The organism is Rhodoferax sp. GW822-FHT04A08, assembly GCF_058801025.1.
The window spans coordinates 1-110,403 of record NZ_JBXAMW010000010.1 but is presented as its reverse complement, the minus strand read 5'-3'; the positions used below and the strand labels follow the sequence as shown (position 1 = coordinate 110,403).

Here is a 110,403-nt window from a genome sequence, read left to right as displayed (position 1 = left end):
GGCGCCGGCGAAGTCAGGACCTACGCCTGATGGCACGCGGCTCCAAATCATCCGGCGGCATCGGCATGCTGCACTGGCTCGGTCTGGCCTTCTGCATCGTGCTGGCCGACCAGTTCACCAAGGTGCTGATCCTGGGCTACTACCGCCTGGGTGATAGCACCTATGTGACCAGCTTCTTCAACGTGGTGCGCGTGCACAACCAGGGTGCGGCCTTTTCCTTTCTGGCCGATGCATCCGGCTGGCAGCGCTGGTTCTTCACCGCCCTGGGCTGCATTGCCGCAGGCGTGATCATGTGGATGCTCAAGTCGCATGCGGCGCAGCGCCTGTTCAGCTTTGCGCTGGCCTGCGTGCTGGGAGGCGCCATCGGCAACGTCATTGACCGCCTGTTGCACGGCTACGTGGTGGACTTTCTGGACTTCCACGCCCGTGGCATCCACTTTCCTGCGTTCAATCTCGCTGACAGCGCCATCACGCTGGGCGCGGCCTGTCTGATTCTGGATGAATTGCTGCGCGTGCGGCGTGGACGTTGACTACAGTCAACGGGGCCGCCCGACGGTCCCCGATAAAATAAGGGCTTTCCCTGATCGCCCTCCCCATCTCAACTCCTGCCCCGAGAAGCATTCCATGAAAATTCCCGCCGCCACCAAGCACCTGCTGTGCACCGCCGCCATGTCGCTCCTGCCCTGTTCTGTGGTGCTGGCGCAGGGCGCCCCGGAGGTGCCGGCCACACCTGCGGTCAACACCCAGGCTGCCGGCAGCAAGTCCAGCATGGAGCGCGCGCTCAGCGAGGAAAACAACTGGTATTTCTCGTGGGGTTACAGCCGCCAGCAGTACCAGGACTCGGACATCCACGTCTCGCAGCCAGGCTTGGGCAATGACTTCACGGTACATGGCGTGAAGGGCTCGGACTTCCCCACCAGCACAAGCGATACGCTCAAGTCCCTCACCGAACTGGACCTGACCAATCCACAGGAAAACATCCGCATCGGCAAGTTCATGAACCCCGAGAAGACGTTTGCCATCGAGTTCTCGCTGGACCACAGCAAATACAACATCGACCACAACCAGAATGTGCCGGTGACCGGCACGATTGCCAATGCACCGGCTCCGGCTACCCTGGCCACGCCGGGCCAGTTCGACTACGCGCTGCACAACGGCCTGAACCACCTGATGGTCAATGCGGTGTGGTTCAAGCACCTGGCCGGACCTGAGCAGAAACCGGGTGACCTGCAGCTGGTGAGCCGCGTGGGCGCCGGCATCCTTCTGCCGCACGCCGAGAACACCATCCTTGGCAACTCCGTCCAGGTGGGCCCCAAGAACGACAACATCTGCTGCTTCAACAAGGGCGACTGGTGGCAAGTCAACGGATGGACGGCCGGCGCTGAGGTGGGCCTGCGCTACACCATCTACAAGACGATCTACCTGGAACTGACTTCCAAGTGGGCCTATGGTCAACTGCGCGGCGTGCCGGTGTACCAAGGCTCGGCCGACCAGACGCTCATCATGACAGAGCAGGTTCTGTCGACCGGCTTCCTGTTCTAAGGCCTAAGGCGGCAGCGGCAGGCACCCCGCCACAGGGCCTGCCATCCTCCGCTTACAGCGTCAGGATCGTGCAACCCGTCGTCTGGCGTGCCTCCAGCGCGCGGTGGGCGGACTGCACATCTTCCAGCGCAAAGCGCTGGTCAATGCGAATCTTCACATCCCCCGACAACACCACGGCAAACAGATCATCGGCCATGGCCTGAGTGCTTTCGCGCGTGGCAATGTGGGTGAACAGGGTCTGGCGCGTCACGTAGATAGACCCCTTGCCACCCAGGATGCCGGGGGCAAACGGCGCCACCGGGCCCGACGCGTTGCCAAAGCTGGCCATCAGGCCAAACGGTGCCAGGCAGTCCAGCGATTTGTCCCAGGTGTCCTTGCCCACCGAGTCGTACACCACCTTGACGCCCTTGCCGCCGGTGATTTCCTTGACACGTGCCAGAAAGTCTTCCTTGGCGTAATTGATGACGTGGGCCGCGCCGTTGGCCTTGGCCAATGCGCATTTGGCGTCAGAGCCGGCGGTGCCAATCAGTTGCAGGCCCAGCGCCTTGGCCCACTGGCAGGCTATCAGGCCCACGCCGCCCGCAGCCGCGTGGAACAGCACAAAGTCGCCCTTGTTCAAGCCGCCCTGCGGCAGGGTACGCTTGAGCAGGTACTGCGCAGTGAGCCCCTTGAGCATCATGGCCGCACCGGTATCGAAATCGATGCCGTCCGGCAGCTTGCACACGCATTTAGCGGGCATCACCCGCAGATCGCAGTAGCTGCCCGGAGGCTGGCTGGCGTAGGCGGCACGGTCGCCGACCTGCAGGTGCGTCACGCCCTCGCCCACGGCTTCGATCACACCGGAGGCCTCCATGCCCAACTGCAAGGGCATCGGCATGGGGTACAGGCCGCTGCGCTGGTACACGTCAATGAAATTCAGCCCCACGGCCTTGTGGCGGATGCGGATTTCACCCGGGCCGGGGTCACCCACCTGGACTTGGACCAGCTGAAGTTTTTCGGGGCCGCCGTGTTCGGCGATGTGGATGGCTCTGGAGCTGTGTTGCGTCATGGTCTATTCGAACGGGTTATGCAGTACAGAAGGAAAAGGACTGCACGATGGTGCCACGAAACCAATTTCGGCGTAGTGCAGGGCCCGAAGACCGATGCACGCCAGCCGGTTAAAACGTGCCCGGAAAGGCGCCGCCATCGGCCAGGATGTTCTGGCCGTTGATATACGCCGCATGCTGGCTGCACAAGAAGGCACAGACTGCACCGAACTCGGCCGCCTGCCCCAGACGCTTGGCTGGAATGGCGGCAATCCGGCGCTGGGTGACGGACTCCAGGCTATCGCCCGTCTTGGCCGCCGCAGCCTGGTAGTTGGACTTCAACCGATCGGTGTCAAACGCGCCGGGCAACAGGTTGTTGATGGTCACCCCGTGCGCTGCTACACCACTGCGTGCCAGACCCGCGACAAAGCCCGTGAGGCCACTGCGCGCGCCATTGGACAGGCCCAGGCTGTCGATAGGCGCCTTCACGGCGCTGGAGGTGATGTTGACGATGCGCCCAAAACCGCGACTGGCCATGCCGTCGACCGTAGCCTTGATGAGCTCGATCGGTGTGAGCATGTTCGCGTCGACGGCGCGCAGCCAGGCATCGCGGTCCCAATCGCGGAAATCGCCCGTGGGCGGTCCACCCGCATTGGTGACCACGATGTCGAAGTCCGCGCGCAGGGCCAGCACATCAGCGCGACCGGCAGCGCTGGTGATGTCGCGGGCGCACTGCACTACCTTTGCGCCACTCGCCGCCGCATCAGCCGTCAGCGTGTCGGCTGCCGCCTGCAGTGCCTCGCTGCCACGCGCCACGATCAACACGTTGACGCCTTCACGCACCAGTGCCTGCGCGCAGCCAAAGCCCAGCCCCTTGCTGGCTCCGCACACCAGAGCCCATTTGCCTGCAATTCCCAAATCCATGTTCCGCTCCTGAAAATTCCTTAGGCGGTAAACCGGGGCCGGCTGCACACATAAATGCCCGCCAACACCAGCACCGTTCCCACCACCACCCAACCGGTAAAAGGTTCGCCCAACAGCAGCACACCCATGGTGATGGTGGACATCGGCCCCACCATGCCTACCTGGGAAGCCAGCCCGGAGCCTATGCGTTCAATGGCCATCATCACCAGCAGCACCGGTATCACGGTACAGCCCACGGCGTTGAGCAACGAAAGCCAGATCACCTCGGGCGCCACTGACAATGCCGCATCCAAGGGGCGCATGATCACGAACTGCGCAATGCAGCAGACACAGGCCACGCTGGTGGCCAGCCCGACCAGGCGCAGCGAGCCCAGCCGTTTGACCAGTTCGCCGCTGTAGGACAGGTAAATGGCGTAGCTCACCGCGCTCAAAAAAACCAGCACGGTTCCCAGTGCCACATCGGTGCCGGCCAGATTCACCTCGTGGCCAAACACCACCATCACACCGGCATAGCTGATGGCCATGCCCAGTGCCTGGTTGCGTTGTATGGGCTTGCCATAGAGCACTCGGCCCAGCACCAGTACCAGCGTGGGGTTGAGGTACAGGATCAGGCGCTCCAGAGAGGCGCTGATGTACGCCAGCCCGGCAAAGTCCAGAAAGCTGGCCAGGTAGTAGCCCGTCACGCCCAGGCCCAGCACACCAAGCTTGTCGGCTGTGCTGAGCGCCGGGGGCGAGACGCCATTGCGCGGCAGTCCGGTCCACCAGGCAATCAGCAGGAAGAATGGCAGCGCAAACAGCATGCGCAGCATGATGAGCGTGATGGCGTCCACCCCATGGCGATAGGCCAGCTTGACGATGATGGCCTTGGCGCTGAAAGCGATGGCACCGACCACGGCCAGTATCAGCCCGGTGGCCATGGATGGCGACCTCGGTTGTGGCGCGTTCACTTCAACGCCCTTTGATCAATTGCCACAGCTTTTGCGCAGCCAGCACAAGCGCCAACACCAGGGCGCCCGCCAGCACACCGACCAACATGTCAAAGCCCAGAGAGACAGCCGGCTTCAGCATGGCATCCACCGCGGCGACTCCGCTTGTCACCTGCTCCTGCACGGACTGCGCCGCATGGTGCAGCAAGGGCAATCCATGGGACAGGATGCCGCCGCCCACCAGGAACATGGCGGCAGTACCCACCACCGACAAGGTCTTCATCAGCCAGGGCGCCGCATCGAGCAGCCACAATCCCACGGCGTGCTTCCAGCCCGTGCCCGCCACGGCCGCGGGCCGGCGGCTGAGGTACAAGCCCAAGTCGTCTATCTTCACGATGCCGGCCACCAGCCCGTAGACACCCACCGTCATCACAATCGACACGCCCGCCAGCACTGCCAGCTGGGTGGTCCAAGGGCTACCCTGTACCGTGCCCAGGGTGATGGCAATGATTTCGGCAGACAGCACAAAGTCGGTCCGGATCGCCCCAGTGATCTTGTCCTTCTCCAGTGCCACCAGATCCACCGACGGGTCGGCCAGCGCCTGCATCAGTTCTTCATCCAGATCGTCCGGGTGGTCCGCCCTGTGCATCCAGCTGTGGGCGATTTTCTCGAACCCTTCAAAGCACAAATACGCACCGCCCAGCATCAGTAGCGGCGTGATCAGCCAGGGCAGCGTCACGCTCAGGATCAGGGCCAGGGGCACTAGGATCGCCTTGTTGACCAGCGAACCTTTGCCCACGGCCCACACCACGGGCAGTTCCCGATCGGCGGCCACGCCGCTGACCTGCTGGGCATTGAGCGCCAGATCGTCACCCAGCACACCAGCCGTCTTGCGCGCCGCCACTTTGGTCAACAGCGCCACATCATCCAGTACGGTGGCAATGTCATCGATCAGGGCAAAGAGGCTGCTGGCCATAGGGGGAAGCACACCAGGTGCCGTTCAAGTAGTGGAACGGGGCAGCATAGCAAATCCCGGCAGTGAGCCCATGGCCCCACGCGCCCTGGGGCGGTTGTGAAAATGGCACAGGCTTCGCCCAGACCCCGTGGGTCCTGTAGCACAATGGGCCAAAAAAAGACCGCCTATGCCACAAACCGCTTCCACGCCTGCATTTGAATTGCTAGAGGCACCGACCGTGCTGGACATCGAGGCCTCAGGCTTCGGGCGCAACAGCTACCCCATTGAAGTCGGTTTTGTGCTGCCCAACGGCCATACCTTTTGTTCCCTGATACGCCCGCAACCCCACTGGACCCATTGGGATGAGCAGGCCGCGCACACGCACCATATTCCGCGCCACCTGCTCACTGAACGGGGGCTACCCGTAGAAGAAGTGGCCGCGCGCCTGAACGCTGATTTGCGCGGCCTGACGGTGTATTCCGACGGTTGGGCCAACGACTACAGCTGGCTGGGTGCCCTGTATGACGAGGCCGAGATGAGCCCGAGTTTTCGACTGGAGAACCTGCGCAAGCTGCTGACCGAGACCGAAGCCGACCAGTGGCACATGGTCAAGGCCGAGGTCAGTTCCGAGCGTGGTGCGCAACGCCATCGCGCCAGCTCGGACGCGCGTCTGCTGCAGCTGACCTTTCAGCGCTTGCGCAGCGCAGCCCACTGAAACGCCGTCTTGGAGCAAGCTGCCGACACGCTGTTGCTGGCGCCCATGGAAGGGTTGCTGGACTTCGTGCTGCGCGACATCCTGACCCGCAGCGGCGGCATAGACCGCTGTGTGTCCGAGTTCATCCGCGTCACCAACACCTTGCTGCCCACCCGCACTTTCGAGCGCATCATCCCCGAGTTGCACAACGGCGGACGCACTTTTGCGGGCGTTCCGGTACGTGCCCAGTTGCTCGGCTCAGACCCGGCGTGCCTGGCCGAAAACGCGGCGCAATTGGCGGCACTGGGCCCGCACGGCATTGACCTGAACTTCGGCTGCCCGGCCAAGGTGGTGAACCGCCATGGCGGCGGTGCAGCCCTGTTGGATGAGCCGGAGCTGCTCTACCGCATCGTCGCGGCGGTGCGCCGCGCCGTTCCGGCGCACATGCCGGTATCCGCCAAGATGCGCCTGGGCGTGCGCGACGACAGCCGCGCCGAAGAATGCGCCCTGGCGCTGCAAACCGGCGGTGCCGAAGAACTGGTGGTGCACGCCCGCACCAAGGCCGACGCCTACCGGCCACCGGCCTACTGGGCGCGCATAGCGGATATCTGCGCGGTGGTCCGCATCCCGGTGATTGCCAATGGAGAAATCTGGAACGTGCAGGACGCGCTGCGCTGCCGCGCACTATCCGGCTGCCACCGCCTCATGCTGGGGCGAGGCATGGTGACCGACCCCGGCCTGGCGCTGGCCATTCGTGCCCACGACAGCGGCATGGCGCCCTACGCCGATCTGGCGCAGGAACACCCGGCCCTGATTGCCTGGCCGTCCCTGCTGCCTTTGATGGCGGACTTCTGGATGCTGGTGCGTACCCGGCTGGACCGCAAGAAACAGTGCGGTCGTCTCAAGCAGTGGCTGAACTTTCTGCGCCACCGCTACGCGCAAGCCGAGGGGGTCTACCAGGCCCTGCGGACCGTTACCGATCCACTGCTGATAGACCAGTGGATGGCCGATCAGTTGGCTAAGCCAGGGGGCGCTTGAGGCGGATTTCCTCGACCTTGACGCCGCCGATGGCGACGGTCTTGGCACTGGGCAACTCTCGCTTGAGGCCGGCCAATTCAAAAAAGCGCATGGCGCGGTCATTGGCAATAGGCAGCCAGATGCTGACGTGGGTACAGCCCTCGTCCTGCAAGCCTTCACGGGCGGCGTCCCACAATGCCAGGCCTACACCTTTGGACCAGTGGCTGGCAGCCACGTAGATAGCCCAGATCTCGCCCATGGTGGGCGGCGTGCCCTTGTCGCGCGAGCGGTCAAAACCGACAAAGCCGACGATTTTGTCTTCGTCGATGGCCACCAGCACCTGGGGTTCAGCGTATTCAATGGCTTCGCGCCAGTAGGCCTGACGTTTGTCCAGGGGCACCACGGGAATGGGTGCATCAATGGTGATGGTCTTGAAAGCGTCGCGAACGGTGGCGTTGTGGAGTTCGGCGATTTGTTTGGCATCGCGCAAGGTGGCGGGACGCACTTTATAGGTTGTCGTACTGGACATGTAGTTACGTAAACGAAAGCGAAATGACAAAAGTGCAATTGTCGCCGGAAATGCCCCCGGGCTCCTTACGGCCCTCCAATGCCCCGATACAGACCCCCGCTTCCCGTGTATCCTCCTGACCCGCCCATGACCACTTCCTTGACCGTCACCCCGCAAGATCTCCCTCTGGCTTGTCTGTACCGCTGGGAGCGCGAACGTGCAGACCAGGTCTACCTGAGCCAACCCATGGGCGAGGGCGAAATACTGGATATCACCTGGGGCCAAGCCGCAGACCAAGTGCGGCGCATGGCCACCTGGCTGCAGGCGCAGGGCTGGCCCGCGGGCAGCCGTGTGGCCATCATCGGCAAGAACAGTGCCCACTGGCTACTGGCCGATCTGGCCATCTTCATGGCGGGTCATGTGTCGGTGCCGGTCTACCCAACCTTCCATGCCGAAGCCCTGGACTTCATCCTGGCGCACAGCGAGGCCAAGGCCGCCTTCATCGGCAAGCTCGACGGCATTGGCAGTCTGAAAGGTTGCCTGGCCAGTGGCCTGCCCCTGATCACACTGCCCTTGGCGCCCACACTGCCAGCACTGCAATGGACCGACCTGGTGGGCGCCACCGCGCCGCTGCAAGGTGACATCTGCCCCGCTGCGGAGACACTGGCTACGGTGATGTACACCTCTGGCACCACCGGCCAACCCAAGGGCGTGATGCACAGCTTTGGCGCCCTGGCGTTTTCGGTCAGCAGCGCCCTGCTGCGCGTTCCCATGTTCGGCACCGACCGCATGCTGTCCTACCTGCCGCTGGCCCATATTGCCGAACGCATCCTGATCGAACAGGCGGCGCTGCGCATTGGTGCCCACCTGTTCTTTGCCGAATCGCAGGACACCTTCATTCTGGATGTCCAGCGTGCACGGCCCACGGTGTTCTTCTCGGTGCCGCGGCTGTGGCTCAAGTTCCAGCAGGGCGTGCATGCCAAGCTGCCTCCGCCGCTGCTCAAAGTCTTGGTACACCTGCCGCTGCTGGGCTCGCTGGTGCGGCGCAAGGTGCTGCAGGGTCTGGGACTGGACCAATGCAGGCTGGCGGCTGGTGGCGCCGCGCCCATGCCGACCGAGTTGCTGGGCTGGTACCACCGACTGGGCCTGGACTTGATCGAGGTGTATGGCATGACCGAGATGTGCGGCGCCTCCCACTCCACCATGCCGGGCGCCTTTGAAGTCGGCTCCGTGGGCCTGGTCGCAGACGGTTTTGCATGCCGCATTGCGCCGGACAACGGCGAGATCCAGGTGCGTGCGCCCTGCCTCACCAGCGGCTACTTCAAGCAGCCCGAGCTCACCGCCGCCATGATGACCGAGGACGGCTGGATGCGCACCGGCGACAAGGGGCAGATCGATGCCACAGGCCGCCTGCGCATCACCGGGCGAGTCAAGGACCTGTTCAAGACTAGCAAGGGCAAGTACGTTGCACCCGCACCGATTGAAGACCTGCTGACGCAGCACCCGGATGTGGAAGCCTGCGTGGTCACCGGCGCCAACTTCTCGCAACCGTTTGCACTGCTGCTGCTCAGCGCTGCCGCCATGGGGCGTAGCCGGTCCGACGCCGGACACAAAGTGCTGGAGGCCTCCCTGCTGACCCTGTTGCAGACCGTGAATGCCCAACTGGACGCCCATGAGCGCCTGGACATGCTGGTCGTGGTGGCCGATACCTGGACCGCCGAAAACGGCATGGTCACGCCTACGCTCAAGGTCAAGCGCGCGCGCATCGAGGAAACCTACGCGGTGCGCTACACGCGCTGGCTGGACCACAGGCGCCCCGTGGTATGGGCCCATCCCATTGATGCGCATCAGACCCACTAGGCTGATGCACATGCCGCGTTTGCTCCGTCTGTTTCTATGGTGCTGCATAGTCCTGGGCCTGAACTCCTGGGCGTGGGCGGGGCGCGTCTTTGAAGACAGCATGGCACAGCGCACCCTGGCATGTACCGCCTGCCACGGGGACCAAGGACGTGCCGGCCCCGACGGCTACTACCCGCGCTTGGCGGGCAAACCCGCAGGCTATCTGTTGCACCAGTTGCAGAACTTCCGTGACGGCCGGCGCCACTATGCGCTGATGCAGGGCCTCTTGGACACCCTGGACGAACCCTATCTGCGCGCGATAGCCAATCACTTTGCCGCACAGAACGTCGCCTACCCTCCACCGGTAAAAGGCAATGCCACTGCAGCCGAACTGGAACGCGGGCACAAGCTGGTGCAGGAAGGCGATGCCGCACAAGGGCTGCCCGCCTGCACCCAATGCCATGGCACCTTGCTGACCGGTGTGAACCCAGATATCCCCGGCCTGCTGGGTCTGCCCAGTGACTACCTGAATGCGCAACTGGGTGGCTGGCAGACCGGCCAGCGCCGCGCCCATGCACCGGACTGCATGGCCCAGATTGCCAAGCGGCTGAGCGCCACCGATACCAACGCCATCGCACGCTGGCTGTCGGCACAGCCGGTGCCAGCCAATGGCCACCCGGCCGACCAAAAGCCCGCGCCTACCGCGTTGAGCGCGGAGTTGCGTTGTGGAAGCGCGCCCTGAGATGCGCACACCAGCACGCACGCCTGCTCGCTCTGCCTTGCGTTGGCTGGGCATGCTGGCGTTTGTGGCATTGGCGGTGCTGGCATCGCTCTGGTTTCTGGGCGGCGCTGGCATGGCCGACTTATCGGAGGGCACGGCTGCGCCTTCCGTGGCATCGACAGACCAGGCTGCACGCGTTGCCCGCGGCAGCTATCTGGCGCGCATAGGCAACTGCGCGCTGTGCCATACCACGCGGGGCGGCATCCCGTATGCCGGGGGCCGCGCCATAGATACACCCTTTGGCGCAGTGGTGTCCAGCAACCTGACACCCGACCCGGTGCACGGGCTGGGCAACTGGAGCGCGCAGGACTTCTGGCGCGCCATGCACCTGGGCCTCTCCAAAGACGGGCACGCGCTGTACCCCGCTTTTCCCTATACCAGCTACACCCGCATCAGCCGCGATGACTCGGATGCGCTGTTTGCCTACCTGCAAACGCTCACACCAGCAGCCGTACCCAAGACCGCACACACGCTGCGCTGGCCTTACAACACCCAATTGGCGCTGCGGGTCTGGCGCGCCTTGTACTTCCAGCCCGCCCGCGAAGCGGAAGTTGCGAGCACCCCGGTTGCGCGCGGCGAATACCTGGTAAACGGTCTGGGCCACTGCATGGAGTGCCATGGCACGCGCAATGCGCTGGGCGCCCTGTCATCCCGTGGCAAGGGTGGCTATCTGCTGCCAGGCAGCCAGTGGTATGCGCCATCGCTGACGGACGCGGCACAGGCGTCGGTAGCAGCCTGGTCGCCGGAAGCCATCCAACACTTTCTGCAGACCGGCAGCCATGCCACAGCGCAGGCCAGCGGCCCCATGGCCGAAGTGGTATTGCATGGCACGCAGTACCTCACGGACGCGGACGCCCAGGCCATGGCCACCTATCTGCGGGCGCTACCCCACACCGACGCAGCCGCGTCGCGGGACAAGGTAAATGGGCCAAGCCCTGCAGTAGCGTCCAAAGGCGCCAAGCTGTATGAGACCCATTGTGCGGACTGCCACGGCCTGCAAGGTGAAGGCCGCGCGGGTGCCTATCCGGCCCTGGCGGGCAACCGGGCGGTCACCATGGCGCAAACACAGAACCTGATCCATGCGGTGCTGGGTGGCGGCTTTGCGCCTGCCACGGCGGGCAATCCGCAGCCCTATGGCATGCCGCCTTTCATGCTGCTGCTCAGTGACTCTGAAGTGGCGGCAGTGCTAAGCCACATCCGCAGCGCCTGGGGCAACCAGGCCGCGCCCGTAAGCGAGTTTGATATAAACCAGCTACGCCGCTCCCAAGTGCCTTAATGCCCAGCGCCCCCACCCGTTCACTGCCCAGTTCCCCAAGCGCCAACGCCGCGCCGCAGGTGGTGGTGCGTGGCTAGTCTGCATAGACGCCCCCGGCTGCGCGTGCCCAGCCGCGCTGCGTTGCGTGCACCGTCAACGCATGACGCCGCGCAAGATCTCATCATCGAGGGGTATCGTCCGGCGCAGATGATTGCGGACCTGCGCAAGTACCAGGCCGAACTGGAGATACAGAACAAGGCCCTGCGCTACAGCCAGCAGGAGGCCGAGGGCGCATCCGAGCGGTTTGCCACCCTGTTTTCCAGCGTGCCGCTGGCGCTGATGGTGGTGGATGAAGAAGGCCTGGTCATGGCCAGCAATGCCATGGCGCTGCGCCTGTTCCAACCGCAGGAGAGCGACCCGCCGCTGAACTTCCTGCTGCCCTTTGTGGGGCCAGACCATACCGACGAAGTGGCGGTGTCCTTCCTCAGTGCCAAGGCCAGTGGCGCCAGCGAGGTGAGCGAAGTGGTGTTTCGCAGCGGTACCGATGGCAGCTTCACCGGCGACCTGCACATTGCGCGCATCGAGAATCCGCAGGACGAGCTTGCGCACTTCATCTGCGCCATCATCGACCAAGGGCCGCTCCTAGCCCAGCGGCTGGCGCTGCAGGAAAGTGCTGCCGTGCTGTTGCAACGCAATGAGGACCTGCTGCTCAGCGAAACCCGCATGGCGGCCATCATCAACTCGTCGCTGGATGCCATCCTGTGCCTGGACGAAAACCAGCGCATCGTGGTCTTCAACCCGGCCGCCACGCAGCTGTTTGAATGCCCGGCACCTTCCGCCTTTGGCAGCCCGCTGGGGCGCTTCCTGCCCGATGTGGAAAAGCTGCTCAAGGAAACCGCACTGCCCGACCAGGCCGTGCTGGGCGAGTTCCGTGCCGTCACGCTCAAGGGTGCCGAAATCTTTGTGGAAATCAGCATCTCGCTGGAGCGCGGCCAGAGCCCGCAGCACAGTGCCGGCACCGCCATCACCACCCTGTTTGCGCGCGACCTGACCGCCCGCAAGAAGGCCGAAGCGCAGCGGCTGGCACTCGAGACCCAGCTGCGTGAATCGCAAAAAATGCAGGCCGTGGGCACCATGGCCGGCGGCATTGCGCACGACTTCAACAACATTCTGAGCGCCATCCTGGGCAATGTGGAACTGGCCAAGCAGGACACCGCATCCGGCTCGGCATCACTGACCAGCCTGGACGAGATCGACAAGGCCGGACGCCGCGCGCGCGACCTGGTGCGCCAGATCCTGACCTTCAGCCGCAACGAGCAGCCCAAACGCAGCCCCATGCGTCTGCGCGAGGTGGTGGAAGAAACCGTGCGCCTGGTGCGGGTGACCCTGCCGCCCGGCGTGGAGCTCAAGGTGGTGGAAGCCGCCGACTGCAGCAGCGTGCTGGCCGACGCCACGCAGGTGGAGCAGGCCCTGCTCAACCTGTGCACCAACGCCATCCTGGCCGTAGGTCCCAACAAGGGTTGTGTGACCATCGAGTCGCGCAACACCACACTGGACTTGCCCCAGGCCAGTCGCATCGGCATACCGCCGGGACGCTACGTGGACCTATCGGTCAGCGACACCGGCAACGGCATCGATGCGGCGACCCTGCTGCGTATTTTTGAGCCCTTCTTCACCACCCGCCAGGTGGGCCAGGGCACCGGTCTGGGCCTGTCGGTGGTGCATGGCATCATGCAGACCCACCAGGGCGGCATCGATGTGCAAAGCACACCGGGCCAAGGCAGCGTGTTTCACCTGTACTTTCCGGCCTGCAACGATACCGCCTCTGCAACCGCGGAGCCGGCAACGGCGCAGGTCGCGGTGCACGGCCAGGGCCGCCACGTGATGTATGTGGACGACGACCAGTCGCTGGTGTTCCTGGTGGAGCGCGTGCTGCGACGCAAGGGCTTTACCGTCACCTCCTTCAACGACCCGCAGGAAGCCCAGGCCGCGTTGGCCGAACGGGCGCAGGACTTTGACCTGCTGGTCACCGACTACAACATGCCCGGCTACAGCGGCCTGGACCTGCTGCGCGCGGTCAAGGCCATACGCCCCGACCTGCCGGTGGCGCTGGCTTCCGGCTACGTGACGGCCGAGCTCGAAAAAGACGCCTTTGCCGCAGGCGCCAGCGCCCTGGTCTACAAACCCAACGACGTAAACGAGCTGTGCGAAACCGTGCAGCGCCTGATCCTGGGTGGCGCTGCCTCTTGAAACCGCTGGAAGTCGTCTACGCGGATGACGCACTGGTGGTGCTCAACAAACCCTCCGGCCTGCTGGCCGTGCCGGGCAAGACCTCCAATGAATGCCTGAGCCTGCAAGTACAGCAGCAGTATGCCGATGCGCTCATCGTGCACCGGCTGGACATGGCCACCTCCGGCCTGATGGTGATGGCGCGTGGCATCGCCATGCAACGCGCGCTCAACCAGAGCTTTTCGGAGCGCCGCGTGCACAAACGCTACGTGGCCATCGTGCAGGGCGCGTGTGGCACACCGTCGAGTGCGGATACCGACGATGGCTGGCAGCTGATTGACCTGCCCATCATCGTGGACTGGCCCAACCGCCCTTTGCGCAAGATAGACCTGCAAAGCGGCAAACCCAGCCAGACCCGCTGGCGCAGCGTCCACTACGACGCGCAGCGCAACACCAGCCGTCTGGAACTGGAGCCCGTCACCGGGCGCAGCCACCAGTTGCGGGTGCATTTGCAGGCCATCGGGCATCCGATACTGGGTGACACACTGTATGCGCCCGCCGAAGTGGCCGCCGCCAGTGAACGCCTGCTGTTGCACGCCACGGCACTGGCCTTTGCGCATCCCCAGACGCATGCATGGGTAAGCTTCCACGCCCCGGATGCATTTGGAGCCTGGCCCTAGAATGGGGGCGTGACTACCATCCTCAACGCCGACCTGCACTGCCACTCCGTGGTATCCGACGGCACACTCACCCCCGAAGAACTGGCAGAGCGTGCCAAGGCCCATGGCGTGGAGCTGTGGGCGCTGACCGACCACGATGAAATCGGTGGACAGCAACGTGCCCTGGCTGCTGCGCATGCACAGGGCATGCGCTACCTCACCGGGGTGGAAATTTCGGTCACCTTCATCGGGCAGACGGTGCACATCGTCGGCTTGGGATTTGATGCAGACAACGCTGCGCTGGCCCAGGGCCTGCGCGATACCCGGGGCGGGCGCAGACAGCGTGCCCTGGAAATGTCCGAGGGCCTGGCAAAGGTTGGCATCCACGGCGCCTACGAAGGCGCCCTGCCCTACGCTGGCAACCCGGAACTGATCTCGCGCACCCACTTCGCCCGCTTTCTGGTGGAGACGGGGGTGTGCAAGGACACCAACGAGGTGTTCCGCAAATACCTGACCGAGGGTAAGCCCGGCTTCGTGCCGCACCGCTGGGCCACGCTCAAGGATGCAGTCACCTGGATCACCGAGGCCGGTGGCATGGCAGTCATCGCCCACCCGGCACGCTACAAGTTCACCCCCAACGAAGAGTACGCCTTGTTCACCGAATTCAAGGCGCTGGGTGGCCGCGGCGTGGAAGTGGTCACCGGCAGCCACAGTACGGCTGAGTTCGCCAGCTACGCCGAGACCGCCAAGGAGTTCAGTCTGGCCGCCTCCCGCGGCAGCGATTTTCACAGCCCCGGCGAGAGCCACACCGAATTGGGAACGCTGCCTTTTCTGAATAGGGAGCTCACACCGGTGTGGGAACTTCTGGGCAACCGCATCCAGTAACCTTTTCATGGCCCAGTACTTCGAAGTCCACCCCGAAAACCCGCAAACCAGACTGCTCAAGCAAGCTGTGGCCTTGCTGGAAAAAGGCGGCATCCTCGCCGTCCCCACCGACTCCAGCTATGCCTTTGTCTGCCATCTGGACGACAAGAGCGCGGTGGACCAGTTGCGCCGCGTACGTGGCGTGGACGACAAGCACCAGCTCACCCTGCTCTGCCGCGACCTGAGCGAACTGGCCAACTACGCCCGAGTGGACAACCGCCAGTACCGCCTGCTCAAGGCGGCAACGCCGGGCCCTTTCACCTTCATCCTGGAAGCCAGCAAGGAAGTGCCGCGTCGCGTCAGCCACCCGGCCCGCAAGACCATTGGTCTGCGCGTACCGGAACACAAGGTGCTGCAGGAGCTGCTGGCCCTGCATGGCTCCGCATTGCTGGCCACCACACTGATACCGCCCGGTGACACGCACCCGCTCAACGACGCCCAGGAAATCCGTGCCCGCTTTGAAAAGCTGATTGCCGGTGTGCTGGACGCCGGCGCCTGCCCGCAGGAGCCCACCACCGTGGTAGACCTGACCGGGGAGGTGCCCGAGATCATGCGCCAGGGGCGCGGGGACGCTTCGGTGCTGGGGCTCTAGAAAAAGGGATACGCCTCTGTCTGAGACAATCCCCGCATGGATATAGCTCAACTCATTCAAACCGTCGCCATCTACGCCCTGCCCGTGCTGTTTGCCATCACAGTGCACGAGGCGGCGCACGGTTACGCGGCGCGGTACTTTGGCGACAACACGGCCTGGAAGATGGGACGTGTCACGCTCAACCCGGCCAAGCACATCGACCCCCTGGGCACCATCGTGATGCCCTTGCTGCTGTATTTCGCCACCTCCGGCGCCTTTTTGTTTGGCTATGCCAAGCCGGTGCCGGTGCGCTTTGGCAATCTGCGCAACCCCAAGCGCGACATGATCTGGGTGGCCCTGGCCGGACCAGCCGCCAATCTGGTGCAGGCGCTGCTGTGGGGCATTCTGTTCTATCTGTTGCAAGGCCTGGGCACCGAAGAAGTGTTCTTCTACGCCATGTGCAAGGCAGGTATCTCCATGAACGTAGGGCTGTTTGTGTTCAACCTGTTCCCGCTCCCTCCCATGGACGGGGGCCGCATCATGGTGGGTCTGCTGCCCCTGAAGCAGGCACTGGCATTCTCCAAGCTGGAGCCCTACGGCTTCTTCATCGTGATTGCTCTGATCTACCTGCGGATACTCGACACCCTCTGGATGGGCCCGCTCTCGGCACTGACACGCATGCTGCTCAATGTGCTGCTCACGCCCTTTGCCATGCTGGCCTCCTGATTTGATTCCTTGTTTGCGCGCGCTATGACCATTACCCGTTTTCTCACCGGCATCACCACCAGCGGTACACCGCACCTGGGCAACTACGTGGGCTCCATCCGCCCGGCTGTGCGGGCCAGCTTCACGCCTGGCGTGGAGAGCTTCTACTTTCTGGCCGACTACCACGCGCTGATCAAGATCGATGAACCGGCGCGCATCCAGCGCTCCACCCTGGAAATCGCCGCCAGCTGGCTGGCTGCGGGCCTGGACCCGGAGCGCGTGACCTTCTACCGCCAGTCCGATATTCCCGAGATTCCCGAGCTGACCTGGTTCCTGACCTGCGTCACCGGCAAAGGCGTGCTCAACCGCGCCCACGCCTACAAGGCCTCCGTGGATAAGAACACAGCCACCGGCGTGGACCCGGACAGTGACGTGACTGCCGGCCTGTTCATGTATCCGGTGCTGATGGGTGCGGACATCCTGATGTTCAACGCCCATAAGGTGCCGGTAGGCCGCGACCAGATCCAGCACATCGAGATGGCGCGCGACATGGCCCATAGCTTCAACCACCGCTACGGCGAGCACTTCGTGCCACCGCAGGCCGAGATCGAAGAGTCCGTGGCCACCCTGCCGGGACTGGACGGCCGCAAGATGAGCAAGAGCTACGACAACACCATCCCGCTGTTTGCCAGCCGCGAGCAGCTCAAGAAACTCATTGCCGGCATCGTCACCGACTCGCGCGCACCGGGCGAGCCCAAGGAAACCGAGGGCTCGGCCCTGTTCCAGATCTACCAGGCATTTGCCAGCGCCGAAGAAACCGAGAGCCTGCGTAAGGCCTATGCCGAGGGCATTTCCTGGGGCGATGCGAAGCAGACGCTGTTCGAGCGCATTGACCGCGAAATCGCCCCCATGCGCGAGCGCTACCAGTACCTGATGGAGAACCCGGGCGAAGTCGAAGCCATGCTGCTGGCCGGTGCCGCCAAGGCCCGCGCCATCGCCACGCCCTTCATGACCCGTCTGCGCCATGCCGTCGGCTTGCGCACCCTGAGCGCGGGCGTGGAGAAGACCAAGACCAAGGCAGCAAAAAACGCTGCCGCCAGCTTCAAGCAATACCGCGAGAAGGACGGCAAGTTCTACTTCAAGCTGACCGACGCAAAAGGCAACGTGCTGCTGCAAAGCCTGGGACTGGAGTCACCGCAGACGGCGGGCAAGAGCATTGCGCTGCTGCAGCAGCAAGGCGCAGCGGCGCTGGAAGTTTTGAGGGATCAGTTTGAAGAGATTGCGGACTTGGATGCGACAAGAAGTGCGCTCGAAGCAATGAAAGCAAGTAGCTAATCAATAGCAAAAATAGAGATGCTGCGAGGCGCTGACGGACGTACGAAATTTTGATTGGTACGGCTGGCAGGGGGTAGGTCACACTTCTCAATTCATTCGCCCCCGTCGATCAATGGCGAAGTCAATCTGCGAATTCCACTGTTCGTAGTAACTTGATGAGATACGGAACCAAACTCCTTTTAGGTTCATTTAACGATCCGGCATTGGTTGACAATGCGCAGAGCACCACTGGCGGATGCATCAGGCATGCTGAAAATCTGTACTCACGCCGCGCCTCGTCACCATAAGTTGGCTTCTCGACGCGGTAATAGCCAGTTGAATTGACTGGGTCGAGTTGTCCACCAAAGCGCGACTTTGCAAGCAACTTGGCCTGTACGGAGTTTTGGATGAACTCTTTGTCTGCAGGGCCAACCTCAATGGGATGAATCTCCCATTTGCCTGACACAGGATCACGCATGGCGCCGTTGTTCACATCTTTGTCGATGTCTATGTAGGCATACGATGCTGCGGGTTGGCCTTTGTCTGATTCTTCAAAGGGGCGGCAATCAAAGTTCAGCATCATGGTGCCACTGGAATAGAAAGGATGCTTGCCGTAGTAACTTGAATGATGGTCCTCAAGAAACCCCATGTACAAATCCTCGTACGTGAAATGGCACTCCCCCACTTTTGCTTGCACGATTGGTACGGAGGTCTGCGAAACACCTACTCCCGCCCAGCCGAAATTTGTGCAAAGCAGGCCGAAGGCAATGGCAATGGCAATGGCAATAAAAACTGCTAAACGCATATTCAAACCCTCTGTGGCGTCATGGTTTCGGGCAGAAACGAGGTGCCACTTGCGGTGGGGAATTGCATCTCGCTGAGCACCATCAGCGCCTGCGTATAAGCACAACACCTGTCCACAAAGCCATTCAAGCTTAAACTCCACAGCGAATTGACGGCTCCCGGTAGATTGACCTTGGCACACGCCTCCCAGAATGACACGCTGCGGTAATAGCTCAACGTAGCGTGAGGTGTCGCGTACTGAGTTACGGTTTGACGTTCCAACACATGCGTACCGTCAGCATTGCGATTGGCGTCATTCATTGCCCAGTAGAAGCCCGCGCTGTTGGCTGCATCGTTGAATGTTCTATCCGCAACATGGTCACGCCACCTTCTCATTTCCTGAGTGAGCGCCGGGAAGTGCTGGTCTTGCAAACCAGCATTGCTGTTGACACTGTGGGCCTGAGTGGCGGCGTTCTGCAGAGCGGTTTTGAGTGTTTCAGGCACAGTACGACCGATCCAGCGCCAGTATTCAATGTAGTTGCTCGCGTGCGTTAGCTGCAAGAAGCCACGCCCAAACCATGGCGCATACCAGTAGCCAGTTGGGCTACCTTCTTCCAAGGCCCTCAGCCATGCGGTTTCTTGTATCGCATTGCCCAAGAACGATGCCTGACGCTTAGGCGTCGTGATGCCAAACTTGCGCATCATGCGGTTGAGCGGCAGGCACTGTACATCGATCAAAGCGCTTGCTGCAGTGAAGTTCACTCCCTCCCAGTGATAGCGGAGCTCCAACGGGCTGGATTGATTGATTCTGTATTTCTGATGCCGAATGACTTTGACTGGCACCATCTGCTTTAGCTCATTTTTACTCAACCACCCACACTTCCTCATCTGCTCAATAAACGCCAATGGATGCAAATGCCACTGTGCATTCTTGTATTCGTCAGGCAGGTCCGTGACAGTCAGTGCCTTGATGTGCTCGCTCAGCGCCTTCCAGTTCTTTCCTGACGCATCACTCTTGAAGTACCCCTCCTCCTTGATGTGCCCGTAGCGAGCGTCCATCGTTTCCTGGTCAAACTCGCTGGGGAATCTGCAAATGGCTTTGTGTAGCTTGGCGGCAATGCTTTCTAGGCGTGTTTGGCGGAAGAGGAACAAGGGGTCTTGGAGTGCCTTGGCCCGCTCGTCCATGCCTTGGATGTCACTGATCAGCAGCCTTTTGAGCTTGGCGCTGTCGCAGCGTTGGTCTTGGGGCTTTTCATCATCACCAAAGCAGTTCCAACCCATGATGGCGGGGAAGTCTGCATCGCTGAACTTGTAAGTGCCGTCTGCGTTCAGGTCTGCCCACAGTTCCCCCGTGGGCGTCACTATTCTGCGCCAGTGGACGGCGTTTGTGGGCAAGGGGTCTTTGTCCGTGGCGCTGCGTCCCAGGTTGCGGCCAAAGCGCAGCAGTTCGTACCAGCCGCTGGGGCTGCTGGTGGCCTTGTCGGTGGCGCCTAGGCTGTTGTGGCGGGTGTTGGCTTCCTTGTAGAGGTCGTACTCAGCATCCGGGTCTGTGCGCGGTGTGGGCCATGTGCGTGGCATCGTGCCGGGCTGCACCTTTCATCTCACAGAACACCCCAAAGAATCGGCCAACACTGAATACATCGTGCTCGATACCCGGTTGGTCATCGAGAACGTGGGGGAGGACTCGCAGCGTACCCCGGGCAGCGGCACCGCCCAGGGGGCTGGCCTCATGCGTGGTACCGCAAAATCGGCTAGCCCCCTGGGCGGTGCCGCTGCCCTTGCGGGGGATGCTATATCTGCACTCTCCGACGCACAGCGTCTCTCGGGGCAGTGGCGCGTGCAAGTGCAATTCGAGGTACAACCCACAACAGAAGCCCTGCGCCCGGCGGTGACTCAGCGCAAACCCAAGACCGGCGGCCCCGAAACCGCCCTGGTCGTAGGCCCCGGCTCGGATACCGCAGAGTCCAACCTCTACACCGACGCCCTGGGCCGTATCAAGGTGCAGTTCCCCTGGGACCGCTATGGCGCCAGAAACCAGAACAGCTCCTGCTGGTTACGGGTTTCTCACCCTTGGGCTGGCAACCAACTGGGAGCGATGAACACCCCGCGCATAGGGCAGGAAGTCATCGTGGACTTCCTGGGCGGTGACCCGGACCTGCCCATCGTCACCGGCAGCCTGCACAACGCAGCCAACATGCCGCCCTGGAGCATGCCAGACCAACAAGCCCTGTCCGGCTTCAGAAGCCGTGAACTCACCCCAGGCGGAGGCAACAGCGCAGCCGGGCGCAGCAACCACCTGATCCTGGATGACACAGAGCAGAAGATCCAGGCCCAGCTCAAGAGTGACCACCAGCACAGCAGTCTGAGCCTGGGCCACATCACCCGCATGGAGGACAACCAAGGAAGAAAGGACCCACGGGGAGAAGGCTTTGAGCTCAGGACGGATGGTCACGGTGTTGTCAGAGCCAAGGATGGCATGCTTATCAGCACCGAAGCCAGACAAGGCGCCCAGGGACACGCCAAGGACATGGGGGAGACCACCCAACGGCTCGAACAGGCGCAGGACCAGTATGCGCAGCTGAGTTTGTAGTCAAAGAGGCTGTTGATGCCTTCAACACCTTCGAGCTTCAAGGGGACCTGCGCGGGTGTACCTGCCAAATCTGGGATGGCGGGGCTTTTGATGGTGAGCGGCCGGGCGGCGGTGAGCAATCCAGACATACGAACTCCATAGGTTGAGCCAGACGTCGCACACGCGCCGTTCAGCAAAGACGAATATTGGAAGATGAAGATCAGAACGACCTTCAGGCTGTATGTTGGTGCGCACGGGCTAGCCGCGGCAAACTCCCTGAACTTTTTGATGCCCTTAGAGACCAAAAAGTTATCGCCAAATTGGCGACTAGAACCGAAATTATAGGTACTTCTTCACTCGTAAACCTGAGGGCTTAGTGGTTACGGCGCCATCACGCGCACCTGCAACAAGCGGCGCACCTGCAGCCCCGACTCGCTGCTGTAGGTGCCCAGCTTGGGCGCCCGGCCCGTCGCAGCAATGGTGACCCACTCGGCCAGGGGCAGCGTGACCGTGGTGGACATGCTGTTGCGGGTTTGCGTGGGCAGGTCCGCCCCCATGCGCTGGCCAACGGAAGTGCGCTGCACTTCGATCTCCACCGTCGCGGGCTTGTTGCCACCCGGCCATTTGGGCTGCACGGTGATGCTCTGACCGGCGTCGAACCAGGTCAGTGCGTTGTTGACGCTGACGGCGTTGGCGCCGCCGTTCGAATTGGAACTGGATGCATTGGTGTTGCTCAAGGGCAGCGTCGCGGTGCTGACCGACTGCGTCCATTGCATGGGGATGGCGTCCTGCATGCGCAACTGAGCCTTCTCACCATTGCGCACCTGCACCATCTGCGGCTCCCAGGCCGCGGCATCGGAGCCACCGGCTGAATAGTGGGAACCGCCCTCATTGCCCTCCTCGATCTGGCGCAGCTCCACCGTGAGATCGCGCTTGGGCAATGCAGCCTCTGCCGCCAGCGCCACTTGGCTCGTCAGGGCCGTAACAAGCAACACCATGGCAACAAGAATCTTCATCGTCCCCATCCTTTCAGCGTCGGCCAACAGCCTATTCATCAGTGCGTGGCGTAGCCCATGGTCTGCGGCAGCCACAGCACGATCTGCGGAAACACCGTCATGGCCAGCAACAACAACAGCAGCATGACCAGGAACGGCCAGCCTTCCTTCATCATCTCGCCAATCGGGATGCCGGTAAGCGCTTTGGTGACGAACAAAAGCATGCCAAATGGCGGATGGATCAGGCCAATCATCATGTTGAGCACCACCAGCACCCCGAAGTGCACCAGATCCACCCCCAGCAACTTGGCTGCAGGCAGCAGCATAGGCACAAACACCAGCAACAGCACCGACACGTCCAGAAAACACCCCAGCACCAGAAACATGAGATTGACCAGCAGCAAGAAGCCCAGCTGGGACAGGTGCATGCCATCCACCCAGGTCGCCATGGCCTGGGGAACGCCCTCAGACGTAAAGGCGTAGTTCAGCATGAAGGAGCCGGCCAGGATCAGCGTGATGACGGCGCTACCGCGGGTGGACTCCATCACCACGCCCCAGAACGTTCGCCAGCTCAGCGCACGGTAGATCACACCGGCCAGGATCAAGGCGTGCAGGGCTGCCACGGCCGCCGCTTCGGTGGGCGTGAAGGCTCCGGAATAGATGCCGCCCAGCAGCACCACCGGCATGGACAGCGGCAAGGCACCGCGGTACAGAATGGCGGGCCACTCACGCAGCGGTATCTTGTCTTCACGCGGCATGTTGCGCTTGGTGGCAATCCAGTGCACCACCAGCATCATCAGGATGGCCATCAGGGCACCGGGCACCACGCCCCCCAGAAACAGCGCTCCCACCGAGGCACCCGACACCAGCGCATAGATCACCATCGGAATGCTGGGCGGAATGATGGGCCCCAAGGTCGCGCTGGCCACCACCACGGCGCCTGCGAAGCCGGGGGAATACTCCGGCTTCTTGAGCATCTGGCGGATGGTGATCAGCCCCGGGCCGGCCGCGTCGGCAATGGCACTGCCACTCATGCCGGAGAAGATGACGCTGACCAGAATATCCACCTGCGCCAGCCCGCCCCGCATACGCCCCACCAGAATGCGGCAGAAATCAAAGATGCGCTCGCTCACCGTGCCAGCATTCATGATGTTGGCGGCAAACACAAATAGCGGCACTGCCAGCAGCACATAGCTGTTGTACAGGCCATTGCCCACCTGCTCGGCCACCAGGCCCAGGTCCTGCCCCTTGACCAGCAGATACGCCACGCCGGATGCCAGCATGGAAAAGCCAATCGGCATGCGCAGCAGCATGCCCCCCACCAGCACCAGGCCGAGTGCAGTCAATGCGTGGTTCATGACAGGTGCAACTCCGTGTGCAGCCCCTGACCGCGCAACGCGTTGAAGATGGCCCAGACGCTGCGCAACACCAGCGCCACCATCAGGATCACAAAGGGCATGAACACCCACATGAAGCTGATGCCCAGTACCGGTGTGCTCTCGCGCCGCATGAAATGCACATAGTCCCAGGTGGCAGGTACGGCAGCTGCCGCCAGCCCACCCACCATCAGGTTGCCCAGGATGCGCATGACCAGGCGCGTGCGGCGCCCCGCCATGTTCCAGACCAGGTCAAACACCACATGCTCGCGCTCGGGCACCACGGTAGCGGCGGACCACAGAATGACCCACACATACAGCACCACCGCCGCCTCATCGGTCCAGGGCAACGGTTTGTTGAAGCCAAAGCGCGCAACCACCTGGGCAATGAAGACCACGAACAACATCAGGAACAGACCGCCGCCCAGAACCCGGGCGGCAGCCTGCAGCATGCGCAGCGCCTTCACTTGGTCGCGTTGATGCGCTCAAGCAGGCCCTTGGGCCAGATCTTGGCGTAATCCGAGTTCTGGTAGGCCGACTGCACCGTCTTGTGGAATGCGTCGAGATCGGGCGTGCTGACCTGCAAACCTTCCTTCTTGAAGAAGGCCACCAGCTCGGCCTCTTCCTTCAGTCGGTTGTCGTTGTTGTAGGTGGCAGCGGCTTGAGCCGCAGCTTGCACCTTCTGCCGTTGGGCCGGCGACAGAGCAGCCAGCACCTTGTTGGAGATGGAAATGAACAGCGCATCCACCAGATGGCCTGTCAGCACCAGCTGCTTGGTCACCTCGTAGAACTTGGCCGCCTTGACCGTGGGCAAGGGATTGTCCTGGCCGTCGATGGTGCCGCTCTTGAGGCCCAGATAGACCTCGCCAAAAGCCAGCGGCGTGGGCGTGGCGCCCAGTGCCTCGCCCAGGAACAGCCACTCCTTGGAACCTGGCATGCGCAGCTTGATCCCCTTGAGGTCCGCCGGTGTGCGCACGTTGCGTACCTCGCGCAGGTTGAGCTGGCGCGTGCCGTAGTAGCAGGTGGACAAGGGGGTGATGTCCATTTTGTCGGCCACCAGCTTGAACATCTCAGCGCCTATGGGGCCGTTGAAAATTTTCTGCTGCTGCGCCGGGTCGCGCACGATGTAGCCGGCAGTGAAGATGGAAAACTCCGGCACCAGCTTAGCAATGTCCTGCGCCGATACGGTGGTCAGCTCCAGGTTGCCGCGCGCCATGGCCGCAGGCTCGGCACCCTGCTTGAACAAGGACGCGTTCAGGTTGATCTGCACATCGAATTCACCCGGCGCGCTTTTTTCCAGGGTGTCCTTGAACACAGTCCACATCTTGGCGTGCCAGTCATCGGGCACGGCGGGGGTGGAGATGCGCAGCAGAACCTTGCCGGAAGCCCGGGCGGGCAGGCCGGCGGCACCCAGGGCGCCTGCAGCGGCGGCTCCCAGCAAGGTGCGACGGTTCAGGGGAAGGACGCCAGGGGTGAAAGGCCTACCGGGGTTCATAGTCTCTGCTCTCGTTGTTATGGGAAGTCGTCTCAAAAATGGTCCCCACAGCCAAATATTTGCGGGGTGGGGAATGTTACTGTGCAATTGGCACCACGCCGACGCGCCATTTGATCGGCAAATGGCGCCAAGCGGGCGCTGGCGCTGGTCAGCGCGCCATTGCCGGTTTAGTATCAGTCATTGATAAAACCTGGATGTCATTCGCACAAAAAGAATGCCCGCAGCGATGTGCGACATCGCCCGCTGCACCAACCCACAACATGGTGACCGACGAATTCCGTTTTGCCGACCTGATGGCATCTTCCATCCACGACATGAAGAACGCCCTCAATCTTCAGGTCAGCGCCCTGGAACAGATTGCCCGCGACTGCCAGGATCGGGGAGACACGGCCACCTTCGACAAGCTCGGACAGGTCATCTACCAGACCAACCACATGAGCCTGGGGCTGATGGAATTGCTCAGTCTGTACAAACTGGGCGACGCCAGCTATCCGCTTGACATCACCCAGCACCGCGTATCCGATGTCATCGAAGAGGCCGTGCTGCACAACCAGTTCATGATGCACAGCAAAGGCATTGCCGTGTCGGTGGACTGCGCACCCGAGTGCTTCTGGTATCTGGACAAGGAACTGGTCAAGGGCGTGCTGCTCAATGCGCTGAACAACGCCTACCAGCACACCCGCGACGCCATCCGCATCACCGCACGCCAGCATCCGCAACATCTGGAATTGCGGGTGGAAGACAACGGCACGGGCTACCCCGACAGCATGCTGCACAGCGGCGACGCGGGCAGTGACCAGGGGGTCAACTTCTCAACCGGCAGCACCGGATTGGGTCTGCATTTCTCCCGGCAAGTCGCCCATCTGCACAAGAACGCAGGTGCGCGCGGACAACTGCGCATTGAAAACGGGGGCACGTTGGGCGGCGGATGTTTCGTGCTGACTCTGCCATAGAAGCGCCTGCGAAGATACTTGCACCATGTCCCTCGCACTTCGACAAGCCAGCATACTGATCATCGATGACTTCCAGGGCATGCGTACCATGCTGCGCGAGTTCCTCTCCTCCATGGGCGTCACGGCGATTGACACCGCCAGCAACGGCCGCGACGCACTGCAACTGCTGGCGGCCAACCGCTTTGATATCGTCATCTGTGACTACAACCTGGGCGAAGGCGCCAACGGCCAGCACATCCTGGAAGAGGCCAAACTCAAGAACCATGTGGGCGTCTCCACCGTGTGGGTCATGGTGACTGCGGAAAAAACCCCCGAGATGGTGATGGGCGCCGCCGAAATTCGTCCCGACGATTACCTGCTCAAGCCCATCAGCCAGGCCATGCTGGAAAACCGTCTGGAAAAGCTGCTGGCGCGCAAACAGTCCCTGGCGCCCATCGAAGCCTCGGTCAAGGCCTTGAACTACGCCGACGCCTTGGCGCAATGTGACCAGCAGCTCAGGTCCAACGCCATCAACCCACACGAAATCCTGCGCATCAAGAGCGAACTGCTATTGGCCATGGGCGACTACGCGGCGGCCACCACCCTGTTTGAGTCGGTGCTGGTCACGCGTGAAGTGCCCTGGGCCCAGACCGGACTGGGCAAGGTGTACTTTCACGACAAGAAATACGCCCAGGCCAGGGAGATGTTCCAGAGCGTGCTGGAGCAAAACGAAGTGTTCATGGAAGCGTCGGACTGGCTGGCAAAGACCTGCATCATGCAAGGCGACCACCAGACCGCGCAAACGGTGTTGCAGGATGCGGCACGGCTCTCCCCCAACTCGCCCACGCGGCAAAAGCTGCTGGGTGACACGGCACTCAAGAACGGCGCTCTGGATGTGGCCCGCAGCGCCTTCGAGAAGACCATCCGTATCAGCGAGTTCTCTCCACACAAGTCTGCCTCGGCCTACACGCGTCTGGCCCGGGTGCTTTCTGAGCAGGGCGCACCGCAGGACGCACTCAAGACGCTGGCCCAGAGCAAGAAGGAATTCCGCTACAACACCGAAGCGGCACTGCAGACCGCCGCGGCGGAAAGCGTGATCTACCAGGACATGGGGCAGGCAGACCGGGCCCAGGCCGCCCTGCTGGAAACGGAGAAACTGATCGACAAGGCCGCAGGCAAAGTGGGCGCCGATGTGGCACTGGAAGTGGCCGACTCCCTGTTCAGGCTGGGCAAGAAAGACAAGGCCTGCAGCCTGCTCAAGGACGTGGTGCGCAACAACCACGAGAACCAGGAGCTATCCAACAGCATTGCCGCCATCTTCGAAGAACATGGCCTAGTCGCAGAAGGTCAGGCACTGATTGCCGAATCACGCGGCGAGGTGGTGGGCATCAACAACGAAGGCGTGACGCTGGCCAAACAGGGCGACCTGCTGGCGGGGGTCAACCGGCTGCGCACGGCGGCAGAGAAATTGCCGAACAACGAAGTCATCCTGATCAACCTGTGCGGCCTGCTCATTGCCTTGCTCAGCAAGGAAGGCCGCAACCACCAGATCGCCGGAGAAGCGCGCGAACTGCTGGACCGGGTGCGCCAGCTCAACCCGTCCAACAAGAATTACCACGTCTACACCGCGGCGCTCAACCGCGTCATGGGCACCAACTAGCGTTTGCCAGTGCTCCGCCGCGCATTGGGGCGTCCGTGTACCTTATTGTTTTTCTTCGATGGCCAGAAGGGCTGCCCCGTAGGCGTCGGAACACAACGCGCTATTGCTGCGCCGGATAGCCCCATCACAGGCGGCATTGGCCTTGGCGCTGGTAAGCAAGGCACCCAACTGGGCGCGGCCTTTGGCGTCATTGAGCGACACCATGAACGGCCCGGCCTTGGAAGCCGCCAGCGCGCTGATGTCACGCGGCGCATCCGCCACCACCACCAGCAGATTGTCCATGCCTTCAGGGCCGCCCGCCTTCACGCGCCAGTTCGGGCGCGGCAACTGCAACGTCTGCCCTGCCTCGATGCGGTTGTTCTGATCCAGGTCGTTGGGAAACAGCAGGTAGACCGACTGGTTGTCCGAGCCTGCCAGTGCCAGATAGACATAGCCCGCCTTGTCCGATTGCACCGACAGGTCCAAGGCATCCTTGCCGATCTTCAGGCGGCTCTGGCCGACGCTGGCTTGCACCGCGTGCTTGGCGTCGCGCTGGGCATACATGAGCTTCAGTGCCTGCTCGCCGGTCAAGGGCGGCGCTGCAACCACGACTGGCGCCGGCTGGGCCGCAGTCGTGGCTGCCGGTGCGGTTGCCTGGGAAGGCGCGGCCAGCACCGGCGCAAGCGCAGGCTGGCTGAACCAGGCTGGAACGAACTCGGTGTTGCCGTTGAGTACCAGGTTGTGTGGCTTGAAGACCGTACTGGTGGCCATGCGCTGGTTGATCTTTTCCTGCGCGCATTGGCGTATTTCATCGATGCTGATGGAACCCGAGTTGTCCAGGTCCTTGGCATCGCGCAGCATGCAGTCACGCATGTACTGGGTTGCCAGGCCGCCCTTGGCTTCGTCGTCGAAGCTGATCTCGTTGTCGCGCGAGGCGCTCAGGTGGATGATGTCCTGCGGCAGCATGCCCTTGGCAGTGGCCTCGACGATGAGGTTGCGCGTCTTCACATTCACAGGTCGGCCGCACTCCTCATTGGTACTGACGAACTTGCCACGCAGATTGCCTTCGTCGCCAGGCACGCTGATGCCGCGCGTGCGCAAGGTGGACTGGGCCTGGGCCACGCCGCCAGAGTGGCAGGCGTCGTACATCACGAACAGCTTGTCGGTCTTGTTGGTGATGCCCGAGAGCAGGCTGGCCATCTCGTGGTTGGAAATCTGGCCGCGCGTGCCGCCGTCATAGGCCAGCAGCGCCTCCACGCAACCGCCGGCAGCCGGGTCCAGATAGCGGGTGCCATGGCCCGAGTAGTGAATGAACACACGGTCGCCTTCCTGCACCCGGTCATTGAGTTCCTGCAAGGCCTTGCGAATACCGTCGCCAGTGGCCTGATCGTCCTGCAAGTAGCGGATGTTCTCCGTAGGCACCTGCATGCTCTGCGCCATCTGGGTGGCCGACTGGCGGTCGAACTTGACGCCGGGCAGCTCGGGGATGCCAGGGTCGGCGTAGCGGCTGATGCCGATGATGAGCGCATGGCGGTTGCTGCGCGGTGGCAGCATGCGCACGCCCAGAGTCATGGCGCTGTTGCCTGCCACTTCGCGGCCACTGGCCACCGTGCTCACGGCCGAAGCCTTTGTCTTCCAGTTGAGCGCGCTGGCACGAATCCAGCCGCTAGCTACCGCCTTGTTGCCCGGCTCCACCACCGAGACCCAGGCCCAGCCGCCCTCGGCGCTGAGCAGGCGCACGGTGGCGGCGACTGACAGGTTTTGCACCACGGCAGCATCGGCCAACTTGTCTGCGCGCAATTCCGTGGCACGGGTCAGGCCCAGCACCCCCTGCTCGGCCGCACCCGCTGCGGCGGAGCCCCCCAGAGCGAAGCTGAAACAAGCCAAGGCAAGGCGGTTTCGTAACAAGGTCATGACGGGGTTCCTTCCTTTTTTACGGGTTCGAGCTTAGACCAGATTCGCTGGGCCGCCTGCGCCAGCGCTGCGCGCCCCAGCCCATCCGGCAAGGGCTGGATGGCCGCACTGGCGTAACCGGAAAAACGCCTATCCCGCAGGAGAGCGCGCTGCAATACCTGCAAGCTATGCTGCGGCCCAATGATGGCCGCATGCTGGCCCAACTCCGGCCAGCGCAATTTCTGCAACACATGCACCGACAGGTCCGGGACGATCAGTCGGCAATCCGGCGCATGCTTTTCCAGCAGATCAATCAGGTGGTCCAACGGACCTTCCAGCCAGGGGCTGTTGCGTTGCAACGGCCACAGACCCAGGGCTCTGCCAGGCAGCGGCGAACACCAATAGTTGCGCCGCAGCCCGTTCCAGTAGCGCAGCAGTGCCATGAACAGTAACGCCAACGCGGCCGATAGCTTGAGGTCCACGAACACCGGCGAACCATTCAGCGAAAGGTAGCTGACGAACAGCAGTCCGGCCGGCAGCACCAGGGTAGGCATGGCCAAGGTGGCCAGCTTTCTGTGTTGCACCCACAGCGCAGTGCCCAGGCACAGGGCCACGGCGATCAGCGCATCCAGCCAGCGCGGCAACTCGCGCAGGTGGCGCCGGTGGAGCTCGTTGTCCAGCACGGTGGCCAGGGCATCCACGCCCGGATGGTCGGCCGCCAGGGACGTGGGGTGTACATCGTGCAAGGAAGCCGCAGCGGAGCCGATCACGATCACCTTGCCGGCGAAGTCCGGTAAGCCGGTCACGACTTTGCCGGTATCAGCGGCCTGGAATACGTCTGCAAACCCTACGCGCGGATAGGCCGAAGGCTTGCTGCGCCAGGCGATCAGCTCACCGGCCTGCTCGTTTGCCGCAGGCGCCTGGGCAAGGCGTTGTCGGTAGGCATCTGGGTCCACCGTGGCCAGGGTTGCCAGGGCAAGGGACTGGATACGACTGTGGTCCGGCAGGGTTTCCAGTGCGCGGTTGTGGCGCAGCACACCATCGGAATCCACATAGCCGTTGTTGTAGCCCAGGCGTGAGGCGGCAATGGCGGGCAAGGCGGGTGGAATCACGGCCACAGTGGCCCCAGGTGCCGAGGCGTTTGCCGCGGGCTCTGCGGCCCAGAGCGTTGGCAGCACTGCGCGGGAAATGGCGCTCTTTGCGTCCGTTTCCGGGGACAGTCGCACCACAGGAAAGTGGCTGTGGCTGCTGCGGGACACTGCCGCATTGAAGGCCGCGTCGCCGCCGGGGCTGATGCGGTCCGCATCCGAAAACAGGATGTCCCAGACGATGGCGGCTGGTTTTTGCCGCTCCAGATAGTCCAGCACCGTGGCCAGCGTGTCCCGCGGCCAGGGCCAGCGCCCGAACTCGCCAGCCATGCGCTGCAGCGAGGGCTCGTCAATGTCGATGATGAGCACACGCGGGTCGGCTGCCGCCACCAGCACACGGGCACGCACCATGGCATCGAACGTGGCGGGCGAGATGCCCGTGGTGAACCGCAGCACGAACACATCGAGCACGATCCAGACGCAAAAAATGCAGGCCAGTCCCCAGATCACCCGCGCGGCGGGCCAGGCACCAGCCTTTTTCTCCCACTGGCCGATGGCGCGTCGCAGCCAGGCGATCACGGTCAATCCAGGTTGACGATCTTCACGCGCCGGTTTTCTGCCGCCAACGGCGCCTGCGGATTGGCGGGTTCGCTGGAGCCCTTGCCCACGGCCACCAGACGATCTGCCGCAATGCCCTTGGACACCAGCAGGTCCCGCACGGCTGCAGCACGCTGGTCGCTCAGCTTGCGGTTGTATTCCGCGTTGCCTTTGGCGTCGGTATGGCCTTCGATGACAAAGCGTGAGTTCAGCAGGGCGTCGGAGGACAGCGCCGAGGCCAGGTTGGACAAAGCGGTGAGGCTCTCTGCACGGATGCGGGAAGAATCAAAGTCAAACTGGATGCTCAGCGACAACGAGGGGCGCTCCTGCGCCTGTGCGACGCCAGTCGCCTGGGCCGCGCTACCGCCCGCGTCTGCAGGTACCGCTTCCACTGTGAGATTGCGCAGGCTGCGCAGACGCGGCGGCGTCCTGAGTTGCTGAATCATCTGTTCGGTGGACGGCATCGTCGCCTGGGCAAACGCCGCGCCGGAAAGCGCCAGCAGCGTGCAGATCAGTAGGCTTCGTATCGCGCTCATTTCAGGCTCAGGAAAACTGCGGTGGACGTTTGTCGATGAATGCCTGCACCCCCTCCAGTGCATCGGCGTCCATCATGTTACAGGCCATGGTGTTCAACGCGTCCTGGTAGGCCGCTTCCATGCCCGATTCCAGCTGCCGGTAGAAAAGACCCTTGCCCATTTCAATGGCCACGCGCGGCTTCTTCAGGATGCTGTCCACCAGCTTCTGCACGGTGGCATCCAGCTGTTCGGCCGGCACAGCGTGGTTGATCAGGCCTTGCGCCTGTGCCTCCTGCGCGCTGATGAACTCGCCCGTCACCAGCATCTCGAAGGCGGCCTTGCGGCTCACGTTGCGGCTCAGGGCCACGCTGGGCGTGGAACAGAACAGGCCGTAGTTCACGCCGCTGGTGGCAAAGCGCGCCGTGTCGGCAGCCACCGCCAGATCGCACATGGCCACCAGTTGGCACCCCGCTGCCGTGGCAATGCCCTGCACCCGGGCAATCACCGGCACCGGCAGGCGCTGGAGGCCCATCATCACTTCACTGCACTGGGCAAACAGCGTGCGGTAGTACGCCAGCGAAGGCGCTGCCCGCATTTCCTTGAGGTCGTGGCCGGCGCAAAAAGCTTTGCCCTCTGCCGCCAGGACCACCACGCGCACCGAGGCGTCCGCGGCAATGTCCTGGGTGGCTTTCTGCAGCGCACTCAGCATGGCCTCGCTCAATGCATTGAAGGCTTGCGGACGGTTGAGCGTGAGCGTGACCACGCCGCGCGCATCGCGCGCCACCTGCAGCAGGGCTGCTGCTTCGCTCATGATGCAATGGCCTTTTCGGCACGCTTGCGCAACTCGAACTTCTGGATCTTGCCGGTGGACGTCTTGGGAATGGATTCAAAACGGATGTCGCGCGGCACCTTGTAGCCCGCCAGCAAAGTCTTGCAGTGATCTATCAGATCCTGCGCCGTGACGCGGGCGCCGTCCTTGACTTCCACATAGGCCACCGGCGTTTCGCCCCACTTGGGGTCGGGCTTGGCGACCACCGCACAGGACAACACGGCGGGGTGCCGATAGAGGGCGTCTTCCACCTCTAGCGAACTGATGTTCTCGCCGCCGGAGATGATGATGTCCTTGCTGCGGTCCTTGATCTTGACGTAACGGTCGTTCTCCAACACCGCCAGGTCACCGGTATGGAACCAGCCCCCGGCGAAGGCCTCGGCCGTGGCCTTGGGATTCTTGAGGTAGCCCTTCATGACGATGTTGCCGCGGAACATGATCTCGCCCATGGTCTGGCCGTCGGCCGGGACTTCGGTCATCTCTTCGGCGTTCATCACGGTCATGCCTTCCTGCAGCGGGTAGCGCACGCCCTGGCGGCCATTCAGGCGGGTCTGCTCGGACAGGGACTCGCTGGCCCACTGCGTGCGCTTGGCGGCCACCGATGCTGGACCGTAGACCTCGGTCAGACCGTACACATGAGTGATGTCAAAGCCGATCTGGGCCATGCCTTCGATCATGGAGGCCGGTGGCGCAGCGCCTGCCACCATGCCGCGCACCTTGTGGCGGATGTTGGCGCGCATCTCGGGCGGCGCGGCTATCAGCAGGTTGTGCACGATGGGAGCTGCGCAGTAGTGGTCCACGCCATGCTCGGCAATGGCTGGGAGGATGTGGGCCGCATCCACACGGCGCAGGCACACATGGGTGCCGGCCAGCATGGCCACGGTCCAGGGGAAGCACCAGCCATTGCAATGGAACATGGGCAGCGTCCACAGGTAGGTGGGAAAGTGCGGCATGGTCCAGGTCGCGGCGTTGCAAGTGGCGTTGAGGTAAGCGCCACGGTGGTGGGTGACCACGCCCTTGGGGTCGCCCGTGGTGCCGGAGGTGTAGCTCACGGCAATCGCGTCCCACTCGTCCTGCGGGCCCTGCAGCACGGCCAAGGGTTCGTGAGCCGCCAGAAGGGCTTCGTATTCATGCGTGCCCACGCGCTCACCATTGCCGGTGAATTCGCTGTCGCACACGTCGATCACCAGCACCTCGCGCCCATGCTCTTCCTTGAGCATGCGCAGCGCGTCCTTCATGAGGTGCGAGAACTCGGTGTCGGTGATGAGCACGCTGGCTTCGCAGTGGTTCATCTGCCAGGCCAGCAGCCAGGGGTCAAGCCGGGTGTTGAGCGTGTTGAGCACGGCGTTGAGTGCGGGCACGGCGTAGTGCGCCTCCACCATCTCGGGTGTGTTGGGCAGCATCACACTCACCGTGCTGCCGCGTTTGACCCCATGCGCCTTGAGGGCTGCGGCCAGCCGCGCCGAACGCTCACGGGTCTGCGCCCAGGTATAGCGGCGCTTGCCATGGATGACGGCGGTGAGGTCACCAAAGATTTCCGCCGTGCGCTCCACAAAGCTCACGGGCGAGAGCGCCACGAAATTGGCGGGGTTCTTGTCAAGGTGTTGGTCGAATATGGAAGTCATTGTTTTGCTGCTTTCTCCAGTGCCTGGTCTATGTCCCAAAGAATGTCGTCAATGTGTTCCAGCCCCACCGACATGCGCACCATGTCTGGTAACACGCCGGCGGCGATCTGCTGTTGTTCGTCCAGCTGCCGGTGCGTGGTGCTTGCGGGATGGATGATGAGTGTGCGCGTGTCGCCGATATTGGCCAGGTGGCTCATGAAGCGCGCCGCCTCGATGAAACGCACACCAGCTTGCAGCCCGCCCTTGACGCCAAACGCCAGCAGACCTGACGCGCCCGGCACGCCGTCTATGGAACGCATCTGCTTCTGCACCAGCGCGTGGTCGGGGTGGTCTGGAAGGCCGGGGTAGCTGACCCAGGCCACCTGCTTGTGGGCCTGGAGGAACTCGGCCACCTTGCGCGCATTGCTGCAATGGCGCTCCATGCGCACATGCAAGGTCTCGGTGCCCTGCAATATCTGCCACGCTGCCATGGGCGCCAGTGCGGCGCCATACACCCGCAATGTCTCCATGCGGGCACGCATGGTGAAGGCAAAGTCGCCAAAGGTCTCAAAGAACTTCACGCCGTGGTAGCCCGCGGAAGGTTCTGTCATGCCGGGGAACTTGCCGTTATCCCAGGGGAACTTGCCGCTCTCCACCACCACGCCGCCCAGCGTGGTGCCGTGGCCGGCCAGGTATTTGGTGGCCGAATGCACCACGATGTCCGCGCCCCAGCGTATGGGCTGGCACAGGAATGGCGACGGCACCGTGTTGTCGATGACCAGCGGCAGGCCATGGGCATGCGCCACATCGGCTATTGCCGCAATGTCCAGCACCGCCAAGCTGGGGTTGCCCAGGCTCTCGGCAAACACGGCGCGGGTATTGGGCTGGATGGCGGCGGCAAAGGCCTCTGGCTTGCGTGCATCCACAAAGGTGGTGGTGATGCCCATCTTGGCCAGGTTCACCGCCAGCAGAGACACGCTGCCGCCATACAGCGCACCGGCCGCCACCACATGGTCACCCTGCTGCAGCAGGGTCATCAGCACCATGCTTTCCGCTGCCATGCCACTGGCCGACGCCAGCCCGGCGCGTCCGCCTTCCAGCGCGGCGACGCGCTCTTCGAGCGCCGCCACGGTGGGGTTGCTTAGTCGCGAATACACATTGCCAAAGGTCTGCAGATTGAACAGGCTGGCTGCGTGGTCGGCGCTGTCAAACACAAAGCTGGTGGTCTGGTAGATGGGCAGTGCGCGCGCGCCGGTAGCGGCGTCGGGAATCTGTCCGGCGTGGATGGTCAGGGTTTCAGGTTGGTAGATGCGATCAGCCATGTGGTTCCCCTTATCCCGGGCGTTTGGCAGAGATGACACCGGTATTCACCCCGGCCCAGTTCAGACCGCCCATAAGGCGGGCGTGTTCGATCTTGACGCAGCGGTTGGTGACCGAATCCAGTCCGGCAGCACGCGCCAACGCATCTGCTTCCACATTGTTGACACCGAGCTGCTGCCACAGGCATTTGGCGCCAATGTCTATGGCCTGCTGCGCAATGGGCAGCACGTCCTCGGTCTTGCGAAACACATCCACCATGTCCACAGCAAAGGGGATATCGGCCAACGTGGCATAGCAGGTCTCACCCAGAATGGCTGTGCCGCTGGCCGCGTAACGCGGGTTCACCGGCACGATGCGGTAACCGTGCTCCTGCATGTACTTGGCCGCAAAGAAGCTGGGGCGGTGCCATTCCGCAGAAAGCCCCACCACCGCGATGGTGCGGTACTGGCGAAGAATGCGTTGCAAGCTGGCGATGTCGTTGTTCACAAGGGTCCAATCATTCGCAGGAAGACCCGCACAATATAGCGCCGCTCCCACCGGGTGTCGGATACTAAACACCCAAACCTAGCCCTGCCTGACAAATCAGCCCCACCATGACAAGAAACGCCTCCAGCAGCACGCTGGTCTATTCCACCGACAGCGGCCGCATCTGCACCGGTTGCGGCAAGCCTGTGGCGCAATGCATCTGCAAGGCCGCCAGTGCCACGCCGTTGGGCAACGGCAATGTACGTGTCAGCCGTGAAACCAAAGGCCGCGCCGGCAAAGGCGTAACAGTTATCAAGGGCCTGCCCCTGGCCGCCGCCGAGCTTGCGGCACTGGGCAAGCAGTTGCGCACCGCCTGCGGCTCGGGCGGCACCGTCAAAGATGGCACGCTGGAAATCCAGGGCGATCACGCAGACCGTGTGGTGGAACTGCTCAAGGCCCAGGGCTTCAGCGCCAAGCGCGCAGGCGGGTAAGCTCCCCACCATGCAGAAGTTTGATGTGGTGATCGTGGGTGCCGGGGCTGCCGGCTTGTTTTGCGCCGGTGTGGCCGGGCAATTGGGCCTGAAAGTGCTGGTGCTGGACCACAGCGAGAAAGTGGCGGAAAAAATCCGCATCTCGGGCGGCGGGCGCTGCAACTTCACCAACTTGGATGTGACAGCGGCCAACTTCCTGAGCGAGAACCCGCGCTTTGCCAAGTCTGCCCTGTCGCGCTACACGCCGCGCGACTTCATAACGCTGCTGCAGAAGCACCAGATTGCCGTCCACGAAAAGCACAAGGGCCAGCTCTTCTGCGACCGTTCCGCCGAAGACATCATCAACCTGCTGCTGGCGGAATGCGCCCAGGGCGGCGTACAGCGCTGGCAGCCCTGCAGCCTCAAGGCGGTACGCTTCCACGCCGATGCCGATCTTCCATACACCCTGGATACCAGCCAGGGTGAGGTCGGCTGCAAGGCAGTGGTGATTGCCACAGGCGGCCTGTCCATACCCAAGATCGGCGCCAGTGACCTGGGCTACCGTATCGCCAAACAGTTTGATTTGCCGGTGGTGGCCACCCGGCCGGCGCTGGTGCCACTGACTTTTGACGAGGCTGCCTGGGCGCCGTTTGCGCAACTCTCCGGTTTGTCCTTGCCGGTGGAAATTGCAACCGGCGCCAAGAAGGAGGCCATGCAGTTCCGTGAAGATCTGCTGTTCACCCACCGGGGCTTGAGCGGCCCCGGCGTGCTGCAGATCTCCAGCTACTGGAAGGAAGGCAGCAGCATCCGCCTGAACCTGGTGCCCGACACCGCCCTGGCCGATTACCTGCAGCAGGCCAAGGCCACATCGCGCAAACGCATTGCGAACGAACTCGCCGCCCTGCTCCCTTCCCGGCTGGCCGACACCTGGGTAGCGCAAGGTGCGGCCCTGGGCCAGAACTGGGACCGCCCAGTGAACGAAGTATCCGACAAGGCCCTGCTCCTGCTGGCCGAACGCATCAACCGCTGGGAGCTCACGCCCACCGGCACCGAGGGTTATCGCAAGGCCGAGGTCACCGCGGGCGGCGTGGATACCAAGGTACTCTCCAGCCAAACCATGGAAAGCCGGCAGCCCGGCCTGTATTTCATTGGGGAAGTGGTGGATGTGACCGGCTGGCTGGGCGGCTACAACTTCCAGTGGGCCTGGGCCAGCGCCTTCGCCTGCGCGCAGGGGCTGGCGGCCCGTTTGCAACAGCCTGGTTGAAAGCGCTTGGACGTAGCCTAAGACAAAGGTTATAATCGCAGGCTCTTTGGCAGTTCCCCGTCGGCCAATACTAGTTAAGACGGGAAATACCGCTGAATCTGGCGAGTGGGGCCCGATCTTCCCCCTTGCATCGTGATCAGCACAATTTTTGGAACCCATTACGTAATGACAACGATCCGTGTAAAAGAAAACGAGCCGTTTGACGTCGCTCTGCGTCGCTTCAAGCGCACCATTGAAAAGCTGGGCCTGCTGACTGACTTGCGCGCACGCGAGTTCTACGAAAAGCCCACTGCCGAGCGCAAGCGCAAGAAGGCTGCTGCCGTCAAGCGCAACTACAAGCGCATCCGCAGCATGCAATTGCCCAAGAAACTCTACTGAGTTTCTGCTGCAGAAGCTGTTTTGAGCTTCCCGCCCGCAGGTTCACAAGGATCTGCCGGACACAAAATGCTCGCCTGGGGACGCTCCGGCGGGCATTTTTCATTCTGAGACCTCTTTTTTAGCCGCTCACTTCTGGAGAACCGCAATGTCCCTCAAAGACCAAATCACCGAAGACATGAAGACCGCCATGCGCGCCAAGGACAGCGAGCGCCTGGGCACCATCCGCCTGCTGCTGGCCGCCTGCAAGCAGCGTGAAGTGGATGAACGCATCGTGCTGGACGATGCCGCCGTAGTCGCTCTGGTGGACAAACTGATCAAGCAACGCAAGGACTCGGTTGCCGCCTACGAAGGCGCCGGTCGCCAGGACCTGGCCGACAAGGAATCCGCCGAAATCAAGGTACTGCAGGTCTACCTGCCCCAGCGCATGTCCGCCGACGAGGTGCTGGTCGAAGTCAAAGCCATCGTTGCCGAACTGGGCGCCAAGGGGCCTGGAGATATGGGCAAGGTCATGGCTGTGGTGAAGACGCGGCTGGCCGGGAAGGCGGAGATGGCTGTTGTTTCTTCAGCTGTCAAGGCTGCGCTGGCCTGATTTTCAATCAGCTCCCGGCAACCTTCATCTTGTTGATCAAGACGGACCCCACCGTCTTGGCCCCATAGTTGTAGGTATCCGCGCCAATCGCCTCGATGCCCTTGAACATGGCTTTCATGTTGCCAGCGATGGTGATCTCGTGGACCGGGAACTTGATGCGGCCTTTTTCGACCCAGAAGCCACTGGCACCACGGGAGTAGTCGCCGGTGACGTAGTTCACGCCCTGCCCCATCAGCTCGGTCACGAACAGGCCAGTTCCCAGCCGCTGCAGCATGGCGTCCAGGTTGTCGCCAGCCTGGGTCAGGCGCGAGGTGAAGGTGAGATTGTGGGAACCGCCGGAGTTGCCGGTGGTGCGCATGCCCAGTTTGCGGGCGGAGTAGCTGCTGAGGAAATAGCCGCCGACCTTGCCGGCTTCCACCACCTGGCGCGCCTGCACCCGCACACCCTCGTCGTCGAAGGGCGAGCTGCCCTTGCCGCCCAGGATGAAGGGGTCTTCAAAAATGTCGATGTGCTTGGGAAACACCTGCTTGCCCAGGCTGTCGAGCAGGAAGGTGCTCTTGCGGTACAGCGCACCGCCGCTCACCGCTTGCACAAAGGCACCCAACAAACCCGCTGCCAAAGGGGACTCGAACAGCACCGGGCATTCCACGGTCGCGATCTTGCGTGCCTTGAGACGGCTCAAGGCACGCTCCGCCGCGTAACGCCCCACGGCCTCAGGCGACGCCAGCTCTTCGGCGCGGCGCTGCGAGCTGTACCAGGCATCGCGCTGCATGTCGTCGCCCTTGCCGGCAATGGGCGAGACTGACAGCGAATGGCGCGAGGTGGCGTAACCACCGCGAAAGCCATGCGTATGAGCGCTGAAGAATTGCGATTGCTGGGCCGACACGGCAGCACCTTCGCTGTTGGTGATGCGCTTGTCCACGGACAAGGCGGCAGCTTCGCATTGCAGTGCCAGTTGGGCTGCCTGCTCACTGGTAACCGCCCAGGGGTGGAACAGGTCCAGGTCACGCTTGCGGTCTGCCACAGGCGAAATATCGGCCTCATCCGGAAGGCTGGCAAACGGGTCTTCGGCGGTAAAGCGGGCGATGTCGTATGCCGCGCGCACTGTCTGCGCGATGGCTGCGTCGGAAAAATCGGAGGTGCTGGCGTTGCCGCGGCGGTGTCCGACGTAGACAGTCACGCCCAGCGACTTGTCGCGGTTGCGCTCTACATTCTCCAGCTCACCATTGCGCACCGATACGCTCAGGCCACAGCCTTCGGACACTTCCACACCGGCATCGGTGGCACCGGCTTTTCGGGCTTCTGCCAGCGTTTTGTCGGCCAGGGACTCAAAGAATGGCAGCGTGTATGCAAAGCCGGAATCCGACGGTTTGGCGGAGCGGATGGCGGTGGAGGTGGGCTTGGAGGGCGCAGCTTGGCGCGAGGTGGGGTGTTTCTTCATGGCGAAGGCTATGATACTTGGCTATGTCACGCAAACTTAAAAAAGGCTATTACGTCAAGGGCCAATTCGTCGCCGAGGGCAGCGCACTCGATCTGGAGTACAAGCGCGAGCTCAAAGGTTCCGACGAGCCCAGCCGTACCGACCTCAAACGCGAAAGCGACGAGCAACAGAAACTCGGCGAAGATTTGCTGACCCTGCGTGCAGAACTGATGACCCGCCTGGACCTGCCGGAAAAGCTGGTGGAAGCCGTCGCAGAGGCCAAGCGCATCAGCAACTTCGAAGGCCTGCGCCGCCAGATGCAATTCATCGGCAAGCTCATGCGCAAACTCGAAGCCAGCAAGATTGAAGAGATCCGCGCCGCACTGGAAGAGCAGCACATGCCGTCGGCCAAGGAAACCCTGCTACTGCACCAGGCCGAGCAATGGCGCGACCGGTTGGTTGCAGACGACGATGCCGTGGGCCAATGGATCAACCTGAGCCCGGGCACCGACAGCCAGCAACTGCGCGCCCTGGTACGCCAGGCGCGCAAGGATGCCAAACCGGAGAAACCCGGCATGGCGCCGCGCCATGGCCGCGCCTACCGCGAAATTTTCCAGCTGGTGCGCGAGCAACTGACCAGTGCCCACGCGCAAGGCGACCAGGCTTCCGATGCGCAAGCCAGTGAAACCGACCACGACGACTGAGTAATCCCATGAGCCAAGCTAGTGCGCCCCCAGACACCGTCAAGATCGGCATTGTTTCCATCAGTGACCGCGCCTCCAGCGGCATTTACGAAGACAAAGGCCTGCCCGCGCTCAAGGACTGGCTGTCGCGCGCGTTGCTCAACCCGATCGACTTCGAAGCGCGCCTGATCCCCGACGAGCAGCAGGAGATCAGCAAGACCCTGGTGGAACTGGTGGACGCCGGCTGCGCACTGGTGCTCACCTCTGGCGGCACCGGGCCGGCACAGCGCGATGTAACACCCGAAGCCACGCTGGCCATTGCCGACAAGGAAATGCCCGGCTTTGGTGAGCAGATGCGCCGTGTCAGCCTGGAGTTTGTGCCTACGGCCATCCTGTCACGCCAGGTGGCGGTGATCCGTGGCAAGACCCTGATCATCAACCTGCCCGGCCAACCCAAGTCCATTGCCGAAACGCTGGAAGGATTGAGAGATGCCGAGGGCAACAGCAAGGTGCAGGGCATTTTTGCCGCCGTGCCCTACTGCATTGACCTGATTGGTGGGCCGTATCTGGAAACCAACGACGCCGTCTGCAAGGCCTTCCGGCCCAAATCGGCGCAGCGGCCTACTCGGCAATCAGCTGGTTGAGCTTTTCAGCCTCAAAGCATTCCTTGCGCGCGGCGTCCGCCGGAACACAGTCACTGCTGACGTCCTTGCGGCTGGAGAGCGTCTCGATCGCCTGCCAAAGCAAGGCAATCTGGTGGTCCTGCGATGCGGCGCTGTTGACCAGACCATGCAGGGCCTGGCTCAAGGGATCGTTTTCCTTGGTAATGCCGTAGGCCGAGAACTTGCTGTCGGTGGGTGCCACATCGGCACTTTCACCGGCCTTGGATTGGATGATGCGTGCGGGAATGCCCACAGCGGTTGCACCGGCGGGTACGGGTTTGATGACCACAGCGTTGCTGCCAATCTTGGCGCCGTCACCGACTTCAAAACCACCCAGCACCTTGGCGCCAGCGCTCACCACCACGTCCTTGCCCAGCGTGGGATGGCGCTTGGCACCCTTGTAGAGCGAGGTACCGCCCAGGGTCACACCCTGGTAGATGGTGCAGCCGTCGCCAATTTCTGCGGTCTCACCCACCACAGTGCCCATGGCATGGTCAAAGAATACGCGTTCACCCAGCTTGGCGCCGGGGTGGATTTCTATGCCAGTGAGGAAACGCGACACATGCGAGGTAAAGCGGCCCAGCCACAGAAAACCATGCGTCCAGAACCAGTGCGCCGGCCTATGCAGCACCACCGCATGCAGCCCCGGATAGCAGGTCAGCACCTCCCAGGTACTGCGCGCAGCAGGGTCACGGTCAAGAATGCATTGGATGTCGGAGCGTAGGCGGGCAAACATGGGAAGAGTCTAAACGCTGCGCTCGGGCGTCGGCTGGGGGCCCTCGTTTGACAACGCCACCGGGGTGGAATTACCGGTGTGCTGCAAGATCGACTTGGCTATTCCACGCAGGATGTGGATTTCCTCCTGCGTCACTTCGGCGCGGTTGAACAATGCATTGAGACGGGGCATGAGCTTCTTGGGTGCGGCCGGGTCCAGAAACTCCAGCGCCACCAACGCCTGCTCCAGATGCGCCAACATGCCGCTGACCTGCGCCGCATCGGCCACCTTGGACGCGCCTTGCGGCAGGGCGGGTGCATCGGCAAAACCGCCAAGCGCCAGGCGCCACTCATAGGCAATCACCTGTAAGGCAGCTCCGATGTTGAGCGAGCCAAATTTCGGGTTGCTGGGGATGCTCAAGCAGACGTTGCAGCGGTACACGTCCTCATTGCGCATGCCAAAGCGCTCGGAGCCGAACAGGAAGGCAATGCCTTCGTGCTGCGGCTTTGCGGTTTCGCTGCGCTCCTGCACCATGCGCGCCACCAGCTGGCTGAAGTGCTCGCGCGGCGTGGTGGTCGGTGGACCAAAGTCGCGTGGCGTCATGGCGGTGGCACACAGATGCGTCATGCCCTCCAGCGCTTCGTCCAGGGTTTCCACGATGCGGCACTTTTCCAGCACATCCAGGGCGCCGCTGGCGCGCTGGATAGTTTCCTCCCGGCGCAGCACATTGGCCCAGCGCGGCGCCACCAGCACCAGGTCGTCAAAACCCATGGTTTTCATGGCCCGGGCGGCTGCGCCCACGTTGCCGGCGTGGCTGGTCTGGATGAGGATAAAACGTGTCTGCATGGAAACCGGTAAAATCCGGCTATTGTCGCCGCCTGCATCGCCACCGCGGTATCACCTGTTCTTCCCCCCACAATCTATGTCGCTCAATCTGCACCCCATGGTCAATGTGGCCATCAAGGCCGCCCGCACCGCCGGTTCCATCATCAACCGCGCCGCTCTCGATATCGAGTCCGTGCGTGTGTCGCAAAAAAAGGCCAATGACTTTGTCACCGAAGTGGACCAGGCCGCAGAAGCCGCGATCATAGAAACCCTGCTCACCGCCTACCCCGGTCACGGCATCTGGGCCGAAGAGTCTGGCAAGGAACACGGCGCACAGGACTCCGAATTCGTCTGGATCATCGATCCGCTGGACGGCACCACCAACTTCATCCACGGCCTGCCCACTTATTGCGTGAGCATTGCCCTGGCCGTGCGTGGCAAAGTGGAACAAGCCGTGGTGTACGACCCCACCCGCAATGACCTGTTCACCGCCACCAAGGGCCGTGGTGCTTTCCTTAACGACCGCCGCATCCGCGTCTCCAAGCGCACCCAGCTCAAGGAAGCACTGGTTTCCACCGGTTTCCCTTACCGCCAGGGTGACGACTTCGACCAGTATCTGGTGATGATGGGTGAGGTCATGCGCCGTACCGCCGGTCTGCGCCGCCCGGGCGCTGCCGCCCTGGACCTGGCCTACGTGGCCGCAGGCTACACCGATGCCTTCTTTGAGAAGGGCCTGCAGGCCTGGGACGTGGCCGCGGGTTCGCTGCTGGTGACCGAAGCGGGCGGCCTGGTGGGCAATTTTTCGGGCGAAGCGGACTTCCTGGACCAGCAGGAATGCCTGGCCGGCAACCCGCGCGTGTATGCGCAAATGGTTGGCGTACTGGGCAAGCACAGCAAGTTTGCCAGCGCCGGTGAAAAGGCCGCCGTGCGCCAATCCACCCTGAGCATCAGCCCGCGCGGCAAGGAAACCGACGAAGCCGCTCCCCTGTAAGACGGGCCTTGCAAGCCATGTCGGACGGGAGTCTTAAGGAGCTGTTTGCACAGCGCAGCTTTGTGCGCTTCTGGCTGGCACGCCTGTTTGGCACCACCTCGCTGCAGATGCTGATGGTGGCGCTGGCCTGGCACATGTACGACATCACCTCCAGCGCCTGGGATCTGGGTCTGGTGGGGCTGTTCCAGTTTGTGCCGGCCCTGCTGCTCACCTTGCCCGCCGGCCATTTGGCGGACCGCGTGCACCGGGGCCACATCTTCTCGGTCTGCATGGCAATGCAAGCCGTTGCTGCATTGCTGCTGCTACTGGCCGTTCACTTCCAGTTTGCCAACCGGGAACTGATCCTGGGCATTTCGGTGCTGCTGGGCATGACCCGCGCCTTCCAGATGCCGGCCCAACAGGCTCTGACCCCACAACTGGTACCGACCGCCATGCTGCAGCGTGCCCTCACCCTGAGCTCGGGTGCCATGCAGGTGGCCATCATTTGCGGACCCGCACTCGGTGGCTTGTTGTACGGTGCGGGGCCTGCTGCGGTCTATGCCAGCAGCGCCGGTTTGCTGGTGGTTGCAGCCGCACTGGCGCTCATGGTCCGGTACCAGCACGTGCCGGCACAGGGCTCCGCCAGCTGGAGCAGCGTGCTGGCCGGTGTGGGTTTTGTCTGGCGGCATAAAGTCATTTTGGGCGCCACCAGCCTGGACCTGTTTGCCGTACTCCTGGGCGGTGCAACGGCGCTGCTACCCATTTTTGCGCGCGACATGTTGCAGACCGGGCCGTTGGGGCTGGGCATGCTGCGCTCAGCACCGGCGGTAGGGGCACTGGCTACTTCCCTGGTACTGGTGCGCTGGCCTCTGCAACGCTGGGTTGGCAAAAAGCTGTTGGTTGCCGTTGCCGTATTCGGCTTGGCCACCGTGGTGTTTGGCCTGTCGCACAGTTTCGGCCTGTCTCTGGTCGCGCTGCTGGTGACCGGTGCTGCCGACAGCATCAGCGTGGTCACACGCAGCACCCTGGTGCAGCTGGAAACCCCCAATGAGATGCGCGGGCGCGTTTCGGCCGTGAACTCCATCTTCATCGGAGCCTCCAACCAATTGGGCGAATTTGAATCGGGCGCCGTCGCCGCTGCCTTTGGACCGGTGTTTTCCGTCGTGTCCGGTGGCATTGGCACCATGCTGGTAGCGGCAGCCTGGCTCAAGCTTTTCCCGGATCTGGCCCGGCGCGACCGGCTGCACAGCGACCACTCCTGAGCCGGCGTCGCCCGGCGTGTTGCGTGCATGCAACCCAATTCCCCCTAAGACACCATGGGATTAGGGTAAACCCTAGGAAAACCCCTAGGGTTTACCCTATACTGCACTGCAACACGATCACTTTTCTTAGGAGGATCTCATGTCCACTACCGTAATTAGCGCACATTCCCTGCCCCGTACCAGCGGCAGCAACATCGGCACCGCCTTGGCTGAAGTCGGCGTCGCCTTCAAGCACCTGGCAACTGCGGTTTTCCGCACCGCCGTGGCGCCTGTGGCTCCCGCCCAGCCTCTGACTGCCTACGAAGAAGCCGAACAACTGCGTACCTACGCTGCCGAAATCCAGCAAAAGGACCCCGACTTCGCGCAAGACCTGTTTGCCGCTGCCGACCGCCACGAAATCGAAGCGGCCGCTGCAGCACGCACTGTCCACTAAAACGGCCTTTCAGCGTGGCGCCATGCGCCACTGCTTGACCAGGGCGTAGAGGGCCGGAATCACGGCCAACGTCAGCACGGTGGAAGACACCATGCCGCCCACCATGGGCGCAGCAATGCGGCTCATCACTTCGGACCCCGTACCGGTGCCCCACAGGATGGGCAAAAGCCCGGCCATGATGGCCACGACAGTCATCATCTTGGGCCGCACGCGTTCCACGGCACCCTCCATGACGGCGTCATACAGGTCCTGCGGACCTGCGACAGCATCTTCCGCCTGGCGCCGCTGCTGTGCAGCCTCCCAGGCGTGGTCCAGGTAGATCAGCATCACCACGCCGGTTTCGGCGGCCACCCCGGCCAGGGCAATGAAGCCCACGGCCACAGCCACCGACAGGTTGTAGCCCAGCGCCCACATCAGCCAGACCCCACCCACCAGCGCAAACGGTACCGAGAGCATGACGATCAGCGTCTCGGTCAGGCGCCGGAAGTTCAGGTACAGCAACAGGAAGATGATGAGCAGGGTGACGGGCACCACGATCTTCATCTTCTCCGTGGCCCGTTCCATGGACTCGAACTGCCCGCTCCAGGTGGCGTAGTAGCCGCTGGGGAACTTCACCTGCGCATTGACGGCCTGGCGCGCTTCTTTAACGTAGCTGCCAATGTCCCGGTCGCGGATGTCCACATAGATGTAGGCCGACAGCAGCGCGTTCTCGGTGCGTATGCCCGGCGCGCCGCGGGCGATTTCCACCTTGGCCACCTGACCCAGGGGAATCATGGCGCCGCCCATGGTGGGCACCAGGATCTCGCTGGCAATCTGCTGCGGACTGGCACGCAGGTCGCGCGGATAGCGCACCGTCACGCCAAAGCGCTCCCGCCCTTCCACGGTGGTGGTCACCATCTCGCCGCCCAGTGCGGTTCCGATCACGTCCTGTAAGTCACCGACTGCCAGACCGTAGCGGGCCAGCTGCGTGCGGTCCGGCTCGATGTTGATGTAGTAGCCACCGGTAATGCGTTCGGCAAAGGCCGAGGTCGTTCCCGGCACCTTCTTCACCACCGCCTCGATCTCCTTGGCCAGGCGCTCCATCTCGCCCAGATCCTTGCCAAACACCTTGATGCCTATGGGCGTGCGGATGCCGGTGGACAGCATGTCAATGCGCGCCTTGATCGGCATGGTCCAGGCGTTGGACACGCCGGGGAACTGCAGCGCCTTGTCCAGCTCGGCAATCAGCTTGTCGGTGGTCATGCCCGCGCGCCACTGCGATTCGGGTTTGAGGTTGATCACCGTCTCGAACATCTCGGTAGGCGCCGGGTCGGTCGCCGTGTTGGCACGCCCGGCCTTGCCGTAGACCGACTCCACCTCAGGGAAGCTCTTGATGATCTTGTCCTGCGTCTGCAGCAATTGCGCGGCCTTGGTGATGGACATGGCCGGCAGCGAAGACGGCATGTACAGCAGCGTGCCCTCGTTCAGGGTGGGCATGAATTCCGACCCCAGCCGTGACGCCGGAACCAGCGAAACACCCAGAATGGCCAGCGCCAACGCAATGGTGAGCTTCTTCCAGCGCATGACCCAAGCGATGATGGGCCGGTAGATCCAGATCAGGAAACGGTTTACCGGGTTCCTGGCCTCTGGCATGACCGGACCGCGGATGAACAGCATCATCAGCACCGGCACCAGCGTCACCGACAGCAGGGCCGCGCCCGCCATGGAGAACGTCTTGGTGTAGGCCAGCGGCGAGAACAGGCGCCCCTCCTGTGACTCGAGCGTGAACACCGGCAGGAACGACACGGTGATGATCAGCAGCGAGAAGAACAGCGCGGGCCCGACCTCCTTGCACGCCGCCACAATGGCCTGGGCGCGCGACTCGCCCGGCTGCAGCCGCTCGATGTGCTTGTGCGCGTTCTCGATCATCACGATAGCCGCATCCACCATGGCGCCGATGGCGATGGCAATGCCGCCCAGGCTCATGAGGTTGGAGTTCATGCCCAGCAGGTGCATGGCAATGAAGGCGATCAACACCCCCACCGGCAGCATCAGGATGGCCACCAGCGCCGAGCGCACGTGCAGCAGAAAGACCACGCACACCGCCGCCACGATCAGGCTCTCTTCCAGCAGGGTGTGCTTGAGCGTCTCGATGGCCCGGTGGATCAGGTCGGAGCGGTCATACACGGGGACGATGCTGACCCCTTCGGGCAGGCCAGCAGACACCTCGGCAATCTTGTCCTTGATGTTGGAGATCACCTCCAGTGCATTCTGGCCGTAGCGCGCCATGGCAATGCCCGAGACCACTTCACCCTCGCCATTGAGTTCGGTGATGCCGCGCCGCTCATCCGGCACCAGCTCCACCCGCGCCACGTCACGCACCAGCACGGGCGTGCCCTTGTCGCTCTTGAGCACCAGGTTCTCGATGTCGCCCACACCGCGCAGATAGCCCTTGCCGCGCACCATGTACTCGGTCTCGGCCATCTCGATGGCGCGCCCGCCCACGTCGCGGTTGGAGTCGCGTATGGTCTGCGACACCTTGTTCAAAGGGATGCCGTAGGCCCGCAGTTTGATGGGGTCCACCGTGACCTGGTAGGTCTGCACAAAGCCGCCAATGGACGCCACTTCCGCCACGCCGTGGGCCTTGGCCAACTGGTAGCGCAAATACCAGTCCTGGATGGTGCGCAGCTCGGCCAAGGTCTTGTTCTTGGCAACCAGCGCGTACTGGTAGACCCAGCCCACGCCGGTGGCGTCCGGCCCCAGGGACGGCGTCACGCCCTGGGGCATGCGGCCAGCGGCAAAGTTCAGGTATTCCAGCACCCGCGAACGCGCCCAGTAGATGTCGGTTCCATCCTCGAAAATCACGTACACAAACGAGGCGCCGAAGAACGAAAAGCCACGCACCACGCGCGACTTGGGGACCGAGAGCATGGCCGTGGTCAGCGGATACGTCACCTGGTCCTCCACCACCTGCGGTGCCTGACCTGGGAACTCGGTATAGACGATGACCTGCACGTCCGACAAATCGGGCAGCGCATCCAGCGGTGTCCTGAGCACTGCATACACGCCCGCCAGCGTTACGAACAGGGTAGCCAGCAGCACCAGCACGCGGTTGCGGCCGGACCAGTCAATGATGTTTGCAAGCATGGTGGCTACCTGGGTTGCGGAGTGATGTGGGTGATGACCCACTCGCCCTTGCCACGTTCCACGAACTCGAAGCGGATGGCTGCATCGGGCTTCAGATCCTTGAGCAGCGCGCTGTTGGCCAGCAGGAAGTCCATGGTCATGGCCGGCCATTTGAGGCTGGCAATGGCGCCGTGGCTGATGGTGACGCTTTGCGTCTTGGCATCGACTTCGACCACCTTGCCCACGCCCACATGACTGGCCGTGTTTGCAGCGGGCGCGCTGGCTTCAGCAGCACCAAAACCCGCCACAGCGGCCTTCAGGTTGCTCTCGGCATCGATCAGGAAGTTGGCGGAGACGACCACCTGCTCGCCTTCCTTCACACCCTCCAGCACTTCCAGATAGTTGTCGCTGCGCGCGCCCAATTTGACGTCGCGCGGCTCAAAACGCCCTTCACCCATTTGCACCAGCACCAGCTGGCGCTTGCCGCTGTCGATGACTGCGGACAACGGCACCGTCAGCACCCGCGCCTTGCCGCCCACGGCCAGCTCCACCTGCGCAAACATGCCGGGCTTGAGCATGCCGCCCGGGTTGGCCAGCTCCAGCCGCACCGGCACGGTACGCGTCTCGGCGTTCAACGTGGGGTAGACATAGGTCAGCGCCGCATCCAGCGTCTTGCCCGGGTAGGCATCGATGGTCACCCGCGCCCGGGCACCGGTGCGCACCGCGGCAATGTCCTGCTCGAACACATCGGCCACCACCCATACCGACGACAGGTCACTGACTTGGTACAGCACATCGCCGGGCATGAAGCGCATGCCTTGCACGGCCTTTTTCTCCGACACAAACCCGCTCACCGGCGAGCGGAAGGTCAGCGTGCGCTTGGCAGCGCCTGAGCGCGTGAGTTCCTTGATCTGCTCCTCGCTCACATCCCAGTTGCGCAAGCGCGCAAGGCTGGCGTCGGCCAGTTGCTGCATGCTCTTTTGCGCATCGGGCCCAGCCTGGGCCAGGTTCTGCACACCCTGCACGGCAATGGCGTATTCGCGCTGCGCGGCCAGCAGATCCGGTGCATAAACTTCAAACAGCGGCTGCCCCTTGGCTACGGACTGCCCCGTGGCATTGACATGCAGCTTTTCCACATAGCCTTCAAAGCGCGGTGCAATGGTGTAGCTGCGCCGCTCATCGGGCTCGACGCGGCCGCTTGCATGCACCGCCTTGTCCAACACGCGCAAGGCGGCCGCTTCGGTGCGGACGCCCATCTTCTGCACCTTGTCGGCGCTGAACTGCAGCTGGTTGGTCGCAGCGGGTGAACTTTCTTCTTCTCCCTCATAGACCGGAATGTAGTCCATGCCCATGGGGTCCTTTTTGGGCGTGGGCGAGGTGTCGGGCAGGCCCATGGGGTTGCGGTAGAAGCGGATCTTGCGCTCCTTGGGCACAGCTGGGGATGTGGCTTGGACGGAGGCAGATGATGTTGCCTGTGCATGGTGCGTACCCCACCAAACTCCGCCGCCTGCGGCGATGCCGGCCAGCGCCAGGGCAGCTACCAGTACCGTGATGTTCTTGTTCATAGGTCTTCTCCCAGAAGGCGCTCGATTTGCGCCAGACGCGCCTGGCCTTCGGCCTGGGCTTTGATGCGGGTTTGCTTGGCCTGACGGATCTGGCGCTGCGCGTCCAGCACGGTGGCAAAGTCCACCTTGCCGGCCTCGTAGCCCACCAGTGCAGCCTGCAGGGTCAGCTCGGCTTGCGGCAACAGACTGCTGGCGACCAGGCCTTCTGTCTGCTGCGCGCTCTGCAATGCCGCGAGGTTCTCATTCAGGTCCGACAGCAGCTGGTTGCGCGTGGTGTCACGCCGCGCACGCGCGGCCTCTGCCATGGCGACCGATTCGCGCTCCTGCGCGCGGCGTGTGCCTTGCCAGAGCGGGATGTTCATCTCCAGCATCAGGTCCCAGGTCTTGAAGTCGTTCTGGAACTGGGTCGGCGCGATGCCCACGATCAGGGTGGGATAGCGGCCTTTCATGGCCAGCGCCTGCCCCGCATCCGCTGCATTCACACGCGCCTCGTCGGCCGCCAGCTGCGGATTGCGCGCACGGGCACGCTGCTCCAGCGCCTCAGCGTCAAGCAGGTCGGGCTGCGGCAATGCGCGCAGGCTCTGCGGCTCGGCCAGTTCGGCCTGCGCGGGGCGCGCCAGCCAGCCGTTCAAGCGGGCACGCGCCTGGCGCAATTCGCTTTGCATGCCAATCAGCTCGCTCTTCATGGCGGTCTGCTCGGTCTGGGCGCGTATGGCGTCCTGTTGGGGAGCCAGGCCGGCGGCGTAGCGCACCTGGGCCATCTGCTCCAAGGTCTGCATCAACCCCAGGATCTCCTGGCTCAGGCGCTGGCTGCGGCTCAGAAAGTAGAGCTGGGCATAGGCCAGCTTGATGCGCGAGGCCAGATCCACCCACACGCCCTGCGCCGCAGTCTGCGCACCCTGTGCCGTGTAGTGGGCCTGTGCACTCTTGAGCTCACGCGTGCCGAACCAGGGCAGTTCCTGCGACAGGGTGTAGCGCGTGCTGCCCACGTCGGACGGCCACAGCGTGGGGTTTTGCGCGCCCATGCGGGTGACGTCCTGCAGCTCCAGCTTGAAGCGCGGGTCGGGCAGCGCATCCGCCTGCGCCACACGCTCCTGTGCGGCATCCGCCTCATGGCGCATGGTGGCCAGCTCCGGGTTGTTCTGCCGCGCAATCTCCAGCAGCGACTCCACCGTGGCGCCGGGCGGATTGGCATCAGACTGCGCGGCGGCGCCAGCCACGACCAGCGCGGCCGCCGTGGCGACGACCGCGCGCAGCAATGGCTGCTTCACTTGGCGTGCTCCAGTGCTTCGATGACCATCTGGTCACCCTGCATCTGCACGGTAAAGCGCACCGCATCTCCAGGCTTGAAGCCTTTGAGCTGCGCCGCATCGCGGACTTTGTAGGGCATGGTCATGCCCTCCATGCCCATGCTCTTGATGGCTTCGTGCTTGAGGGTGACCTGCGCTTTTTCGGGCGCGATCTTGGTGACTTCTCCCCGCACCCACTCGGGTGCAGACCATACGGACGTGGCGCACAGCAGCGCCAGCGAAACAATCCAGCGATTCATGAAAAAACTCCTGACTTGATGGGTCTTGGCGACCCGAACCACGCGTGCCGCAGATTGCGGACGCACCTAGGGCGTGGAAGTCAGGAAATGGGTGGCTTGGCGTAGCGCGCGGGTTCGGCGCTCTCGAAGGTGCCTGGGAAGCGCACCGGTACTGCGTGGGGAATTGGTTTCAAGGCCATCGCAGGGGCCTCATCCAACGCCGCCAAAGGCATGCAGATATCGCAGGATTGGCAGCCCGCGTGCTGCTTGGCGTCTTGGTCCTGATCGCCATGGAGCGCGGCCGCCATCTGCATATGCAGTGCACAGTCTTCGCTCATGCCAGTCTGCTGCTGCATGCTGACAACAGCTGCTGGCGCATCCATGTCCATCACCATGCGCTGCGCCGTCCAGCCGCGCAACGGCAGCAAGGCGATCAGAAACAGGATGAGCAGGCGTGACATGGCCGGATGATAACGCCTGCAATTGCAAAACCCTTGACCAAAAGCAAAGACCGGTCACGGCAAAGCGCTAGCCTCGCGGCTTCGGATCAGAAAACCAATTTCCCTTTATGGATGCAGACGTCATCATTGTGGGTGCTGGCCCGGCCGGCCTGTGCCTGGCCAAGTCGCTCAGCGGGCGCAAACTCAAGATTCTGCTGATCGAGCAGCAAGACCGCGAAGCGCTGGAGGCGCCCATTTTTGACGGGCGGGAAATCGCACTCACCCAGCGCTCCGCCACGTTGCTCAAAGGGCTGGGCTTGTGGGACCTGATGGACGGCAAGGACATCGCACCGCTCAAGGACGCCAAGGTCATTGACGGACCGAATATCTTCTCCATGACGATTGGCCACGAGCTGGGCAAAGGAACAGAGCTGGGCTGGCTGGTGTCCAACCACCTGATACGGCGCGCCGCCTGGCAAGGCATGCAGCATGCTGCCAATGCCAACAAGGACATCACCCTACTCACCGGAGCAAAGGTCAGCGACGTACGCACTTCCGCCAGCGAAGCCACCGTCACCCTGGCCAGCGGCGAGGTGCTGCGCAGCAAGCTGGTGGTGGCAGCCGACAGCCGGTTCTCCAGCACGCGGCGCATGATGGGCATTGCCGCCCATATGCACGACTTCGGCAAGAACATGCTGGTCTGCGCCATGACCTTCGAGAAGCCGCACGACTTTGCCGCCTGGGAATGGTTTGGCTATGGCCAGACGTTGGCGCTGCTGCCCATGAACCCGCATCCAGAGACGGGCAAGCACCGTGCGTCGGTGGTGATCACGCTGGCCAGCCACGCCATCGATGCGCTCATGCGCATGGAGCCCGAAGCATTCAATGCGGCGGTGGCCCAACGCTTTGGCAACCGGCTGGGCGCCATGCAACTGTGCAGCACCCGCCACAACTACCCGCTGGTAGCCGTGTACCCCCAACGGCTGGTGGCACAGCGCTTTGCCACCGTGGGGGACGCGGCGGTGGGCATGCATCCGGTGACCGCACACGGATTCAATTTCGGCCTGCTCAGCGTGGACGCGTTGACACGGGAAATCGCCACCGCATTGCACACGCGCGGCGATATTGGCGGCACCAGCCTGCTGCAGCGCTACGAGGGCCGCCAGAAGCGCGCCACCTTGCCCCTGTTCTGGATGACACGTCTGATCGTGGAGATCTATACCCGTGAATCCATGGCGGCCAAACTGGCGCGCCAACTGCTGCTGCGCGTGAGCGACAAGGTCACGCCGTTCAAGCGTTCCATCGCCCAGTCGCTTTCGGGAACCTGACGCCTTGATGGAGTAATCTTGACGGCTTGAAGGGGGAAACAAGCCGTCATGGAACGATTCCGGAACTATTACGAAATCCTGGGTCTTACGCGTGCAGCCACCGAGATGGAGATCGCGCAGGCCTACAGGGCACGGTTGCAAAAACTGCAATCCGACCCAGGGGTGGACAGCGCAGGGTCCCTGGCAGAACAACTCAAATTGCTGGACGAGGCGTATCGCACACTGACCCATCCGGCGAGCAAGAAGAAGCACGATGAGCAAGTTGCCTGGCAGGCAACCAAACGCGATCTGGACGCGGAAGAAGCACGGCGGCTGGCCTGGCGGCTCAAGGAGGAGCAGGCGATGGCCGAACATGCAGCCAAAACGGCCCGGGAAGCCAGCGAAGCTGCCGCCATTGCTGCCGAATTGAAAGCAGCAGAAGAAGCGCAGCGCCAGGAGGAGCAGGCGCGCATTGAGGCGTTGGCCGCGGCACGTTTTCGGCCACTCGCCGCCCGGCAGGCAACGGGCGGAACTGATTTTGCGGATACCCAGCCGCAAGAGGATTTGTCTGCGGCACCCCAGGTTGCGGCATCAGCAACGACGGCCTCTCGCTCCATTGCCGTAGTGACCGTTCTTGGCAGCGTGCTGTTTGTGTTGCTCTGCTTTGGTGGCTACTGGTTCATGCGCCCGACGCAAGCACTCAAGGCGGCCACTCCCGTGGCGATGGCGCAACCCGCTGTGGCACTTGCATCTGAGGCGCCCGCATCGGCCCCGCTTGTGCCAGCTTCGGAACCGGCGCCACCGGCATTGGCGGCCAGTGCCCCACCGTCCAACCCGCCCCCAAAGGTTGACACCGCCAAATCCGAAGAGGCGCGGCAATACCAGAAGGCCCTGCAACAGGCAGAGCGGGACCATCCCGAACTCAATCCCAGAAGCGCAAGACGCCGCGATGACCTCATTGCCTTCGTCGAGTCGCGTACGCGCCAGCATGTGAAGGAGGGGTATTCCAGGGGCAAGGCTTTGGAGATCGCCCTGCGCGATCTGGAAACACAGGAGCAGACGCGGCGCCTGATCGAATCCGTCAAAGTAGAAAAGCCCAAACCCGCCACGGAATCCCCTCCGCCCGTGCTGGACCCAGGTGGCCATGCCGGCTTTGATCCCAAGTGCCGCTGGATCACGTCGGAGCAATGGTCCTGCAAGTAACACTGCGCATGGCGGCCCCGCGCGCAGGGCAGCGCCTGCCATCTGGGCGCTCCTATAATCTGCCACGCATCCGCTGAGCGATGTTCACGAGTGGGAGTCCATGTCAGTCACTGCTAAGCCGGATGAAAACGCGCCGCCCAAGGGGCTGATCGCCGTACTCTTCACCGGGGTCTTCATGGCCGCGCTGGACACCGCCATCGTGGGGCCGGCGATTCCCGTGCTGCGAGAAACCTTTGGCGTGGACAACCGTGCGGTCGGCCTGGTGATGAGCGTGTTTGTGCTGTTCTCGCTGTGCAGCACGGCACTCATGGCCAACCTGAGTGACCGCTACGGACGCCGCCCGATCTACCTTTTCAGCGTGTCGGTTTTCGCCCTGGGCTCCCTGCTGATTGCCCTGTCTCCCAGTTTCTGGATGGTGATTGTCAGCCGCGCCGTGCAAGGCATGGGTGCAGGCGGCATCACGCCCACGGCCAGTGCCGTGGTGGGCGACATGTTTGCGCCGGAGAAGCGCGGCAAGATGCTGGGCCTCATCGGGGCCACCTATGGCATGGCCTTTGTACTCGGCCCCCCGCTGGCGTCCGCCCTCATGGTGGCTTTGAGCTGGCACTGGATCTTTCTGCTGAACCTGCCGATTGCCGCCGTCATCCTCTACCTGGGCGCCAAAGTGTTGCCTCAGCACCGCAGCCGAGCTGCACAGGCTCCACTGGACGTCAGCGGCATTGCCGTCACCTTTGTTCTGCTGAGCGCCCTGGTACTGGGTATCACCCGCGTGCTGGACCCGTTGGTGGACCCGGTATTGGGCACGGCGCTGTGGCATTGGCTGCTGCTGGCAGTGGCGCTGTTGCTGGCACTTCTGGTCGTGGTGGAGCGGCGCGCAACCCAGCCTCTGATTCCCATTTTCCTTTTTGAAAACCGCCAGCTTGCGACAACCTATCTGTTGGCCGCGGGCGCGGGCTACGGAATGGGCAGCGTGATCTTCCTGACCTCGATTGCCACCCATGCCTATGGCGTGACCTCGCAGCACGCCGGCTTTGTGCTGCTGCCCATGGTGGTGTGTTCCATGCTGGGCTCTGGCGGCGGCGGCAGGCTGCTCAATCGCCTGGGCGCACGCACCATGATTCTGCTGGGCTTTGCCATGCTGTCGCTGGGCTACGGGTTGACCGCCATCACCTCCTTCGGACTGTGGCTGTTTCTGGTCGCGTCCGTTCCGGTCGGTCTGGGTGTGGGCATCGTGGTAGGCGGTGCGCTACGTTCCATCGCCATCGACGAAGCACCGCAGGACGTGCGCGCCGCAGCCCAGGGGCTGATCAACATCTGCACCGCGGTGGGCACGCTGACCGCAGCCGCCACCATCAGCGCATTGGCCGACTTCAGCGGTGGTGGCGTGGAAGGCTTTGCCAAGGCCTACTATGTGGTCGCGGCCCTAATGGCAACCATGTTGCTGATTACCCTGGGCCTGCGCAAGCAGTCCAAGGTGCAGTTGCAGACTGCCTGAACCCGGTGGCGCGCTAGCGCGTCGCCTCTCCTATCCGGATGAATTCTCGCTGGAAGGGCACCGTGTCCAGCGGCAAGGCTGGCGCATCCAGCTCCCGTGCGGCACGGTGCCCTGCATACACGGCGGCGGCAACGGTACCCGGCGCATAAGCGTCACCCAGCACCTGCACGCTGCGTATGCCGGCTGTGGGCCAGTCGGCCTCACGCGCCTGCAATTGCACATACAAGGCATCCGCCGGGTCGCGCATGGTGACCATCACCACACTGGCACAGCGCAGGGTGGTGCGCGCATCCGAATACACGTCGCAAAGTTCCACCGCCAACCCGGCGCCGTCGGTCTGGATGGCGGCCACCTCGGCGTTGGTACGGATCTGCACGCCCAGCTTGTGCAGACCGCTCTGGATGCGGTGCTGCTCCATGGTCATGTCGGTGAACTCGGACACCTTGACGCTGGGGGTGACCAGATGCACTTCCAGCCCTCGTCTGCGCAATTGCTCGGCAATGGCTCCACCCATGTAGTAGTGGTCATCGTCATAGACCATTACAGGCGACGCAATGGCGGCGCCGGAAAATACGTCATCTGGGGTGAAGATGCGCGGCGCCAACGCAGCGTCGGCGGTGTCGATCAACGGTGCGCGGTGCTGTCGCCCCAGCCCGTCCTTGCGCCAGGTGGAACCCGTGGCCACGAAGACGCGGTTGAAGCCAAAGCCCAGCACGTCATCCGCTGTCAGACGGCTGTCCAGATACAGGTTGACGTTGGACATGGTCTGTATGCGCTGCATACGCCAGTCAGCCACACGCATCCAGGTCGAAAGGCCGGGCAACGCGGCGTCGTTCAGCAGCCGGCCACCCACGCGCTTGCCGGCATCGGCCAGAGCCACTTCGTAGCCCCGCTGACCCAGTGCCCGCGCCAGCTCCAGCCCCGTCGGCCCGGCGCCCACCACCAGCACGGTGTCCTTGGACTGTGCCGGTGCAATGCGTTCCGGATGCCAGCCTTTGCGCCATTCCTCCCCCATGGTGGGGTTCTGGGTGCAGCGGATGGGCACACACAACTGGTCGCCCGTCACGCAAATGTTGCAGCCTATGCATTCGCGGATTTCATCCACACGCCCCTGCTCCACCTTGGCAGGCAGAAATGGATCGGCAATGCTGGGCCGGGCCGCACCTATGAGGTCCATCACGCCACGCTTGATGGCCGAGACCATGGCGTCGGGCGAGGTGTAGCGCCCTACCCCCACCACCGGCTTGGTGGTGAGCTGCTTGACGTGGGCGATGTACTGCTCCTGGTAACCCTCCTGCGAAAAGCGCGCAGTCTGGCTATCGTTGGACCAGTCGGCAATGTTCACGTCCCACAGGTCCGGCAGCTCGGCCAAGAGCGCAATCGCATCGCGCCCTTCGTTGGCGGAGGTGATACCCAGCGGTCCCAGCAACTGGTCCACCGCCAGACGCACCACCACGCCGCAGCGGTCGCCCACCGCGTCCTTGGTGTCCTCGATGAGCTCGCGCAGAAAGCGCACACGGTTCTCCAGGCTGCCGCCGTATTCATCGGTGCGCCGGTTGGTGCGGCGTGAGAGGAAGTGCATGGGCAGCCCTAAGTCATGGCCAGCGTACACATACACCAGATCAAAACCAGCGTCGCGCGCGCGCAGGGCGGCATTGCGATGCCAGCGCCGCACGTTGGCAATGTCGCGCTTGTCCATGGTGCGCGCCTGGATGGGGTCGTTGGCCTGGACCGGCGTATGCGAGGGTGCCATGGGAATCTCGCGGCTGTAGCGGTTGGCCGTGGCATAGCCGTTGAAGAAGAGCTCGGCACCGGCCAGCGCGCCATGCGCATGGCAGGCGTCGGTCATCAGGCGCAAGGCCGGGATGTCGCGCTCATCCCACAGCCGACCTTCCATGTAGGGCGCGGTCTCGGAGTACGGGCTGATTTCGATTTCCTCAGTGCACACCACACCCCAGCCCCCCTCGGCCTTGACGCCGCGCATGGCGGCCAGGGATTGCGGCTTGCCGTGTCCCATGCCGTTGCAGTGGGGCACTTGGTAGAAACGGTTCTTGGTCTTTACCGGGCCGATCTGGACCGACTCAAAGAGGATGTCAAAACGTGGATCGCGGGTATTCATGGTGACTCGAATTTAGACGCAGATTTCCACCAGCGTGGGGCCAGCAGCGGCGGTGATGACGGAGCCAATGCCGCTAGGGCATATCGCACCGGCACACCACCGGATTGGCCGGGTCACTGCTCCACTCCAGCCAACCGCCGTCGTACAAACCAATGTGCTCCCAACCCATCAGCCAGGCATAGAAAAAGGCCAGCGATGCGCGCCAGCCGGTGCCGCAGTAAAAAGCGATGTGCATGTGCGGGTGAATGCCCGCTTCGGCCCAGACCGCAGCGATGTCGGCCGCAGGCTTCATGCGCCCATCGGGCAATTGAAAACTACCCATGTGGTTGACGTCGCCATCGCGGCCCGCGTGCCCCCACAGGGCGCCGGGTATTTCGCCCCGCGCAGCGATGTAGTCATAGCCCGAAGTCTCACCCATGAACTCGGCACGGCTGCGTATGCTGACCAGGGTACCTTGGTGATCATCCAGCAGTTTCTTGGCCTGATCCATGTCCACCAAGAGCTCGGGCCGCGCAGGGAAGCTGCCGGGCCAGACGCCATGTGATACAGAAGCAATGGACTGCTGTTCGTCTCCATGATGGAGAGGCTGCCCCGTCGCGCACCATGCATCAAAACCGCCGTCGAGCAGCCGCACATCCTGCACCCCGGCGTACAGCAACAGATGCGCCACGCGCGCCGCGGCCAGTGTATTGCGTCCATACAGGATCATGGTGGTGTGTGGGCCGATTCCCGCTTCTTCCATCACGCGGAGTAACTCCGCATCCGCCACCTTGTTCCAAAGCGGAGCGTTTTCAAACTGCAACGTATCGAGATAGCCCGCAGCAGGAATGTGGCCCTCCCGATATGCCGCTCGTCCATCACAGGCAACTTCGAAAAGTTTCCAACTGCGCGCCGGCGCGGCAGCGACTTGCCGCCCCGCAATCAGCCTGGCAAGCCATGGCACGCTCACCAATTGCCGCCAGCGCACCAGGTCGGAACGGAAGCTCTCAGGGGCTGCGCTCAAACCAGTTTTTCAGCCAGCCATTGCAGCGTGCGTCCATGGGCCAGCGCCGAGGCGCGCTGGTTATACATGGGCCGGCCCCAGCAATTGAAACCGTGGTCGACTCCGGGGTAGACATGGAACTCTGCATTGCTGCGTCCGGCAAAGGCGGCCTTGACTGCTTCCACCGCGGTCATAGGAATGTGCGCATCGCGCTCGGCATAGTGAAACAGGATGGGCACCTGGATGGAGGGCGCAATACCGAGGTTGTCCTGGATGCGTCCGCCGTAGTAGCACACCGCCGCATCGATGGCACCGGTGGCCGCCAGCGCATAGGCTAGGCGACCACCCATGCAATACCCCACCGCACCGACAGCACCGTCCAGCTCAGGCAAGCCCCGCAAGACCTGTGCAGCGGATTGCAGGTCCAGCACCGTGTTGGGCGCATCCAGATTCATCATGTAGTTGCGAGCCTGCTTGGAACCCTCTTCGTCATAGCCCAGGTCCACACGGGGTTGCTGGCGCCAGAACACATCGGGTGCCAACACCACGTAGCCGTCCATGGCGTATTGATCTGCCACTGCGCGAATGTGCGCATTGACGCCCCAGATTTCCTGCAGGATCAGCAGACCCGGGCCGCGCCCGGTGGGTGGCAGTGACATATAGGCGTCAAAACTACGGCCATCGTGACTGGCTATTGAAATAGTACGAGCGTTCATATTTTCTTCCGTAAAGTAATCTTGAAGTAAGGCTTGCTCCAAACGGAGCAACATGGTGCAGAATAACTTCCAACTAGATAAATTTTGTTGCTTGGAGGTAATTCTGATGACCCGTAACCACTCGGCTTTCACTTTCTCCGCCCGTCTCGGACTGGTATTGACCCTAGGCGCAGCACCTTGGTGTGCAAGCCATGCAGACCCTCTGCTTACGGGCAAGGCATTTGATCTAGTGGTAGGTGTGAACAGCGGATACACCGTCTCAGGAAACGACGTCACGGTCACGGGTGGCACCGTATCCAACCCCTTTGGCGCAACCACACTGGAAGATCTGAAGAATCAGCTGACCACAGCAGGACTGAGTAACATCAACTCGCAGTACAACGCGAATTCTGCGGCCGTGATTCGTGCGGGCTATCTGGGCTTTCCCATCGTCATCAGCACCATCACCAACTCGACGCAAGTGGACCTGAACATTCCGGGGTTGAACATCAGCAAGAGCTTCAACGCGCAGTCCACACGGGACGGCAACAAGAGTGATCTGTTCGACTACCTCAAGGCCAACGGCAGCGACATTCTGAGCGGCATTCAGCAGAAGCTGACGCAGTATTCCCCCATCAGCCCGGTTGCAGGCAACCCGAGCTCCCTGCAGAGTCGCATGGTGGCGGATGACTTTGACCGCGGGTTCACGCAGTTCGCCTCCAACATCAAGAGCACCGACGAGCAAGGCAGTTCAAGCAACAACCTGGTCGGTGTAGGGCTGTCCCTGCAGTCAACGGACACTGGACACGTCAAAACCGATACCGTGGCCCTGCCGCTGTCCTACACCATCCGTTCTGATCTGGACCCGCGCAAGCAGTGGACTTTCTACATGCCGATCTCGCAAAGCGACTCGGCAGGTGCCAAGGCCTATGGCGTAAATCTCGGTGTGTCTTACCGCACACCGATCACCGACGAATGGGCGCTGATGCCGGCTATTGGTTATGGCGTGACCGGCAGCGTGGATCTGGGCAGTGCGGCCGCCATGATGGCCGCCTCCCTCACCAGCCAGTACACCCTCAAGCTCGACGGCTATGACCTAGCCATCGGCAACATGGTGGGTTACCTGCAGTCGAGTCAGCTGAGCGTGGGTGACTACTCGGTGGACCCCAAGGTCACCAACACGGTGTTCCGCAATGGCGTGCTGTTCTCCATGCCCACATCCCTGTTCGGCCCCAAGCAGGCGCTTGAGTTCTCCTACATCATTACCAACTACACCGGCTCCACCCTGTATTCCAACCAATACCAGGAGATCGGCATTACGCTGGGAACCAACAAGGGCGCCAATACGGCACGTACCTATTTCCGCGCGGGCCTGAGCTACCTCACCGGCGACAATGGCATCACCGCCTCACGGATGAACTTCGGCTATTGGTTCTGATCGAGCTGGAGAAACGACTGCACGGCAGTTTGACGCCACGCTGCTTCTGCCGGTCTTTGTATGCGCTCCATCACACGCCTTCTGGCCTGCGGCCTTCTGGTCATGGCCACCTGGGCCACGGGTGCCCACGCGGCACTCAGTGGCAACGAGCAGGTCTCGCTGGCGGGACGGGGCGCGTTTGACGAGCTGGTGAAGGGCCTGCAGGCGCAGGCCAATGCCGGGCCCATGAAAGTGGCGGATTGGCATGCGCTGTGTTATGGCTACTTCAAACTCAAGCGCTACGACCAGATCAACAAATGCCTGGACTCGCTCGAAGCCGCGCTCACCACGGCACGGGACAAGAGAACCCGCTTGTTCGGTCTGGACGACGCCACGCCTACGGCCTTTCTGATGCGCGCCGAGACGGCGCTTGAACTCGGGCAGTACGACAACGCCGTGCAGCAGGCACAGCGCGCGCGCGACTGGTACAAGCAGGATGGGGAAAGTGAAAAGGACATCCTCATCCAGGCATTGGCCGTGCAAGCCATTGCGCTCAAGAACCTGAACAAGCGCTACCAGGCCGATGGTCTGCTGGGAGAAATCCGCAGAGTCCCGGTCAGCGTGCTGGGCGATGACGAAGCCATAGGTGCCAAGTCCCTGGCGCAGGCCCGGGTGAGCATGTCCCTGGGTTACTGGCCGGAAGCACTGGATGCGTTGGCATTGGACAAGACCCTGCCATTGCGCAAGTTTCTGGACAACCTGGCCACCGGCGCCTTCCTGCGCAATGAAAACAACTGGGTCTGGATTGAGCTGCCGCGCGCCTACATGGAAAACAAGGCCTTGCTCGAATTGGGCGAGCGCGAACGTGCCAGGCGCGGGTTTGAATCCATGCTGAAGATTCCTCAGATCGCGGCCAATAGCGAAATCCACTGGATGGTGCTGGCCGACTACGGCGACATCCTCGAAAAGGAGAAGGCCTACGATCAGGCCATAGAAGCCTACCGCAAGGCACTTACCATCATCGAGAGTCAACGTGCCAGCATCAACACCGAGGCTAACAAGATCGGCTTCATCGGCGACAAGCAGGATGTGTATGCCAAACTGGTGGCACTGCTCTTCAGCCAAGGCCGCTACCCCGAAGCGCTGGAAGTGGTGGAACGCAGCAAGTCACGGGCACTGGTGGACATGCTGGCCAGCAAGCAGCGCTTTGGCGCGCCTGCCGGCGAACGGCAGCAGGACGCCAACATTGCGCAGGCGCTGGCCGAGGTGAACCAAAAAGACGTGCAGCTGCGCGAACAGTCCTTGTCCCGTGTGCGCAGTGTCGAATCTGCCGAACGCGGTGTGCAGTCGGTTCGCATGCCCGCCGAGTTGCGCGGCCTAGTATCGGTCAAGGCCCTGAAGCCGGAGGAAATCCAGGCCTTGCTGTCGGCGGATGAAACCTTGCTGGCCTATTTTGCGCATGGCGGCGACATGTTCGTACTGGTGGTGCAACGAGAAGGTATTACCGCCCAGAAGATTGACAGCACCGACCTGGAAAAAGACATCCGCAGGTTGCGCGCCAGCATCAGCAAACGACTGGATGTGCAACCTCTGTTGAACGCCATGTACCAGCGGCTGATAGCGCCCGTCGCCAGCCGCATCCGTACGCCCAAGCTGACCATCGTGGCCCATGGCGCGCTGCATTACCTGCCCTTTGCCGCACTGATGGATGGTGACCAGTACCTGGTAGACCGGTATTCCATCCGCATGCTGCCCAGTGCCAGCGTGCTGCAGTTCCTGCGACCCCATCGCTCCAATGACGCAGGCCAGAGCCTGGTCCTGGGCAACCCGGACCTGCATAACCCCGACATGGATTTGCCCGGTGCGCAAAATGAAGCACAGACGGTCGCCAGCCTTCTGGCCACACCCAATCTGCTGCTCAGGGACAGGGCCACCAAGGAGGCTTTCACCCGTCTGGCGCCCGCTGCCAAATATGTGCATGTGGCATCCCACGGCGAGTTTGACGCCCAACAGCCGCTGGCCTCCGCCTTGCTGCTGTCAGCACCCCAAGGGCAGGACAACCGCCTCACCGTTTCCGACATGTATGAACTGGGCCTGGATGCCGAGCTGGTCACCCTGTCGGCCTGCGAGACCGGCCTGGGTGCGGTGGGCAGCGGAGACGATGTGGTCGGGCTGACGCGTGGCCTGCTCTATGCCGGCGCCAGCTCGGTCGTGACCTCTCTATGGAAAGTGGATGATGAGTCCACCGGACAGCTCATGGCCCAGATGTACCGTAATTTGGCAAAGAACACGCCAGATGAGGCTCTGCGAGGCGCACAATTGGAGACCCGCAAAAAGTTTCCCCATCCCTACTATTGGGCAGCTTTTTATCTGACTGGCATGCATTGAAGGCAGCGACTGCGGGGTGTTTGGTTCTTGAGGTATGTCATGCAACACCATTTACGCAAAATTTCAATCCCGCTATGGGCCCTGATCTGTCTGTTGCTGAACCTGCCGGCACATGCTCAGGAGCATTTCGCCACCGTCTTCCAGGTTCGCGGTGTGGTGACGGCAAGGAGCCTGGGCAGCGCAACCACGCATGAGCTCAAGATGGGTGACGCCGTGTACGTGGGCGAGCGGGTACAGGCCAGCAGCACCGGTGAAGCCGTGCTCAAGACCGATGATGCCGGCGTGATTGCGATCCGACCCAACGCCATCTTCGTGGTGGAAAAATTCGCCGCCAAGGGCTCCGCGGCGGACGGTCAGACCATCCATATTCTGCGCGGCGCATTGCGCATGATTTCGGGCTGGCTGAGCTCCACCAGCAAGGAAAATTACAAGCTGACCACGCCGTCGGCCACCGTAGGTATTCGCGGGACCGACCATGAACCCTTTGTGATCAGTACCGAAATGTCGGTGGACATGGACCAACCGGAAGGCACGTATGACAAGGTCGTATCGGGTGGCACCGTGTTGCAGTCCCCGGTGGGCGAAGTGGCGGTGGACCCCGGCAAGGTCGGCTTTGCGCCCGTCGTTGAGAAGCTGCGTGAACGCGCCCTGCTTACGGTGCTGATGCCCAAGATTCTTGATCGCGTGCCCGCCTTCTATGTGCCGGGCGCATTTGATGACCAGTTGGAAGCACTGGCCCGCCAGAGCATGGATGAGGCCGTCAAAAGTGGCCGCGTACCCAAAGTAAACAAGACTGCGGCTCCGGCCCCCTCACCCAAACCGGTCGCACCCGCACCGGCGAATACACCAGCCCCAACCCTTGCGCCCAGCACCGACAGCTCGGGTTGCCATGCCCGGCAGATCGCTGATCAATGGCTGGCCGAACTGGATGGTGCCATCCTGGTTCGCAATGCCAATGATTTCGTACAGAAATTCGCCCAAGATGCCGCCATCACCGCCCGCGTCCGCCGCTCTGACGGTGGTGTGGCCGAGTTGGGCTTCAATCGCAGCGAACTGGCCGAAAGCACGTTCAAGGCGTTGGCGGATCTGGAGCAGTTCAGCAGCCGCCGCCCCGCAGTCAGCGCGCGCGACATGGGTGGCTGCATCAAGCTTCATGTGGAGGCTGTCACCATTGAGAGCGGCGTACGCAGTGGTCAGTCTTATCGACTGGAGTCCCTGGAGAAATACGATCTGGAGCTCAAGGGTGGCAAGTGGATTGCGGTGAAGGCAGTTACCGAACAGCGCTAATGAAGAAACTTCTACTGATACTGACGTCACTCCAGATCTGCGCCTGCTCGAGCATGTTGCCCTCGGCCAAGCAGGCGGTGAATACGCCTTGGTCGGATTTCGAAGGTGCCAAGCGCAGCTACGACCAGATCACGCCCTTTGTCACCACCATGCAGACGGTGCGCGAGCTGGGATTCGACCCTTACAAGACAGCCAACATGAAGGTGCTGAACCAGGCGCAGGTGGTCAACGCGGTCCTGCCATCCCCTCTGCAGGATTCAGCTTCCATCCCCAAGGGCATTGTGGACTGCATGCGCGTGCAGGAGGCATGTGTCGGCTATCTGATGGAGCCCAGCAAGATTGACCAGAAGCGCCAAGGCAACTTTCTGCTGGACTTTCTGAATTTCAGACGCAACACGGTGACCACTGGCTGGAAATTTTCAGCCCTCATCGTTGTCATCGACGACAAGGTCGTCTACAAGCAATGGGACGGCCAGCCCAAGATCGAAACGACGGACCTGCGCACAAACCCGCTGGGGCCGCTGCAAAGCATGGGTGAAACACTCAAGCCCACACCGTGAGCGGAGTCCGCTCTTGCACGTGACCATGGATGTCGATGCCCCGACCCTTATAAAGAGCTTCAACGCAGGACGCGACCCGCAGCGCCTGGCGATGAAGTACCAGAAGATGCGCGCCAGCACCTTCGCTTTTTTGCGCGCTACCTGCCACCTGTTTTACCAGCAGTTTGCAACGCAGGAGCGGCTGAAGGATGCGCCTCTGGTCTGGGCTTGCGGCGATCTGCATCTGGAAAACTTCGGCAGCTACAAGGGCAGCAACGGCCAAGTCTATTTCGACCTGAACGACTTCGACGAAGCCGCACTGGCGCCAGCCAACTGGGATCTGGTGCGCATGTTGGCCAGCATTGAAATCGGCGCCATGGACGCAGGCCTCAAGTCCAAGCGGGCGCAAGTGCTGTGCCAGGCTTTTGTGCAGGCCTATGCCGAGGCGCTCAGCCTGGGCAAGTCCTACTGGCTGGAACGCGAGACAGCCACGGGCCCGATTCATCATTTGTTATCCGATCTGCGTGAGCGCAAACGCAGCGCGTTTCTGGACACGCGCACCGATGTCCGTGGGGGCAAGCGCGCCATACGGCTGGACGGCAAGAAGGCCCTGCCAGCGAGCGCGCAGGAGCGCAAGCATGTCAAGGCACTCATCTCCTCGTATGCATCAACACTGTCCACTCCAGGCTTCTACCGCGTGCTGGACGTGGCGCGACGCATCGCGGGAACCGGCAGCCTGGGTCTGGAGCGCTACATGGTGCTGGTGCAGGGCAAGGGCGGCGTGGATGGCAACTACCTGCTGGACCTCAAGCGCGCGGTGCCGTCCTCGCTCACTCCGTATCTGAAGACAAAACAGCCGCGCTGGCCCAGTGAGGGGCAAAGGGTGGTGACACTGCAGCAGCGCATACAGGCCGTGCCCATGGCCTTCCTGAATTCCATTGAAGATGCAAAGGCCTCCTACGTGTTGCGCGCCCTGCAACCCTCGGAAGATCGCATCCGCATTTCGGAGTCCACACTGGCACCCGGTGGGCAGGAAGATCTGATCCATGCCATGGGCCAGATGGTTGCCTGGGCCCACCTGCGCACCTGTGCCCGCCAAGGCTCTGCCGGTGCGGACGAATTGATCGCCTTTGGTAAACGCAAGGCATGGCGCTCGCCGCTGCTGGCAAGCGCCAAGCGCTGTGCCCAGCAGGTGCGCAAGGACGCCGTTCTGTTCAACCAGGCCTACGACCGTGGGGAGTTCGATGTCCACTCCAGCTGAGGTGGTGGCACAGCCCGCACCACGCTGGCGCGACCTGGTTGCCGGCTTGTGCGTAGCCGGCCTGCTGCTGCCCGAAGCGGTCGCCTACGCAGGCCTGGCCCATCTTCCGGTGACGCACGCCCTGACGGCCGTGCTGGTGGGTTTGGCGCTGTATGCGCTTTTTGGCGGTAGCCGCTTTGCCATTGTTTCCCCGACGTCCAGCACGGCCACACTGGTTGCAGCGGCGGCCGTGTCCGTAAGCGGGAGCACAGTACTGCAAGATGGCGCGGCCTATGTGCAGGCCGTGTTGGCACTGGTGCTGCTGTGTGGTGTGATGCTGATCCTGCTGGCCTTTGCCAAGCAGGGACAACTGTCGTCCTTCATCTCGCGCCCGGTACTCAAGGGTTTTGCCTTTGCCCTGGCAATTTCCATTGCGGTGAAGCAACTGCCCGACGCATTCGGTTTTCCATTACCGGCCCAACTGGTCACGGACCCGGTCCATGTCCTGTACTTCACGCTGGGCCACATGGAACTCTGGCATGGCCCCAGCGTGGCCATTGCCGTGGCCGCTGCGCTGCTCATCGCTGCCTTGCATCGCAAACCGCAGATTCCCGCTTCGCTGCTGGTGATCGTGCTGGCCATTGCGGCGGCCCATCTGGGGAACCTGAAGGCGCTGGGGGTGCAGGAAATCGGCGCCATAGAGGCGGTTACCCTACAGTTTGGCTTTCCTGATCTGAGCATGCCCCAGTGGATGCGCGCTGGTGAACTGGCATTCGGGCTGGTCATGCTGGTGTTTGCCGAGTCCTGGGGCAGCATGCGTCCCATGGCACTTGCGCATGGCGACACGCTGGATGCCAACCGCGAGTTGCTGGTGGTGGGAGCGTGCAATACAGCCTCCGCACTGCTGCATGGGATGCCAGTGGGCGCCGGCTTTTCCGCGACCTCGGCCAATGCGGCTGCCGGCGCAGTTTCCAGAAAATCCGGCGCCGTGGCGCTGGTGGCTGTGCTTGCCACGCTGATCTTTGCCCTGCCCGCCCTGCACTACCTGCCCCGCCCCGTGCTGGCCGTGGCCGTCATCAGCGCGCTGTGGCATGCGCTGTCCATCAAGCCCTTGATCAGCCTCTGGCGTATGAACCGCGACCGGGTGCTGCTGGTGGGTGCGGCACTGGCCGTGCTGTTTCTGGGCGTGCTGGACGGCATGCTGGCATCGGTGGGGCTGTCCATCGTGATTGCATTGAACCGCTTCAGCCAGCCCGTGGTGCATGAGCTGGGGGAGTTGGGCAATTCACGCAACTTTGTCGATATCCATGTGCAGCAAGGTGCCCTCGCAAAACCGGGGCTGCTCATTCTGCGCCCGGAGGAGCCCCTGTTTTTTGCCAGCGCCGAGCGCGTCACCGCCGAGATCGGCAAGTTGCTGCGTGCCCGGCCAGGCGTGAAAGCCGTCATCCTCAGCCTGGAGGAAAGCGGCGACCTCGACAGCACCGCGGTGGACTGCCTGCTGGAGCTGGATCAGCAACTCAAGTCCCTGGGCACCACGCTCTACATCGCCCGAGCCAAGACCACCGTGCGCAGCTTGCTGGCCAACTGGGACCCATCAGGTTTGGGCCAGGAGCAGCGCATGTTCTGGAGCGTTGCTGATGCGGTCGAGTTCGCGATGCAGCGCTGACGCTCAATTCATCTGCATGCCTTCCACCAGGGCCTTGACGTTGTAGCGCATTAGCTGGAGGTAGCTGGCACCTTCGGCGTTGGACTTGGATAGCGCATCGGCAAACAGCGGACGCCCCAGGATGACGCCGGTGTCCTTGGCGATCTGAGTGATCAGCTTGGAGTTGCTCATGTTCTCCAGAAACACGGCCTTGATCTGCTCCTGCTTGATTTGCCGTATGAGCTTGGCCACGCCCTTGGCACTGGGCTCTGCTTCGGTGGAAATGCCCTGGGGCGCCCGCAAGGTGACGCCAAAATGCGCACCGAAGTAGCCGAACGCATCGTGGCTGGTGATCACCTTGCGTTTGTTGGCCGGGATGGTGGCAATCTGCTCTTGTGCCCAGGTGTCGAGCTTCTGCAATTCAGCCACATAGCTTTCCGCATTGGCGCGATAGGTTGCAGCGCCATCCGGGTCCAGCTTGGACAGGCCCGCTGCAATGTTGCGCACGTACAGAATCACATTGGTGGGGTCCTGCCAGGCATGCGGATCGGTCTCCACTCCACCACCCGTTTCAGCCGGCATGGTACGTGCAGTCACACCGTCCGAGGCTTGCACCACCAGCCCCTTGTAGCCGGAAGACTTCACCAGCTTGGCCATCCAGGGCTCAAAGCCCAGGCCGTTGGTGACCACCAGTTGCGACTGCAGGATGCGTTTGGCATGTGTGGGCTTGGGCTCGAACACGTGAGCATCCTCATCCGGTCCAACCAGGGCATGCACCTCCACCCGGTCTGCCCCCACCACCTGCACCAGGTCCTGCAGGATGCTGAAGCTGGTGGTGACCTGCACCTTGCCCGCCGCCAGGGCAGAGGCGTTGAGAAAGACAAAGGCAGCAAGCGCCAGTAGCCATTGCGAAAGACGTTTCATGGATATCACCCAAATAGAGATTGTTGAAAAAAGAAGAAAAGCGTGCTCAGACCGGTCGCGCCCGCAGCGGTGCGGCGCGTTGCAGCCAGCCACCCGGCGCCAGGACCAGCGACACCCCATACAAGGCGCCGCAACAGCCGATGATGGTGGGGCCTGTGGGCGTGTTGAAGTGGTAGGAAAGCAGCAACCCACTGGCTGCTGCAGCCATCGCTTGCGCACTGGCGTTGACCAGTTGTGCTGGCAGGCTGTCATGCCAGAGCCGGGCGGACACGGCGGGCAGCATCATCAGGCCGACCGCCATTAACGTGCCCAGGGTCTGGAAGCCTGCCACCAGGTTCAGCACCACCAGAATCAGAAAGCCTTGCTGCCATAGCCAGCCGCGGCGCCCCGAGGCCGCCAGAAACAGCGGATCAAAGCTCTCCAGCACCAGCCCCCGGTAGAGCACGGCCAGCGCCACTAGGCTGAGGCTGGCAACGCCAGCCACCCACTGCAAGCCCGCCCCATCCACACCCAGCGCACTGCCAAAGAGGATGTGCAGCAGATCCAGCTGGCTGCCCTGGTGGGAAATCAACACCACCCCCAGAGCCAGCGCGACAAGGTAAACGGCCGCCAGACTGGCGTCTTCCTTGAGCGCGGTGACATTGCTGACCACGCCTGCCACCGCCACCACGGCAATGCCAGCCAACACGCCCCCCAGTGCCATGGCAGACAGCGACAGCCCGCACAGCATGAAGCCCATGGCCACGCCCGGCAACACCGCATGGCTGAGCGCGTCCCCCAACAGACTCATGCGGCGCAAGGTCAGGAACACGCCCAGTGGCGCAGCACTCATCGAGAGCGCCATGCTGGCCACCAGCGCTCGGCGCATGAAGGCAAATTCGGCAAACGGGGCGACCGCCAAATCCCACAGACTTTGGACCAGGGGTGTCATGCGCCCACCGCCCTTGGCGTTCCCCAGGCGCCCTCGTGGGCTGCACCTGTGCCATCGGATTCCCAGGATTCAGCCAGGCGGCGTACACGCTGCAGGTGCACATCCTGCAGAACGTCCGAAGTCTCGCCCCAGGCCACCACCTCGCGTGCCAGCAGCAGGGTTTGTGGAAAGTGCAGGCGTGCCTGCAATTCATCGTGGATCACGGCAACCACCGTGCGCTGCTGCGCATGCCAGTGCGCCACGATCTGCAGAAGCGCCTGCGTGGTGCGACCATCTACCGCATTGAAGGGCTCATCCAGCAAGATCAGCGGCGCATCCTGCACCAGCAACCGCGCAAACAAAGCCCGCTGCAACTGCCCGCTTGACAGCGTTCCGATAGCGCGCTGCTCCAGCCCCTCCAGACCCACGGTATGCAAAGCCTGGTCCACACGCGCACGCAGGTCGGCATCGATACGCCGCACAGCGCCTGCGGCACCCCAGGCGCCCAGCATGACGCAGTCGCGCACATGGATGGGAAAGCTGCGGTCTATCTCCGCCAGCTGCGGCAGATAAGCGACTCGACTGATCGGCACGCTCAGTTGCAGCATGCCCGAGCGCAGAGGCAAGGCGCCCACCAGGGCCTTGAGCAAGCTGCTCTTGCCTGCCCCATTGGGGCCCATCACCGCAGTGAGCGAGCCCGCCGCAAAAAAACCGCTGACTTGCTGCAAGGCAGTCTGACGGCGGTAGCCCACACACACGTTGTCCAGACGGATCATGGTGCAAGCGGCGCATTCGCCCAGTTCACGGCCAGCCACAACAGCATCAACAGCGGCGCCACCGCCGCGATGCGCAACCAGGCTGGCCAGGCCAGAAACGAAGGCGCACGGAGAAAGAAAGACAAGGGTTTAGAGCTCATTACGAGACGATCTTTACAAGGGCTTGATAAATATCCGGAGGCAGATTCATAGAATTGCAATCAAATTGCGTTAAAGTCTAACGCAAATATGTTGCTTTAATTTTTCTACGCAACTTTGTTGCGTTACTTTACATTCCCGCCATGACCAAGTTGAAGCCGCCCGCCAAAGCCGAAGACCCCATCGACGCCCTGCTCAGCGCCCACGGCTTGCGAAAGACCGCCACTGGGCGTCTGGTGCTGGGCTGGTTTCTGGCGCATCCGGATACCAGCTACACGCATGCCCAGTTGCTGGCGGCCTTGACGGAAGACGTATCCACCGAGCTGGACCGCGTCACGCTGTACCGACTGATCGACCGCCTCACGCAGGTAGGCCTGCTGCTGTGCCGCGTGGATGTGAACCGCGTGCGGCGCTTCCAGGCCATGCCCGCCAGCGTGCATGCCATCCCCCACTTCGAGTGCCAGAGCTGCCACCGCGACAGCCCTCTGGCCGGAGCGCTCAAGGCCAGTGCCAACGACCTGGAGCGCGCCGCGCAAAACGCGCTGGAGGCCCTGCGCGCACTGGGCTACCAGGGCTACAGCATGGACTTTGCCGTACGTGGCGTCTGTGCCGACTGCGCCACCGGAGCTGCCTCGTGATACAGACCTCCAACCTCACATACAGCTATCCGGGCAGCAGCCCTATCCAGTTTCCCGACATCGACGTGACGCAAGGCAGAGTCGTGTTGCTCAGCGGCCCCTCGGGTTGCGGCAAATCCACATGGCTCGCGCTGGTCGCCGCGCTGGTCAAACCCAGCGCGGGCAGCCTCACAGTGGCTGGTCAGGCGCTGGGCAATCTCAGTGGTGTAGCCGCCGATGCCTGGCGCGCGACCACCATCGGCTTTCTGCCGCAAAAGCTGCACCTGAGCGCAGCGCTCACGGTAGCGCAGAACTTGGCCATGGCCCAGTGGGCCGCCGGTCAGGCAGAGGACACGAGCCGCATCCGCTCCACGCTGCAAGCCCTGGGCGTGGCAGACCTTGGCGCACGCAAACCCTCGCAACTCTCCGGTGGCCAGGCGCAGCGCGTGGCGCTGGCGCGCGCCGTGCTTCTGCAACCCAAGGTGATACTGGCCGACGAACCCACTGCCAGCCTGGACGATGAGGCGGCGACATCTGCCGTGGAGATGCTGGTGCAGACCGCAAGGCAATTCGGCGCCACCCTGGTGATTGCCACCCACGACGGGCGCGTTGCACCCATGATCCAGCCCGCACCCGACGGACAACCCGGCTTTACCGCCCTGAAGCTCACCCGCCAGACCGAAGGTGCCGCAGCATGAAGACCATTGCACTCTCCTGGCGCTACCTCTGGTCCCGCCCACTGGGCGCGTCGCTCAACGTGCTGCTGCTCAGCCTGGGCCTGGCCTCCATCACCTTCTTGCTGCTGGTCAGCTTCCAACTGAACAAGGCCTTTGACAAGGACCTGGCCGGCATCGACGTGGTGGTGGGTGCCAAGGGCAGCCCCATGCAGCTGATTCTGTGCGGCGTGTTCCATATCGATGTGCCACCGGGCAACATACCGCTCAAGGCGGTCAAGGCGCTGCAGCAGAACCCGATGGTGGCGTCTGTCATCCCCATCAGCCTGGGGGACAACCTGCGCGGCTTTCGCATCGTGGGCAGCTCGCATGAATATGTGGACCACTACGGTGCCACGCTGGCACAGGGGCGCACCTGGGACGCGCCCATGCAGGTGGTGGTTGGCTCCATCGTGGCCCGCAAGCTCGGCATCCAGGTGGGCAACACCTTTGTGGGCTCGCATGGTCTGGGCGCTGGCGGCCACTTGCACGGTGACCACCCCTACACCGTAGTCGGCATATTGCAGCCCAGCGGCACCGTGATCGACCGTCTGATCGTGACCGACACCGCATCGGTGTGGAAGGTGCACGAGGACTACACCGCTGTGGACGACGAAGACCGCAAGATCATGGAAGACGAGCGCGAAGTCACCATGGCCCTCATCCAGTACAAGACACCGCTGGCCGCCATGAGCTTCCCACGCATGGTCAACACCACCACCGAGATGCAGGCCGCCGCACCCGCCGTGGAAATATCGCGCCTACTCAACATGCTGGGCATTGGCACCGACGTGCTGCGCGCCTTTGCCGGCGTGCTGCTGCTGACCGCGGGCCTGAGCGTGTTCATTGCATTGTGGAGCGCCGTGCGTGAGCGCCGCTCAGACCTGGCTCTGCTGCGCATGCTGGGTGCACCACCGGCCAAGATTGCTGCGTTGCTGATGGGCGAGGCGCTATGGCTGGGCGTGCTGTCGGCCGTGATAGGCGTGGCCGCCGGTCAGGGGCTCACCGCGCTGATCGGCTGGATGCTGCAGCTCGACAACTCGCTGCTGATTGGTGGCATGGTCTGGCCCATCGAATTGCTGTGGGTGCCCGCAATGGCTTGCGGCGTATCACTGGCCGCAGCCATCCTGCCGGCAGTGGGCGCCTACCGTGTAAGTGTTCTGGAACTTCTTCAATCAAGGTGAACTATGAAATCCTGGCTTCTGATCTTCGCTTCGTTGGCCCTGTCGGCGCACGCATTCGCGGCAACGCCTGAACTCAGCCAGGAGACGCTGGACGACATTGCCAAGCACGAACGCATTGCCGCCGCCCACACCGAAGCTGCCAAGTGCCTGCGATCCGGCAAGCCTGATGAGGTTTGCGAAGGCGCACTGCTGGCCGCATGCAAGGGCATTGCGTTTGGGAAGTTCTGTGGGATGAAGCACTAAGGGCTGGTCGTGCCTCTGGGGCTGGTGGAAGTGAAAGGTTTCTTTGCCCTCTCACGACTGTCACCCAAGAGCTAAGAATCCCGGATGGCCGCTGACAGTGTGTCGGCCAATACCCGCGCCATGTCGTGGATCTTGTCCCCTTTGCGCACGATCAGGCCCAGGGTCCGCGTGATGGCCGGGTCGACCAATGGCACGCCCATGAGTCCGGGGTGAAGCTGGGCATCCAACGCCAGGCCCGGAATGATGGCAATGCCCAGTCCGGCAGCCACCAGATTGATGGCCCCCGTGACATGGTTGATTTCATACTGGATGGTCGGTCTCTTGCTGGTTTTTGCAAAAGCACTGTCAATGAGCAAACGGTTGCCGCTGGTGCTGGAGACGGAAACCAAAGGCTCCTTTTCAAGCTGCCGCCAAGCGACTGTCTTGCGCCGCGCCAATGCATGCTCCTTGGGGACTACGACAACATAGCGCTCTGCCCGGATGGCCGTAAAGTCCAGTTCAGCCTCCTGGCTTCCAAGAAAGCTCAAGCCAAAATCTGCCAGCCCTTCCCGTACGCTGTCTAGCACTGTCTGCGCACTTTCATCGATCACTTTGACACGCACAGACGGATAGGTCCTGGCGAAGTCCTTTAGGACCGATGGAAGCAAATGATTGGCCACCGAGGGAACGCAGGCGATGGTCACCTTGCCGGTGCGCGCGACCGCTCTGGCTTCCAAGCCCTGGTAGGCACGCTCCAGTTCATCGATGACCGCTTGCGCATGGGACAAAAACTGGCGCCCGGCATCGGTCAGGGACACCCTGCGCGTGGTTCGTTCCAGCAATTGGCATTTCAAGTCCTTCTCCAACTTGTCAATACGCCGACTCAAGGCTGGCTGCGAAATAAACAGACTCTCTGACGCCGCCCGGAAGCTGGACTTCTGGGCAACCGCTAGGAGGGCTTGAAGTTCGCCGATTTCTGTATTAATGCGCATGAAGCATCAATATATCAAATTAATGCAATTGTGTTTTCAATTGCGGCCACGCATCATCCGCCCCCAAGCCACATACAAGCACAAAAGGAGATGACATGAAACTTGGGTTCAAGCCTGGACGCACGGCGCGTCTTCTATTCCTGGCAATGGCACCGGCAATGGTGTCACTTGGTTTTGCAGACGAAATCCATGTGGCAAGCTCCGGCGGATTTGCCGCTGCATATCGCGCACTGGCTCCCGGCTTTGAAGTGCGCACGGGACACAAACTGGTCGCGGTGTGGGGTCCATCGATGGGTGAGACCAGCGGCGCAATCCCCAAACGTCTGGAGCGCGGAGAGCCAATAGACGTGGTCATCATGGTGGGCGATGCCCTGGACAAGCTTGTCCAGCAAGGCCGCGTCGAAGATACCAGCCACCGCCTGCTGGCCAACTCAAAGATTGGCGTCGCAGTGCCTGCGGGATCAGCCAAGCCCAACGTGAGTACCGTGGAGGGTCTGAAACAGGCTCTGCTGAATGCGCGCTCCATTGCCTACTCCGACAGCGCGAGTGGCGAGTACCTCTCGAAAGTCTTGTTCCCACGCCTGGGTATTGCTGACCAAATCAAGGGCAAAAGTCGCATGATCCCGGCCGAACCCGTGGCACAGGTAGTGGCACGCGGCGAGGCGGATCTTGGCTTCCAGCAGGTCAGCGAACTGCTGCCGATTCCAGGAATTGACTTCATCGGTGAGATCCCCGAAGAAACACAGCAACTCACGCCATTCTCTGCCGGCATCGTGGCCAATTCCAAAGAGCACGCGCCAGCGCAGGCTTTGATCGACTACCTCACATCCAACGAGGCAGCCCCCACCATCCGGAAGACCGGTCTCACGCCCGCCGCTTCCACAGCACACTGAATGAGGTCACCATGACAGATATCCAAAAACCTGCGCAATCCAGACTGTCAACCGTGTTGCGGGTGACGAGCGGCAACTTCCTGGAGATGTTTGATTTCTTTCTGTATGGTTTTTACGCCACCTACATCTCCAAAACCTTTTTCCCCAGCAATGACGAGTATGCGTCGCTCATCCTGACCTTTGCCACATTCGGGGCCGGCTTTCTGATGCGGCCTCTGGGAGCTGTGATTCTGGGCAGCTATATAGACCGGATTGGGCGCCGCAAGGGGCTCATCGTCACGCTGGGCATCATGGCTCTGGGTACCGTGCTGATTGCCTTTGTGCCCGGCTACGCGACCATAGGCATTGCTGCGCCCATTCTGGTCCTGATTGGCCGCTTGCTGCAGGGCTTCTCTGCCGGCGTGGAGCTCGGCGGTGTATCGGTCTACCTGTCCGAAATGGCCACCCCTGGCAACCGAGGCTTCTATGTCAGCTGGCAGTCCGCGAGCCAGCAGGTCGCCATCATGGCTTCAGCCATCATCGGATACCTGCTGAGCCAATGGCTGACTCCTGCCCAAATTGGCGCATGGGGTTGGCGCGTGCCATTCTTCATCGGCTGCATGATCGTTCCGGTGATATTTGTAATCCGTCGCTCACTGCAGGAAACCGATGAATTCCTGGCGCGAAAGCACCATCCTACCTTCAAGGAAATCCTGCAATCCATCGGTGCCAACTGGCGCATCGTGCTGGCCGGCATGATGATGGTGGTGATGACCACCGTGTCGTTCTACCTGATCACGGTCTACACACCCACCTTTGGCAAGAGCGTGCTCAAGCTCAGTACTGCCGACAGCCTGCTCACCACATTTTGTGTCGGTATGTCGAACTTTTTCTGGCTGCCCGTCATGGGCGCGCTGTCAGACAAGGTGGGACGCAAGAAAATTCTGGTGACCTTTACCCTGCTGCCCATATTGACTGCCTATCCCATCCTGTCCTGGCTGGTAGCCAACATCAGCTTTGAGAACCTGCTGGTGACCGAACTGTGGCTCTCCTTCATGTACGCCAGCTACAACGGCGCAGCGGTGGTTGCACTCACGGAAGTGATGCCGGTCCATGTGCGCACCGTAGGCTTTTCGCTGGCCTACAGTCTGGCGACTGCCATATTTGGCGGATTCACTCCCATGCTGTCGACCTGGTTGATTGAGGTCAGCGGCGACAAGGCGGCGCCCGGCTACTGGATGACCTTTGCCGCAGCCTGCGGTCTGGCCTCGGTCTTCATGCTGTACGGGCGCCGTCGCGTTGCAAGGGTTGCGGTTGCAGCGTAAGGTTGCGAAACGGCGGAGTGTTTGACACAAACCCAAGAGGGGCACCAATCGCTGCGAGTCTGCAGCAAGCCTTTGTCTATTCAATGGCCGATCATCTAGCTCCTGCTTACTAGCCAGAGGGCTAGCGTCGAACAGGCAAATCACCAACTCCACAAATGCACATTGCGCATCTGCGCAATGTGTTTCGTGCATACATGGTGCGGCGGCAATCTTAGAATCCGCGCGATGAACAAATCCAGCAGGAACAATCGCATGACGGAGCCATCCCACATGCAGGACATACTTGCACAAATTAGCGATGAAGCACGCGCCCTGTTTGGCCAGGGCAAGGTGGCAAGCTACATACCTGCCCTTGCCAAGGTCAATCCCCGTCAATTTGGCATCGCAGTGGCCTTCACTGATGGGCAAACCTGTTCGGTGGGCGATGCCAACGTTCCATTCTCCTTGCAAAGTATCTCCAAACTCTTCACGTTTGTGCTTGCACTCAAGGCCATTGGCGATGATGTCTGGAAGCGGGTCGGCCGCGAACCCTCTGGAGCTGCCTTCAATTCCATGGTGCAACTCGAGACGGAGCATGGAATCCCGCGTAACCCATTCATCAATGCGGGTGCACTGGTTATAACGGACATTTTGACCAGCCACTACGCGCATCTGGACTACGCACTTTTGGGTGCACTGCGCAAGTTGGCCGATGCACCCATGCTCAACTGGAACACCGAGGTTGCCAAATCAGAGCGTGGCACCTCACACCGCAACATGGCCATGGCCTATTTCATGAAGAGTTGTGGGAACTTCCACAACGCACCGGAACTGGTGCTGGACAACTATTGTCGGCAATGTGCCGTTGAGATGAACTGCGTTCAGCTCGCTCAAGCCACCATGTTCCTCGCCCACAGTGGTCGCAACCTGGGCCAGAGCGGGCAAGCAGATGCGCAGTTCCTGAATGCAGATGATGCCCGCCGGGTCAACGCCCTGCTGCTCACCTGCGGTGCCTACGACGCGGCCGGAGACTATGCCTACCGCATCGGGCTTCCAGTGAAAACCGGAGTGGGTGGAGGCATCGTGGCGGTGGCACCCGGCATCGGAACGATCGCAGTCTGGGCGCCGGAGCTCGACGCAAAAGGAAACTCCGTCTTGGGAGGATTTGCATTGGAGCGCCTGGTGGAACTTACCCGCTGGACGCCGCACGCAACGTGAGCAAATGAAGCTGGTCACTCCGGCCGCACGCCAAGGCAAAAGCTCGTAAATATGGATCTGGTTGGAGGTATCAGACCATGAGCGCAGCCCTATTGGGCACAGTGATTAAACCTGCGCATTGCAAAACTGCAAACAGGCTCTCAGCCCACTTCCATTGGCAATGGTATCTAGAGAAACCTTGGCGCCAGTGCGCTCGGCAAAGGCTCGAACAATCGACAATCCCAGGCCACTTCCCTGCGAGTCGTGGTTGTCAATGCGGAAGAATCGTTCGAAGACCTTTTCCCGTAGCTCAGGAGCAATTCCTGGTCCACTGTCCTCCACTACCAATGTGCTTGTGTCCTGCGTCGAGTGAAGACGAACCGTTACATGACCACCGCTTGGGGTATAGCGAATGGCGTTATCCACCAGATTCATCACCATTTCACTGATCACCAGGGAACGCCCTTGCACGACCGCCCCATCTCCATGATCCTCGAATCCCAGATCGATGTTCTTTTCCTGTGACAGCCCTGCGAGATTCTCAAGCACCTCCTGCACAACTACCGTCAGTTGGGTAGTTTCCGAACTAGCTCCGTCCTTGTTTTGGTCCAGCGTCTGCGCCAACGATAGCGACAGCAGCTGATTTACCAATCGAATGGCACGGCTCAAAGTGCGCCTGGCCGCGGCCAGGGATTCGGTGTGTCCAACGCCCTGGCTGTTGCGCATGGCATAGCTCAATTGCGTACTTAACACTGCAAATGGAGTCCGTAGTTGATGCGCCGCATTCTGTATAAATACTTCGTGGGTATTGACGTGCTCCTCCAATCTTCGAATGTAGTCGTTCAGCGAGTCCACGAGCGGCGTCAATTCGTTGGGTAATTCATGCGCAATCACGGGCTCGAGGGTACCCGGCTTGCGTGAATGAATCACGTCACGCAGGCGGCGCAAAGGCAGCAATCCACGGTTCAACCCAAACACGATGAGCACCATGGTCATTGCCAGAATGAAAAGCTGTGGAACTACCGATTGAAGCCAAAGCTTGTGAATCAGTTGCTGTCTTGCATTGGTGGTCTGTGCAACCTCTACCACCGCTGGCGCTGCAGTCGGATTGCCAATGACGGGCTGCCAAAGTGCCACGACTCGTACGTCCTTACCACGCATCTGGCTGTTGAAAAAGAAGGGCGTATCCTGTGGAGCAGTGACTTCCGGTCGCGCCAGATCGGTGTATCCAGACAGCAATTGGCCGCCTTCAACGGTGACCTTGTAGAAAATCCGATCCACATCTTCCGACTGAAACAGTTCAAGTGCGGCAGGCGGAATCAAGTGTTGAAATGACCCGTCTTCAAATCGAATCTGCTCTGCGATGATGCGCGCAGATCCCTGTAACAGTCGATCCTGAACTACGGTGGCAGTTTGTACTGCGCTGCGATAGTTGACCCACATGTTCAGGCCCACAGCCCCTAGCAAAGGGAAAAGCACCCACGTTAGCAACTTGCCTTTGAGACTACGTGTCATGACCGGTTGCGCGCAACAAATAGCCAAGGCCGCGCAACGTGACAATGCGCACATTGCTGGAATCCAATTTCTTCCGCAGACGGTGCACATAAATTTCAATGGCATCCACCGAGGTCTCATCGCTCAAGGAAAAAATGCTCTGTGCCAGCGCCGCCTTCGATACCGTGCTGCCCTCTTTGCGCATCAGAATCTCCAAGACACCTCGTTCACGCGGCGTAAGAGACAAGGGCTGATGTGCAATCGCAAACTCACGGCTATTGGTGTCATAGCTTAGATTTCCGCAGGCGATAGCCGGATTGGAGTGACCTGCGCTACGCCGCAGAAGCATGCGGATTCGAGCCTCCAGTTCTTCCATTTCAAAGGGCTTGGCCACGTAGTCGTCGGCACCATGGTCGAGTTCCCCAACACGACTCTGGATAGAGTTATTGGCCGTCAATATCAGCACAGGGGTGGAATCATTGCGGCTTCTGAGCCTGCGCAACACTTCGGTACCACTCAGCTTGGGCAAGGCCAAATCCAGGATCACGATGTTGTAGGTTTCCGCCTTCAGCGCATAGTCTGCATCAAGCCCATTGTTGATCCAGTCCACCGCGTACTGTTGCTGACGTAGCGCACGAATCAGCCACTGCGCCAGGTCTTCATTGTCTTCAACTACCAGGATTCTCATGGCTTCCATGATATCGCCGAGATGACACATGACAGATGTCCTCAGTACTTTCCCTAGTCGATACAGACTGAAAGCGGACTGAAAGCAGGCCCCAAATACATTGCCCTTCGATTGGTCAGCACAGGTGTCAACAGCACTTGCGCGCATTGACTGGTTGCGTCACCCCTTTTGGCTTTGACGACATTTAATGATTTATAGGAGACCCGATTGATGAAAGCACAACGTCTTATTTTGGTGAGCGCAGCACTGGGCATGGCATCCATGGCCACGCATGCACAAAGCAACGAGCAACTTCAGCAAGCGCTGTCTCAGGCGCAGGCCGCAGCCGCCCAAGCGCAAGCCGCGGCCAAGCAGGCACAAGCCGCCTTGGAACAAGCACAAGCTGCCGCTGAGAGCGCCAAAGCCAGCAACAGTGCGGCAGCACCCGCGGCAAAGCCCAATACATCCGGTGCACTGACTTTCAACAGCGGACCTGTCAGCGCAACGCTGTACGGCTTGATTGATATAACGCTCTTCAACAAGAACGCCAATGGACACACCACCACATCACCCGACGTGGCATGGTTTAGCGGCAATCGTTGGGGTATTACAGGTGCACGCCAACTGGGCGGCGATAACGACCTGAAGGCCATCTTCCGTTTGGAAAGTGAATTCGAATCCGAAACCGGCAATATGGATACCCCGGGAGTTCTCTTCAACCGCGACGCATGGCTCGGTCTGGAAAGCAAGTCGCTCGGCAAGCTCACCTTTGGTCGCCAAAACGCGCTGGGTCGCGACCCAGCTGCTTCTGCCATTTACGGTGATGCGTATGGTCCGGCCAAGGCAAGCTTGGAAGAAGGCGGTTATTCAAACAACAACAACTTCAAACAGCTGATCTTTTACGCGGGTAGCGCCAACGGTACACGTGTCAACAATGGCGTTACCTGGAAGAAGGCGTTTTCCAACGGATTCGTGACTGGTTTGCAGTACTCCTTTGGTGGTGTACCGGATAGTTTCAACACTGGAACTTCCAGAACCGCTTCGCTTGCCTATAACGGCGATATGTTCACGGTCGCCGGATTCGCCACCAGTGCCAATGTGGCCAATCTTACGCACCAGAGCTATTCAGTTGGCGGGTCCATTCAGATCAACCCTTTGGTGAAGTTGAACGCCGGCTACTACAACTACACGGCCCAACAAGCCAGCGCAGTTGGTGACCGCAAGGACTCAGCCTGGACCCTTTCCACCAAACTGACTCCTGGAGGCGCCTTTGACTACGAATTGGGATACCAGGTCATGACGGCCAACAACGCCGGATTGAACGGTTCCGGTTATGTGCTGAATGCATTCGCCGATGCAAGTGGCGTTACGGCGGTAGGCAGTGGCAATCGCAGCACGGTTTACGGATCGGTCTTTTACCACTTGGATTCAGCCACTGAAATCTATGCCGCCTTTGACCATCTGAACACCACCGATACCTACTTGGCTGCCCAAGCCGGTGGAGCCAAATCTGCTGATGAAGTCGGCGTTGGCATGCGTTTCAAATTCTGATTGGAAACATCCATGCAATCTGTTCAAGGTATTTTGAAGGCATTCCGGCTGACCGGTTTGTGTGCAGCCATTGTGATGTCTACTTCTGCGCTCGCAGCAGACAAGATCAGCATCATTGTTGGCGGCTACGAAAAGCAAATCTATCTGCCGGCGAAGCTGGCAGAGGGTCTGGGCTACTTTCAGGCTGAAGGTCTGAATGTTGAGCTGCTCAACGAAGCATCCGGTGTGGACGCCGAAAACGAAATGCTTGCGGGTGCAGTCCAGGGGGTAGTTGGTTTCTACGACCACTGCGTGGACTTGCAGACCAAGGGCAAGTTCGTCGAATCGGTCGTTCAGTTCAGCCAGGCACCGGGCGAGGTTGAGCTGGTGTCTTCACGATACCCGAACGTTGCAAGCATGGCAGATTTGCGTGGCAAGAACCTGGGCGTTACCGGCCTGGGCTCTTCCACCAATTTCCTGACCCAATTCCTGATGGTCAAATCTGGCGTACCGCTGGGCGAATTCAGCAACCTTCCGGTGGGCGCAGGTACAACCTTCATTGCCGCCATGCAGCAGGACAAGATCCAGGCTGGCATGACGACTGAGCCGACCATTTCTCGGATGCTCAAGTCTGGCGAGGCCCGGGTGCTGATTGACCTGCGAACATTGGAAAAAACCAAGCAGGCATTGGGAGGCCCTTACCCTGCTGCGTCCCTTTACATGGCCACGGACTGGGTCGAGAAGAACAAGCCCACGGTGCAGAAACTGGCCAACGCTTTTGTCAAAACCCTGAAATTCATCAGCACCCACAGTGCGGCTGAAATCGCCGACAAGATGCCCAAGGACTTCGTTGCTGCAGACCGTGATGGTTATATCAAGGCACTGGCCGATGGCAAAGGGATGTTCACCAGTGATGGTGTCATGCCAACGGGTGGACCCGAAACCGTATTGTCGGTGTTGTCGTCTTTTTCCAAAAATGTAAAAGGCAAAACGGTTGATTTGCAAAAGACCTACACCACCGAGTTCGTGAAAAATGCAAAGTGAACCAGCTATCCAATTGATCAATGTCAGTCGACGCTTTGTCACGCCTGATGGCAAGTCAATGACGGCGCTGCGTGACTTCAACATGTCCGTGGCCCGAGGGGAATTTGTCGCGGTGGTGGGGCCCACCGGCTGCGGCAAATCCACCACGTTGAATCTCATCACCGGGCTGGCCACGCCGTCCAGTGGTGAGGTACGCATCAATGGCAGAGCCGTGAACGGAATAGACCCCAGCATTGGTTTTGCATTTCAGACCGATGCGCTGTTTCCCTGGCGAAGCGTGATTGACAACGTGGTGGCTGGTCCGCTGTTTCGCGGTGTGCCCAGGAAGCAAGCGTATGAGAAGGCTCGCTTGTGGCTGGACCGTGTCAACCTTGGCGGCCACGAGTCCAAGTTTCCACACCAGCTTTCGGGCGGTATGCGCAAGCGTGTATCTCTGGCGCAGACCTTTATCAACGAGCCCGAGATTCTTTTGATGGACGAGCCGTTCTCAGCGCTGGATGTACAGACGCGTGTGCTGATGCATGAAGAGTTGCTCAAACTCTGGTCACAAGCCCGCGCATCGGTGGTATTTGTCACCCATGACTTGGAGGAAGCCATTGCTTTGGCTGACAAGGTCTATGTCTTGACGGCCGGACCCGCTACGGTGAAGTCGGTTTACCCGGTTTCCTTGCCCAGACCGCGCGTGGTCAGCGAAATTCGCTACGAGCGGGCCTTTATCGATATTTCCCACACCATCTGGGAAGACTTGCGTGATGAAGTTCAACGTAGCGCGGTCCGAGAAGAAGCCTCCATTGCATAAAAGAACTCCCCAAATAAACCGCTCATGACTGATACCTCCCTGACAGTCGGCATTGCTTTGCAAGCTGGCACTTCGGACGTCGAGATTGAAATGGCCGCCGCAAAGAAAATGCGCCGCCGCACTCAGACCGTCTACTTTTGGCGATTCGCCATTTTGATTGTGTTCCTGGCGAGTTGGGAATGGCTTTCCCGCAGCAAGTTGATTGACGAGTTCTTCTACTCTCGACCTTCCACCATTTGGGAGCGGCTCTACGAATGGGCCACTGTCGGCACATCAGAAGGCCCACTCTGGTATCACCTGTGGGTAACGATGGAAGAATCGCTTCTGGGCTTTTTCACCGGCTCTGTTGCTGGCATTGTGGTTGGCATCGCGCTGGGACGTAAGCGCATGCTTTCGGATATTTTTTCGGTCTACATCAAGGTCATCAACTCAGTGCCGCGGGTGGTTCTTGCCCCGATTTTCATCATGATCTTTGGATTGGGGCTTTCTTCCAAGGTAGCGCTGTCTTTTGTGATGGTCTTTTTTGTGGTGTTCTCCAACGCCTTCCAGGGAGTGCGCGAATCGGACCGCAACTTGCTGGCCAACGCCCAGATCTTGGGTGCCAAGGGCTGGCAACTGACGCGCTCGGTGGTTATCCCCTCGGCGATGAGCTGGATCTTTGCCTCGTTGCATGTGAGCTTCGGATTTGCCATAGTTGGCGCAATCGTTGGTGAATTTGTCGGCTCACGCTATGGCATCGGCCTGCTCATCAACGTGGCCAAGGGTTCGTTTGATGCGTCCGGCATGTATGCCGCAATCGTCATCATCATGGTGGTGGCATTAGCTGCCGAATACTTGATGACGGTACTGGAGAACCGGTTGGCCCGCTGGCGCCCAGCGCCATTGCTGGACACGCACTAGATGGCACACGCTACTTGGCAGCGCTGACGAACTCACTGGTGAATGTCTTGGATAAGTCCACCGACTTGCCCTTGACGTTCTTGTTGAATGCCGACAACACGGCAAGCACCGTTTCCGGCCCCCCTGAAGACATTCGGCCATCAAGCGTAAACATGCTTTTTCCGTCTGCCAATGCCTGTATATAGCCGTCCCGGTCACCCACAAAAAAGTCCTTGGGCAGGTGTGCAGCGATTTCAGCGGCACTGTGGCTGTGGATAAACCTCAGTGTCTTTACCAGTGCATTGACCAGCTTCTGTACCGTGACCCGATTCCTTTGCACCCACCCGGTAGGCATATACAAGGAAGCCGCGGGATAAGTGCCGCCCAGCGCCGCCTTCGTATTTTCGTTTACACGCATATCAACCAACACCCGAGCTTCGCCCGTTTTCAACAACCTGGAGATGGTGGGTTCTGTTGTCATACCAGCCTGTATCTGGTTGTTCTGCATGGCGGTGATGAAGCTTTCTGCCGCACCCACCGGCAAGGTGCTGAACTCCCCCAGAGGAACGCCCGCCTTACCCATCAGATACTGGGTCAAAAATGTGGTGGAGGAACCAAGACCCGTCACACCTATGGTCTTGCCACGCAGCTGGGCCACCGATTTGATGCCCGGGTGCTTATTGGACACTAGCAGTACCTCACCCGGTGCCTGACTAAACTGCACCACTGACTGGACGAACTTGCCTTTGGTCTGAAGGTCGATACAGTGGTCATAAAAACCTATGACTCCTTGCACCGAGCCTGCCAGCATCACATCTTCGGCGTCAACACCGGAAGGTTCATTCAGCAGTTCAACTTCCACTCCCTCAGACTTGAAATAGCCCAAACTCTCAGCCAGTTTGGCCGGAAGGTAAATCTGCTTTTCGTAGCCACCCACCATGATGGCAACCTTTTCGGCTGCAAGTACCCTCAAAGGACTTAGTGTGAGCGCACCAAGTAGCATCGCACGGCGGGTTGTCTCGGGTTGAATGCTGAAGTTCATGTCATCTTTGTATTGTGTCTGCCAACGTCCCTTCGGATTATGCAAACCAAGTTCAAAAAATGATATGTGGATTGCCACAATCGGTGTCAAGCCACTGTCAACGAACTGCTGGCATTGCCGAGACGGGTACTTCCTGACACGATCTCATTGCGCTGGCTTCGAAAAGACGTTCACCAGACTGCCATCCGGATCACGTAGCAGCAGCGACAGGTTGCCCCAAGGCATACGCGTCGTTGGCATGACGATTTCCGCGCCGGCGCCGGCCATGCGGTCAGAAACGGCGTCCACGTCCTCGACCTGAAACTCCAGGATTGCAGATCGATTGGAAGCCGCAATGGCAGCCCCGGCGTTGAAGGTTCGAATCAGGTGCTCGGAGGAGATGGCCAGTACCACCCTTTCAAACCGTATTTCGGCAAACCCGTCGGCAAGACGCGTGGGTTCTATTCCAGACAGGTTTTGGTAGAACGTTACGAGGCGCTCGAACGCATGGGTGACAAGACGCACAGATGCAAATTTCATGTTTGGCTCCAGAGTGAAAGAGCCTTGCAGCTTAGTCTCAGCTACTGTCAATTTCTGGCAGTATTGTCTGCCCATTCATGGTTTGCGAGCGACGCCACGCCTTCAGCAGCTCCTGCCTGCTTTTGGGATAACGCACGCCGAGCAGCGCAACCTCGGTGATCCGGTCTGCGCGAAAGTTGCGAAATCCGTTGCGCAGTTCACACCAGCACATCAACACGCGCGCCTGGTCGAAATAGACAAGCGCAAAAGGCCAGACGGTGCGCTGCGTATTTGTTCCCGCCCCATCGCTGTAGGCAATTTGAAGTTTGCTTTGTTGACGGATGGCCGCGCGCAAGAGGTCCGGGGCTACTGCATGGAGCGGGATCTCTTTTCCCGCACCAACCAGCAAGGCTGACTCCTGCAATTCCCGACGCAGATCCGGTGGCAGTACGGCTGCAATCTTGGCCAGGGTGCTCAATGCCCCATTGACCAGTGTTCGGTCACCGCGATCGGCGACCCAGCGCATCCCAAGCACCAACGCGTCAAGCTCTTCGGAGGCAAACATCAAGGGTGGGAGCATGAAGCCCGGCTTCATGACGTATCCAACCCCTACTGCCCCCTCGATGCCAGCGCCCTGCGCTTGAAGACTGGCTATGTCGCGATACAGTGTGCGGATGCTGACACCCATTTCGGCGGCCAGGGTCTGTGCGCTCACCGGTCGCCGGTGGCGTCGCAGAACCTGCAGCAGGGCTAGAAGACGTTCGGATCGGGACATGCCACGATCATATGCACTGAGCCACTGGCGGGCACGCAAGGGTCCGCGACTGATTTACCCTACAACCCATGCCTCAATCCCTTTCATCCACCGTCGAGAGCGAACTGCTCATCAAGAAAAGTCGCTTCATCGGCTGCGTCCAGCCTGTGCCGGACCGCGCCAGTGCGCAAGCCATCGTTGCCAGCCTCAAGGCACAGCATCCCGGTGCGGCACACGTCTGCTGGGCGTTGATGGCGGGGGGACACTCGGCTGCGGTGGATGATGGAGAGCCCAGTGGCACGGCAGGAAAACCCATGCTGGAAGTGCTTCGCCACCAGGACCTGGAGGGCGTGCTGGCGACCGTGGTGCGCTACTACGGTGGCATCCAGTTGGGTGCGGGTGGTCTGGTGCGGGCCTATACCGATTGCGTGGCGCAGGCGCTGAAGAACGCCGTCAAGGTTCCCATCGTCAAGAGCAAGACGCTGCACTGTACGGTGCCCTATGCGCTGGAGGGCATGCTGCGCCGGGAGATCGAAGCAGCCGGTGGCGCCCTGCTAAACGTGCAGCACCGTGGTGAGGTGGAGTTTGCGTTCAGCCTAGCTGCAACGGCAGCTGATGCCCTGGTGCCGCAATTGAATGAAGCCGGCCAAGGCCGCATTGCCTGGCTGGACGTCAACGCGTCTTGACCGTCAGCTGGCCGCCCTATGCGCCAGCCCTACCACCTTGCCAATGACCAGCAAGGTCGGTGGCTTGACGGCATGGGTCAGCGCGGTCTGCGGCAACGCATTCAGGGTGGTGGTCCAGATCTTCTGCTGCGGCCAGGTGGCGCGGTAGATCAGTGCGGCGGGTGTCTGCGCATCCAGGCCCGCAGCCTGCAGTTCGCGCGCTATCACTTCCAGTCCGGTGACGCCCATGTAGATCACGATGGTCTGATTGGGTTGCGCCAGCGCTTTCCAGTTCAGGTCGATGCTGTGGTCCTTGAGGTGTCCCGTCACGAAGACGCAGCTCTGCGCCAGGTCCCGGTGTGTCAGTGGAAAGCCAAATCCTGCCGCAGCCCCCAGGGCCGCAGTAATGCCCGGCACGATTTCCACCTCGATGGCGTTCTGCACCAGCACGTCCAGTTCCTCACCGCCCCGGCCAAAGACAAACGGGTCGCCGCCTTTGAGGCGCACCACCCGCTTGCCCCACTTGGCCTTGTCCACCAGCAACTGGCAGATTTCTTCCTGCGACAGGGTGTGGTTGCGCGCAGCCTTGCCCACGTAGATGCATTCGCAATCCGCAGGCGCCAGCTCCACAATGCCGGGCCCCACCAGGTTGTCATAGACCAGCACCTCGGCCATCTGCAAACGCCGCAGGGCGCGCAGGGTCAGCAGCTCACGGTCGCCCGGTCCGGCGCCCACCAGTGACACCGTGCCCGGTGCCTGTTCCGACAATCCGCTGATCATGCTTGTGGCCCTTGGTGAAACACGAGGTCCTGAACCACACGTCCATGCACCAGATGCTCCTCGACGATGCGGTCCATATTGACGTCCGTCACGTTGTAGTACCAGGTACCATCGGGCTGCACGCACATCACCGGTCCCCCCTTGCAGGCAGCAAAGCAGTTCACGCGGCTGCGTTTGACGCGCAGCTCACCTTCGTGCACGCCCGCTGCCTTGAACTTGTCGCCCAGGCTGTCAAACAGGGCCTGCGATGCGCCGTCTTCGGTGCAACGCGGGCCGGTGCACACCAGCAAATGGCGCTTGTACGCCGCGATCTTGGGTTTCTGCAACTCACTCATTCCGTTCCTTCTTGCTCGGCAGGCAGTGCTTCTTCCACTTCCTGCGGCGTGCTCAGCACCCATTCAATATAGTCCTGCGGCAGACCGTGCCGGGTTGCCAGACTCAGCGTGCTGGCGCCCTCCAAATAGTCCAGGCGCAGATTCTCCATCCAGCCCAGCAGACCTGTGGACAGCGAGCGCCCGGCCTTTTCACCGACGCGGGTACTGCCGCCATCGTCCAGATCATATTTGTTGGCATAGCCGCGCGGCGTGACCATCAATCCATGCTGCACAAAGGTGTGGCTATTGCCGATCAGCACGGTGGTCAGCATACCAATGTCGCATTCGCTCATTTTGTCCAGCGTGGTGAACTCGATGCGCTCGCGCCGCCGGTAGGCCGACTTGACCACGGCCACCGGCGTGTCCGGCCTGCGGTGGCGCAGAAACAGCGCCTGCGCCTGCACGATCTGCTGGGTGCGCCTGCCGCTCTTGGGGTTGTAGAGCGCCACCACAAAGTCCGCAGCAGCCACCGCATTCAGCCGCCGCGCAATCACCGGCCAGGGCGTAAGCAGGTCGCTCAGCGAGATGGAACAGAAGTCGTGCGTGAGCGGAGCACCCACCAGCGCTGCACAGGCGTTGATGGCAGAAGCCCCCGGCACCACTTCCACTGCCACGTCCGTCTCTGGAGTCCAGCCCGCCTGAAACAGCATTTCATACGTCGGCCCAGCCATACCGTACACGCCGGCATCGCCGCTGGAGATCAGCGCCACCTTCTTACCCGTGCGGGCGGCGGCCAGTGCGTGCACCGCACGGTCCAGCTCCTCGGTCATACCCTTGCGCACCACCTCCTTGCCTTCCAGCAAGTCAGCCACCAGCTTGATGTAGGTGACGTAGCCGACCACCACGTCAGCCTCGGCAATGGCGGCGCGGGCCCGGTGGGTCATGTGGTCATGGCTGCCCGGACCAATGCCGACCAGCATGATCTTGCCCTGCGTCTCGCTCATTGTGAGGCTCCCATTTCCCCGGTAAGGCGCGTCGATTGGCCGCCTGAGATGTCAGCCAGCACAGGCCGCAGCCAGCGCTGGAACGCCGGGGCGGCGACCAGCCCCATGCTGACCCAGAACGACAGCGACACCCAGGTCGTCGCCCACACGAACTGGTCTGCCAGTTGCGCCAGCGCCGCATGCGCCGTGGCGTCATAGCCGGCCAGGGCATCACCCTGCAATTGCGGCGCTCCCACAACAAACGGCACTGCGAGTAGCACGGCTGCCACGGCCCAGCGCCAGCGCGCGCGGGCAAATCCGGCAATGGCGCACGCCATGCAGGCGCTGCCCACCGCCAACAGCCACCAGAGTTGGCGCGTATGCAGCGGTGCGGCCTGCATGCCGGGCACCTCGGCCGGCAAGCCCAGCGTGGGCCAGAGATGAAAACTAAGCCACCCCGCTGCGGCCACCAGTCCGGCCAGCGCACGCGAGCCCAGGGCCGCGCCGCGCTTGAGGTTCCAGATGCCCATGACCACAAACATCAGCAATGCCATGCTGAATGCGTGCAACACGTTGGCAACCCAGGTCCAGGTGGTGCGCTCGGCGCCGTTTTGCGGCTCCCACGCTGCGGCATCGTGTTCATGCTCGTGCTCGTGCGCCGTTGCCATGCTGGCATGGGCAGGCGCTTCGACCGCGTCGTGAACCTGCGGCGCATCTGCCTTTTGCTCCTCGAACGCTTCCGCTGCCAGGATCAGCGGTGCTGCCTGCCAGTGCTGCACGCCGGTCTGCACCGAGCCGACCAGCAGGGCCGTGCCCAGTGCCGCCCAAATCAAGCGATGAAAAATCATGGGGTTCTCCAGCGGGTGTGGGAATCAATGGCAGGGTTTGACGGTGATGTGGCGCACGTCGTGCGCAGCGTTGTGCGCAAACGGACTCTCGGCGAAGGCCACGCCATAGAGCACCACCATGCCCAGCAGTGCGCCTGCTGCCAGTTGCAGCATCAGGCTGCGGATGGCACTGGTGCTGTGGCCGATGGAGAGAGGGGAAGTTGCGGAAGAGGTCATGGTTACTCCTGAAGGGTTGCATACATCGGGTCGCACATGGCTACGGAAACCGTGGCGTTGCGCCCATCTGCGCCACGGTGTTTGAATTTCTCAACCAGCAAGGCCGACCTGTCCAAGGCCTGAGTTCGCCCCAGATACCTGGCGGCCCCAAGTAGTGCGGCAGCCTCGCTGACGGACGATGTGCCGGTGTGCTTGCGCACTGTCTCGGACGGGTTGGGCACTTGCACCGCGGCCAGCTCCTGTGCGGCATAGAAGTGCACGTTCCAGCCGTACAAGGCGGCACAACCAAACAGGCCAGGCTCGTCGGCCTTCAGATCTATGCTGGACACGGCGACGACCTGCGACAGCTGCAACCCGGCTTGCATCAATGCGCCATGCAAGGCCTGCTCCAGCGTCAACACAGAGGTTCCGCGGTCGCACCCTATGCCGAGTGACACTGTTGCTGCAGGTTCGCGCCGAAGACTCATGCCGCTTGCCCTAGAGGAGGACGGTAGACCACCAGCCGCTCATGCAGCTCCACCCAGCGCGCCACGGGAATCTCCGCATCGGTGATCCACAGCACCGCCTTGAAATACTGCAGGTCCACCTCGTCGAAACGGGTGAAGGTGTGGATGTTGGCTGGCAATGCTGTCGAACGGGTCCACCAGTGGTGGCTGCCGGTCTCCTGCACCACGGCCACCGGCTCGCCATTGACCACATGGGCCGACACGCGCGTGATGTTGATCTTGGGCGCCTCCACCTTCCAGCCCAGCTCGCGCCCCAGAATGTCCACGGGAATGGTCTTGCCCACATCGGACGCGGTGGTCAGCACCGGCGTGGCACCCAACATGGCAGCCACCGTCTCGGCCATGGCATTGGCGCCGCCCACATGGCCGGAAAGCACCGGGATGACGAACTGCGCGGCATCGTCCACCACCAGCACGCCGGGGTCTTCGTCCTTGCTCTGGAGGTGCGGCGCGATCAGCCTCACCACCGCGCCCAGCGATACAAAGAAAACAATCTGGTCAAAGTCTGCGAACAGCGCTTGCATCTCGTCACGGAACGCACCGCTGTAGGCGCGCACCGGGTTCTGCAGCCCTTCCATCAGGGGTGCAAATTTTTCGGCCACGCACACACTGGCGGCGGGCATCTGGCGCGCCAGTTCGGCGGTTTGCTGTGCACCGTGCTTGGTGATGGCCACCAGCACCACGCGCACCGGTGTGTCCGCGTCGTGGGCCGCATGCAGCGTTACGGGGGTCGTCATTCCTGTGTTTCCTCTTCCGAGTCGGCGGTGGATTTTTTGCGGCAGCCGCGCAGCAGCTCGCCGCGTGGGCGGTCGGGGTTCTTGACCAGCAACAGCGAGAGGTAGTTCACCTTGGTGCCCTTGAGCTCGGCCACGTTGGTGACGATGCGCTCCACGGGTGAACCGGCCTTTTCGATGAAGCGGCTGTGCGCCAGCAGGCCCCGGCGCTGCAGCAGGTCGATCAGGTCATCCAGCAGCGGCTTGACCTTCATCAGCACCAGGGTGTCGAAGTCGTCCAGCATTTTTTCCACGGCCTCAATGCCATAGGCCGCCGGCACGATGGCAATGGTGTCGTCCTGCTCCGAGAGCGGCATCTGCAGTTGCGCACAGGCCGCGTTGAACGAGGTCACACCCGGCACGATGCTGACGCGTGCATCGGCGTCCAGCTCGCGCAGCACGCGGGCCAGGTAGCAAAAGCTGGCATAGGTGGAGGCGTCGCCTTCCACCAGAAACAACACATCCTGCCCGCCAGCCAACAGGTCACGCACCGTCTCGGCGGCCTTGAGCCAATGGCGTGCCAGTTTCTCTGCGTCATGCGTCATGGGGAACAGCAGCGACTGGTGCTGTGCCGGTGGCGTCAGGCCCGCACGCAGGGCGATGTCCAGCGCATAGCTCTCCTTGCGCAGGCTGCGCACCGGGTAGGTCCAGATGGTGTCCGGCTGCTGCAGCAGCGCCCAGGCGCGGCGGGTGATCAAGTCCGGGTCACCCGGGCCCAGCGAGACGCCGTACAGCTTGCCCTTGTGGTGTGTGCTCATGCGCGCTCTCCTGCCTGGGCGCAGACAATCCACACCGGGTTTTCGGCTGCCATGCGGTGCATGTGCAGAATCGGTTTGCTGCGCGCGGCCTGCAGTTGCAGCACGTCCCAGGTGGCGCCGTTGGCCTTCAGGGCCTCCACCGCAGCAGCCAGGTTTTCCAGCGTCACAAAGTTCATCACCAGCCAGCCTTGTGGTTTGAGGCGATTGAGGATCAACGCAATCAGCTCAGCCAGCTCGCCACCGGAGCCGCCCACAAAGACTGCGTCGGGGTCGGCCCAGTCCTGCAAGCCTTGCGGCGCCTTGCCGTGCACCAGGCTGTGGTTGCTGATGCCCATGGCGAGCCGGTTGCGTTGCACGATGGCCGCGTCGTCCTCGTTTTTTTCGATGGCATACACATGGCCGTTACGGCACAGGCGCGCCGCCTCCAGGCCCACGCTGCCGGAGCCTGCGCCTATGTCCCACACCACGCTGTCGGCACGCAGCTGCATGCGCGCCAGCGACACGGCGCGCACCTCGTTCTTGGTGATCAGGCCCTTCTCCGGGTGGCGCTGCTCAAAGCTGGCGTCCGGCAGGCCAAACAGCACCTGCGGCGCGCGCTGGCGCGTGCGCCACAGCAGCACCACATTCGGGTCGGCAAACTGCAACTGCGCCGCCGCAGCGATGGTCACGCCGCTGACCACGCGCTCCTCGGGCTGGCACAGGCGCTCGGCCACGGCCATCTCCCATTCACCGTCCAACTGTTCAGTCACCAGCATGCGGGCAATGCGGTCCGGCGTGTTGAAAGGGCTGGTCAACACCGCCAGCCGGTCGTGCTGGCGAATGTCGCGCAGCAAGGCATAGAGGCCGTGGTCAGGCGCTGCGCCCGCTTGCCACTCGCCCGCGTCCTTGCTGTGCACTGAGGCAAACCGCATCTCCTGCCAGGGCAGACCGAGGCGCGCACACGCCAGTTGCAGGGTAGAGACGTTGGGCAGCACTTCGATGGCTTCAATGCACAGGCGCGAAGCCAGGTAAGCCGCAATGCCATGGCACAGCGGGTCGCCGGTGGCCAGCACCGCCACACGCCGGCCGTCAGCCTGCGCGGCGCGTATCCATTCGGGCACCTGGCTGAGCGCGCCTGTGAGGTCGCGCTGCTCGGCATGCGGTGCAATCTCCTTGGCGAGCAGCTTGAGCGTGCGCTCAGCGCCTATCACCAGATCGGCGCACCAGAGGTGCTGGCGCGCCTGGGCGCCCAGGCTGGCCGCGCCATCGTCCAGCACGCCCAGGATGCGGCATTTTTCCAATACGTTGTCGGTGTTCACGAAGCCTCCGCTATCTTGCGACCTTCAAAGTCGCAGACCAGCACTTGCAGTTCAAATTGATCGGGGTAGCGCGCGCGCAGCGTCTGTATGACGCGCTGCGCCAGCGCGGTATGAAACGCCGCGCCCAGGCCCAGCGCATCCATGCGCTCACCGGCGTAACGTGCGGTCTCGTTGCCGCGAATGGCCTCGCACACATCGGGTGGCGCGCCCACGCCAGCGGCCAGTTCGGCCAGCAGACCGGTGTCCACTTCGGCGCGGCCGGCGTGGGTGATGGTCTCGCCCTGCGCGATCTTGGTGAGCTTGCCCACCATGCCGCCTATCACCACTTTCTCAATGCCGGCCTTGACAGCTGCACCCAGGGCGTAGCGCAGAAAGTCGCCCATCTGCACAAACGCGGCCTGCGGCAGAGAGGGCAACTCTTCCATCACGAATTTTTCGGTACGCCCGCCGGTGGTCAGCACCACCACGCCATGGCCCAGCGTGCCCGCCACCTGCACACCCTGGACCACACTGGCGCGGTAGGCGGCGGTGGAGTACGGCTTGACGATGCCGGTGGTGCCCAGAATGGAAATGCCATCCAGAATGCCCAGGCGCGCGTTCAACGTCTTCTTGGCCATCTCCACGCCCTGCGGCACCGAGATGCAGACCTCCAGCCCTACTTCGTCCAGCAGGCTGTGGCCTGCGGCACGCACATTGGCTTCGATGTTGCGGCGTGGCACCGGGTTGATGGCGGGCCCGCCCACCTCCAACCCCAGGCCCGGCATGGTGACCCGCCCCACCCCGAAGCCGCCCGTGAGCACCACTTGCCCCGCCTTGTGCGGCAGCAGGCGCACGTCCGCCGTCAGGTGGGCTTTGTCGGTGCAGTCGGGGTCGTCGCCCGCGTCCTTGATGACCATGGCGTGGGCCACGCCGGCGCTCGCATCCACGCGGCCATCCTGCACGGCAAAGGCAACCACGTCCCCATTGGGCAGCAGGCAGTCCACGGTGGCTGGCACTTCGCCTGTCACCAGGCCGAGCACCGCCGCGCGCGCAGCCGCAGCAGAGCAGGCACCGGTGGTGAATCCGGTGCGCGTGCCGCGTGGCGCGTCTTTGTTCATCATGCACCCAGTTCCTGTGCCTCGGCCAAGCCCAGCAGTGCGTGGATGGCCGCCACCACCAGCGTGGAGCCGCCCTTGCGGCCCCGGATGACGATCCACGGCACATCGATCTTCAGGGCCATCAGGGCCTTGGACTCTGCAGCGGACACAAAGCCCACCGGCATGCCCACTACCAACGCCGGGTTGGCGTCCTCTTCTTCAATGAGCCGCACGACTTCAATCAAGGCCGTGGGCGCATTGCCAATACCCACGATGGCGCCGTCCAGCAGCCCTTGCCGGTGGGCCTTGCGCATGGCCTGCACGGCGCGCGTGGTGCCCTCCAGGGCAGCCGCGTCGATCACATCCGGGTCGCTGATGAAGTGGTGTGTAGTGATGCCAAAGTGCTGCAGCCGCGGCGCCGACAGACCCACGCAAATCATCTCCACATCGGCCACCACCCGCGTGGTGCGCGAACGAATGGCCTTGATCGCAGCTCCCACCGCAACCGGGTGGAACTCGGTCAATCCGTTGAAGTCAAAGTCGGCGTTGGCGTGGATCATGCGGCGCACCACCGGCCACTGCTCGGGCCTGTAGTTGTGCGATTGCACCTCGCGGTCGATCACCGCAAAGGAGTCGTGCTCGATGGCGCGGCCTGCAGCGGTGAGCTGCTCGGTCACCACGTTGGTGTTGGTCCCGCTCATGCGTGGGCTCCGGTCGCAGCGTGTCCGTGGGCATGCGGGTGGGCGTGATCATGTGCATGGTCGTGCGGCAACGTGTCGTCGTGGTGGTGGCCGCCCATGCCGTGCTCCTCGGCAAAGCTGCGGTACTTGCAGCCATCGCAAGGCATGAGCTGGATGGGCGCGCCCTGTCGCAGTGCCTGCACGCGCTCTTCCAGCAGTTCAAATACCTCGCGCTCAAAACCAAAATATTTTGTGGAGATCAGCCGCAGCGTGGGGTACTGCGCCCTCAGGTTTTCCACCTGCCTGGTAATGCGTTCCACCAGCGTGCCGTTGAACAGATAGTAGGGAATCACCACGACCTGCTTCATGCCCAAGAGGCTCTGGCGCTGCACCACCTTTTCCAGGCGGGGATAGGTGATGCCGGTAAAGGCCAGGTCCACCAGCTCGTGGTCCGTCTCTTCCATCAGCCAGCGCGCCATCTTGGCCATGTCGCCATTGGCTTGCCTATCCGACGAGCCGCGGCCCAGCACCACCACACCGGTGCTGGTGGGGTCGGGCATGTCCAGCGTCTGCATGGCGTCCTTGAGACGGCGGCGCAGTATCTGCAGGATCGGGTCACATGCGCTCAGGTGCGGCGCGTAAGAAAAATGCACACCCGGAAACTTGAGCCGCGCACCGTCTATGGCCTGCGGAATATCCATCTTCACATGGCCCGCCGCGTTGAGGATGAGCGGCACCACAAACACGCGCGTGGCACCCTGCGCCGCGCGGCGCAGCCCCTCGCTCAAGGTGATCTCTGAGAACTCGATGAAGCAGACCTCGATGCGCCAGCCCGGCTTGCGCGCGCGCCACTGTTCGGCAAAGGCCTCGATCTCTTCGTTGCCAGAGGGTTCGCGCGAGCCGTGGCCCACCAAGAGTATGGTTTCTGTGTTCATGGGAGTTCCTTCATGGAAGATGCGTGAGGGTCTGCGGCCAGTGCTGCGCTGGGCACACTGGCGCGGCGAAAGCGGTGCGTGAAGCTGGCGTCGTACAGCTTGGACTTGGCCAGCGTGGTCCAGTGGCGCGCGCCCAGCGTGGGGCTTGCAATGATCATGGACTGGCTGACGATCTTGGCCTCGCGGCACAGGGCCTGGATGGTGGCCAGCGTGCCGCGCACGATTTGTTCTTCACCTGGCCAGCTGGCCTTGTGCACCACGACGATGGGTGCGTCTTCCGACCAGCCCGCCGCACGCAGCGATGCAGTGACCTTGCCCATGAGGGTGATGCTCAAAAATATGCAGAGCGTGCAGTGGTGCGCCGCCAGCTCTTCCAGCGACTCACCATCGGGCATGGGCGTGCGGCCTTCCACGCGGGTGAAGATCATGGTCTGGGTGACCTCCGGCAGCGTCAGGCTCTCCACCGCTGCGGCAGCAGACGCCATCGCCGATGACACACCGGGCACCACCTGCACCGGCACACCCGCGGCGTCCAGCGGCTGCACCAGCTCAATCAAGGCGCCATACAAGCCGGGGTCGCCGGTCTGCAGACGCACCACGGTGTCGCAGCGGCTGGCATGCGCAATCAACCAGTCCGACATCTGCTCCAGCGTCATGTCCTTGCTGTCGGCCACCACGCAGTCGGGCGCGGCCCAGCGCAAGGCCGCAGCACTCACCAGCGAACCCGCATAGAGGATGGCACCGGCGCGCGCGACCAGGTCGCGGCCCTTGACCGTGATCAGATCCGGGTCACCCGGACCGGCGCCCACAAACCAGACAGTGCCGCTCATGGCAGGCACGCCCAATGGATATTCATTCCAACTCTCCAGACGCACACCCGCGTACAAGATGCAAAACGCGAACACGTTGGAGAAAGAATGAGAGACAGCAGCGGTGCACCAGCACCTGCAACCAGCCCACATCGCCCACCGCAATGCCGCACGTATGCGTTACAGGCCGGTTTCCGGGCTCGTGAGCGGAGATTTGCATCACCTACTTGGTGCCTTCCCATGCTTTCGCACAGTGGCTGTCGTACCAAGCTTCTCTCACTTACCGTTGCGGGGGCAGCGTTGGGATTGTTGGCCCCTGTATGGAACCAACGCACCGACTTCCCGTTTAATTCCCTCAACTGAACAGTCAGGGAACACCTTTAACGTGGGCGGATGTTAGCAGAACATTTTTTGCAATGGCGCTCTTTTTTTCGCATTGCATGGCAAGACCACTTCCATGTATGCATACAAAAACATAGCTAGCTATACGTAGTTATGCGAGTAAGAAATGCAGGCGTTGGCCGACCAATGAGCATCTCCACCAACTATGTTTTCCATATGCACCTCCCTACTTTCAGGCCCTTGGCCTTGTGGTTTTCTTCAGCGGTGATCTCTGCCGTGGCATGGGCTGCACCCACGTCGTGTGAGGTCACCTCCGGTGATCGACTGACCCCGGTGATTGAGCTCTACACGTCGGAGGGCTGCAGCTCCTGCCCACCAGCAGACCAATGGCTATCCACCATGAAAGGCAAGCCCGTGGTGGCACAGGCCTTCCACGTTGCCTATTGGGACTACATCGGCTGGAAGGATCCGTTTGCCAATCCCGCATTCACCGTACGCCAGAGGGAAATTGCATTCGCCAATCGATTGAGCGGCATCTACACCCCCCAACTGGTGCGCAACGGGCGTGACTGGGCCAACTGGAGGCAATCCTTGCAGGCCGTCGATTTCAACGCAAGCGCAAAGGCAACGATTCACTTGCAAGGCGGTACACGCGCCAACGCTTTTGAAGCACGCGTAACCCCTGTGGCAGGTTCGGGCCCGTGGACCGCATACTGGACCACCACCGAGCACAACTACAGCTCACACGTCAAGGCAGGTGAGAACGCGGGTGAGTATCTGAAGCATGACTTTGTCGTCCGGCAGTACGCGCCCGTAGGTCGCTACGAGGGAGCCCAGACGCTGACGTTTTATGCAATCCCCGCGCAGGCGGATCACCCCCGCCAAATCAACCTGGTTGTCTCCGACATCCAGACCGGTGAAACCCTGCAGGCGGTCAGCCTTTCCTGCTCATAAGGGCGCGTTGCGGTCAGGCAAATACGTCTACCAGACCACCGATGGCGCCAAGACCCACAGGCCGAGCAGCGACCGGTGCTGACGAAAGCGCTGAACCGGACGAACCAGTTGACGGCGAGCGTGCATTCACGCTGTCCGCGTCTGCCATGCGGGATTCGATGTTTCTGATTTGAGACTGCAGGTTCTCGATGATGCGTTTTCCTTCGGGGGTTTTTCCCGAGGGGCACGCTTGCCAGTCGCCCAACTGTCTTTCGCATTGGGCCAGTTTGGCTTGCAGTGCGACCGGTGCGCCGCCCCCACCGTTGCCAGGCCCGATGGACGAAGTGCCGGAGAGTGCTGATAAAGACACGATAGAAGTTACCTGCGTAGCGGACCGCATCAGTGCCCGCACCGCGATGCGCCTGGCCCATTGCTGGGCCGTTGGCATCGGCTGCGGCACCAACGATACGACTTATTTCTTCATCTCGTCCTTGCCCATGGCATCCTTCTTCATGGCGTCTTTGCCCATGGTGTCCTTCTTCATGCAGTCCTTGCCCATGGCGTCTTTGCCCATGGAGTCCTTTTTCATGCAGTCCTTGGTCATGGCATCCTTGCCCATGGCGTCCTTCTTCATTTCGTCAGCGGCCATGGCACCGCTTGTGGCGATCAGCATGCAGGCGGACAGGATGGTTGCGGTCAGTTTGTTCATGGTTTTTTCCTTCAATTCACAGAGTGATGTATGTGGCAAAAGTGCCGATGTTTGGAACAAGCCGAGCGGACTCAGCTTCCTCCGAACCAGTTGTACCCTTGGTCTTCCCAGTAACCGCCAGGGTAGGTATTCGTGACAAAAATCGCTTGGATGTGCTTGGGGTTCTTGTAGCCAAGCTTGGTAGGTATGCGCAGCTTCATGGGGTAGCCATACTTGGCGGGCAGAGTCTGTCCGTCATAGGTCAGCGCCAGGGTAGTCTGGGGATGCAGGGCCGTGGGCATGTCGATGCTGGTGTAGTAGTCGTCAGCGCACTTGAACCCGACATACTTTGCGCTGAGGTCTGCGCCCACGCGTCGCAAGAAGGCCGCGAAGGACACACCACCCCATTTGCCGATGGCGCTCCAACCTTCCACGCAAATGTGGCGGGTCACCTGATCGATCTGCGGCATTGCACGCAACTCGGGCAAGGTCCAGCTGCGTTTGTCCGCCACCAGGCCTGTGACCTCCAGGCGGAAGCTGTCTCCGTCGATGGCACGCACTTCGTCTTCGCCATAGAAGGCATTGAAGGGAAACGGCCGCGTGATCATGGAATCCGGATACGTGGGCGCCAGCCGATTGGGGTCGAACAGCCAAGCCTGTGCCTTGTCATTGAGGCGTGAGATGCGCGTGAGTGCGGTCTCCACACTGTCCTCGTCGACCAGCGTGCAGCCGGTGAGCATGCTCAGGCCGCCCAACGTCATGGTTCGACGCAAGAAGTTTCGCCTGGAGGCGTCCATGGATGGGTTGGCGTGTGCCAGTCGATCAACGGCCTCCTGAAGGGCGGCTTTGCCATCCACAGACAAGACGGAAGGGACTCGGATTTTCATGTGCTTGTCTCCTAGCGACCGCGAACCATGGCGATCAGGGTGCGGGGTACCAGCGCGACCATCGCCAGATGAACCACAATGAAACATACGAGGCCGGACATCGCAACAAAGTGAACCAGCCGCGCCCCTTCGTAACCGCCGAGCAAGGTGCGCAACAGCGGAAATTGGACGGACTTCCAGAGCACCAGGCCGGATAGCACCAGCACCATGCTGTCCAGCATCACAAACAGGTAGGCAACGCGCTGGACGGTGTTGTAGTGGCGCGGGTCTGCGTGCACCAGCTGCCCTCTCAAAGCAGCAGCCAAGTCTCCCAGCAGGGCCGAGAAGGACAGCGGAAAGAACCGCCGCGCAAACCGCTTTGTAAAGCCGTTGAGCAGCAGGTACACCACACCGTTTGCGGCCAGAACCCACATGGCTGCAAAGTGCCACAGCAGTGCGCCGCCCAGCCAGCCACCCAGCGTGAGCGTGCCGGGAATCGCAAATCCCAGAAAGGCGGTTGCGTCGTAGATCTTCCAGCCGCTGGCAACCAGTACCAGCACGGCAAGTGCATTGGTCCAGTGCGTGACGCGAAGCCACACCGGATGGATGACTTCCGTGGCGGGGGTCATGGGCGACCTTTCATGGATGCCTGGGTAGAAGTTGTCGTCATTGCGTAAGTTCCGAGCGTTGTTGGGCGTTAGTCCGGCAGGAGGCCGACTTCTTACAGGCATTCTGATTTTTTTGCTGGCATGAACGCCAGAAACTGCGCTGCGAGTGCTTCTATGGTTTGTTGTCTATGCTGAGGTTGGAGGGCGAACATGCAAGAGGCTGTAAGAGACGCCTGAGTTTCACGACCAAAACCTTGTAGGGTCACCAGTCGCCCTACGCCTATCCAGGAGGAAGTGCCATGTCGAAGCAAATACCCAATCCTTCCGCGCAGTCAGCTAGAACGGGCAATTGGCCGTTTCTGGCCATTACCGTGTTCCTGTTGCTGACCATGCTGTACCTGGGGCCTGCTGCCAAGGCGGATAAGGCCAGGTCACTGCCGCCACCGAACCAGGAAATCATTTCCAGTCCCGTGGGCACTGGGGCGATGCAGGACTCGGTTGTTTTTGCGGGAGGTTGCTTTTGGGGAATACAGGCAGTGTTCCAGCACACCAAAGGCGTTCTCAACGCGGTGTCGGGCTATGCCGGAGGGAAGGCATCCCAAGCAGACTATGAAACAGTCAGCGGCGGTGGCACGGGTCACGCCGAAGCCGTGCAAGTTACTTTTGACCCCCAACAAGTGAGCTATGCACAACTGCTGCAGATCTACTTTTCGGTGGCCCACGATCCGACACAATGGAACCGCCAATATCCAGACGTGGGAAGCCAATACCGGTCGGCGATCTTCTACCGCGATGACAGGCAGAAATCCCTGGCTCAGCGATACATCGACCAGCTTGATTCAGCAAAGGTGTTTGAGCAAAAGATTGTCACCACGGTAAACCGGCTGGACGGGTTCTACCCGGCAGAGCGCTACCACCAGAACTACGCCACCGCGCATCCCGAATCGCCGTACATTGTGCGTTTTGACCTACCCAAAGTGGAAAACCTGAAGAGCACGTTCCCGTCGCTGTACAGAGATATGCCTGTGTTGGTTCCCCAATAGGGCTCACCTCAATTGCGATCAATGCCTTGGCTCTGCGCCGGCAAACGCTTGAGTTGTAGCAGCGCAAGACCGGGGTACAAGGGGACACTGATGAATCTTGAGACTCCGCATGCAACGAATGCACAGGTCATCAGGCTCAGCACCAAGGCATGTCCGTCCACCATTTCCATCACAATGATGAAAGCAGTCAGCGGGGCTTGCGTCACTGCGGCAAGAAAGCCGGCCATGCCCAGCGCAATGTATGCGGGCGTACTGGCAACGCCAAGCCATTGCGACACCTCTTGTCCAAGGGAGCCTCCAATGGCCAGAGATGGGGCAAAAATCCCCCCCGGAACACCTGACCATGTGGTCAGCCAAGTTGCAAGGAACTTGAACGGCACAAATAAGTCGAAGGTTTCCGTGCCGGACTCCAACAGCTGACGCGTGTGCATATATCCACTGCCAAAGATGGAACCATCGCTGGTCACACCCATAAGGGCAATCAGCAGCGCACACAAACCGGCAAAGGCAATGGGCCGGTTTCTTCGTAGATTCATGCACCAACCCTTTGCGTTCGGTGTCATGGAGGTGAGCATGAGTCTGGAAAAGATACCCCCCAGCACTCCGCTCACCACGGCAATGACCAGTCCTGGCCAGATCAAAGCAGTACTCCAGCCATCAATTCGAATGACCCCAAAGTAAGTTGCATTACCGTAGATGGAAACGGCCATCAGGCCACTGAAAACAATAGCGGCAAGGACCAAACCATTGCTACGCTGCTCGGGCCTCCTCGACAACTCTTCTATGGCAAACATCACCCCTCCTAGTGGCGTATTGAAGGCGGCAGCAATGCCTGCAGCACCTCCGGCGATCAGCAGCGCCTGATCGGATACCCGGGCGGACTCCGGGATCCAGCGCCTGGCGTGGTGCAAAACTCCCGCCGCTATCTGAACCGACGGCCCTTCGCGCCCCAACGACAGTCCCGCCAATAGACCCCAGGCCGTCATGGCGATCTTGGCAATAGAGAGCCGTAGCGAAACAAAATATCCACGATTGCTGCCCGTGGCCTCCGGCTCAAGGGCTGCAATTACCTGAGGTATGCCAGAACCCGCAATGCCTGGGAGCCAACGCCTAGTGATCGCCGCGATGGCCATGGTGCAAAAGGGCGTCCAGAGCAACGGTGCCCACCAATAGGTGCTCTGCAAAACGTGAAAAGCAGCAAGGGCCCGCTCGCTAAGCCAGGTGAACGCTACGACGGTCAGTCCGGCGGTTGAAGCAAAGACCAGAACGAGTGTCCTCCCGACCCAACGCCGCCAGTCGGAAAGTTCCTTCCGGAGGGTTCGTCCAATGTGAGGCTGAGGGCTCATACGGTATGCATTCCAGTGGAGATGGGTCCATTTCAAAATTACATGGTAACAAATGCAATTTGAATGCCAGGAAGGTGGTTGCCCTCACATTTCCCACCGGAGCCAGCATCTTCTTGTACGGTGTAAGAAATCCCGGAATCTGAAGACCAACGGCATGAACATTGAATTAGTGAACGGAGGAATGTCTTGAGCCTGCTAAGCCACATCAAGGGTCTGCTGACCACCACGCAATCCGGAGATTCCATCCGCCACCAGGAAGACCTGCTGACGTCCCTGCTGGTCATGGCCTGGATGGTCGAAGCCAGAGATCCCTACACAGGAGGCCACCTGTGGCGCGTTTCCCAGTTTTCACAATTGCTGGCCACACGGGCTGGCCTGCATGCCGATGAGGTCTCACGCATTGCCGTGGGTGCCTTCCTGCACGATCTGGGAAAGATCAGTATCCCAGACCACATTCTTGGCAAGAAGGACCGGCTGTCGGACGAGGAGTACGCGGTGATCAAGACGCACCCGGAGGTGGGCTGGCGCATGCTGTCCAGCCACCCGTTGGCGCAATTGGCGGAAGCAGCCATCCGGGCGCACCACGAGACACCCGATGGCCGGGGTTACCCCAGAGGGCTCGCTGGCCATGACATCGCCGTGGATGCGCGCATTGTGGGCATATGTGACGCCTTTGACGCGATGACGAGCACGCGCCCCTACCGCAATGGCATGCCCGTGCCCCAGGCACTGGACATCATTGCGCAGCACCTGGGAACGCAGTTCGACCGCGAGATGGGGGAGCGTTTTGTGGCGCTGGGCAAGGCAGGCGAGCTCGATCACATCGTGGGGCATAGCGATTCCGGAATCCCGTTGCAGGCCTGCCTGATGTGTGGCCCCACGATTGCCGTTCCGCGGGCGCATCAAGCGGGTACGCGCCTGTACTGCCCCTCGTGCACCGCGGAATACGATACGAACCGCTCCGGAGGCATCTTGAAACTGACGGCCACCGGCTGCAATGGGTCCCCTGCTGACCTGCAGCCCAAGGTGGACCCAGACGTGATTGGCGATGTGGTGCGCACTGCGGCGCGCGCCATGCTGGTCGCCTGAAGCGGCCAGGCACGCGCCTACTGCAGCAGCGGATTCTGGCGCAGGCGATCGATGGCCAGATCCAGAAAGGCCCGCACTCGCTGCGGCGCCTGCTGGCCCTCACGGTGCACCACATGGATAGGCAGGGGCGCGGGCTCGCAGTCTGACAACACCGCCTGCAACCGCCCGCTTTGCAGGTGCTCCGCCACCTGGTAGGACAGCAGCCTGGTGAGGCCAAAGCCACCCAGCGCGGCAGTGACAGCCGAATCGTTGGTGCTGGTGATCATGCGGGCATGCAAACGCACCGTGACGGCTTCACCTTGCCGCAGGAGCTTCCACTCCGGGTTGGGCGTCACGCTGCTGGCCGATACGACGGTGTGCGACAGCAGGTCTTGCGGAGTACGCGGCGTGCCCGCTCTCGCGAGGTATTCGGGTGACGCACAAATCACGCGCCGCACCTTGCCGACGCGTATGGCCTGCATGCTGGAGTCCGCCAGCTCACCGATGCGAATGGCCACATCGACGCCTTCATCCAGCAGGTTGACTACACGGTCCAGAAACAGGCAGGAGGCGCTGACTTCGGGGTAGCGCTGCAGGTATTCCGTGACGATGGGCGCAACATACTTCCCACCAAACAGCGCCGGCGCCGTGACCGTCAGACGTCCACGCACGGACGCATGCATGCCGCTGACAGACTCATCCGCCTCCAACATATCCGCCAGGATGCGTCGGCAGTCCTGCACATAGCGCTCCCCTGCGTCCGTGACGCGCACCGTGCGGGTGTTGCGCGTGAGCAAGCGCAGCCCCAGGTGGGACTCCAGTTCATTGATGGCGCGCGTCACGGCCGGAGGCGACATGCCCAACTTGCGTGCAGCACCCGCGAAGCCGTTGGTGTCAACAACGGCGACGAACACATTGATGAGGTGGAATCGGTCCATAGTCTTCCGCCAAGTGGAATAGTGAATTGAGTGTAGCGGTCATTCTCTTTGTTGAGCGAACTAAATACAGTTCATCCATTCGCTGCATATTGCGGTGAAGACCACCCCAAACCGCCACTACATTGAAGGAAACCACCATGTCCCGTATCAGCATCCCTACCGTTGACCAATCCGTTGAAGCCGCCAAGCCCTTGCTGGCTGCCGTTCAAAAGCAACTCGGTGTTGTGCCCAATCTGATGAAGCTCGTGGGCCACAGCCCAGCCGCCCTGGAGGGATACCTCTCGCTCAACGGCGCATTGGGCAAGGGCAAGCTCAGCGTGCAATTGCGTGAACGCATTGCCCTGGCCATTGCCGAGTACAACGGTTGCGACTACTGCCTCTCAGCTCACGACTACCTGGGACGCAACGTGGTCAAGATCAGCAGCGCAGAGCTGGACACCGCACGTGATGCACGCTCGGAAGATGCAACCGTCCAGGCGGCACTGCAATTTGCCTTGCGCGTGGCCCAGTCGCGCGGCCGCGTGAGCGATGCAGACATCGCCGCCCTGCGTCTGGCCGGCTTTGACGAAGCCAGCGTCATCGAGATCGTTGCCAATGTGGCCGTCAACGTGCTGACCAACTACATCAACAACGTGGCACAGACCACGATCGACTTTCCAGTTGTCCACGCCCGCATGGCAGCCTGATATCCCTGGAGCACCAAACGGTGCTCCCCCGTCAAACACATGGGCCGGTGTCTGAAGGCCTCCTTGAAAGGAAATACGATGAACGCCACCGCAGAAACAGTGCGCCCGCCGCTACCACCATTTACCCGCGAAACCGCCATTGCCAAAGTACGCATGGCGGAGGACGCATGGAATACGTGCGATCCAGTGCGTGTAGCACAGGCCTATACAGCCGACAGCCGTTGGCGCAATCGCTCGGAATTTGTCATAGGCCGCGAAGCGATCCAGAAGTTTCTGGCAGCCAAGTGGGAGCGTGAGCAGGAGTACCGGCTCGTCAAGGAGCTATGGGCTTTTCATGAAAACCGCATTGCGGCCCGCTTCTGCTACGAGTGGCATGACCACCAAGGCCAATGGTTCCGCAGCTACGGCAATGAGAACTGGGAGTTCGATGCGAATGGTTTGATGCACACGCGCCTGGCCAGCATCAATGACCTGCCCATTGCGCTTGCCAGTCGCAAGCTGCTGTGGCCTGCCGGTCGCAGGCCAGACACGTGGCCGTCCCTTTCTGAGATGGGTTTGTAGCACCATGCCGACACAACCCGCGTACAGCAGTGACGTTGCCTTCACACCGGCAGTCAAGGCAATCCAGACCCGCAAGGGGTCGCGCCACGCCTATGCGCGCATGGAGCTCGACGGGTCGTGGGAAACAACCATCACCCCAGAGCTTCAGGCTTTCATTGCCGAGCAGACCAGTTTTTATCTGGCGACAGCCAACCTGCAAGGTCAGCCCTACATCCAGCACCGCGGAGGGCCAGCAAGTTTTCTGCGCGTCCTGGACGAACACACATTGGCCTTTGTGGACTACGCTGGCAACAAGCAGTACATCACTGCGGGCAACCTGTCAGAGAACCCCAACGCGCATCTGTTCCTCATGGACTACGAGCACAGGCAACGCGTCAAGATCTGGGGCCAAGCCAAAGTGGTTGAGCATGACGATGCGCTTGTCAGTGCCCTCATGCCCCCAGGCTACAAGGCCAAGGCGGAACAGGTCATTGTCTTTTCCGTATCGGCCTGGGATGCCAACTGCAACCAGCACATTCCAACCCGCTTTGATTCAGCCAAAGTTCAGGCTGCCTTGGACGCGCGGGATCAGCGCATCGCCGAGCTGGAAGCAGAGATTGCGGCCTTGCAGCGAAGTAGCTAAGGTCCGCCAAGAAAACCCCTCTCAATTTCTTACGGACCAAAATGGATGAATCCATGCAAGGCATTCTGACTTCCATCGCATTGTTGCTCAAAACGAAGATCCAACGCAGTTACCGCACCGTTGGCATAGGTCACGCTGTCAACGGCAAACCATCCCAGCAATGTATTGCAACCACTCCCGTTCCCGCTCCAATCCAACCCTCCCAATACCGGGTTGTTAAAGGGATAGCGTATGAGCCCAGAGTAGTAGCCAACTTGCAGTTGGCTGATGGAGTTCGGGCCGACGAAATTTCCAGACCACCAATCATTTCCATTGATTGTGACCTGTACTCCACCGGAGGACGAGTGCAGCACTAGTTGTGCATTGAGTGGAGTGTATGTATAGGCCCTTCCTTGGCCAATGTAGTCGCCGGAGTCACTCTGCAAATAGACAAAATTGCCGGAACTTGGTACCGCACCAGGCGCTGGTTGCCAAAGGCCACTCGGTATGGGTGTAAACGGCTGCGGTGTGGTGGCGGTTCCAGGTGCAAAAGTCTGAAACGTCCAGGAGCGGCTAGCCGCAATTGGATCACCCGCCACATCTTTGACACTGCTGCTGACGGTGGCTCGGTACACCGTATTCACGGTCAACGGTGTGGTCGGCGTGAAGGTGGCAGTTGTGCCGGAATAGCCAACGGTTCCCGAAATGGGCCCCGAAGGGTCGGACACCGTGAAATTGCTGTTGTTCACTGTACTGGCGTCTACAGTGCCACTGAAAGTGGCGGTCACCACTGCGTTTAGTGCAACCGGATAGCTATACGGAGTCGGACTGGTCGCAGCAACGCTTACTCTGTTCTTGGTATAGAAATACCAGGAATAGTTATTACCCAAGGAAGCCCCCGATTGGCTTTTCACATTACCCGAGACAGTCGCTGTGTAGTACGTGTTGGCCGCCAATGGCGCGGAGGGGGTGAACGTCAAAGTCGAGCCCGACGCGGAAACGGTTCCCGTAACGGGAGTGCCGCCAGAGGTGAGTGTGAAAGTTGTACCCGTAACCGTGCTCACATCCACGGGAACGCTCAATGTAAGCGTAATCGGTTCTGTTACTGCGACACCCGTTGCCCCGCTGAGTGGTGTGGTGCTCACCACACTGGGCGCAGGGAATGTGATTGAAGTGCTGGTCAGTGTCAGCGTCGTTCCATTCACGGGACCAACCGACTGCAGACGCAAGATTTTCCCGTTGGTGTCGATGGTCAAACAGGTGATGTTCGTCGTTGGGGTTCCTTTTGTTGCACCTGTTGGAGTCGCCGAGACGCTGATGCACAGATTGGCCGTACCAGGAGCTGTGCCAGTCTGCAAAGACCAACTCTCCTCGAATTGATCTACAGAATTGGATCGCGTGGCATCCGTGTAGTCGATGCCCACGCTGAATCTTCCTGAAGAGCCAACCGTTGCGTTGCGGGGCAGAGGAATCTGATTCGAGAACACCGTGTAGAAATTGGAGCTCACGCTCCCCAGACTCTTGTAGGGCGCCACGCTGAAATACAAGGTGCTGGGTTGCAACTGCACAGTGTTGCCCTGATAGCTGACGTAGCCAGTCTGGCTGGCCGCAAGGGCCGGCTGTCCAGCAAATGTCTGCGGACCGTTCAAGGGTGTATTGGTTTGGTTCAGCGTGATTGTGTTGCCCTGATAGGTGCCTGTCATATTGATGGTCAGGGCACTGGTTTGAAGCGTAGTAAAGGCGAGGTCCACGGGAAAGTAGACCGCGGTACTGCCACTGCCGGTGCTGCGGTATGCCGTTGCCAAAGCAGTTACCAATGCTGCCGGTGGACTGAATTGCGAGGCCGCAGCGCTGCCTAGCAAACTCGCGTGGGAAACCCCGGAGTTGGTCATCGCTACCCGGAGGGCCTCCAGCATGTCGTCCTGGGGATTGCCCGGAGTCGGTGAAAACACGGAGAAGAAGGGGTTGTTGCCATCGGCATACATGGGGAGCGTCGGAAATGCCGCATTGAGATTGGCAAGCGCGGTGTCCGCTTGGGTTTGTGTCAATGCAGATAGTCCGGCAGAACTTCCAGCCAGAGATGAGAACCATGTGGAAGGACTTGGATTGCCCACCATGTTGGCAACCAGCAGATCCGTGAGCGGTGTGACATTGACGGTTGCGCTACTGATCGTCACCGAATGGTAGACATTCGAATTGGCCACCCCAGCTACCGTTCCTCCGCTGGCTTCTGCAGCGCACGGGAGACCTTGCCCGTTCAATACGACTTGCCAGTTGCCATTTGCATCGGTTCTGGACGGTGGTGGGGCAACACCTGTGGCGCAAACCACATGCACTTCGGCGTTGACAACCGGATTTCCTACCGCCACAACGCCACTGAGGCTCGCAACCGTCGGATTGCTGCCACCGGTAGACCCTGCTCCACTCCCTACGTTCCCGCCGCCACCTCCGCCGCCACAGGCAGCAAGTGACACAGTCACGAGCACGCTGGACAGTAGTGCAGCGAAACGAAGTGCGCACAACTTCAACGCGAAAGACCTATTGACCGAAAAAACTTGGCACAGTGTCTTTGCCATTTTTATATTCCTCTCCCTTAAGCAACTTCCCCATATTTTATTGAATTGGGTTGAAATACGGAGGTGCTATACGGAGTATCTCAGACTGCGAGGCCAATGCCCATATGTTCAGAGATCGCAAGCATCAAAGCTCCTTGAGACTGTCGCCTTTGCGTATTGCCGGACACCCAGCGTTTCAGGATTGAGTCGAAGCTCCAAGACCAGCCTTCTACCGCAAGACCCCGAGTGAGTAATCATTTAGGAAAGGCTGAGCTACGCATTCATCAGTACACCTTCGAAGTCCTACCTATTGCCAGCTTCGCCATCTGGGAAAAGACAATTGAACCAATGCCGACCATGAACGCTGCGATACCTAA

General features: G+C 61.5%; 112 protein-coding genes and 1 riboswitch (1 of these 113 only partly in view). Of the genes, 53 read left to right on the top strand and 59 right to left on the bottom strand.

The window, feature by feature from the left end:
• The 3 genes from ileS to AC1RMF_RS18630 all read left to right on the top strand — a co-directional run.
• A protein-coding gene (ileS, locus tag AC1RMF_RS18640) for an isoleucine--tRNA ligase (RefSeq protein ID WP_493143461.1) crosses the window boundary here: on the top strand, positions 1–30 show its end. Its footprint begins 2,850 nt before the window's first position; the window shows 30 of its 2,880 coding nt (coding positions 2,851–2,880); the start codon falls outside the window, past its left edge; the stop codon is at positions 28–30.
• On the top strand, positions 30–530 hold the full coding sequence (lspA, locus tag AC1RMF_RS18635) for a signal peptidase II (protein WP_342618467.1): 501 nt from the start codon (positions 30–32) through the stop codon (positions 528–530). The genes ileS and lspA overlap by 1 nt, the downstream gene beginning before the upstream one ends.
• Before the next feature lie 94 nt (positions 531–624).
• Positions 625–1,542 carry a hypothetical protein gene (locus AC1RMF_RS18630; RefSeq protein ID WP_342618468.1) on the top strand — a complete coding sequence of 306 codons (918 nt, stop codon included), beginning with the start codon at positions 625–627 and terminating at the stop codon, positions 1,540–1,542.
• A 52-nt stretch (positions 1,543–1,594) separates the two neighbouring features.
• Here the strand turns inward: AC1RMF_RS18630 and AC1RMF_RS18625 are convergent, their stop codons facing one another.
• The 4 genes from AC1RMF_RS18625 to AC1RMF_RS18610 form a co-directional block, all read right to left on the bottom strand.
• Positions 1,595–2,590, bottom strand: coding sequence for a quinone oxidoreductase family protein (locus AC1RMF_RS18625; RefSeq protein WP_493143458.1), 996 nt, complete (start codon positions 2,588–2,590; stop codon positions 1,595–1,597).
• Positions 2,591–2,699: 109 nt separating this feature from the next.
• Complete coding sequence (locus AC1RMF_RS18620; RefSeq protein ID WP_493143456.1) at positions 2,700–3,491, bottom strand: SDR family oxidoreductase; 792 nt, start codon at positions 3,489–3,491, stop codon at positions 2,700–2,702.
• A 20-nt stretch (positions 3,492–3,511) separates the two neighbouring features.
• On the bottom strand, positions 3,512–4,408 hold the full coding sequence (locus AC1RMF_RS18615; protein WP_493143454.1) for a DMT family transporter: 897 nt from the start codon (positions 4,406–4,408) through the stop codon (positions 3,512–3,514).
• A gap of 31 nt (positions 4,409–4,439) precedes the next feature.
• Positions 4,440–5,393: a DUF808 domain-containing protein gene (locus AC1RMF_RS18610; RefSeq protein ID WP_493143453.1), complete on the bottom strand. Its 954-nt coding sequence runs from the start codon at positions 5,391–5,393 to the stop codon at positions 4,440–4,442.
• Between the two features lie 166 nt (positions 5,394–5,559).
• On the opposite strand from AC1RMF_RS18610, the gene AC1RMF_RS18605 reads away from it, so the two are divergent.
• Both AC1RMF_RS18605 and AC1RMF_RS18600 read left to right on the top strand, forming a co-directional pair.
• Entirely contained in the window at positions 5,560–6,087 is a 528-nt protein-coding gene (locus tag AC1RMF_RS18605) for a 3'-5' exonuclease family protein (protein ID WP_493143450.1), read from the top strand.
• A gap of 45 nt (positions 6,088–6,132) precedes the next feature.
• The gene (locus AC1RMF_RS18600) at positions 6,133–7,104 is read left to right on the top strand and encodes a tRNA-dihydrouridine synthase (protein WP_493143535.1); all 972 of its coding nucleotides are present in this window, start codon (positions 6,133–6,135) and stop codon (positions 7,102–7,104) included.
• Here the strand turns inward: AC1RMF_RS18600 and AC1RMF_RS18595 are convergent.
• On the bottom strand, positions 7,085–7,612 hold the full coding sequence (locus tag AC1RMF_RS18595; protein ID WP_342618474.1) for a GNAT family N-acetyltransferase: 528 nt from the start codon (positions 7,610–7,612) through the stop codon (positions 7,085–7,087). The two genes, AC1RMF_RS18600 and AC1RMF_RS18595, sit on opposite strands and share 20 nt — an antisense overlap.
• A 126-nt stretch (positions 7,613–7,738) precedes the next feature.
• Here AC1RMF_RS18595 and AC1RMF_RS18590 point away from each other — a divergent pair, with 126 nt between their 5' ends.
• From AC1RMF_RS18590 to AC1RMF_RS18550, 9 genes are all read left to right on the top strand, one after another.
• Positions 7,739–9,451, top strand: a complete 1,713-nt coding sequence (locus AC1RMF_RS18590) for an AMP-binding protein (RefSeq protein ID WP_493143448.1) — start codon at positions 7,739–7,741, stop codon at positions 9,449–9,451.
• Between the two features lie 10 nt (positions 9,452–9,461).
• On the top strand, positions 9,462–10,172 hold the full coding sequence (locus AC1RMF_RS18585) for a c-type cytochrome (RefSeq protein ID WP_493143446.1): 711 nt from the start codon (positions 9,462–9,464) through the stop codon (positions 10,170–10,172).
• A gap of 1 nt (position 10,173) precedes the next feature.
• Positions 10,174–11,487: a c-type cytochrome gene (locus AC1RMF_RS18580; protein ID WP_493143444.1), complete on the top strand. Its 1,314-nt coding sequence runs from the start codon at positions 10,174–10,176 to the stop codon at positions 11,485–11,487.
• Positions 11,488–11,673: 186 nt separating this feature from the next.
• Positions 11,674–13,716: a PAS domain-containing hybrid sensor histidine kinase/response regulator gene (locus AC1RMF_RS18575; RefSeq protein WP_493143534.1), complete on the top strand. Its 2,043-nt coding sequence runs from the start codon at positions 11,674–11,676 to the stop codon at positions 13,714–13,716.
• Positions 13,713–14,375: a pseudouridine synthase gene (locus AC1RMF_RS18570; protein ID WP_493143442.1), complete on the top strand. Its 663-nt coding sequence runs from the start codon at positions 13,713–13,715 to the stop codon at positions 14,373–14,375. Before AC1RMF_RS18575 ends, AC1RMF_RS18570 begins: the two co-directional genes overlap by 4 nt.
• A 9-nt stretch (positions 14,376–14,384) precedes the next feature.
• Positions 14,385–15,239: a 3',5'-nucleoside bisphosphate phosphatase gene (locus AC1RMF_RS18565; RefSeq protein ID WP_493143441.1), complete on the top strand. Its 855-nt coding sequence runs from the start codon at positions 14,385–14,387 to the stop codon at positions 15,237–15,239.
• Positions 15,240–15,246: 7 nt separating this feature from the next.
• On the top strand, positions 15,247–15,870 hold the full coding sequence (locus AC1RMF_RS18560) for an L-threonylcarbamoyladenylate synthase (protein ID WP_493143439.1): 624 nt from the start codon (positions 15,247–15,249) through the stop codon (positions 15,868–15,870).
• Between the two features lie 36 nt (positions 15,871–15,906).
• Positions 15,907–16,575, top strand: coding sequence for a site-2 protease family protein (locus tag AC1RMF_RS18555; RefSeq protein WP_342618481.1), 669 nt, complete (start codon positions 15,907–15,909; stop codon positions 16,573–16,575).
• Positions 16,576–16,599: 24 nt separating this feature from the next.
• The gene (locus AC1RMF_RS18550) at positions 16,600–17,889 is read left to right on the top strand and encodes a tryptophan--tRNA ligase (RefSeq protein WP_493143437.1); all 1,290 of its coding nucleotides are present in this window, start codon (positions 16,600–16,602) and stop codon (positions 17,887–17,889) included.
• A gap of 121 nt (positions 17,890–18,010) precedes the next feature.
• On the opposite strand, the gene AC1RMF_RS18545 is transcribed toward AC1RMF_RS18550, so the two are convergent.
• The gene (locus tag AC1RMF_RS18545) at positions 18,011–18,673 is read right to left on the bottom strand and encodes a hypothetical protein (RefSeq protein WP_493143435.1); all 663 of its coding nucleotides are present in this window, start codon (positions 18,671–18,673) and stop codon (positions 18,011–18,013) included.
• Positions 18,674–18,675: 2 nt separating this feature from the next.
• Positions 18,676–20,229: a hypothetical protein gene (locus AC1RMF_RS18540; protein WP_493143433.1), complete on the bottom strand. Its 1,554-nt coding sequence runs from the start codon at positions 20,227–20,229 to the stop codon at positions 18,676–18,678.
• A gap of 64 nt (positions 20,230–20,293) precedes the next feature.
• Between AC1RMF_RS18540 and AC1RMF_RS18535 the strand changes: the two genes are divergently transcribed.
• Positions 20,294–21,241, top strand: a complete 948-nt coding sequence (locus tag AC1RMF_RS18535; RefSeq protein WP_493143431.1) for a type VI secretion system Vgr family protein — start codon at positions 20,294–20,296, stop codon at positions 21,239–21,241.
• A gap of 359 nt (positions 21,242–21,600) precedes the next feature.
• Here the strand turns inward: AC1RMF_RS18535 and AC1RMF_RS18530 are convergent, their stop codons facing one another.
• From AC1RMF_RS18530 to AC1RMF_RS18515, 4 genes are read right to left on the bottom strand one after another with little or no spacing between them, the layout of a single operon-like run.
• Positions 21,601–22,236, bottom strand: a complete 636-nt coding sequence (locus AC1RMF_RS18530; protein ID WP_493143430.1) for a hypothetical protein — start codon at positions 22,234–22,236, stop codon at positions 21,601–21,603.
• Between the two features lie 38 nt (positions 22,237–22,274).
• Positions 22,275–23,573 carry a TRAP transporter large permease gene (locus AC1RMF_RS18525; protein ID WP_493143428.1) on the bottom strand — a complete coding sequence of 433 codons (1,299 nt, stop codon included), beginning with the start codon at positions 23,571–23,573 and terminating at the stop codon, positions 22,275–22,277.
• Complete coding sequence (locus tag AC1RMF_RS18520) at positions 23,570–24,058, bottom strand: TRAP transporter small permease (protein ID WP_493143427.1); 489 nt, start codon at positions 24,056–24,058, stop codon at positions 23,570–23,572. Before AC1RMF_RS18520 ends, AC1RMF_RS18525 begins: the two co-directional genes overlap by 4 nt.
• Complete coding sequence (locus tag AC1RMF_RS18515) at positions 24,055–25,086, bottom strand: sialic acid TRAP transporter substrate-binding protein SiaP (RefSeq protein WP_493143425.1); 1,032 nt, start codon at positions 25,084–25,086, stop codon at positions 24,055–24,057. The genes AC1RMF_RS18520 and AC1RMF_RS18515 overlap by 4 nt, the downstream gene beginning before the upstream one ends.
• Positions 25,087–25,346: 260 nt before the next feature.
• On the opposite strand from AC1RMF_RS18515, the gene AC1RMF_RS18510 reads away from it, so the two are divergent.
• Both AC1RMF_RS18510 and AC1RMF_RS18505 read left to right on the top strand, forming a co-directional pair.
• Complete coding sequence (locus AC1RMF_RS18510; protein WP_493143422.1) at positions 25,347–26,039, top strand: sensor histidine kinase; 693 nt, start codon at positions 25,347–25,349, stop codon at positions 26,037–26,039.
• A gap of 25 nt (positions 26,040–26,064) precedes the next feature.
• A complete protein-coding gene (locus AC1RMF_RS18505) occupies positions 26,065–27,678 on the top strand; it encodes a response regulator (RefSeq protein ID WP_493143416.1) in 1,614 nt (537 codons plus the stop codon).
• A 42-nt stretch (positions 27,679–27,720) separates the two neighbouring features.
• On the opposite strand, the gene AC1RMF_RS18500 is transcribed toward AC1RMF_RS18505, so the two are convergent.
• The 7 genes from AC1RMF_RS18500 to AC1RMF_RS18470 are packed head-to-tail and all read right to left on the bottom strand — an operon-like array spanning position 27,721 to position 35,989.
• Positions 27,721–29,571: a caspase family protein gene (locus AC1RMF_RS18500; protein WP_493143414.1), complete on the bottom strand. Its 1,851-nt coding sequence runs from the start codon at positions 29,569–29,571 to the stop codon at positions 27,721–27,723.
• Positions 29,568–31,217, bottom strand: coding sequence for a CHASE2 domain-containing protein (locus AC1RMF_RS18495; protein WP_493143412.1), 1,650 nt, complete (start codon positions 31,215–31,217; stop codon positions 29,568–29,570). Before AC1RMF_RS18495 ends, AC1RMF_RS18500 begins: the two co-directional genes overlap by 4 nt.
• A gap of 2 nt (positions 31,218–31,219) precedes the next feature.
• On the bottom strand, positions 31,220–31,771 hold the full coding sequence (locus AC1RMF_RS18490) for an OmpA family protein (protein ID WP_493143411.1): 552 nt from the start codon (positions 31,769–31,771) through the stop codon (positions 31,220–31,222).
• Positions 31,772–31,778: 7 nt separating this feature from the next.
• Positions 31,779–32,561, bottom strand: coding sequence for an enoyl-CoA hydratase (locus tag AC1RMF_RS18485; protein ID WP_493143409.1), 783 nt, complete (start codon positions 32,559–32,561; stop codon positions 31,779–31,781).
• Positions 32,558–34,204, bottom strand: a complete 1,647-nt coding sequence (locus AC1RMF_RS18480) for an acyl-CoA synthetase (protein WP_493143407.1) — start codon at positions 34,202–34,204, stop codon at positions 32,558–32,560. The genes AC1RMF_RS18485 and AC1RMF_RS18480 overlap by 4 nt, the downstream gene beginning before the upstream one ends.
• A complete protein-coding gene (locus AC1RMF_RS18475; RefSeq protein ID WP_493143405.1) occupies positions 34,201–35,505 on the bottom strand; it encodes an O-acetylhomoserine aminocarboxypropyltransferase/cysteine synthase family protein in 1,305 nt (434 codons plus the stop codon). Before AC1RMF_RS18475 ends, AC1RMF_RS18480 begins: the two co-directional genes overlap by 4 nt.
• A 10-nt stretch (positions 35,506–35,515) precedes the next feature.
• Positions 35,516–35,989, bottom strand: coding sequence for a CoA-binding protein (locus tag AC1RMF_RS18470; protein ID WP_493143404.1), 474 nt, complete (start codon positions 35,987–35,989; stop codon positions 35,516–35,518).
• Between the two features lie 107 nt (positions 35,990–36,096).
• Between AC1RMF_RS18470 and AC1RMF_RS18465 the strand changes: the two genes are divergently transcribed.
• The 4 genes from AC1RMF_RS18465 (at position 36,097) to AC1RMF_RS18450 (ending at position 38,669) form a co-directional block, all read left to right on the top strand.
• Positions 36,097–36,459 carry a translation initiation factor Sui1 gene (locus AC1RMF_RS18465; protein ID WP_493143402.1) on the top strand — a complete coding sequence of 121 codons (363 nt, stop codon included), beginning with the start codon at positions 36,097–36,099 and terminating at the stop codon, positions 36,457–36,459.
• Between the two features lie 10 nt (positions 36,460–36,469).
• Positions 36,470–37,702 carry a BaiN/RdsA family NAD(P)/FAD-dependent oxidoreductase gene (locus AC1RMF_RS18460; RefSeq protein ID WP_493143400.1) on the top strand — a complete coding sequence of 411 codons (1,233 nt, stop codon included), beginning with the start codon at positions 36,470–36,472 and terminating at the stop codon, positions 37,700–37,702.
• A gap of 165 nt (positions 37,703–37,867) precedes the next feature.
• Entirely contained in the window at positions 37,868–38,080 is a 213-nt protein-coding gene (gene rpsU / locus AC1RMF_RS18455; RefSeq protein WP_006296472.1) for a 30S ribosomal protein S21, read from the top strand.
• A gap of 145 nt (positions 38,081–38,225) precedes the next feature.
• A complete protein-coding gene (locus AC1RMF_RS18450) occupies positions 38,226–38,669 on the top strand; it encodes a GatB/YqeY domain-containing protein (protein ID WP_493143398.1) in 444 nt (147 codons plus the stop codon).
• 7 nt (positions 38,670–38,676) lie between these two features.
• On the opposite strand, the gene pmbA is transcribed toward AC1RMF_RS18450, so the two are convergent.
• Positions 38,677–40,110: a metalloprotease PmbA gene (pmbA, locus tag AC1RMF_RS18445; protein ID WP_493143396.1), complete on the bottom strand. Its 1,434-nt coding sequence runs from the start codon at positions 40,108–40,110 to the stop codon at positions 38,677–38,679.
• A gap of 23 nt (positions 40,111–40,133) precedes the next feature.
• Here pmbA and yjgA point away from each other — a divergent pair, with 23 nt between their 5' ends.
• Both yjgA and mog read left to right on the top strand, forming a co-directional pair.
• Positions 40,134–40,793: a ribosome biogenesis factor YjgA gene (gene yjgA, locus AC1RMF_RS18440; protein WP_493143395.1), complete on the top strand. Its 660-nt coding sequence runs from the start codon at positions 40,134–40,136 to the stop codon at positions 40,791–40,793.
• Between the two features lie 8 nt (positions 40,794–40,801).
• Complete coding sequence (gene mog / locus AC1RMF_RS18435; RefSeq protein ID WP_493143393.1) at positions 40,802–41,416, top strand: molybdopterin adenylyltransferase; 615 nt, start codon at positions 40,802–40,804, stop codon at positions 41,414–41,416.
• Here mog and cysE read toward each other — a convergent pair.
• Both cysE and AC1RMF_RS18425 read right to left on the bottom strand, forming a co-directional pair.
• Positions 41,394–42,170: a serine O-acetyltransferase gene (gene cysE / locus AC1RMF_RS18430; protein WP_493143392.1), complete on the bottom strand. Its 777-nt coding sequence runs from the start codon at positions 42,168–42,170 to the stop codon at positions 41,394–41,396. The genes mog and cysE overlap by 23 nt on opposite strands.
• Positions 42,171–42,179: 9 nt before the next feature.
• The gene (locus AC1RMF_RS18425; RefSeq protein ID WP_493143391.1) at positions 42,180–42,995 is read right to left on the bottom strand and encodes an RNA methyltransferase; all 816 of its coding nucleotides are present in this window, start codon (positions 42,993–42,995) and stop codon (positions 42,180–42,182) included.
• Positions 42,996–43,071: 76 nt separating this feature from the next.
• Between AC1RMF_RS18425 and AC1RMF_RS18420 the strand changes: the two genes are divergently transcribed.
• The 3 genes from AC1RMF_RS18420 (at position 43,072) to AC1RMF_RS18410 (ending at position 45,639) form a co-directional block, all read left to right on the top strand.
• Positions 43,072–43,965, top strand: a complete 894-nt coding sequence (locus AC1RMF_RS18420) for an inositol monophosphatase family protein (RefSeq protein ID WP_493143389.1) — start codon at positions 43,072–43,074, stop codon at positions 43,963–43,965.
• Between the two features lie 17 nt (positions 43,966–43,982).
• The gene (locus AC1RMF_RS18415; RefSeq protein ID WP_493143388.1) at positions 43,983–45,206 is read left to right on the top strand and encodes an MFS transporter; all 1,224 of its coding nucleotides are present in this window, start codon (positions 43,983–43,985) and stop codon (positions 45,204–45,206) included.
• A gap of 139 nt (positions 45,207–45,345) precedes the next feature.
• Complete coding sequence (locus AC1RMF_RS18410; protein ID WP_493143386.1) at positions 45,346–45,639, top strand: hypothetical protein; 294 nt, start codon at positions 45,346–45,348, stop codon at positions 45,637–45,639.
• Positions 45,640–45,648: 9 nt separating this feature from the next.
• On the opposite strand, the gene AC1RMF_RS18405 is transcribed toward AC1RMF_RS18410, so the two are convergent.
• The 5 genes from AC1RMF_RS18405 to AC1RMF_RS18385 all read right to left on the bottom strand — a co-directional run bounded on the left by AC1RMF_RS18405 (position 45,649) and on the right by AC1RMF_RS18385 (position 52,298).
• Positions 45,649–48,765 (bottom strand): efflux RND transporter permease subunit, encoded by a 3,117-nt coding sequence (locus AC1RMF_RS18405; protein ID WP_493143385.1) that lies wholly within the window; start codon positions 48,763–48,765, stop codon positions 45,649–45,651.
• Between the two features lie 5 nt (positions 48,766–48,770).
• On the bottom strand, positions 48,771–50,309 hold the full coding sequence (locus tag AC1RMF_RS18400; RefSeq protein WP_493143383.1) for an efflux RND transporter periplasmic adaptor subunit: 1,539 nt from the start codon (positions 50,307–50,309) through the stop codon (positions 48,771–48,773).
• Positions 50,306–51,580, bottom strand: a complete 1,275-nt coding sequence (locus tag AC1RMF_RS18395) for a TolC family protein (protein ID WP_493143382.1) — start codon at positions 51,578–51,580, stop codon at positions 50,306–50,308. Before AC1RMF_RS18395 ends, AC1RMF_RS18400 begins: the two co-directional genes overlap by 4 nt.
• On the bottom strand, positions 51,577–51,858 hold the full coding sequence (locus AC1RMF_RS18390) for a copper-binding protein (RefSeq protein WP_342618509.1): 282 nt from the start codon (positions 51,856–51,858) through the stop codon (positions 51,577–51,579). Before AC1RMF_RS18390 ends, AC1RMF_RS18395 begins: the two co-directional genes overlap by 4 nt.
• An 80-nt stretch (positions 51,859–51,938) precedes the next feature.
• Complete coding sequence (locus tag AC1RMF_RS18385; RefSeq protein ID WP_493143380.1) at positions 51,939–52,298, bottom strand: hypothetical protein; 360 nt, start codon at positions 52,296–52,298, stop codon at positions 51,939–51,941.
• A gap of 107 nt (positions 52,299–52,405) precedes the next feature.
• On the opposite strand from AC1RMF_RS18385, the gene ubiM reads away from it, so the two are divergent.
• From ubiM to AC1RMF_RS18370, 3 genes are all read left to right on the top strand, one after another.
• Positions 52,406–53,605, top strand: a complete 1,200-nt coding sequence (gene ubiM / locus AC1RMF_RS18380) for a 5-demethoxyubiquinol-8 5-hydroxylase UbiM (protein ID WP_493143378.1) — start codon at positions 52,406–52,408, stop codon at positions 53,603–53,605.
• A gap of 48 nt (positions 53,606–53,653) precedes the next feature.
• Positions 53,654–54,787, top strand: a complete 1,134-nt coding sequence (locus AC1RMF_RS18375; RefSeq protein WP_493143376.1) for a J domain-containing protein — start codon at positions 53,654–53,656, stop codon at positions 54,785–54,787.
• A 100-nt stretch (positions 54,788–54,887) separates the two neighbouring features.
• Positions 54,888–56,282: an MFS transporter gene (locus AC1RMF_RS18370; protein WP_493143374.1), complete on the top strand. Its 1,395-nt coding sequence runs from the start codon at positions 54,888–54,890 to the stop codon at positions 56,280–56,282.
• A 13-nt stretch (positions 56,283–56,295) separates the two neighbouring features.
• Here the strand turns inward: AC1RMF_RS18370 and AC1RMF_RS18365 are convergent, their stop codons facing one another.
• The 3 genes from AC1RMF_RS18365 to AC1RMF_RS18355 all read right to left on the bottom strand — a co-directional run bounded on the left by AC1RMF_RS18365 (position 56,296) and on the right by AC1RMF_RS18355 (position 60,099).
• The gene (locus AC1RMF_RS18365; protein WP_493143373.1) at positions 56,296–58,401 is read right to left on the bottom strand and encodes an oxidoreductase; all 2,106 of its coding nucleotides are present in this window, start codon (positions 58,399–58,401) and stop codon (positions 56,296–56,298) included.
• A 73-nt stretch (positions 58,402–58,474) separates the two neighbouring features.
• Positions 58,475–59,404: a sulfurtransferase gene (locus AC1RMF_RS18360; protein WP_493143371.1), complete on the bottom strand. Its 930-nt coding sequence runs from the start codon at positions 59,402–59,404 to the stop codon at positions 58,475–58,477.
• Positions 59,401–60,099: a dienelactone hydrolase family protein gene (locus AC1RMF_RS18355; protein WP_493143369.1), complete on the bottom strand. Its 699-nt coding sequence runs from the start codon at positions 60,097–60,099 to the stop codon at positions 59,401–59,403. Before AC1RMF_RS18355 ends, AC1RMF_RS18360 begins: the two co-directional genes overlap by 4 nt.
• Before the next feature lie 106 nt (positions 60,100–60,205).
• Here AC1RMF_RS18355 and AC1RMF_RS18350 point away from each other — a divergent pair, with 106 nt between their 5' ends.
• The 6 genes from AC1RMF_RS18350 to AC1RMF_RS18325 are packed head-to-tail and all read left to right on the top strand — an operon-like array spanning position 60,206 to position 68,615.
• Positions 60,206–61,516, top strand: coding sequence for a hypothetical protein (locus AC1RMF_RS18350; protein WP_493143367.1), 1,311 nt, complete (start codon positions 60,206–60,208; stop codon positions 61,514–61,516).
• Positions 61,517–61,576: 60 nt separating this feature from the next.
• Positions 61,577–63,883 (top strand): CHAT domain-containing protein, encoded by a 2,307-nt coding sequence (locus tag AC1RMF_RS18345; RefSeq protein ID WP_493143365.1) that lies wholly within the window; start codon positions 61,577–61,579, stop codon positions 63,881–63,883.
• 39 nt (positions 63,884–63,922) lie between these two features.
• On the top strand, positions 63,923–65,170 hold the full coding sequence (locus AC1RMF_RS18340; protein ID WP_493143363.1) for a FecR family protein: 1,248 nt from the start codon (positions 63,923–63,925) through the stop codon (positions 65,168–65,170).
• Positions 65,170–65,730, top strand: coding sequence for a hypothetical protein (locus AC1RMF_RS18335; RefSeq protein WP_493143361.1), 561 nt, complete (start codon positions 65,170–65,172; stop codon positions 65,728–65,730). Before AC1RMF_RS18340 ends, AC1RMF_RS18335 begins: the two co-directional genes overlap by 1 nt.
• A gap of 25 nt (positions 65,731–65,755) precedes the next feature.
• Positions 65,756–66,970 (top strand): DUF2252 domain-containing protein, encoded by a 1,215-nt coding sequence (locus AC1RMF_RS18330; protein ID WP_493143360.1) that lies wholly within the window; start codon positions 65,756–65,758, stop codon positions 66,968–66,970.
• Positions 66,954–68,615 (top strand): SulP family inorganic anion transporter, encoded by a 1,662-nt coding sequence (locus AC1RMF_RS18325; RefSeq protein WP_493143358.1) that lies wholly within the window; start codon positions 66,954–66,956, stop codon positions 68,613–68,615. Before AC1RMF_RS18330 ends, AC1RMF_RS18325 begins: the two co-directional genes overlap by 17 nt.
• Positions 68,616–68,618: 3 nt before the next feature.
• On the opposite strand, the gene AC1RMF_RS18320 is transcribed toward AC1RMF_RS18325, so the two are convergent.
• Genes AC1RMF_RS18320 through AC1RMF_RS18305 form a run of 4 tightly spaced genes read right to left on the bottom strand, consistent with a single transcriptional unit; the run spans position 68,619 to position 71,329 of the window.
• The gene (locus AC1RMF_RS18320) at positions 68,619–69,518 is read right to left on the bottom strand and encodes a metal ABC transporter substrate-binding protein (RefSeq protein ID WP_493143356.1); all 900 of its coding nucleotides are present in this window, start codon (positions 69,516–69,518) and stop codon (positions 68,619–68,621) included.
• A gap of 46 nt (positions 69,519–69,564) precedes the next feature.
• Positions 69,565–70,449: a metal ABC transporter permease gene (locus tag AC1RMF_RS18315; protein ID WP_493143354.1), complete on the bottom strand. Its 885-nt coding sequence runs from the start codon at positions 70,447–70,449 to the stop codon at positions 69,565–69,567.
• Complete coding sequence (locus AC1RMF_RS18310) at positions 70,446–71,204, bottom strand: metal ABC transporter ATP-binding protein (protein ID WP_493143352.1); 759 nt, start codon at positions 71,202–71,204, stop codon at positions 70,446–70,448. Before AC1RMF_RS18310 ends, AC1RMF_RS18315 begins: the two co-directional genes overlap by 4 nt.
• Positions 71,201–71,329, bottom strand: a complete 129-nt coding sequence (locus AC1RMF_RS18305) for a hypothetical protein (protein WP_342618527.1) — start codon at positions 71,327–71,329, stop codon at positions 71,201–71,203. Before AC1RMF_RS18305 ends, AC1RMF_RS18310 begins: the two co-directional genes overlap by 4 nt.
• A gap of 156 nt (positions 71,330–71,485) precedes the next feature.
• Here AC1RMF_RS18305 and AC1RMF_RS18300 point away from each other — a divergent pair, with 156 nt between their 5' ends.
• Genes AC1RMF_RS18300 through AC1RMF_RS18285 form a run of 4 tightly spaced genes read left to right on the top strand, consistent with a single transcriptional unit; the run spans position 71,486 to position 74,099 of the window.
• Positions 71,486–71,980 carry a Fur family transcriptional regulator gene (locus tag AC1RMF_RS18300; RefSeq protein WP_342618528.1) on the top strand — a complete coding sequence of 165 codons (495 nt, stop codon included), beginning with the start codon at positions 71,486–71,488 and terminating at the stop codon, positions 71,978–71,980.
• Positions 71,977–72,657, top strand: coding sequence for an ABC transporter ATP-binding protein (locus tag AC1RMF_RS18295; RefSeq protein WP_493143350.1), 681 nt, complete (start codon positions 71,977–71,979; stop codon positions 72,655–72,657). Before AC1RMF_RS18300 ends, AC1RMF_RS18295 begins: the two co-directional genes overlap by 4 nt.
• Positions 72,654–73,856, top strand: coding sequence for an ABC transporter permease (locus AC1RMF_RS18290; RefSeq protein ID WP_342618530.1), 1,203 nt, complete (start codon positions 72,654–72,656; stop codon positions 73,854–73,856). The genes AC1RMF_RS18295 and AC1RMF_RS18290 overlap by 4 nt, the downstream gene beginning before the upstream one ends.
• A gap of 3 nt (positions 73,857–73,859) precedes the next feature.
• Positions 73,860–74,099 (top strand): hypothetical protein, encoded by a 240-nt coding sequence (locus tag AC1RMF_RS18285; protein ID WP_342618531.1) that lies wholly within the window; start codon positions 73,860–73,862, stop codon positions 74,097–74,099.
• A gap of 71 nt (positions 74,100–74,170) precedes the next feature.
• Here the strand turns inward: AC1RMF_RS18285 and AC1RMF_RS18280 are convergent, their stop codons facing one another.
• Entirely contained in the window at positions 74,171–75,070 is a 900-nt protein-coding gene (locus AC1RMF_RS18280) for a LysR family transcriptional regulator (RefSeq protein WP_493143347.1), read from the bottom strand.
• A 95-nt stretch (positions 75,071–75,165) separates the two neighbouring features.
• On the opposite strand from AC1RMF_RS18280, the gene AC1RMF_RS18275 reads away from it, so the two are divergent.
• The 3 genes from AC1RMF_RS18275 to AC1RMF_RS18265 all read left to right on the top strand — a co-directional run bounded on the left by AC1RMF_RS18275 (position 75,166) and on the right by AC1RMF_RS18265 (position 78,464).
• Positions 75,166–75,963 (top strand): substrate-binding domain-containing protein, encoded by a 798-nt coding sequence (locus tag AC1RMF_RS18275; protein ID WP_493143345.1) that lies wholly within the window; start codon positions 75,166–75,168, stop codon positions 75,961–75,963.
• 11 nt (positions 75,964–75,974) lie between these two features.
• Positions 75,975–77,267 (top strand): MFS transporter, encoded by a 1,293-nt coding sequence (locus AC1RMF_RS18270; RefSeq protein WP_493143344.1) that lies wholly within the window; start codon positions 75,975–75,977, stop codon positions 77,265–77,267.
• 252 nt (positions 77,268–77,519) lie between these two features.
• Positions 77,520–78,464, top strand: a complete 945-nt coding sequence (locus AC1RMF_RS18265) for a glutaminase (RefSeq protein WP_493143342.1) — start codon at positions 77,520–77,522, stop codon at positions 78,462–78,464.
• A gap of 105 nt (positions 78,465–78,569) precedes the next feature.
• Here AC1RMF_RS18265 and AC1RMF_RS18260 read toward each other — a convergent pair whose 3' ends face one another.
• Both AC1RMF_RS18260 and AC1RMF_RS18255 read right to left on the bottom strand, forming a co-directional pair.
• Complete coding sequence (locus AC1RMF_RS18260; RefSeq protein WP_342618536.1) at positions 78,570–79,958, bottom strand: sensor histidine kinase; 1,389 nt, start codon at positions 79,956–79,958, stop codon at positions 78,570–78,572.
• Complete coding sequence (locus AC1RMF_RS18255) at positions 79,948–80,625, bottom strand: response regulator (protein WP_342621183.1); 678 nt, start codon at positions 80,623–80,625, stop codon at positions 79,948–79,950. The genes AC1RMF_RS18260 and AC1RMF_RS18255 overlap by 11 nt, the downstream gene beginning before the upstream one ends.
• A gap of 210 nt (positions 80,626–80,835) precedes the next feature.
• Between AC1RMF_RS18255 and AC1RMF_RS18250 the strand changes: the two genes are divergently transcribed.
• From AC1RMF_RS18250 to AC1RMF_RS18235, 4 genes are all read left to right on the top strand, one after another.
• Positions 80,836–82,155, top strand: coding sequence for a porin (locus tag AC1RMF_RS18250; RefSeq protein WP_342618537.1), 1,320 nt, complete (start codon positions 80,836–80,838; stop codon positions 82,153–82,155).
• A gap of 75 nt (positions 82,156–82,230) precedes the next feature.
• Positions 82,231–83,178 (top strand): ABC transporter substrate-binding protein, encoded by a 948-nt coding sequence (locus AC1RMF_RS18245; RefSeq protein ID WP_446738069.1) that lies wholly within the window; start codon positions 82,231–82,233, stop codon positions 83,176–83,178.
• Positions 83,168–83,977 (top strand): ABC transporter ATP-binding protein, encoded by an 810-nt coding sequence (locus tag AC1RMF_RS18240; protein WP_493143340.1) that lies wholly within the window; start codon positions 83,168–83,170, stop codon positions 83,975–83,977. The genes AC1RMF_RS18245 and AC1RMF_RS18240 overlap by 11 nt, the downstream gene beginning before the upstream one ends.
• 24 nt (positions 83,978–84,001) lie before the next feature.
• Positions 84,002–84,877 (top strand): ABC transporter permease, encoded by an 876-nt coding sequence (locus tag AC1RMF_RS18235; protein ID WP_493143338.1) that lies wholly within the window; start codon positions 84,002–84,004, stop codon positions 84,875–84,877.
• A 10-nt stretch (positions 84,878–84,887) separates the two neighbouring features.
• Here the strand turns inward: AC1RMF_RS18235 and AC1RMF_RS18230 are convergent, their stop codons facing one another.
• From AC1RMF_RS18230 to AC1RMF_RS18220, 3 genes are all read right to left on the bottom strand, one after another.
• Positions 84,888–85,898 carry an ABC transporter substrate-binding protein gene (locus tag AC1RMF_RS18230; protein ID WP_493143336.1) on the bottom strand — a complete coding sequence of 337 codons (1,011 nt, stop codon included), beginning with the start codon at positions 85,896–85,898 and terminating at the stop codon, positions 84,888–84,890.
• Between the two features lie 144 nt (positions 85,899–86,042).
• A complete protein-coding gene (locus tag AC1RMF_RS18225) occupies positions 86,043–86,417 on the bottom strand; it encodes a VOC family protein (RefSeq protein WP_493143334.1) in 375 nt (124 codons plus the stop codon).
• Positions 86,418–86,454: 37 nt separating this feature from the next.
• Positions 86,455–87,171: a helix-turn-helix transcriptional regulator gene (locus AC1RMF_RS18220; protein WP_493143332.1), complete on the bottom strand. Its 717-nt coding sequence runs from the start codon at positions 87,169–87,171 to the stop codon at positions 86,455–86,457.
• A gap of 68 nt (positions 87,172–87,239) precedes the next feature.
• Between AC1RMF_RS18220 and AC1RMF_RS18215 the strand changes: the two genes are divergently transcribed.
• Entirely contained in the window at positions 87,240–87,836 is a 597-nt protein-coding gene (locus AC1RMF_RS18215; RefSeq protein WP_493143330.1) for an IMPACT family protein, read from the top strand.
• A gap of 3 nt (positions 87,837–87,839) precedes the next feature.
• Here AC1RMF_RS18215 and cobA read toward each other — a convergent pair whose 3' ends face one another.
• Genes cobA through cobM form a run of 13 tightly spaced genes read right to left on the bottom strand, consistent with a single transcriptional unit; the run spans position 87,840 to position 97,812 of the window.
• Positions 87,840–88,595: a uroporphyrinogen-III C-methyltransferase gene (gene cobA, locus AC1RMF_RS18210; RefSeq protein ID WP_493143329.1), complete on the bottom strand. Its 756-nt coding sequence runs from the start codon at positions 88,593–88,595 to the stop codon at positions 87,840–87,842.
• A complete protein-coding gene (locus AC1RMF_RS18205; RefSeq protein WP_342618544.1) occupies positions 88,592–88,930 on the bottom strand; it encodes a (2Fe-2S) ferredoxin domain-containing protein in 339 nt (112 codons plus the stop codon). Before AC1RMF_RS18205 ends, cobA begins: the two co-directional genes overlap by 4 nt.
• Positions 88,927–89,913: a precorrin-3B C(17)-methyltransferase gene (gene cobJ, locus AC1RMF_RS18200; RefSeq protein WP_493143327.1), complete on the bottom strand. Its 987-nt coding sequence runs from the start codon at positions 89,911–89,913 to the stop codon at positions 88,927–88,929. Before cobJ ends, AC1RMF_RS18205 begins: the two co-directional genes overlap by 4 nt.
• Positions 89,910–90,740: a CbtA family protein gene (locus AC1RMF_RS18195; protein ID WP_493143325.1), complete on the bottom strand. Its 831-nt coding sequence runs from the start codon at positions 90,738–90,740 to the stop codon at positions 89,910–89,912. Before AC1RMF_RS18195 ends, cobJ begins: the two co-directional genes overlap by 4 nt.
• 24 nt (positions 90,741–90,764) lie before the next feature.
• On the bottom strand, positions 90,765–90,956 hold the full coding sequence (locus AC1RMF_RS18190; protein WP_342618547.1) for a CbtB domain-containing protein: 192 nt from the start codon (positions 90,954–90,956) through the stop codon (positions 90,765–90,767).
• 2 nt (positions 90,957–90,958) lie between these two features.
• Positions 90,959–91,423, bottom strand: coding sequence for a cobalamin biosynthesis protein (locus tag AC1RMF_RS18185; protein WP_493143323.1), 465 nt, complete (start codon positions 91,421–91,423; stop codon positions 90,959–90,961).
• The gene (locus AC1RMF_RS18180) at positions 91,420–92,199 is read right to left on the bottom strand and encodes a cobalamin biosynthesis central domain-containing protein (RefSeq protein WP_493143321.1); all 780 of its coding nucleotides are present in this window, start codon (positions 92,197–92,199) and stop codon (positions 91,420–91,422) included. Before AC1RMF_RS18180 ends, AC1RMF_RS18185 begins: the two co-directional genes overlap by 4 nt.
• On the bottom strand, positions 92,196–92,993 hold the full coding sequence (gene cobI, locus AC1RMF_RS18175; protein ID WP_493143320.1) for a precorrin-2 C(20)-methyltransferase: 798 nt from the start codon (positions 92,991–92,993) through the stop codon (positions 92,196–92,198). Before cobI ends, AC1RMF_RS18180 begins: the two co-directional genes overlap by 4 nt.
• Positions 92,990–94,291 (bottom strand): precorrin-6y C5,15-methyltransferase (decarboxylating) subunit CbiE, encoded by a 1,302-nt coding sequence (gene cbiE / locus AC1RMF_RS18170; protein WP_493143318.1) that lies wholly within the window; start codon positions 94,289–94,291, stop codon positions 92,990–92,992. Before cbiE ends, cobI begins: the two co-directional genes overlap by 4 nt.
• Positions 94,288–95,391: a cobalt-precorrin-5B (C(1))-methyltransferase gene (locus tag AC1RMF_RS18165; protein ID WP_493143316.1), complete on the bottom strand. Its 1,104-nt coding sequence runs from the start codon at positions 95,389–95,391 to the stop codon at positions 94,288–94,290. Before AC1RMF_RS18165 ends, cbiE begins: the two co-directional genes overlap by 4 nt.
• Entirely contained in the window at positions 95,388–96,068 is a 681-nt protein-coding gene (locus AC1RMF_RS18160) for a precorrin-8X methylmutase (RefSeq protein ID WP_493143315.1), read from the bottom strand. The genes AC1RMF_RS18165 and AC1RMF_RS18160 overlap by 4 nt, the downstream gene beginning before the upstream one ends.
• Complete coding sequence (locus AC1RMF_RS18155; protein WP_493143314.1) at positions 96,065–96,982, bottom strand: sirohydrochlorin chelatase; 918 nt, start codon at positions 96,980–96,982, stop codon at positions 96,065–96,067. The genes AC1RMF_RS18160 and AC1RMF_RS18155 overlap by 4 nt, the downstream gene beginning before the upstream one ends.
• Positions 96,979–97,812: a precorrin-4 C(11)-methyltransferase gene (gene cobM / locus AC1RMF_RS18150; protein WP_493143312.1), complete on the bottom strand. Its 834-nt coding sequence runs from the start codon at positions 97,810–97,812 to the stop codon at positions 96,979–96,981. Before cobM ends, AC1RMF_RS18155 begins: the two co-directional genes overlap by 4 nt.
• Before the next feature lie 147 nt (positions 97,813–97,959).
• Positions 97,960–98,188, bottom strand: a riboswitch (cobalamin riboswitch).
• A 161-nt stretch (positions 98,189–98,349) separates the two neighbouring features.
• On the opposite strand from cobM, the gene AC1RMF_RS18145 reads away from it, so the two are divergent.
• Positions 98,350–99,087 (top strand): DUF1223 domain-containing protein, encoded by a 738-nt coding sequence (locus tag AC1RMF_RS18145; protein ID WP_493143310.1) that lies wholly within the window; start codon positions 98,350–98,352, stop codon positions 99,085–99,087.
• A gap of 13 nt (positions 99,088–99,100) precedes the next feature.
• On the opposite strand, the gene AC1RMF_RS18140 is transcribed toward AC1RMF_RS18145, so the two are convergent.
• The 4 genes from AC1RMF_RS18140 to AC1RMF_RS18125 all read right to left on the bottom strand — a co-directional run bounded on the left by AC1RMF_RS18140 (position 99,101) and on the right by AC1RMF_RS18125 (position 101,249).
• Positions 99,101–99,436: a hypothetical protein gene (locus tag AC1RMF_RS18140; RefSeq protein ID WP_342618557.1), complete on the bottom strand. Its 336-nt coding sequence runs from the start codon at positions 99,434–99,436 to the stop codon at positions 99,101–99,103.
• Between the two features lie 102 nt (positions 99,437–99,538).
• Positions 99,539–99,775, bottom strand: a complete 237-nt coding sequence (locus tag AC1RMF_RS18135; RefSeq protein WP_342618558.1) for a pentapeptide MXKDX repeat protein — start codon at positions 99,773–99,775, stop codon at positions 99,539–99,541.
• 71 nt (positions 99,776–99,846) lie between these two features.
• Positions 99,847–100,641, bottom strand: coding sequence for a molybdopterin-dependent oxidoreductase (locus AC1RMF_RS18130; RefSeq protein ID WP_342618559.1), 795 nt, complete (start codon positions 100,639–100,641; stop codon positions 99,847–99,849).
• 11 nt (positions 100,642–100,652) lie between these two features.
• A complete protein-coding gene (locus tag AC1RMF_RS18125) occupies positions 100,653–101,249 on the bottom strand; it encodes a cytochrome b/b6 domain-containing protein (protein WP_342618560.1) in 597 nt (198 codons plus the stop codon).
• 278 nt (positions 101,250–101,527) lie between these two features.
• Here AC1RMF_RS18125 and msrA point away from each other — a divergent pair, with 278 nt between their 5' ends.
• Positions 101,528–102,271 (top strand): peptide-methionine (S)-S-oxide reductase MsrA, encoded by a 744-nt coding sequence (msrA, locus tag AC1RMF_RS18120; RefSeq protein ID WP_342618561.1) that lies wholly within the window; start codon positions 101,528–101,530, stop codon positions 102,269–102,271.
• A gap of 8 nt (positions 102,272–102,279) precedes the next feature.
• Here msrA and AC1RMF_RS18115 read toward each other — a convergent pair whose 3' ends face one another.
• Positions 102,280–103,404 (bottom strand): chloride channel protein, encoded by a 1,125-nt coding sequence (locus tag AC1RMF_RS18115; protein ID WP_493143308.1) that lies wholly within the window; start codon positions 103,402–103,404, stop codon positions 102,280–102,282.
• Positions 103,405–103,803: 399 nt separating this feature from the next.
• On the opposite strand from AC1RMF_RS18115, the gene AC1RMF_RS18110 reads away from it, so the two are divergent.
• Complete coding sequence (locus AC1RMF_RS18110; protein WP_493143306.1) at positions 103,804–104,706, top strand: HD-GYP domain-containing protein; 903 nt, start codon at positions 103,804–103,806, stop codon at positions 104,704–104,706.
• A 17-nt stretch (positions 104,707–104,723) separates the two neighbouring features.
• On the opposite strand, the gene AC1RMF_RS18105 is transcribed toward AC1RMF_RS18110, so the two are convergent.
• Positions 104,724–105,623 (bottom strand): LysR family transcriptional regulator, encoded by a 900-nt coding sequence (locus tag AC1RMF_RS18105; RefSeq protein ID WP_493143304.1) that lies wholly within the window; start codon positions 105,621–105,623, stop codon positions 104,724–104,726.
• A 137-nt stretch (positions 105,624–105,760) separates the two neighbouring features.
• On the opposite strand from AC1RMF_RS18105, the gene AC1RMF_RS18100 reads away from it, so the two are divergent.
• From AC1RMF_RS18100 to AC1RMF_RS18090, 3 genes are all read left to right on the top strand, one after another.
• Positions 105,761–106,309: a carboxymuconolactone decarboxylase family protein gene (locus tag AC1RMF_RS18100; RefSeq protein WP_493143302.1), complete on the top strand. Its 549-nt coding sequence runs from the start codon at positions 105,761–105,763 to the stop codon at positions 106,307–106,309.
• A 78-nt stretch (positions 106,310–106,387) separates the two neighbouring features.
• Positions 106,388–106,870 (top strand): nuclear transport factor 2 family protein, encoded by a 483-nt coding sequence (locus AC1RMF_RS18095; RefSeq protein WP_493143301.1) that lies wholly within the window; start codon positions 106,388–106,390, stop codon positions 106,868–106,870.
• Positions 106,871–106,874: 4 nt separating this feature from the next.
• Positions 106,875–107,492, top strand: a complete 618-nt coding sequence (locus AC1RMF_RS18090) for a pyridoxamine 5'-phosphate oxidase family protein (protein WP_493143300.1) — start codon at positions 106,875–106,877, stop codon at positions 107,490–107,492.
• A 29-nt stretch (positions 107,493–107,521) separates the two neighbouring features.
• Here the strand turns inward: AC1RMF_RS18090 and AC1RMF_RS18085 are convergent, their stop codons facing one another.
• Positions 107,522–110,047: an Ig-like domain-containing domain gene (locus AC1RMF_RS18085; protein WP_493143298.1), complete on the bottom strand. Its 2,526-nt coding sequence runs from the start codon at positions 110,045–110,047 to the stop codon at positions 107,522–107,524.
• Positions 110,048–110,403 lie beyond the last annotated feature (356 nt).

What these genes read in the sequence shown, in the direction of transcription:
- AC1RMF_RS18595 (WP_342618474.1), bottom strand. Translation starts at nt 7,612, where the DNA reads ATGTCCAGTACGACAACCTATAAAGTGCGTCCCGCCACCTTGCGCGAT.
- AC1RMF_RS18420 (WP_493143389.1), top strand. Translation starts at nt 43,072, where the DNA reads ATGTCGCTCAATCTGCACCCCATGGTCAATGTGGCCATCAAGGCCGCC.
- AC1RMF_RS18270 (WP_493143344.1), top strand. Translation starts at nt 75,975, where the DNA reads ATGACAGATATCCAAAAACCTGCGCAATCCAGACTGTCAACCGTGTTG.
- AC1RMF_RS18335 (WP_493143361.1), top strand. Translation starts at nt 65,170, where the DNA reads ATGAAGAAACTTCTACTGATACTGACGTCACTCCAGATCTGCGCCTGC.
- AC1RMF_RS18460 (WP_493143400.1), top strand. Translation starts at nt 36,470, where the DNA reads ATGCAGAAGTTTGATGTGGTGATCGTGGGTGCCGGGGCTGCCGGCTTG.
- AC1RMF_RS18320 (WP_493143356.1), bottom strand. Translation starts at nt 69,518, where the DNA reads ATGAAACGTCTTTCGCAATGGCTACTGGCGCTTGCTGCCTTTGTCTTT.
- AC1RMF_RS18620 (WP_493143456.1), bottom strand. Translation starts at nt 3,491, where the DNA reads ATGGATTTGGGAATTGCAGGCAAATGGGCTCTGGTGTGCGGAGCCAGC.
- AC1RMF_RS18280 (WP_493143347.1), bottom strand. Translation starts at nt 75,070, where the DNA reads ATGCGCATTAATACAGAAATCGGCGAACTTCAAGCCCTCCTAGCGGTT.
- AC1RMF_RS18605 (WP_493143450.1), top strand. Translation starts at nt 5,560, where the DNA reads ATGCCACAAACCGCTTCCACGCCTGCATTTGAATTGCTAGAGGCACCG.
- AC1RMF_RS18085 (WP_493143298.1), bottom strand. Translation starts at nt 110,047, where the DNA reads ATGGCAAAGACACTGTGCCAAGTTTTTTCGGTCAATAGGTCTTTCGCG.
- cobI (WP_493143320.1), bottom strand. Translation starts at nt 92,993, where the DNA reads ATGAGCACACACCACAAGGGCAAGCTGTACGGCGTCTCGCTGGGCCCG.
- AC1RMF_RS18130 (WP_342618559.1), bottom strand. Translation starts at nt 100,641, where the DNA reads ATGAAAATCCGAGTCCCTTCCGTCTTGTCTGTGGATGGCAAAGCCGCC.
- AC1RMF_RS18340 (WP_493143363.1), top strand. Translation starts at nt 63,923, where the DNA reads ATGCAACACCATTTACGCAAAATTTCAATCCCGCTATGGGCCCTGATC.
- AC1RMF_RS18365 (WP_493143373.1), bottom strand. Translation starts at nt 58,401, where the DNA reads ATGAATACCCGCGATCCACGTTTTGACATCCTCTTTGAGTCGGTCCAG.
- AC1RMF_RS18465 (WP_493143402.1), top strand. Translation starts at nt 36,097, where the DNA reads ATGACAAGAAACGCCTCCAGCAGCACGCTGGTCTATTCCACCGACAGC.
- AC1RMF_RS18480 (WP_493143407.1), bottom strand. Translation starts at nt 34,204, where the DNA reads ATGACTTCCATATTCGACCAACACCTTGACAAGAACCCCGCCAATTTC.
- AC1RMF_RS18350 (WP_493143367.1), top strand. Translation starts at nt 60,206, where the DNA reads ATGACCCGTAACCACTCGGCTTTCACTTTCTCCGCCCGTCTCGGACTG.
- AC1RMF_RS18180 (WP_493143321.1), bottom strand. Translation starts at nt 92,199, where the DNA reads ATGACGACCCCCGTAACGCTGCATGCGGCCCACGACGCGGACACACCG.
- AC1RMF_RS18230 (WP_493143336.1), bottom strand. Translation starts at nt 85,898, where the DNA reads ATGAACTTCAGCATTCAACCCGAGACAACCCGCCGTGCGATGCTACTT.
- AC1RMF_RS18615 (WP_493143454.1), bottom strand. Translation starts at nt 4,408, where the DNA reads ATGGCCACCGGGCTGATACTGGCCGTGGTCGGTGCCATCGCTTTCAGC.
- AC1RMF_RS18410 (WP_493143386.1), top strand. Translation starts at nt 45,346, where the DNA reads ATGTCCACTACCGTAATTAGCGCACATTCCCTGCCCCGTACCAGCGGC.
- AC1RMF_RS18385 (WP_493143380.1), bottom strand. Translation starts at nt 52,298, where the DNA reads ATGTCACGCCTGCTCATCCTGTTTCTGATCGCCTTGCTGCCGTTGCGC.
- AC1RMF_RS18095 (WP_493143301.1), top strand. Translation starts at nt 106,388, where the DNA reads ATGAACGCCACCGCAGAAACAGTGCGCCCGCCGCTACCACCATTTACC.
- AC1RMF_RS18240 (WP_493143340.1), top strand. Translation starts at nt 83,168, where the DNA reads ATGCAAAGTGAACCAGCTATCCAATTGATCAATGTCAGTCGACGCTTT.
- AC1RMF_RS18525 (WP_493143428.1), bottom strand. Translation starts at nt 23,573, where the DNA reads ATGAACCACGCATTGACTGCACTCGGCCTGGTGCTGGTGGGGGGCATG.
- AC1RMF_RS18490 (WP_493143411.1), bottom strand. Translation starts at nt 31,771, where the DNA reads ATGAGCGCGATACGAAGCCTACTGATCTGCACGCTGCTGGCGCTTTCC.
- AC1RMF_RS18105 (WP_493143304.1), bottom strand. Translation starts at nt 105,623, where the DNA reads ATGGACCGATTCCACCTCATCAATGTGTTCGTCGCCGTTGTTGACACC.
- AC1RMF_RS18485 (WP_493143409.1), bottom strand. Translation starts at nt 32,561, where the DNA reads ATGAGCGAAGCAGCAGCCCTGCTGCAGGTGGCGCGCGATGCGCGCGGC.
- cysE (WP_493143392.1), bottom strand. Translation starts at nt 42,170, where the DNA reads ATGTTTGCCCGCCTACGCTCCGACATCCAATGCATTCTTGACCGTGAC.
- AC1RMF_RS18375 (WP_493143376.1), top strand. Translation starts at nt 53,654, where the DNA reads ATGGAACGATTCCGGAACTATTACGAAATCCTGGGTCTTACGCGTGCA.
- cobJ (WP_493143327.1), bottom strand. Translation starts at nt 89,913, where the DNA reads ATGAGCGAGACGCAGGGCAAGATCATGCTGGTCGGCATTGGTCCGGGC.
- lspA (WP_342618467.1), top strand. Translation starts at nt 30, where the DNA reads ATGGCACGCGGCTCCAAATCATCCGGCGGCATCGGCATGCTGCACTGG.
- AC1RMF_RS18265 (WP_493143342.1), top strand. Translation starts at nt 77,520, where the DNA reads ATGACGGAGCCATCCCACATGCAGGACATACTTGCACAAATTAGCGAT.
- AC1RMF_RS18575 (WP_493143534.1), top strand. Translation starts at nt 11,674, where the DNA reads ATGATTGCGGACCTGCGCAAGTACCAGGCCGAACTGGAGATACAGAAC.
- rpsU (WP_006296472.1), top strand. Translation starts at nt 37,868, where the DNA reads ATGACAACGATCCGTGTAAAAGAAAACGAGCCGTTTGACGTCGCTCTG.
- AC1RMF_RS18515 (WP_493143425.1), bottom strand. Translation starts at nt 25,086, where the DNA reads ATGAACCCCGGTAGGCCTTTCACCCCTGGCGTCCTTCCCCTGAACCGT.
- AC1RMF_RS18610 (WP_493143453.1), bottom strand. Translation starts at nt 5,393, where the DNA reads ATGGCCAGCAGCCTCTTTGCCCTGATCGATGACATTGCCACCGTACTG.
- AC1RMF_RS18625 (WP_493143458.1), bottom strand. Translation starts at nt 2,590, where the DNA reads ATGACGCAACACAGCTCCAGAGCCATCCACATCGCCGAACACGGCGGC.
- yjgA (WP_493143395.1), top strand. Translation starts at nt 40,134, where the DNA reads ATGTCACGCAAACTTAAAAAAGGCTATTACGTCAAGGGCCAATTCGTC.
- AC1RMF_RS18370 (WP_493143374.1), top strand. Translation starts at nt 54,888, where the DNA reads ATGTCAGTCACTGCTAAGCCGGATGAAAACGCGCCGCCCAAGGGGCTG.
- AC1RMF_RS18315 (WP_493143354.1), bottom strand. Translation starts at nt 70,449, where the DNA reads ATGACACCCCTGGTCCAAAGTCTGTGGGATTTGGCGGTCGCCCCGTTT.
- AC1RMF_RS18590 (WP_493143448.1), top strand. Translation starts at nt 7,739, where the DNA reads ATGACCACTTCCTTGACCGTCACCCCGCAAGATCTCCCTCTGGCTTGT.
- ubiM (WP_493143378.1), top strand. Translation starts at nt 52,406, where the DNA reads ATGGATGCAGACGTCATCATTGTGGGTGCTGGCCCGGCCGGCCTGTGC.
- AC1RMF_RS18555 (WP_342618481.1), top strand. Translation starts at nt 15,907, where the DNA reads ATGGATATAGCTCAACTCATTCAAACCGTCGCCATCTACGCCCTGCCC.
- AC1RMF_RS18450 (WP_493143398.1), top strand. Translation starts at nt 38,226, where the DNA reads ATGTCCCTCAAAGACCAAATCACCGAAGACATGAAGACCGCCATGCGC.
- AC1RMF_RS18415 (WP_493143388.1), top strand. Translation starts at nt 43,983, where the DNA reads ATGTCGGACGGGAGTCTTAAGGAGCTGTTTGCACAGCGCAGCTTTGTG.
- AC1RMF_RS18600 (WP_493143535.1), top strand. Translation starts at nt 6,133, where the DNA reads ATGGAAGGGTTGCTGGACTTCGTGCTGCGCGACATCCTGACCCGCAGC.
- pmbA (WP_493143396.1), bottom strand. Translation starts at nt 40,110, where the DNA reads ATGAAGAAACACCCCACCTCGCGCCAAGCTGCGCCCTCCAAGCCCACC.
- AC1RMF_RS18355 (WP_493143369.1), bottom strand. Translation starts at nt 60,099, where the DNA reads ATGAACGCTCGTACTATTTCAATAGCCAGTCACGATGGCCGTAGTTTT.
- AC1RMF_RS18125 (WP_342618560.1), bottom strand. Translation starts at nt 101,249, where the DNA reads ATGACCCCCGCCACGGAAGTCATCCATCCGGTGTGGCTTCGCGTCACG.
- AC1RMF_RS18220 (WP_493143332.1), bottom strand. Translation starts at nt 87,171, where the DNA reads ATGTCCCGATCCGAACGTCTTCTAGCCCTGCTGCAGGTTCTGCGACGC.
- mog (WP_493143393.1), top strand. Translation starts at nt 40,802, where the DNA reads ATGAGCCAAGCTAGTGCGCCCCCAGACACCGTCAAGATCGGCATTGTT.
- AC1RMF_RS18090 (WP_493143300.1), top strand. Translation starts at nt 106,875, where the DNA reads ATGCCGACACAACCCGCGTACAGCAGTGACGTTGCCTTCACACCGGCA.
- AC1RMF_RS18310 (WP_493143352.1), bottom strand. Translation starts at nt 71,204, where the DNA reads ATGATCCGTCTGGACAACGTGTGTGTGGGCTACCGCCGTCAGACTGCC.
- AC1RMF_RS18185 (WP_493143323.1), bottom strand. Translation starts at nt 91,423, where the DNA reads ATGAGTCTTCGGCGCGAACCTGCAGCAACAGTGTCACTCGGCATAGGG.
- AC1RMF_RS18155 (WP_493143314.1), bottom strand. Translation starts at nt 96,982, where the DNA reads ATGAACACAGAAACCATACTCTTGGTGGGCCACGGCTCGCGCGAACCC.
- msrA (WP_342618561.1), top strand. Translation starts at nt 101,528, where the DNA reads ATGTCGAAGCAAATACCCAATCCTTCCGCGCAGTCAGCTAGAACGGGC.
- AC1RMF_RS18145 (WP_493143310.1), top strand. Translation starts at nt 98,350, where the DNA reads ATGCACCTCCCTACTTTCAGGCCCTTGGCCTTGTGGTTTTCTTCAGCG.
- cobM (WP_493143312.1), bottom strand. Translation starts at nt 97,812, where the DNA reads ATGAGCGGCACTGTCTGGTTTGTGGGCGCCGGTCCGGGTGACCCGGAT.
- AC1RMF_RS18215 (WP_493143330.1), top strand. Translation starts at nt 87,240, where the DNA reads ATGCCTCAATCCCTTTCATCCACCGTCGAGAGCGAACTGCTCATCAAG.
- AC1RMF_RS18405 (WP_493143385.1), bottom strand. Translation starts at nt 48,765, where the DNA reads ATGCTTGCAAACATCATTGACTGGTCCGGCCGCAACCGCGTGCTGGTG.
- AC1RMF_RS18630 (WP_342618468.1), top strand. Translation starts at nt 625, where the DNA reads ATGAAAATTCCCGCCGCCACCAAGCACCTGCTGTGCACCGCCGCCATG.
- AC1RMF_RS18545 (WP_493143435.1), bottom strand. Translation starts at nt 18,673, where the DNA reads ATGCGTTTAGCAGTTTTTATTGCCATTGCCATTGCCATTGCCTTCGGC.
- AC1RMF_RS18300 (WP_342618528.1), top strand. Translation starts at nt 71,486, where the DNA reads ATGACCAAGTTGAAGCCGCCCGCCAAAGCCGAAGACCCCATCGACGCC.
- AC1RMF_RS18195 (WP_493143325.1), bottom strand. Translation starts at nt 90,740, where the DNA reads ATGATTTTTCATCGCTTGATTTGGGCGGCACTGGGCACGGCCCTGCTG.
- AC1RMF_RS18235 (WP_493143338.1), top strand. Translation starts at nt 84,002, where the DNA reads ATGACTGATACCTCCCTGACAGTCGGCATTGCTTTGCAAGCTGGCACT.
- AC1RMF_RS18425 (WP_493143391.1), bottom strand. Translation starts at nt 42,995, where the DNA reads ATGCAGACACGTTTTATCCTCATCCAGACCAGCCACGCCGGCAACGTG.
- AC1RMF_RS18160 (WP_493143315.1), bottom strand. Translation starts at nt 96,068, where the DNA reads ATGAGCGGGACCAACACCAACGTGGTGACCGAGCAGCTCACCGCTGCA.
- AC1RMF_RS18165 (WP_493143316.1), bottom strand. Translation starts at nt 95,391, where the DNA reads ATGATGAACAAAGACGCGCCACGCGGCACGCGCACCGGATTCACCACC.
- AC1RMF_RS18510 (WP_493143422.1), top strand. Translation starts at nt 25,347, where the DNA reads ATGGTGACCGACGAATTCCGTTTTGCCGACCTGATGGCATCTTCCATC.
- AC1RMF_RS18255 (WP_342621183.1), bottom strand. Translation starts at nt 80,625, where the DNA reads ATGAGAATCCTGGTAGTTGAAGACAATGAAGACCTGGCGCAGTGGCTG.
- AC1RMF_RS18135 (WP_342618558.1), bottom strand. Translation starts at nt 99,775, where the DNA reads ATGAACAAACTGACCGCAACCATCCTGTCCGCCTGCATGCTGATCGCC.
- AC1RMF_RS18580 (WP_493143444.1), top strand. Translation starts at nt 10,174, where the DNA reads ATGCGCACACCAGCACGCACGCCTGCTCGCTCTGCCTTGCGTTGGCTG.
- AC1RMF_RS18250 (WP_342618537.1), top strand. Translation starts at nt 80,836, where the DNA reads ATGAAAGCACAACGTCTTATTTTGGTGAGCGCAGCACTGGGCATGGCA.
- AC1RMF_RS18100 (WP_493143302.1), top strand. Translation starts at nt 105,761, where the DNA reads ATGTCCCGTATCAGCATCCCTACCGTTGACCAATCCGTTGAAGCCGCC.
- AC1RMF_RS18345 (WP_493143365.1), top strand. Translation starts at nt 61,577, where the DNA reads ATGCGCTCCATCACACGCCTTCTGGCCTGCGGCCTTCTGGTCATGGCC.
- AC1RMF_RS18290 (WP_342618530.1), top strand. Translation starts at nt 72,654, where the DNA reads ATGAAGACCATTGCACTCTCCTGGCGCTACCTCTGGTCCCGCCCACTG.
- AC1RMF_RS18505 (WP_493143416.1), top strand. Translation starts at nt 26,065, where the DNA reads ATGTCCCTCGCACTTCGACAAGCCAGCATACTGATCATCGATGACTTC.
- AC1RMF_RS18245 (WP_446738069.1), top strand. Translation starts at nt 82,231, where the DNA reads ATGTCTACTTCTGCGCTCGCAGCAGACAAGATCAGCATCATTGTTGGC.
- AC1RMF_RS18550 (WP_493143437.1), top strand. Translation starts at nt 16,600, where the DNA reads ATGACCATTACCCGTTTTCTCACCGGCATCACCACCAGCGGTACACCG.
- cobA (WP_493143329.1), bottom strand. Translation starts at nt 88,595, where the DNA reads ATGATCAGCGGATTGTCGGAACAGGCACCGGGCACGGTGTCACTGGTG.
- AC1RMF_RS18115 (WP_493143308.1), bottom strand. Translation starts at nt 103,404, where the DNA reads ATGGCCATCGCGGCGATCACTAGGCGTTGGCTCCCAGGCATTGCGGGT.
- AC1RMF_RS18285 (WP_342618531.1), top strand. Translation starts at nt 73,860, where the DNA reads ATGAAATCCTGGCTTCTGATCTTCGCTTCGTTGGCCCTGTCGGCGCAC.
- AC1RMF_RS18560 (WP_493143439.1), top strand. Translation starts at nt 15,247, where the DNA reads ATGGCCCAGTACTTCGAAGTCCACCCCGAAAACCCGCAAACCAGACTG.
- AC1RMF_RS18260 (WP_342618536.1), bottom strand. Translation starts at nt 79,958, where the DNA reads ATGACACGTAGTCTCAAAGGCAAGTTGCTAACGTGGGTGCTTTTCCCT.
- AC1RMF_RS18400 (WP_493143383.1), bottom strand. Translation starts at nt 50,309, where the DNA reads ATGAACAAGAACATCACGGTACTGGTAGCTGCCCTGGCGCTGGCCGGC.
- AC1RMF_RS18540 (WP_493143433.1), bottom strand. Translation starts at nt 20,229, where the DNA reads ATGCCACGCACATGGCCCACACCGCGCACAGACCCGGATGCTGAGTAC.
- AC1RMF_RS18325 (WP_493143358.1), top strand. Translation starts at nt 66,954, where the DNA reads ATGTCCACTCCAGCTGAGGTGGTGGCACAGCCCGCACCACGCTGGCGC.
- AC1RMF_RS18500 (WP_493143414.1), bottom strand. Translation starts at nt 29,571, where the DNA reads ATGACCTTGTTACGAAACCGCCTTGCCTTGGCTTGTTTCAGCTTCGCT.
- AC1RMF_RS18330 (WP_493143360.1), top strand. Translation starts at nt 65,756, where the DNA reads ATGGATGTCGATGCCCCGACCCTTATAAAGAGCTTCAACGCAGGACGC.
- AC1RMF_RS18190 (WP_342618547.1), bottom strand. Translation starts at nt 90,956, where the DNA reads ATGACCTCTTCCGCAACTTCCCCTCTCTCCATCGGCCACAGCACCAGT.
- AC1RMF_RS18390 (WP_342618509.1), bottom strand. Translation starts at nt 51,858, where the DNA reads ATGAATCGCTGGATTGTTTCGCTGGCGCTGCTGTGCGCCACGTCCGTA.
- AC1RMF_RS18225 (WP_493143334.1), bottom strand. Translation starts at nt 86,417, where the DNA reads ATGAAATTTGCATCTGTGCGTCTTGTCACCCATGCGTTCGAGCGCCTC.
- AC1RMF_RS18275 (WP_493143345.1), top strand. Translation starts at nt 75,166, where the DNA reads ATGAAACTTGGGTTCAAGCCTGGACGCACGGCGCGTCTTCTATTCCTG.
- AC1RMF_RS18585 (WP_493143446.1), top strand. Translation starts at nt 9,462, where the DNA reads ATGCCGCGTTTGCTCCGTCTGTTTCTATGGTGCTGCATAGTCCTGGGC.
- AC1RMF_RS18475 (WP_493143405.1), bottom strand. Translation starts at nt 35,505, where the DNA reads ATGGCTGATCGCATCTACCAACCTGAAACCCTGACCATCCACGCCGGA.
- AC1RMF_RS18530 (WP_493143430.1), bottom strand. Translation starts at nt 22,236, where the DNA reads ATGAAGATTCTTGTTGCCATGGTGTTGCTTGTTACGGCCCTGACGAGC.
- AC1RMF_RS18205 (WP_342618544.1), bottom strand. Translation starts at nt 88,930, where the DNA reads ATGAGTGAGTTGCAGAAACCCAAGATCGCGGCGTACAAGCGCCATTTG.